This window comes from Kitasatospora sp. NPDC058162 (assembly GCF_042884005.1).
Lineage (GTDB): Bacteria > Actinomycetota > Actinomycetes > Streptomycetales > Streptomycetaceae > Kitasatospora.
Genome location: NZ_JBHVUS010000018.1, coordinates 43,370 through 154,572 on the forward strand (window position 1 = coordinate 43,370; position 111,203 = coordinate 154,572).

General features: G+C 71.6%; 119 protein-coding genes and 10 pseudogenes (1 of these 129 cut by a window edge). 80 read left to right on the forward strand and 49 right to left on the reverse strand.

What is annotated here, in order from left to right; genetic code table 11:
• Window positions 1-102: 102 nt before the first annotated feature.
• The 11 genes and pseudogenes from ACFVXG_RS27560 to ACFVXG_RS27610 form a co-directional block, all read right to left on the reverse strand.
• Window positions 103-1,206 carry an amidinotransferase gene (locus tag ACFVXG_RS27560; protein ID WP_387931129.1) on the reverse strand — a complete coding sequence of 368 codons (1,104 nt, stop codon included), beginning with the start codon at window positions 1,204-1,206 and terminating at the stop codon, window positions 103-105.
• Entirely contained in the window at window positions 1,203-2,051 is an 849-nt protein-coding gene (locus ACFVXG_RS27565; RefSeq protein WP_387931130.1) for an SDR family NAD(P)-dependent oxidoreductase, read from the reverse strand. The genes ACFVXG_RS27560 and ACFVXG_RS27565 overlap by 4 nt, the downstream gene beginning before the upstream one ends.
• A gap of 10 nt (window positions 2,052-2,061) precedes the next feature.
• Window positions 2,062-3,015 carry a cupin-like domain-containing protein gene (locus tag ACFVXG_RS27570; protein ID WP_387931131.1) on the reverse strand — a complete coding sequence of 318 codons (954 nt, stop codon included), beginning with the start codon at window positions 3,013-3,015 and terminating at the stop codon, window positions 2,062-2,064.
• A gap of 189 nt (window positions 3,016-3,204) precedes the next feature.
• Window positions 3,205-4,188 (reverse strand): TauD/TfdA dioxygenase family protein, encoded by a 984-nt coding sequence (locus ACFVXG_RS27575; protein WP_387931132.1) that lies wholly within the window; start codon window positions 4,186-4,188, stop codon window positions 3,205-3,207.
• On the reverse strand, window positions 4,185-5,195 hold the full coding sequence (locus ACFVXG_RS27580) for an NAD-dependent epimerase/dehydratase family protein (RefSeq protein ID WP_387931133.1): 1,011 nt from the start codon (window positions 5,193-5,195) through the stop codon (window positions 4,185-4,187). Before ACFVXG_RS27580 ends, ACFVXG_RS27575 begins: the two co-directional genes overlap by 4 nt.
• 32 nt (window positions 5,196-5,227) lie before the next feature.
• The gene (locus tag ACFVXG_RS27585) at window positions 5,228-6,676 is read right to left on the reverse strand and encodes a sulfotransferase family protein (protein ID WP_387931134.1); all 1,449 of its coding nucleotides are present in this window, start codon (window positions 6,674-6,676) and stop codon (window positions 5,228-5,230) included.
• 43 nt (window positions 6,677-6,719) lie between these two features.
• Window positions 6,720-7,646 (reverse strand): aldo/keto reductase, encoded by a 927-nt coding sequence (locus ACFVXG_RS27590; RefSeq protein ID WP_387931135.1) that lies wholly within the window; start codon window positions 7,644-7,646, stop codon window positions 6,720-6,722.
• Window positions 7,647-7,780: 134 nt separating this feature from the next.
• Complete coding sequence (locus ACFVXG_RS27595; protein WP_387931136.1) at window positions 7,781-7,981, reverse strand: hypothetical protein; 201 nt, start codon at window positions 7,979-7,981, stop codon at window positions 7,781-7,783.
• Window positions 7,981-9,308: pseudogene (locus ACFVXG_RS27600) on the reverse strand (NF041680 family putative transposase). Before ACFVXG_RS27600 ends, ACFVXG_RS27595 begins: the two are co-directional and overlap by 1 nt.
• 253 nt (window positions 9,309-9,561) lie before the next feature.
• Window positions 9,562-11,415, reverse strand: a complete 1,854-nt coding sequence (locus tag ACFVXG_RS27605; protein ID WP_387931137.1) for an RICIN domain-containing protein — start codon at window positions 11,413-11,415, stop codon at window positions 9,562-9,564.
• A gap of 76 nt (window positions 11,416-11,491) precedes the next feature.
• Window positions 11,492-12,214 carry a hypothetical protein gene (locus tag ACFVXG_RS27610; RefSeq protein ID WP_387931138.1) on the reverse strand — a complete coding sequence of 241 codons (723 nt, stop codon included), beginning with the start codon at window positions 12,212-12,214 and terminating at the stop codon, window positions 11,492-11,494.
• 294 nt (window positions 12,215-12,508) lie between these two features.
• Between ACFVXG_RS27610 and ACFVXG_RS27615 the strand changes: the two genes are divergently transcribed.
• Together ACFVXG_RS27615 and ACFVXG_RS27620 are read left to right on the forward strand one after the other, a co-directional pair.
• Window positions 12,509-13,654: a hypothetical protein gene (locus ACFVXG_RS27615; RefSeq protein ID WP_387931139.1), complete on the forward strand. Its 1,146-nt coding sequence runs from the start codon at window positions 12,509-12,511 to the stop codon at window positions 13,652-13,654.
• 62 nt (window positions 13,655-13,716) lie between these two features.
• Window positions 13,717-14,235 (forward strand): hypothetical protein, encoded by a 519-nt coding sequence (locus tag ACFVXG_RS27620; protein WP_387931140.1) that lies wholly within the window; start codon window positions 13,717-13,719, stop codon window positions 14,233-14,235.
• A gap of 68 nt (window positions 14,236-14,303) precedes the next feature.
• Here ACFVXG_RS27620 and ACFVXG_RS27625 read toward each other — a convergent pair whose 3' ends face one another.
• Both ACFVXG_RS27625 and ACFVXG_RS27630 read right to left on the reverse strand, forming a co-directional pair.
• Window positions 14,304-15,812 carry an RICIN domain-containing protein gene (locus tag ACFVXG_RS27625; RefSeq protein ID WP_387931141.1) on the reverse strand — a complete coding sequence of 503 codons (1,509 nt, stop codon included), beginning with the start codon at window positions 15,810-15,812 and terminating at the stop codon, window positions 14,304-14,306.
• Window positions 15,813-15,846: 34 nt separating this feature from the next.
• Window positions 15,847-16,893, reverse strand: coding sequence for an RICIN domain-containing protein (locus ACFVXG_RS27630; protein ID WP_387931142.1), 1,047 nt, complete (start codon window positions 16,891-16,893; stop codon window positions 15,847-15,849).
• Between the two features lie 347 nt (window positions 16,894-17,240).
• Between ACFVXG_RS27630 and ACFVXG_RS27635 the strand changes: the two genes are divergently transcribed.
• Window positions 17,241-17,465, forward strand: coding sequence for a hypothetical protein (locus ACFVXG_RS27635; protein ID WP_387931143.1), 225 nt, complete (start codon window positions 17,241-17,243; stop codon window positions 17,463-17,465).
• Window positions 17,466-17,552: 87 nt separating this feature from the next.
• Here ACFVXG_RS27635 and ACFVXG_RS27640 read toward each other — a convergent pair.
• Window positions 17,553-18,932 (reverse strand): annotated as a pseudogene (locus tag ACFVXG_RS27640) (rhodanese-like domain-containing protein); the annotation flags it as partial.
• A 628-nt stretch (window positions 18,933-19,560) separates the two neighbouring features.
• Between ACFVXG_RS27640 and ACFVXG_RS27645 the strand changes: the two are divergent.
• The 3 genes from ACFVXG_RS27645 to ACFVXG_RS27655 all read left to right on the forward strand — a co-directional run bounded on the left by ACFVXG_RS27645 (window position 19,561) and on the right by ACFVXG_RS27655 (window position 22,418).
• The gene (locus ACFVXG_RS27645) at window positions 19,561-20,364 is read left to right on the forward strand and encodes a DUF5131 family protein (protein WP_387931144.1); all 804 of its coding nucleotides are present in this window, start codon (window positions 19,561-19,563) and stop codon (window positions 20,362-20,364) included.
• Between the two features lie 43 nt (window positions 20,365-20,407).
• The gene (locus ACFVXG_RS27650) at window positions 20,408-21,502 is read left to right on the forward strand and encodes a three-Cys-motif partner protein TcmP (protein WP_387931145.1); all 1,095 of its coding nucleotides are present in this window, start codon (window positions 20,408-20,410) and stop codon (window positions 21,500-21,502) included.
• 307 nt (window positions 21,503-21,809) lie between these two features.
• A complete protein-coding gene (locus tag ACFVXG_RS27655) occupies window positions 21,810-22,418 on the forward strand; it encodes an HhH-GPD-type base excision DNA repair protein (protein ID WP_387931146.1) in 609 nt (202 codons plus the stop codon).
• A 15-nt stretch (window positions 22,419-22,433) separates the two neighbouring features.
• Here ACFVXG_RS27655 and ACFVXG_RS27660 read toward each other — a convergent pair whose 3' ends face one another.
• From ACFVXG_RS27660 to ACFVXG_RS27670, 3 genes are all read right to left on the reverse strand, one after another.
• Window positions 22,434-22,871, reverse strand: a complete 438-nt coding sequence (locus ACFVXG_RS27660; protein ID WP_387931147.1) for an ATP-binding protein — start codon at window positions 22,869-22,871, stop codon at window positions 22,434-22,436.
• 74 nt (window positions 22,872-22,945) lie between these two features.
• On the reverse strand, window positions 22,946-23,311 hold the full coding sequence (locus ACFVXG_RS27665; protein ID WP_387931148.1) for an STAS domain-containing protein: 366 nt from the start codon (window positions 23,309-23,311) through the stop codon (window positions 22,946-22,948).
• Window positions 23,312-23,321: 10 nt separating this feature from the next.
• Window positions 23,322-23,627 carry a hypothetical protein gene (locus tag ACFVXG_RS27670; RefSeq protein ID WP_387931149.1) on the reverse strand — a complete coding sequence of 102 codons (306 nt, stop codon included), beginning with the start codon at window positions 23,625-23,627 and terminating at the stop codon, window positions 23,322-23,324.
• A gap of 169 nt (window positions 23,628-23,796) precedes the next feature.
• Between ACFVXG_RS27670 and ACFVXG_RS27675 the strand changes: the two genes are divergently transcribed.
• The 7 genes from ACFVXG_RS27675 (at window position 23,797) to ACFVXG_RS27705 (ending at window position 28,083) form a co-directional block, all read left to right on the forward strand.
• Entirely contained in the window at window positions 23,797-24,141 is a 345-nt protein-coding gene (locus ACFVXG_RS27675; protein WP_387931150.1) for a helix-turn-helix transcriptional regulator, read from the forward strand.
• 149 nt (window positions 24,142-24,290) lie between these two features.
• Entirely contained in the window at window positions 24,291-24,416 is a 126-nt protein-coding gene (locus ACFVXG_RS27680; RefSeq protein WP_387931258.1) for a hypothetical protein, read from the forward strand.
• A 26-nt stretch (window positions 24,417-24,442) separates the two neighbouring features.
• Complete coding sequence (locus tag ACFVXG_RS27685) at window positions 24,443-25,315, forward strand: YihY/virulence factor BrkB family protein (RefSeq protein ID WP_387931253.1); 873 nt, start codon at window positions 24,443-24,445, stop codon at window positions 25,313-25,315.
• A gap of 156 nt (window positions 25,316-25,471) precedes the next feature.
• The gene (locus ACFVXG_RS27690; RefSeq protein WP_387931151.1) at window positions 25,472-25,639 is read left to right on the forward strand and encodes a hydrophobic protein; all 168 of its coding nucleotides are present in this window, start codon (window positions 25,472-25,474) and stop codon (window positions 25,637-25,639) included.
• Between the two features lie 136 nt (window positions 25,640-25,775).
• Window positions 25,776-25,916, forward strand: a complete 141-nt coding sequence (locus tag ACFVXG_RS27695; RefSeq protein ID WP_387931152.1) for a hypothetical protein — start codon at window positions 25,776-25,778, stop codon at window positions 25,914-25,916.
• Window positions 25,917-26,023: 107 nt separating this feature from the next.
• The gene (gene ctaD, locus ACFVXG_RS27700) at window positions 26,024-27,697 is read left to right on the forward strand and encodes a cytochrome c oxidase subunit I (protein WP_387931153.1); all 1,674 of its coding nucleotides are present in this window, start codon (window positions 26,024-26,026) and stop codon (window positions 27,695-27,697) included.
• On the forward strand, window positions 27,694-28,083 hold the full coding sequence (locus ACFVXG_RS27705) for a cytochrome c oxidase subunit 4 (RefSeq protein WP_387931154.1): 390 nt from the start codon (window positions 27,694-27,696) through the stop codon (window positions 28,081-28,083). Before ctaD ends, ACFVXG_RS27705 begins: the two co-directional genes overlap by 4 nt.
• A 7-nt stretch (window positions 28,084-28,090) precedes the next feature.
• Here ACFVXG_RS27705 and ACFVXG_RS27710 read toward each other — a convergent pair whose 3' ends face one another.
• From ACFVXG_RS27710 to ACFVXG_RS27730, 5 genes are all read right to left on the reverse strand, one after another.
• On the reverse strand, window positions 28,091-29,716 hold the full coding sequence (locus ACFVXG_RS27710; RefSeq protein ID WP_387931155.1) for a cytochrome bc complex cytochrome b subunit: 1,626 nt from the start codon (window positions 29,714-29,716) through the stop codon (window positions 28,091-28,093).
• 194 nt (window positions 29,717-29,910) lie between these two features.
• Window positions 29,911-30,471: a hemerythrin domain-containing protein gene (locus ACFVXG_RS27715; RefSeq protein ID WP_387931156.1), complete on the reverse strand. Its 561-nt coding sequence runs from the start codon at window positions 30,469-30,471 to the stop codon at window positions 29,911-29,913.
• Window positions 30,472-30,513: 42 nt separating this feature from the next.
• On the reverse strand, window positions 30,514-31,017 hold the full coding sequence (locus tag ACFVXG_RS27720) for a hemerythrin domain-containing protein (protein WP_387931157.1): 504 nt from the start codon (window positions 31,015-31,017) through the stop codon (window positions 30,514-30,516).
• A 429-nt stretch (window positions 31,018-31,446) separates the two neighbouring features.
• Window positions 31,447-31,905 (reverse strand): SRPBCC family protein, encoded by a 459-nt coding sequence (locus ACFVXG_RS27725; protein WP_387931158.1) that lies wholly within the window; start codon window positions 31,903-31,905, stop codon window positions 31,447-31,449.
• A 154-nt stretch (window positions 31,906-32,059) separates the two neighbouring features.
• A complete protein-coding gene (locus ACFVXG_RS27730) occupies window positions 32,060-32,293 on the reverse strand; it encodes a DUF6296 family protein (protein WP_387931159.1) in 234 nt (77 codons plus the stop codon).
• Window positions 32,294-32,699: 406 nt separating this feature from the next.
• Here ACFVXG_RS27730 and ACFVXG_RS27735 point away from each other — a divergent pair, with 406 nt between their 5' ends.
• A complete protein-coding gene (locus ACFVXG_RS27735; RefSeq protein WP_387931160.1) occupies window positions 32,700-33,587 on the forward strand; it encodes a Rieske 2Fe-2S domain-containing protein in 888 nt (295 codons plus the stop codon).
• A gap of 80 nt (window positions 33,588-33,667) precedes the next feature.
• On the opposite strand, the gene ACFVXG_RS27740 is transcribed toward ACFVXG_RS27735, so the two are convergent.
• The 3 genes and pseudogenes from ACFVXG_RS27740 to ACFVXG_RS27750 form a co-directional block, all read right to left on the reverse strand.
• Window positions 33,668-34,867, reverse strand: coding sequence for an IS110 family transposase (locus tag ACFVXG_RS27740; protein ID WP_387931161.1), 1,200 nt, complete (start codon window positions 34,865-34,867; stop codon window positions 33,668-33,670).
• Between the two features lie 816 nt (window positions 34,868-35,683).
• Entirely contained in the window at window positions 35,684-36,103 is a 420-nt protein-coding gene (locus ACFVXG_RS27745) for a hypothetical protein (protein ID WP_387931162.1), read from the reverse strand.
• A 292-nt stretch (window positions 36,104-36,395) separates the two neighbouring features.
• A pseudogene (locus ACFVXG_RS27750) lies at window positions 36,396-37,193 on the reverse strand (helix-turn-helix transcriptional regulator); the annotation flags it as partial.
• On the opposite strand from ACFVXG_RS27750, the pseudogene ACFVXG_RS27755 reads away from it, so the two are divergent.
• Both ACFVXG_RS27755 and ACFVXG_RS27760 read left to right on the forward strand, forming a co-directional pair.
• Window positions 37,192-37,746, forward strand: a pseudogene (locus tag ACFVXG_RS27755) (zinc-binding dehydrogenase); the annotation flags it as partial. The pseudogenes ACFVXG_RS27750 and ACFVXG_RS27755 sit on opposite strands and share 2 nt — an antisense overlap.
• Before the next feature lie 107 nt (window positions 37,747-37,853).
• Complete coding sequence (locus ACFVXG_RS27760) at window positions 37,854-38,267, forward strand: cupin domain-containing protein (protein ID WP_387931163.1); 414 nt, start codon at window positions 37,854-37,856, stop codon at window positions 38,265-38,267.
• Between the two features lie 81 nt (window positions 38,268-38,348).
• Here the strand turns inward: ACFVXG_RS27760 and ACFVXG_RS27765 are convergent, their stop codons facing one another.
• Entirely contained in the window at window positions 38,349-39,200 is an 852-nt protein-coding gene (locus tag ACFVXG_RS27765) for an aldo/keto reductase (protein ID WP_387931164.1), read from the reverse strand.
• Window positions 39,201-39,479: 279 nt separating this feature from the next.
• Between ACFVXG_RS27765 and ACFVXG_RS27770 the strand changes: the two genes are divergently transcribed.
• Entirely contained in the window at window positions 39,480-40,373 is an 894-nt protein-coding gene (locus ACFVXG_RS27770) for a helix-turn-helix transcriptional regulator (protein WP_387931165.1), read from the forward strand.
• Between the two features lie 222 nt (window positions 40,374-40,595).
• Here ACFVXG_RS27770 and ACFVXG_RS27775 read toward each other — a convergent pair whose 3' ends face one another.
• The 5 genes from ACFVXG_RS27775 to ACFVXG_RS27795 form a co-directional block, all read right to left on the reverse strand.
• Window positions 40,596-42,860, reverse strand: a complete 2,265-nt coding sequence (locus tag ACFVXG_RS27775) for a PP2C family protein-serine/threonine phosphatase (RefSeq protein WP_387931166.1) — start codon at window positions 42,858-42,860, stop codon at window positions 40,596-40,598.
• On the reverse strand, window positions 42,857-46,954 hold the full coding sequence (locus tag ACFVXG_RS27780) for a HAMP domain-containing protein (RefSeq protein ID WP_387931167.1): 4,098 nt from the start codon (window positions 46,952-46,954) through the stop codon (window positions 42,857-42,859). Before ACFVXG_RS27780 ends, ACFVXG_RS27775 begins: the two co-directional genes overlap by 4 nt.
• A 190-nt stretch (window positions 46,955-47,144) precedes the next feature.
• Window positions 47,145-48,071, reverse strand: coding sequence for a SigB/SigF/SigG family RNA polymerase sigma factor (locus ACFVXG_RS27785; RefSeq protein WP_387931168.1), 927 nt, complete (start codon window positions 48,069-48,071; stop codon window positions 47,145-47,147).
• Window positions 48,072-48,600: 529 nt separating this feature from the next.
• Window positions 48,601-49,014: an ATP-binding protein gene (locus ACFVXG_RS27790; RefSeq protein WP_387931169.1), complete on the reverse strand. Its 414-nt coding sequence runs from the start codon at window positions 49,012-49,014 to the stop codon at window positions 48,601-48,603.
• Between the two features lie 61 nt (window positions 49,015-49,075).
• Entirely contained in the window at window positions 49,076-49,504 is a 429-nt protein-coding gene (locus tag ACFVXG_RS27795) for an STAS domain-containing protein (RefSeq protein WP_387931170.1), read from the reverse strand.
• A gap of 268 nt (window positions 49,505-49,772) precedes the next feature.
• On the opposite strand from ACFVXG_RS27795, the gene ACFVXG_RS27800 reads away from it, so the two are divergent.
• The 9 genes from ACFVXG_RS27800 (at window position 49,773) to ACFVXG_RS27840 (ending at window position 54,830) form a co-directional block, all read left to right on the forward strand.
• Window positions 49,773-49,946, forward strand: coding sequence for a CsbD family protein (locus ACFVXG_RS27800; protein ID WP_387931171.1), 174 nt, complete (start codon window positions 49,773-49,775; stop codon window positions 49,944-49,946).
• 114 nt (window positions 49,947-50,060) lie between these two features.
• Complete coding sequence (locus tag ACFVXG_RS27805) at window positions 50,061-50,282, forward strand: hypothetical protein (RefSeq protein ID WP_387931172.1); 222 nt, start codon at window positions 50,061-50,063, stop codon at window positions 50,280-50,282.
• Window positions 50,283-50,545: 263 nt separating this feature from the next.
• Complete coding sequence (locus ACFVXG_RS27810) at window positions 50,546-50,995, forward strand: hypothetical protein (RefSeq protein WP_387931173.1); 450 nt, start codon at window positions 50,546-50,548, stop codon at window positions 50,993-50,995.
• Window positions 50,992-51,249, forward strand: coding sequence for a monovalent cation/H+ antiporter complex subunit F (locus tag ACFVXG_RS27815; protein ID WP_387931174.1), 258 nt, complete (start codon window positions 50,992-50,994; stop codon window positions 51,247-51,249). Before ACFVXG_RS27810 ends, ACFVXG_RS27815 begins: the two co-directional genes overlap by 4 nt.
• Window positions 51,249-51,548 carry a cation:proton antiporter gene (locus tag ACFVXG_RS27820; RefSeq protein WP_387931175.1) on the forward strand — a complete coding sequence of 100 codons (300 nt, stop codon included), beginning with the start codon at window positions 51,249-51,251 and terminating at the stop codon, window positions 51,546-51,548. The genes ACFVXG_RS27815 and ACFVXG_RS27820 overlap by 1 nt, the downstream gene beginning before the upstream one ends.
• The gene (locus ACFVXG_RS27825; RefSeq protein WP_387931176.1) at window positions 51,545-51,814 is read left to right on the forward strand and encodes a Na(+)/H(+) antiporter subunit B; all 270 of its coding nucleotides are present in this window, start codon (window positions 51,545-51,547) and stop codon (window positions 51,812-51,814) included. The genes ACFVXG_RS27820 and ACFVXG_RS27825 overlap by 4 nt, the downstream gene beginning before the upstream one ends.
• Complete coding sequence (locus ACFVXG_RS27830; protein ID WP_387931177.1) at window positions 51,811-52,551, forward strand: MnhB domain-containing protein; 741 nt, start codon at window positions 51,811-51,813, stop codon at window positions 52,549-52,551. Before ACFVXG_RS27825 ends, ACFVXG_RS27830 begins: the two co-directional genes overlap by 4 nt.
• A 64-nt stretch (window positions 52,552-52,615) precedes the next feature.
• Window positions 52,616-52,960 carry a sodium:proton antiporter gene (locus ACFVXG_RS27835; protein ID WP_387931178.1) on the forward strand — a complete coding sequence of 115 codons (345 nt, stop codon included), beginning with the start codon at window positions 52,616-52,618 and terminating at the stop codon, window positions 52,958-52,960.
• A gap of 7 nt (window positions 52,961-52,967) precedes the next feature.
• Complete coding sequence (locus ACFVXG_RS27840; RefSeq protein WP_387931179.1) at window positions 52,968-54,830, forward strand: complex I subunit 5 family protein; 1,863 nt, start codon at window positions 52,968-52,970, stop codon at window positions 54,828-54,830.
• Window positions 54,831-54,912: 82 nt separating this feature from the next.
• On the opposite strand, the gene ACFVXG_RS27845 is transcribed toward ACFVXG_RS27840, so the two are convergent.
• The gene (locus ACFVXG_RS27845; RefSeq protein WP_387931180.1) at window positions 54,913-55,179 is read right to left on the reverse strand and encodes a hypothetical protein; all 267 of its coding nucleotides are present in this window, start codon (window positions 55,177-55,179) and stop codon (window positions 54,913-54,915) included.
• Window positions 55,180-55,788: 609 nt separating this feature from the next.
• On the opposite strand from ACFVXG_RS27845, the gene ACFVXG_RS27850 reads away from it, so the two are divergent.
• A complete protein-coding gene (locus tag ACFVXG_RS27850) occupies window positions 55,789-56,040 on the forward strand; it encodes a hypothetical protein (RefSeq protein ID WP_387931181.1) in 252 nt (83 codons plus the stop codon).
• 571 nt (window positions 56,041-56,611) lie between these two features.
• Here the strand turns inward: ACFVXG_RS27850 and ACFVXG_RS27855 are convergent.
• Window positions 56,612-56,773, reverse strand: a complete 162-nt coding sequence (locus ACFVXG_RS27855; protein WP_387931182.1) for a YqaE/Pmp3 family membrane protein — start codon at window positions 56,771-56,773, stop codon at window positions 56,612-56,614.
• 458 nt (window positions 56,774-57,231) lie between these two features.
• Here ACFVXG_RS27855 and ACFVXG_RS27860 point away from each other — a divergent pair, with 458 nt between their 5' ends.
• Window positions 57,232-57,555 (forward strand): plasmid stabilization protein, encoded by a 324-nt coding sequence (locus ACFVXG_RS27860; protein ID WP_387931183.1) that lies wholly within the window; start codon window positions 57,232-57,234, stop codon window positions 57,553-57,555.
• 99 nt (window positions 57,556-57,654) lie between these two features.
• Window positions 57,655-57,846, forward strand: a complete 192-nt coding sequence (locus ACFVXG_RS27865; protein WP_387931184.1) for a hypothetical protein — start codon at window positions 57,655-57,657, stop codon at window positions 57,844-57,846.
• Between the two features lie 192 nt (window positions 57,847-58,038).
• On the opposite strand, the gene ACFVXG_RS27870 is transcribed toward ACFVXG_RS27865, so the two are convergent.
• The gene (locus tag ACFVXG_RS27870; RefSeq protein ID WP_387931185.1) at window positions 58,039-58,356 is read right to left on the reverse strand and encodes a hypothetical protein; all 318 of its coding nucleotides are present in this window, start codon (window positions 58,354-58,356) and stop codon (window positions 58,039-58,041) included.
• A complete protein-coding gene (locus tag ACFVXG_RS27875) occupies window positions 58,329-59,027 on the reverse strand; it encodes a hypothetical protein (protein WP_387931186.1) in 699 nt (232 codons plus the stop codon). The genes ACFVXG_RS27870 and ACFVXG_RS27875 overlap by 28 nt, the downstream gene beginning before the upstream one ends.
• Window positions 59,028-59,223: 196 nt before the next feature.
• Between ACFVXG_RS27875 and ACFVXG_RS27880 the strand changes: the two genes are divergently transcribed.
• A complete protein-coding gene (locus tag ACFVXG_RS27880) occupies window positions 59,224-60,171 on the forward strand; it encodes a hypothetical protein (RefSeq protein ID WP_387931187.1) in 948 nt (315 codons plus the stop codon).
• A gap of 86 nt (window positions 60,172-60,257) precedes the next feature.
• On the opposite strand, the gene ACFVXG_RS27885 is transcribed toward ACFVXG_RS27880, so the two are convergent.
• Entirely contained in the window at window positions 60,258-61,004 is a 747-nt protein-coding gene (locus ACFVXG_RS27885; RefSeq protein WP_387931188.1) for a DNA-methyltransferase, read from the reverse strand.
• 578 nt (window positions 61,005-61,582) lie between these two features.
• Between ACFVXG_RS27885 and ACFVXG_RS27890 the strand changes: the two genes are divergently transcribed.
• From ACFVXG_RS27890 to ACFVXG_RS28065, 36 genes and pseudogenes are all read left to right on the forward strand, one after another.
• Window positions 61,583-62,764, forward strand: coding sequence for a C40 family peptidase (locus ACFVXG_RS27890; protein ID WP_387931189.1), 1,182 nt, complete (start codon window positions 61,583-61,585; stop codon window positions 62,762-62,764).
• Window positions 62,765-62,844: 80 nt separating this feature from the next.
• The gene (locus tag ACFVXG_RS27895; protein ID WP_063346628.1) at window positions 62,845-63,153 is read left to right on the forward strand and encodes a DUF6112 family protein; all 309 of its coding nucleotides are present in this window, start codon (window positions 62,845-62,847) and stop codon (window positions 63,151-63,153) included.
• Window positions 63,153-63,848: a hypothetical protein gene (locus ACFVXG_RS27900; protein ID WP_387931190.1), complete on the forward strand. Its 696-nt coding sequence runs from the start codon at window positions 63,153-63,155 to the stop codon at window positions 63,846-63,848. Before ACFVXG_RS27895 ends, ACFVXG_RS27900 begins: the two co-directional genes overlap by 1 nt.
• 14 nt (window positions 63,849-63,862) lie before the next feature.
• Window positions 63,863-65,308 carry an ATP-binding protein gene (locus ACFVXG_RS27905; RefSeq protein ID WP_387931191.1) on the forward strand — a complete coding sequence of 482 codons (1,446 nt, stop codon included), beginning with the start codon at window positions 63,863-63,865 and terminating at the stop codon, window positions 65,306-65,308.
• Window positions 65,309-65,452: 144 nt separating this feature from the next.
• Window positions 65,453-66,922 carry an SCO6880 family protein gene (locus ACFVXG_RS27910; protein WP_387931192.1) on the forward strand — a complete coding sequence of 490 codons (1,470 nt, stop codon included), beginning with the start codon at window positions 65,453-65,455 and terminating at the stop codon, window positions 66,920-66,922.
• A 36-nt stretch (window positions 66,923-66,958) separates the two neighbouring features.
• Window positions 66,959-67,408: a DUF6238 family protein gene (locus ACFVXG_RS27915; RefSeq protein WP_387931193.1), complete on the forward strand. Its 450-nt coding sequence runs from the start codon at window positions 66,959-66,961 to the stop codon at window positions 67,406-67,408.
• 22 nt (window positions 67,409-67,430) lie between these two features.
• The gene (locus ACFVXG_RS27920) at window positions 67,431-68,933 is read left to right on the forward strand and encodes an ATP-binding protein (protein WP_387931194.1); all 1,503 of its coding nucleotides are present in this window, start codon (window positions 67,431-67,433) and stop codon (window positions 68,931-68,933) included.
• A 31-nt stretch (window positions 68,934-68,964) separates the two neighbouring features.
• Window positions 68,965-70,239 (forward strand): hypothetical protein, encoded by a 1,275-nt coding sequence (locus tag ACFVXG_RS27925; protein ID WP_387931195.1) that lies wholly within the window; start codon window positions 68,965-68,967, stop codon window positions 70,237-70,239.
• Between the two features lie 101 nt (window positions 70,240-70,340).
• Window positions 70,341-71,450, forward strand: a complete 1,110-nt coding sequence (locus tag ACFVXG_RS27930; RefSeq protein ID WP_387931196.1) for a hypothetical protein — start codon at window positions 70,341-70,343, stop codon at window positions 71,448-71,450.
• Between the two features lie 96 nt (window positions 71,451-71,546).
• Window positions 71,547-72,299 (forward strand): hypothetical protein, encoded by a 753-nt coding sequence (locus tag ACFVXG_RS27935; protein ID WP_387931197.1) that lies wholly within the window; start codon window positions 71,547-71,549, stop codon window positions 72,297-72,299.
• Between the two features lie 39 nt (window positions 72,300-72,338).
• Complete coding sequence (locus tag ACFVXG_RS27940) at window positions 72,339-73,175, forward strand: hypothetical protein (protein ID WP_387931198.1); 837 nt, start codon at window positions 72,339-72,341, stop codon at window positions 73,173-73,175.
• A gap of 83 nt (window positions 73,176-73,258) precedes the next feature.
• Entirely contained in the window at window positions 73,259-73,756 is a 498-nt protein-coding gene (locus tag ACFVXG_RS27945; RefSeq protein ID WP_387931254.1) for a hypothetical protein, read from the forward strand.
• A gap of 78 nt (window positions 73,757-73,834) precedes the next feature.
• On the forward strand, window positions 73,835-74,338 hold the full coding sequence (locus ACFVXG_RS27950; protein WP_387931199.1) for a hypothetical protein: 504 nt from the start codon (window positions 73,835-73,837) through the stop codon (window positions 74,336-74,338).
• Between the two features lie 116 nt (window positions 74,339-74,454).
• On the forward strand, window positions 74,455-75,672 hold the full coding sequence (locus tag ACFVXG_RS27955; RefSeq protein ID WP_387931200.1) for a hypothetical protein: 1,218 nt from the start codon (window positions 74,455-74,457) through the stop codon (window positions 75,670-75,672).
• 36 nt (window positions 75,673-75,708) lie between these two features.
• Entirely contained in the window at window positions 75,709-76,365 is a 657-nt protein-coding gene (locus ACFVXG_RS27960; RefSeq protein ID WP_387931201.1) for a hypothetical protein, read from the forward strand.
• Window positions 76,366-76,389: 24 nt separating this feature from the next.
• Window positions 76,390-76,851 (forward strand): hypothetical protein, encoded by a 462-nt coding sequence (locus tag ACFVXG_RS27965; protein WP_387931202.1) that lies wholly within the window; start codon window positions 76,390-76,392, stop codon window positions 76,849-76,851.
• Window positions 76,852-76,911: 60 nt separating this feature from the next.
• Window positions 76,912-78,703: pseudogene (locus ACFVXG_RS27970) on the forward strand (type IV secretory system conjugative DNA transfer family protein).
• 130 nt (window positions 78,704-78,833) lie between these two features.
• Window positions 78,834-79,067, forward strand: coding sequence for a hypothetical protein (locus ACFVXG_RS27975; protein ID WP_387931203.1), 234 nt, complete (start codon window positions 78,834-78,836; stop codon window positions 79,065-79,067).
• Window positions 79,067-80,245 (forward strand): DnaB-like helicase N-terminal domain-containing protein, encoded by a 1,179-nt coding sequence (locus ACFVXG_RS27980; RefSeq protein ID WP_387931204.1) that lies wholly within the window; start codon window positions 79,067-79,069, stop codon window positions 80,243-80,245. Before ACFVXG_RS27975 ends, ACFVXG_RS27980 begins: the two co-directional genes overlap by 1 nt.
• Complete coding sequence (locus ACFVXG_RS27985) at window positions 80,242-80,832, forward strand: hypothetical protein (RefSeq protein WP_387931205.1); 591 nt, start codon at window positions 80,242-80,244, stop codon at window positions 80,830-80,832. The genes ACFVXG_RS27980 and ACFVXG_RS27985 overlap by 4 nt, the downstream gene beginning before the upstream one ends.
• Window positions 80,829-81,416, forward strand: coding sequence for a hypothetical protein (locus tag ACFVXG_RS27990; RefSeq protein WP_387931206.1), 588 nt, complete (start codon window positions 80,829-80,831; stop codon window positions 81,414-81,416). Before ACFVXG_RS27985 ends, ACFVXG_RS27990 begins: the two co-directional genes overlap by 4 nt.
• 5 nt (window positions 81,417-81,421) lie before the next feature.
• Window positions 81,422-81,595: pseudogene (locus ACFVXG_RS27995) on the forward strand (DNA methyltransferase); the annotation flags it as partial.
• Window positions 81,537-81,941 (forward strand): annotated as a pseudogene (locus ACFVXG_RS28000) (DNA cytosine methyltransferase); the annotation flags it as partial. The pseudogenes ACFVXG_RS27995 and ACFVXG_RS28000, both read left to right, overlap by 59 nt.
• Before the next feature lie 348 nt (window positions 81,942-82,289).
• Entirely contained in the window at window positions 82,290-82,598 is a 309-nt protein-coding gene (locus ACFVXG_RS28005; protein ID WP_387931255.1) for a hypothetical protein, read from the forward strand.
• A 157-nt stretch (window positions 82,599-82,755) separates the two neighbouring features.
• Window positions 82,756-83,964 carry an MFS transporter gene (locus tag ACFVXG_RS28010; protein ID WP_387931207.1) on the forward strand — a complete coding sequence of 403 codons (1,209 nt, stop codon included), beginning with the start codon at window positions 82,756-82,758 and terminating at the stop codon, window positions 83,962-83,964.
• A 29-nt stretch (window positions 83,965-83,993) separates the two neighbouring features.
• Window positions 83,994-84,707, forward strand: a complete 714-nt coding sequence (locus ACFVXG_RS28015) for an HAD family hydrolase (RefSeq protein ID WP_387931208.1) — start codon at window positions 83,994-83,996, stop codon at window positions 84,705-84,707.
• Between the two features lie 138 nt (window positions 84,708-84,845).
• Window positions 84,846-85,436 (forward strand): DUF4913 domain-containing protein, encoded by a 591-nt coding sequence (locus ACFVXG_RS28020; protein ID WP_387931209.1) that lies wholly within the window; start codon window positions 84,846-84,848, stop codon window positions 85,434-85,436.
• Window positions 85,433-86,185 (forward strand): glycosyl hydrolase, encoded by a 753-nt coding sequence (locus tag ACFVXG_RS28025; protein WP_387931210.1) that lies wholly within the window; start codon window positions 85,433-85,435, stop codon window positions 86,183-86,185. Before ACFVXG_RS28020 ends, ACFVXG_RS28025 begins: the two co-directional genes overlap by 4 nt.
• Entirely contained in the window at window positions 86,182-86,670 is a 489-nt protein-coding gene (locus ACFVXG_RS28030) for a hypothetical protein (RefSeq protein WP_387931211.1), read from the forward strand. The genes ACFVXG_RS28025 and ACFVXG_RS28030 overlap by 4 nt, the downstream gene beginning before the upstream one ends.
• A complete protein-coding gene (locus ACFVXG_RS28035) occupies window positions 86,670-87,314 on the forward strand; it encodes a hypothetical protein (RefSeq protein ID WP_387931212.1) in 645 nt (214 codons plus the stop codon). Before ACFVXG_RS28030 ends, ACFVXG_RS28035 begins: the two co-directional genes overlap by 1 nt.
• Entirely contained in the window at window positions 87,311-88,159 is an 849-nt protein-coding gene (locus ACFVXG_RS28040) for a hypothetical protein (protein ID WP_387931213.1), read from the forward strand. Before ACFVXG_RS28035 ends, ACFVXG_RS28040 begins: the two co-directional genes overlap by 4 nt.
• Before the next feature lie 17 nt (window positions 88,160-88,176).
• Window positions 88,177-88,989, forward strand: a complete 813-nt coding sequence (locus ACFVXG_RS28045; protein WP_387931214.1) for a winged helix-turn-helix transcriptional regulator — start codon at window positions 88,177-88,179, stop codon at window positions 88,987-88,989.
• 116 nt (window positions 88,990-89,105) lie between these two features.
• Window positions 89,106-89,870, forward strand: coding sequence for a DUF317 domain-containing protein (locus tag ACFVXG_RS28050; RefSeq protein WP_387931215.1), 765 nt, complete (start codon window positions 89,106-89,108; stop codon window positions 89,868-89,870).
• 18 nt (window positions 89,871-89,888) lie between these two features.
• Window positions 89,889-90,701, forward strand: a complete 813-nt coding sequence (locus ACFVXG_RS28055; protein ID WP_387931216.1) for a DUF317 domain-containing protein — start codon at window positions 89,889-89,891, stop codon at window positions 90,699-90,701.
• 338 nt (window positions 90,702-91,039) lie between these two features.
• Complete coding sequence (locus tag ACFVXG_RS28060; RefSeq protein WP_387931217.1) at window positions 91,040-93,244, forward strand: WD40 repeat domain-containing serine/threonine protein kinase; 2,205 nt, start codon at window positions 91,040-91,042, stop codon at window positions 93,242-93,244.
• A 64-nt stretch (window positions 93,245-93,308) separates the two neighbouring features.
• Entirely contained in the window at window positions 93,309-93,623 is a 315-nt protein-coding gene (locus tag ACFVXG_RS28065) for a hypothetical protein (protein WP_387931218.1), read from the forward strand.
• A gap of 7 nt (window positions 93,624-93,630) precedes the next feature.
• Here ACFVXG_RS28065 and ACFVXG_RS28070 read toward each other — a convergent pair whose 3' ends face one another.
• Window positions 93,631-93,894 (reverse strand): hypothetical protein, encoded by a 264-nt coding sequence (locus ACFVXG_RS28070; RefSeq protein WP_387931219.1) that lies wholly within the window; start codon window positions 93,892-93,894, stop codon window positions 93,631-93,633.
• A gap of 194 nt (window positions 93,895-94,088) precedes the next feature.
• Here ACFVXG_RS28070 and ACFVXG_RS28075 point away from each other — a divergent pair, with 194 nt between their 5' ends.
• The 7 genes from ACFVXG_RS28075 to ACFVXG_RS28105 all read left to right on the forward strand — a co-directional run bounded on the left by ACFVXG_RS28075 (window position 94,089) and on the right by ACFVXG_RS28105 (window position 96,772).
• A complete protein-coding gene (locus ACFVXG_RS28075; protein WP_387931220.1) occupies window positions 94,089-94,436 on the forward strand; it encodes a DUF317 domain-containing protein in 348 nt (115 codons plus the stop codon).
• 30 nt (window positions 94,437-94,466) lie between these two features.
• The gene (locus ACFVXG_RS28080; RefSeq protein WP_387931221.1) at window positions 94,467-94,811 is read left to right on the forward strand and encodes a hypothetical protein; all 345 of its coding nucleotides are present in this window, start codon (window positions 94,467-94,469) and stop codon (window positions 94,809-94,811) included.
• A gap of 35 nt (window positions 94,812-94,846) precedes the next feature.
• On the forward strand, window positions 94,847-95,338 hold the full coding sequence (locus ACFVXG_RS28085) for a hypothetical protein (protein WP_387931222.1): 492 nt from the start codon (window positions 94,847-94,849) through the stop codon (window positions 95,336-95,338).
• A 71-nt stretch (window positions 95,339-95,409) separates the two neighbouring features.
• Window positions 95,410-95,622, forward strand: a complete 213-nt coding sequence (locus ACFVXG_RS28090; protein WP_387931223.1) for a hypothetical protein — start codon at window positions 95,410-95,412, stop codon at window positions 95,620-95,622.
• An 87-nt stretch (window positions 95,623-95,709) separates the two neighbouring features.
• Window positions 95,710-96,039: an esterase gene (locus ACFVXG_RS28095; RefSeq protein WP_387931224.1), complete on the forward strand. Its 330-nt coding sequence runs from the start codon at window positions 95,710-95,712 to the stop codon at window positions 96,037-96,039.
• Window positions 96,040-96,152: 113 nt separating this feature from the next.
• Entirely contained in the window at window positions 96,153-96,371 is a 219-nt protein-coding gene (locus ACFVXG_RS28100; RefSeq protein WP_387931225.1) for a MarR family transcriptional regulator, read from the forward strand.
• A 47-nt stretch (window positions 96,372-96,418) separates the two neighbouring features.
• A complete protein-coding gene (locus ACFVXG_RS28105; RefSeq protein WP_387931226.1) occupies window positions 96,419-96,772 on the forward strand; it encodes an AsnC family protein in 354 nt (117 codons plus the stop codon).
• A gap of 56 nt (window positions 96,773-96,828) precedes the next feature.
• Here ACFVXG_RS28105 and ACFVXG_RS28110 read toward each other — a convergent pair whose 3' ends face one another.
• The 11 genes and pseudogenes from ACFVXG_RS28110 to fabG all read right to left on the reverse strand — a co-directional run bounded on the left by ACFVXG_RS28110 (window position 96,829) and on the right by fabG (window position 105,859).
• A complete protein-coding gene (locus ACFVXG_RS28110; protein WP_387931227.1) occupies window positions 96,829-97,230 on the reverse strand; it encodes a hypothetical protein in 402 nt (133 codons plus the stop codon).
• A gap of 115 nt (window positions 97,231-97,345) precedes the next feature.
• Window positions 97,346-99,085 (reverse strand): relaxase/mobilization nuclease domain-containing protein, encoded by a 1,740-nt coding sequence (locus tag ACFVXG_RS28115; RefSeq protein ID WP_387931228.1) that lies wholly within the window; start codon window positions 99,083-99,085, stop codon window positions 97,346-97,348.
• Window positions 99,082-99,507, reverse strand: a complete 426-nt coding sequence (locus ACFVXG_RS28120; protein ID WP_387931229.1) for a MobC family plasmid mobilization relaxosome protein — start codon at window positions 99,505-99,507, stop codon at window positions 99,082-99,084. The genes ACFVXG_RS28115 and ACFVXG_RS28120 overlap by 4 nt, the downstream gene beginning before the upstream one ends.
• 179 nt (window positions 99,508-99,686) lie before the next feature.
• Entirely contained in the window at window positions 99,687-99,911 is a 225-nt protein-coding gene (locus ACFVXG_RS28125) for a hypothetical protein (protein ID WP_063346666.1), read from the reverse strand.
• An 83-nt stretch (window positions 99,912-99,994) separates the two neighbouring features.
• A pseudogene (locus ACFVXG_RS28130) lies at window positions 99,995-100,932 on the reverse strand (DUF2637 domain-containing protein).
• Complete coding sequence (locus tag ACFVXG_RS28135) at window positions 100,929-101,342, reverse strand: WhiB family transcriptional regulator (RefSeq protein WP_387931256.1); 414 nt, start codon at window positions 101,340-101,342, stop codon at window positions 100,929-100,931. Before ACFVXG_RS28135 ends, ACFVXG_RS28130 begins: the two are co-directional and overlap by 4 nt.
• A pseudogene (locus ACFVXG_RS28140) lies at window positions 101,319-101,945 on the reverse strand (ATP-binding protein); the annotation flags it as partial. The pseudogene ACFVXG_RS28140 and the gene ACFVXG_RS28135, both read right to left, overlap by 24 nt.
• Window positions 101,945-102,994 (reverse strand): hypothetical protein, encoded by a 1,050-nt coding sequence (locus ACFVXG_RS28145; protein ID WP_387931230.1) that lies wholly within the window; start codon window positions 102,992-102,994, stop codon window positions 101,945-101,947. The gene ACFVXG_RS28145 and the pseudogene ACFVXG_RS28140, both read right to left, overlap by 1 nt.
• A 1-nt stretch (window position 102,995) precedes the next feature.
• Window positions 102,996-103,310, reverse strand: a complete 315-nt coding sequence (locus ACFVXG_RS28150) for a transcriptional regulator (protein ID WP_387931231.1) — start codon at window positions 103,308-103,310, stop codon at window positions 102,996-102,998.
• Between the two features lie 800 nt (window positions 103,311-104,110).
• Window positions 104,111-104,905 carry an IclR family transcriptional regulator gene (locus tag ACFVXG_RS28155; RefSeq protein WP_387931232.1) on the reverse strand — a complete coding sequence of 265 codons (795 nt, stop codon included), beginning with the start codon at window positions 104,903-104,905 and terminating at the stop codon, window positions 104,111-104,113.
• 249 nt (window positions 104,906-105,154) lie between these two features.
• Window positions 105,155-105,859, reverse strand: coding sequence for a 3-oxoacyl-ACP reductase FabG (gene fabG, locus ACFVXG_RS28160; protein WP_387931233.1), 705 nt, complete (start codon window positions 105,857-105,859; stop codon window positions 105,155-105,157).
• A 450-nt stretch (window positions 105,860-106,309) separates the two neighbouring features.
• On the opposite strand from fabG, the pseudogene ACFVXG_RS28165 reads away from it, so the two are divergent.
• A pseudogene (locus tag ACFVXG_RS28165) lies at window positions 106,310-106,528 on the forward strand (helix-turn-helix domain-containing protein); the annotation flags it as partial.
• Between the two features lie 87 nt (window positions 106,529-106,615).
• Window positions 106,616-107,071, forward strand: coding sequence for a hypothetical protein (locus ACFVXG_RS28170; RefSeq protein ID WP_387931257.1), 456 nt, complete (start codon window positions 106,616-106,618; stop codon window positions 107,069-107,071).
• Window positions 107,072-107,182: 111 nt separating this feature from the next.
• On the opposite strand, the gene ACFVXG_RS28175 is transcribed toward ACFVXG_RS28170, so the two are convergent.
• The gene (locus ACFVXG_RS28175; RefSeq protein ID WP_387931234.1) at window positions 107,183-107,731 is read right to left on the reverse strand and encodes a flavoprotein; all 549 of its coding nucleotides are present in this window, start codon (window positions 107,729-107,731) and stop codon (window positions 107,183-107,185) included.
• Between the two features lie 115 nt (window positions 107,732-107,846).
• Between ACFVXG_RS28175 and ACFVXG_RS28180 the strand changes: the two genes are divergently transcribed.
• The 5 genes from ACFVXG_RS28180 to ACFVXG_RS28200 form a co-directional block, all read left to right on the forward strand.
• Window positions 107,847-109,031, forward strand: a complete 1,185-nt coding sequence (locus ACFVXG_RS28180; RefSeq protein ID WP_387931235.1) for a helix-turn-helix domain-containing protein — start codon at window positions 107,847-107,849, stop codon at window positions 109,029-109,031.
• A 91-nt stretch (window positions 109,032-109,122) separates the two neighbouring features.
• Complete coding sequence (locus tag ACFVXG_RS28185) at window positions 109,123-109,752, forward strand: hypothetical protein (RefSeq protein ID WP_387931236.1); 630 nt, start codon at window positions 109,123-109,125, stop codon at window positions 109,750-109,752.
• Window positions 109,749-110,243, forward strand: a complete 495-nt coding sequence (locus ACFVXG_RS28190) for a hypothetical protein (protein WP_387931237.1) — start codon at window positions 109,749-109,751, stop codon at window positions 110,241-110,243. Before ACFVXG_RS28185 ends, ACFVXG_RS28190 begins: the two co-directional genes overlap by 4 nt.
• Window positions 110,236-110,682, forward strand: a complete 447-nt coding sequence (locus ACFVXG_RS28195) for a hypothetical protein (protein ID WP_387931238.1) — start codon at window positions 110,236-110,238, stop codon at window positions 110,680-110,682. The genes ACFVXG_RS28190 and ACFVXG_RS28195 overlap by 8 nt, the downstream gene beginning before the upstream one ends.
• A 26-nt stretch (window positions 110,683-110,708) precedes the next feature.
• Window positions 110,709-111,203: the 5' portion of a helix-turn-helix domain-containing protein gene (locus tag ACFVXG_RS28200; RefSeq protein ID WP_387931239.1), read on the forward strand. The gene runs 825 nt beyond the window's last position; only the first 495 of its 1,320 coding nucleotides appear in the window; the start codon lies at window positions 110,709-110,711; the stop codon falls past the right edge of the window.

The window sequence follows — 111,203 nt, forward strand, 5'->3', positions numbered from 1 at the left end:
AAAGGGTGGTGCGCCGCCCGTACAACGGGGGGGTGGTGTCGCCCTCATGGGGGGGGGGGGGGGGGGGGCCCGGGGGGGGGGCCGCCCACCCCTCCGCCGGGCTCACCGCCCGGGCACCGACAGGTAGCGGCCCGGGCCGCCCTCGCGCACGGTGTCCAGCGTGACGCAGTGGAACGAGCCGCCGAAGCTGTAGACGTGCCGGAGGTCCACCTCGATGCAGCGGAAGCCCCAGCCCGTCAACGCCTCGATCAGCGGGCGCTCCTGGCGCTCCACCACCACCGTCTCCGGGTCCAGGGAGAGCACGTTCATGCTCACCCACGGGCTGCAGAAGTACATCGGCCAGTCCGCCGGCAGGGTCGGCGGCGGGGCGGGCAGGATCTCCCAGCCGTCGAACAGCTCGCTGTGCACGTAGCGCTCGGGGTGCACCAGCAGCTTGCCGGGGGCGAGCGCGGTGATGGTGGCGTCGATGTGCATGGCGTGGGCGTCGGCGGTCTCCACCACGTGGACGTCGAACTCCGGTCCGAGCGCGCTGCGGAGCCAGTCGATGCCGAACTCGTTGGTGACGTGGCTGCGTTGCACGATCAGGTCGCGGCCGAAGCGCAGGAAGTCGGCGGCGTCGAAGACCGGCTCGAACTCGGTGACCGCCCACCGCCCGGGGGCTCCCGGGGCCCGGTACAGCTCGTCGGTCAGCTGCGGGCGCGGCGCCGGCAGCCACCGCGCGCCCCGCCTGAAGTACGACTTGATCAGCGGCCGGAAGGCGTCCGCCTCGTGGTAACGGCAGCGCCAGGCCATCGGCGCCTCGACGATCGTGTCGCCGACCACGATCAGCGAGTCCCTGGGCATCGCCGCGTAGAGCCCGCCGTCCGACTCCCACTCCGGCGTGCGGAAGGGGCGGTGGTGCCGGGCGGTGTCCGGTCGCCGCACCCGCACCCCCTCGGCCGCCAACGCCTCGGCCAGGCCGTCGAGTTCGGCCTCAGCGGCCTTGAGGTGGCGCTCCGGCAGCGGCGACCCGCCGTGCTCCCGGAAGACCGGCCAGGCGGACTCCGGCATGGTGTGCCGCATCGACTCGTGCCAGGTGGGGAACACCGCGCCCAGCAGGCTCCCCACCACCACCTCCCTCAACGGGTCCCACTCGGTGTACGAGTTGACCGCCGGGCCGGCTGCACCGCTCCGGTCCCCGGTCGGCCGTGAAACGTCGCTCGTCATGCTCCCCGTTCCTCACCCCGGCCGGAGGCCGACGCCCCCGGCGACTCCACTGCGTGGCCGCCCGTCGGCCGGCTGGCCAGCCCGCCCGCCATCTCACCACCGTCGATCACGAAGGACTGCCCGGTCACGAACGCCGCCTCGGGGGACGCCAGATAGGCCACCAGGGCGGCGATCTCCTCCGGCGAGCCCAGCCTGCCCAGCGGCAACGAGCGCTCCTGCTCGGCGAGTTGCTCATCGGTGTACTCGGCCCGCTGCATCGGGGTGAGCACGTAGCCCGGACAGACCGCGTTCACCCGGATGAGCGGGGCCAGCTCCAGCGCCATCGTCCGGGTCAGCTCGATCAGCCCGGCCTTGCTGACGTTGTACGCGGCGTAGTCGGGCATCCCGACCAGCCCGCTGACCGAGGCGGTGTTGACGATCGCTCCGCCCCCGCCGGCCGCCATCCGGCGGGCTGTCTCCCGGGCCACCAGGAAGGCGCCGGTGAGGTTCACCCGCAGCGTCCGCTCCCAGTCCTCCAGCGAGGTCTCCAGGAACGGGCTGCGGATGCTGATACCGGCGTTGTTGCAGACCACGTCCACGCCGCCCCAGGCCTCGTCGGCCTCGGCGAGCGCCTCGCGCAGCCCGCCCTCCTCCCCGACGTCGGCGGTCAGCAGCAGCTCGGTCCCGGGCGACTCCTTCGCGAAGCCCGCCAGCGCCTCGCGGTCGCGGTCCAGGACGGCCACCCGGTGGCCGTCCGCCAGGAAGCGACGGGCAATGGCCGCGCCGATCCCCGAGGCACCACCGGTGACCAGCACCCGCCGCGGTGGCGCGCCCGAACTCCCGGACCCTGTCGTTGCGTTCGCCATGTGATCCCTTCTACTGGGCGCCGGTGCTCGGATCGTTGTCGCGGGAGAAGTCGCCGGTGCGCAGCGCGTCGTAGAGACGCCGCCCGGTGGACGCGGGACTGAAGAAGAACCGCGTCGACTCCTTGCGCCGCAGCAGCCCGTGGACCACGAAGTCACGGGCGGTGGCGCCCCAGTACGCGGGCCCGAGCGAGCCGAGCAGGCGCAGGTAGTCCGGCAGCCCCAGCGGCTCGCCGAACCAGTGGTTGACCGAGACGGACGGCGTGTGGGCGCGGATGTCGTGCCACCAGCCGCGCGGGATGTAGAGCAGATCGCCCGGCCGCATCCGCACGTGGTGCAGCGTCGCGCCGCGCAGTCGCGGAAATCGGACCAAGTCAGGTTCGGCCAGGTCGATCTGACTGTTCACCAGATTTCCCGGGAACGGGTACGCCGCCCTGCTGTCCCGCCAGGAGATCAGGATGACGCTCTTCTCGCCCCACACCTGGCAGAAGAAGTTGTCCTTGAGGTCGGAGTGCAGCATCGACCGGGTCCCGGCCGAACCGATCCACACCCGGGTGTCGGTGCCGTGCCCGTCGGCGGGCCGCAGGGAGGCGAAGTCGCAGTCGGCCGGGTCGAAGATCTCGTGGACGCGCTGGTAGGCGAGGTAGCACGGGACCTCGGGCCCCTCGGCGCCCATCCGCTCGATGAACTCGCCGAACGGCAGCTCACGTTCGTAGTTCCGCTGGTCCTGCGGGAACAGGACTCCGGTGCTCGGCAGCCCCACCAGGGCCGTGACCCGCCGAGTACCGTGACGCTTCGTCAACTCCTCCGGCTGCCAGAGCTTTCCGGCGGGCCAGCCGTCGATCAGCCCGGGGAGGTGCAGCGGGCCCGCCCGCCGGGCGATGCCCCGGCGGAGCGCGTTCGGATCCTCCGGGTCCGCCCTCGCGATCGGCCGGACCCTCAGCCCGGCCGCCCGCAGCGTCGACACCACCTCACCGGCCGGACCGTCCGGGGTACTTCCCGCACCCTCTTGAACCGATGGCCGTCCCTCTTCAGGCCGTTCGATTGGGCTCATGAGATCTTACTGTCCGGCCATTCCCGGGGGATGGGTAGCCATGTTTGCGCCGACACCGGGAGGCGGGCAGCAGAATCCGGCCAGTGTGCGCCGGCGGCCGGCTCAGTCACCGGAGGCCTGTCCCGGGAAGGGCCGGAGCGGCTCGCCGCGCAGGGACTCGGACCGGAAGCCGTCCGGCCCGACCGGCCGGTCCCCCAGGACCATGACCCGGTACATCCGCCGCCGGTAGTCGGTGTAGTGGAGGTCGGCGGGCTGGAGGTGGGCCACCGCGCGGTTGTCCCAGATGGCGACGTCCCCGGGCCCCCAGCGGTGCCGCACGGTGTACTCCGGGCGGCTGAGGTGGGCGAAGAGGACGTCGAGGATGCCCCGGCTCTCCCAGGGCAGCAGTCCGGTGAGGTGGGAGACGGAGGCGGGCGGCAGGAACAGCGCTTTCTGCCCGGTCTCCGGGTGCACCCGCACCACCGGGTGGAGGGACAGCAGGTTGTCCCCGACCCGCTTGCGGATGATCTCCAGGTCGTCGGCGTCGGAGAACAGCAGCTGCACCCCCGCGTGCAGCGCGTGCTCGGCCCGCAGGCCGTCGGCCAGCTGCCGCAAGGGGCCCGACAGGCCCTCATAGGCGGCGACGAGATTCGTCCACTGGGTGTCGCCGCCGCGCTCCGCCGCCACCTCGCAGCTGAGGATCGAGATGGCCGGAGGGTTCACCGCGGCTGCGATGTCGACGTGCCAGCCGGAATCGGGCCGGTCCGACTTGCGATGGAGGCGCTCCTCGAGTCGCAGGCCCTGCCGGGGACCGTTCAGGTCCGGATCGACGATGAGGATCTCCGGGAACCCTTCCGGATGTGGGCCGTGCTTCGGCCCCGGCAGCCGGGTGACCTCTCCGAACCGGCGTGCGAGAGCCACCTGCGCGGCGTGGCCCAGGTGCTGGTTCCGGAAGAAGACCACCTTGTGGCGGAGCAGGGCGGTCCGGATCTCCTCCACGGTGGCGGCCTCGTGGCCGCGCGGATCGGTCAGGTCCACTCCCAGGACGTCCGCCCCGATCTTCCCGGCGATCGGACGTACGTCGATCCTGGCGAACTCCTCGTTCACGGCCTGTCCCCTCCGACTACCCTCGTGCCGCCCACCGGCGCGCGCCGTGCCAGCCACTCCAGCTGCCGGGCCACCCCGGTGCTCAGGTCCACCTGGGGCTTCCAGCCCAGGAGTTCGCCCGCCTTGCGCGGATCGGCCAGTGTCGCCTCGACGTCACCGGGCTGGGCGGGCGAGACCCGGGTCGGTACGGCGGCTCCGGCGACCCGCCCGACGATTTCCAGGAGTTCAGCGACGGAGACGCTGCGGCCGCCGCCCACGTTGACCACCTCGGCCCGGGCGGGGGCGGCCGCGGCCGCCAGGGTCGCCGCGACCACGTCGTCCACGTACGTGAAGTCACGACGCGCGCTCCCGTCCCCGTAGAGGTGCAACGGCATTCCGCTCAGGGCCGCCCGCAGGGCCCGGTCGATCAGCATGTCGGGGCGCTGCCGCGGCCCGTAGACCGTGAAGTACCGCAGGGCGATCACGCTGGTGCCGGCGGCCGGACGTTGCGCGAACGCGAGGCACAGTTGCTCGGCGGCGAGCTTCGTCACTCCGTAGGGCGAGAGCGGCCGGGCCGGGGCGTCCTCGCGGCAGCCGAGGCCCTCGGCGATCCGCCCGTAGACGCTGGAGGACGAGGCGAGGACCAGCCTGGGCACGCCCTGGCGCTCGCATTCCACCATCAGCCGCTGGGTGGCCAGCACGTTGCAGGCCAGGTAGTCGGGGAAGGTCTCGCCCCAGGACGGGCGCACTCCGGGCTGTCCCGCGAGGTGGAACACCACCTCCGCTCCGGCGACGGCCGGGGCCAGGTCCTCGTCCCGCAGGTCCGCGCGGACGTAGTCGAACGCGGGGTGGCCCAGGCTGCTCCGGAGGTTGGCGGCGGCGCTCCCCCGGTCGGGCGGGCACCGGTCGAGGCCGACGACCCGGGTGCCCTGCCGGAGCAGGGCGTCGGCGAGGTGCGAGCCGACGAAGCCGGCGACGCCGGTGACCAGGGCGTGGCCCGGCGCCACGTGCTGTGGAGCGGATTCCATGGGTCCTCCGGTGGTGGAGCGACGGGGCCCGTTCATCCCCGCTCGGCGGGGAACGGGCGGGCGGATGCCGGGACGCCGAGGAACGGCGCGAGCCGCTCCCAGCCCTCGCCGCCGGCGATGTCCAGGACGAGGAGGTCGCCGGGCCGCCCGTCGAAGTGCCCTCGGACGGCGGCGAGATGGTCGTCGTACACCCGCGAGAGGTGCCCGGCGTCGAAGGTGTGGCGGCCGTAGACGGCCTCCCGCAGGAAGCGCCGCGTCTCCCGGGCGGCGCCGCGGGCGTCGTCGTCCCTGCCGCCGGGCGGGCCGGGCGCGGCGGCCTGAGCCCAGTTCCGTTCCAGGGACGCGAGCCAGCCGCCCTTCTCCCGGACGGTCAGGACGAACTTCGCCCCCGGGTGCCGTGCGTCGAGTGCCCGGAAGCACGGGATGGCCGCCGGATCGGCCAGGCCGTCGTAGTGCTCCAGCAGCGGGAATCCCCCGTCCCCCCGGATCAGGGCGTCGAGCGAGGCGCGATCGACCGGGTAGTGGGCGACGTCCCACCCGAGCAGGTGCAGAGCGGCCCGCAGGCTGCGGGTGCCGGTGCGCGGCAGCCCCAGGCCGAAGACCTTGGGCCGGCCCGCTCCGGCCGCGGCTCGGACGCGCTCTCCGGTCCGACGGACTTCCTCCGGGGTGAGCGGGGGCCGGTCCGGCAGGTCCATCGTCCGGACCGCGCGCAGGGCCGTCTGCGGAAGGCCCTCGATGTAGCGCTGCACGCCGGGGCCGGGAGTGCCCTCGGGCACGTGGGCCCGGGCGTGGGCGACGGCGGCCCGGGCGACCTCGTGGTCCGGGCCGTCGCCCCACCGCGCGATGGCGGCGGCCAGCACGGGCCGGCTGGCGGCCGTGCGGCTCCGCAGCTCCCGGAGCGCGAGCTTCGCGAAGACGTGCTCGTAGTGCTGGAAGTGATCGTGCAGGATGTGCGCGCCCCGGAACTGCACGGAGTCCTGGACGCCTGGCAGGGCCGCCTCCAGCCGACTGCTCTCGGGCCGTAGCATCCACCCGACGTCGTCCCGGTCCGGCTCGATCCGCCGCATGCGCTCGACCAGGTCGGTCCGGGTGATGTGCACCCCGCAGGGCACCCGGCCACGGAACGGGTCATGCACGTAACACTCCACGAAGGCCAGCTCGTTGGCGTCGAGGAAGGGCCGCAGGTCCTCCAGGACGAGGCAGTCGGCGTCGAGGAACACCACGTGCGAGGCGCCCTCGTGGTCGATGTCGAGCATCAGGTCGACGGCGCGCCAGAACGGGCGGACGTCGTCGACCAGGTGCACCCGGCGCGGCCGTAGGTTCCGGACGGCCAGGTCGAGAGCCAGGTCCGTGGTGCGCTCCCCGACCGTTCTCAGCACCAGATCGACCGGCCGCCCTCCGGCGGACGAGCCCGCACCCGCCACCTCCCTTACGGCACCCGCCGATCCGGCCCGCACCGGACTCTGCCCGTGTGAACTCATTGATGGAACTCCTCGGTGACCGACTCGTCCATGACCTCGTGCCCTACCGCAGCGCCGAGAGCTCCCGCAGCTCTCCGGCGGTGGGAACCCACTCCCCCGCCGCCGCGTTGGCCCGTACCTGCTCCGGCCGCTTGGCCCCCGCGATCACCGAGCTGCAGCCCGGGAACGCGGCCAGGCCTCCGATCGCGAGCTCCAGCAGGCTGCGGCCGTTGCGCTCACCCCACGCGACCAGGGCCTCGACGGTGTCCAGCCGCGCCTCTGTCACCCGGTGCGCGCTTTCCGCGATCCGGGTGCCCGCCGGCAGCGGCCGGCCCCGCCGCACCTTTCCGGTCAGCAATCCGTTCGCCAGCGGAAAGTACGGCAGCACGCCGAGCCCGAAACGGCGCGCGGCCGGGACGACTTCGGTCTCGACCCCGCGTTCGAGCAACGACCAGTGGTTCTGCACCGAAACGAACGGCTCGAATCCTCCCGCCCGGGCGGCACACGCGGCCTCGGCGATCTGCCACCCCGCGAAATTGGAGTTCCCGAGATAACGGACCTTTCCTTCCCGGACCAGCTCGGTCAGCGCGGAAAGCGTCTCCTCGATCGGCGTGTGCGGGTCCGGCGTGTGGAGCTGGTAGAGGTCGAGGTAGTCCGTACGGAGCCGCCGGAGGGACGACTCGACCGCCCGGCGGATGTAGGCCCGTCCGCCCTTGGCCCCGGCCGCGGGACCGTACCCCATGTCCAGCCGCTGATGCCCGAACTTCGTCGCCAGGACGATCCGGTCCCGTTGCCCCCGGAAGCATTCGCCGAGCACGGATTCGGATTCCCCGTAGACGTCCGCGGTATCGAACAGGGTGATTCCGGAATCCAGGGCCGCGCGCACCACCTCCCGCGCCTGTTCCAGTCCAACGGAACGCCCCAAGTCATTGCACCCCAATCCGACTGCGGATACCTGCAATCCCGAAGTTCCCATGGAGACATAGCGCATGGCTTCCGAGTGTAGCGGCGCGTGATAAAAGCTCAAGAGGGCCGGAAAAGCAGCGCCGTCGGCCGCGCTCACCAATACCCGACTGGAAGGCCGAATTCCGCCGGCCCCACCCCCGCTGACCGTGGGTGATGACGCTATCGGCTCATCGGGTTTACCTCCCGCCACCCACCCGGAACGCTGGGAGCGCAGTCGAATTCCTTGGGCACAGTGACGAGCAGGCCCTCCGAGGCGTTCTGGGCGATCCGGGCGATCGATTCGTTGGCACAGGCCTCGCCGGCCATGAAGCGGGCCTTGAAGCCCTTCTCCTGGAACTGGCGCAGGATCAGTCCGTTCACTACTGGTTGGTGACCAGAGCGAGTCCGACGTCGTAGGCGGGGGCTCGGCGCTGGTTGGGTCGGCCGGGTGGGCGCCCGACACCGGGGCGGGAGGGTCTTGCAACGGAGGCTGGGCAGGGCAGAGTCGTGCGGATGTTGCGGAACCCGCGTCGGACCCGGGCTGGGGTGAGGCGCTCTACGGGTTGGGGCTGCTCCCAGGGCCGGCGGAGGTCGGCGGACAGGTTTCTGGCGAGGCGGAGTTGGGTGTGGGCGGCCAGGACCAGGTGGGTCCAGCGGTCGGCTGCGGCGGGTTCGCGCAGGCGGGGGCGGGTCCAGCCCAGGGTCTGCTTGAGGAAGCGGAAGGTGTGCTCCAGGTCGAAGCGCCGTAGGAACGCGTGCCAGGCGGTGTCCGTGTCGGTGTGGGGGGTGGGGTCGGAGAACCACAGCCAGACCGGCTTCGGGGGGCCGCCGGAGGGCAGGTGGTCGACATCGAGGCGGATCAGGGTGCCCTCGATGGTGGGGAGTTGGCCGCGGTGGTCGCTCCAGGCGGAGCGTCGCCAGACACGCGGGTGCAGGCGGTGCCGTAGCGGCGGGTGGTGTGTTTGCTGTCCCTCTCGGGGTCGCGCCAGGTCGCGGGGTCGGCCAGTGCGAACCGGGTTCCGTGGCTGCGGAGTTTACCGCCTTTGGGTCCCACCCGGTAGTCGTCGGGCACGGGGTTGAAGAAGACCCTGTCGGAGCGCATCCGCACCACGATCCGGACGGGCAGGTCCCGCAGGAGGTAGGCCAGGCGTGGGCCGTCGTAGCCGACCTCCGCCACGACCAGCACCGGCGGGTCGCCGATCTTCCAGTGCCCGGCGTTGAGGGTGCCGCGCAGGACTTCTCGCAGTTGGTCGGCCGTGACGGCCGCGGTGTCCGCGCCGGGTTCCAGGCACTTGGCGTCCAGCAGGGCCGTCCACGAGGTCGAGCCCGACTCCAGGGCGGCGATGAGGGAGTAGGGCCAGCCGGGCACCGTCTCGTGCGTGTTCTCCCGCCGGCCGTAGGTGTGGCAGAAGGAACGGCCGTCGCTGGTGTCGGCGTCCAGCCGCAGCCAGGCGGACACGTCGACGGCGAGCACGATCCGTCCACCCGGGCCGCGGGGCACACTTCGCGCCGCGATCGCGGCCCGAAGGCGGTCGATGTCGAGGTCCCCCCGGTTCAAGGCGGCGTAGAGCGAGGCGTGCGAGCGCCGGTGCTCGGGCGCCAAGGCCAGCTCGACGAGGGCACGGACAGGACCGTCGGCGCACAGCAGTGCATCCGACAGCTCGAACAGTGCGTCCGCAGGGCGGGGCATCGCGGCGTACAAGTCCATTCGAAAGGAGGACAGTTCCGCGATTGCCCGCTCGCGAACGGCTTCAGGGACCACAATCGACACCGACGACCTCCGGCTCTGTTGTGCGACTCGACATCACACAGCGTGAGACGGAGGTCGTCGCCTTGTCCGGCGGATCCCCATGTGGGTGACGAGCTCGAACAACCTCGAGTCGACCACCGAAGGTAAAACGACAAGCTTAGACGTGCAGAGAAGGGTGTGGCGGGATGATCTCCTGATGGCTCGTGGTGGGTCAGCGGGTCCTGAAACGGCGGTAGAGGTTCCGGGCCACGAACACCCCCGGCCCGCCGAAGCCGACGAGGTCAACGCGCCCCTCACCGGTGATGTCGCCGACGAAGCGGGGGTGCCGGTCGACCCGCCAGGCGCCCGCGTCGTCGCTGTAGCCGAAGCCTCGGCACACCAACTGAGGCTGCCCGAACCGGCCGTCACCGAGGCCTTGCGACACCCAGACGCCCTCGTCACCGAAGCCGACGATGTCCGGCGTGCCGTCGCCGGTGACGTCGGCGAGGAACCGCAGGTGTTTCTTGGGCGTCCACCCCTGCGCCGTCCCGAAGTCGTTCAGGACCAGCTTGGCGGGCTCGAAGGTGCCGTCGCCGCGCCCGCGGGACACCGCGACGCCCTGCGGGCCGAACCCGACGATGTCCATGGGGCCGTCGGCGGTGGTTCTGACCAGGAAGCGGGGGTGCTTCGCGACCGACTTCCAGCCCTGGACGGTCCCGAAGTCGCCCAGGACGAGCGAGGGTTCGGTGAACGTGCCGTCGTCGCCCTGGAGGGAGACCCAGACGCCCTCGTCGTGGCAGCCCACGAGGTCGAGGCGGCCGTCGCCGGTGGTGTCGGCGAGGAAGCGGGGGTGCCTGTCGAGGAGCCAGCCGCCCGCCTTCTCGCCGTGGCCGAACGCCCTGAGGGCCGGCTCACCCGGGAGATCGGCGAACGTGCCGTCGTCGGCCTGGAGGGAGATCCAGACACCGTCCTCGTGGCAGCCGACGAGGTCGAGGCGGCCGTCGCCGGTGGTGTCGGCGAGGAAGCGGGGGTGCTGGTCGGCGAGCCAGCCGCCGGCCTTCGGGTCGCTGCCGAACGCCTTGAGGACCAACTTGCCGGCGGCGGGGGCGAACTTGCCGCCGTCGCCCTGGAGGGACACCCGGACGCCGTCGGCGGCCAGCACCATGACATCGGGCTTGCCGCTGCCCGTGGTGTCGGCGAGGGTCCACAGGTCGGTGGGCGCCAGGGAGGGCGCGGACTTGTACAGGGCCTGCTCGTCGTCGAAGGTGCCGTCGCCCCGACTGGGCGCCGTCACGGCCCCCTTGGCGGGCCGAAGTGCCACGATGTCGTGCCGCCCCGCCCCCGTGCGGTCGGCGAGGAACCGCGCACCGGCGCCGGCCCACCAACCCGGTTGACCAGGAACGCGGTTGGGACCCTCGCCGGTCCACTCCCCGGCGGTCCTGTCGCTCCCGAACTGCTCCAGGACGAGCAGCATGTCGCTGAAGGAGGGGGTAGCGCCGGGGACCATCCGCAGCGCGGTCGAGCGGACCAGGGGCCAGGACCGGCGGCCGTTCCAGTGGTCGCGCTGGGCGAAGCGCAGCACCGGGTCGCTGGTGCGGGCGGGTTCGGCGGTGACGAAGCGCCAGCGCTGGCTCTTCGCGGCGTCGTCGTACCTGCGCAGGACGACACGGATCTCGGGCTCATCGGCGTCGTCCTCGTCACGGTCGGGGAGGTCGAGGACGGTGCCGTCGGTCACGCTCTCGATGAAGTAGAGGCCCGCCTCACCCTCGATAGGGACGACGTGCCACTGCTGGTCCTTCTTGCCCGCTGCGGCGGCCGACCGGCGGACGCCGCCGCCCTTACTGATGGGCTCGAGCGCCTTGCTGTCGGCCGCGTTGCGGATCACATAACCCTGGTCGTCCTGCTCGAACCCGCCGTTCGCGGTCTGCACGGGGGCGAGCTGCCACTGCTCCGGGCTCGCGCCGTCCTCGGGGAAGCCGCGGACGACCAGCGCCCCGTCCGAGTTCGGCGTCGGCGGGGCGCCGAGGGTCTTCCCCGTGGCGGCGTTGACGATCTCCAGCTTCAGTTCTTGCGCGGGCACGGGCATCGTGGTGCCTCTTCCAACTCTTCAAGGCAATACGGGATTTGGCTAGGGATGGTGGTGACGCGGCGGTGTGCTCGGCTCACGTGAAGACGTGGTGGTACGGCACGTTCCATTCGTTGGGCAGCCGCGGGTAGAAGGTGTTGATGATCGTCCCGGTGAAGTCTCCGCCCCAGTTGTAAGTGGTGCGCACCTCGTTGTCGGGCGTCACCGCGTAGTCCTTGAAGCCGAGGATGGCGTCGGGGTGGGTGATCGGCACGAAGGTGATCCCGCCCCACGGCGTCACCGAGACGACGAAGAGCTGGGTGTCCTCGGGGGCGCCGTTCTTGCCGCGCCACTTGTCGCCGACCTTGCCAGGGAGGCCGACCTGCACGGTGTCGGCCGTCGCGGCCTTCGGGGCGTCCTGGTGGACGCTGATGCGGCGGCGCTGCGGCTTCGGGGTGCCGTCGTCCCCGCGCCCGGCGGCGGCGCCGGCCGGATCGACGGGCGCGGGCATCGTCTGCCCGGCGGCGCTCTCCAGGAAGTAGAGCGGTCGCTGCCCGAAGAAGCCGCCGGGCGTGATGTACCAGAGGTGGCCCTTCGCGTCCTTGGTGTCCGGGTCCAGCGCGGTGGCCAGCTTGACGCCCTTGTCGTGGACCGAGTCCTTGAGCTCGACGGGCCGCAAGTAGCCGCCGTTGAAGGCGTGCACGAGCATGATCGGGCGGTTCTCGATCAATGCCGCCACGATCGCGTTGTCGTAGCTGTTCACCGCCACCGGGCCGCCGACCACCAAATTCGCCATCGCGGTGCGTTCTTGGGTGTACATCGCGGAAACCTCATCTGTTCGGGATGTGGGAGAACAATGCGCCGGATGCTCGGCGCAGGAGTGCATCGCACGGAAACTGCCAGCGGCGCCACGGTCCCACAGCCACCAACTGGTGTGCAGAGCACGGAGGTTGCTTCACCCGAACGAGTGTCATTCGGGGACAGGTCGCTTCCAGCGGTAAGGCCCGTGCTAGCTTCGGTCGCCGGAACGTGCGCATAATTCTGTTCCCATCTCACTGAGTTCACCGATCGCGGTTCGACCGGATCATTCGAGGACATCATCCGAGGACGGGGAATGCCTTCCAACGCGTACAACCTGGATCGGGCCAAACGCCAGCCGCTGACCAAGAAGAACTTGCGGGAACTGGGCATCGAGCAGACCTGGCAAGCCATCCTGGAGCACCCCAGCCTGGTCTACGTCGACGATTACGGCGTGCAGCACAAACCCGTCGGCTTCTCCGTCAACAAGGCGAGCTTCGGCACCTTCCCCGGTACGGCCCACCAACTCGGCTGGCTCGCCTACATGAACCTCGGCGAGCCGCTGATCGAGGAGCGGCGCGACATCCAGCAGCCGCCGCCCGACATGTTCTCCTCGCGCAGCTACGTCAACCGCAGCCTGACATCCGACATGAGCTTCACCGACACGGTCGACTTCACCGTCTCGAACGCCGTCACCTGGTCGCTGCAGGGGTCGTCCCAGCTGACCTTCGGCGGCAACGTCAGTGCGCAACTCCAGCTGCAGTTGCAGAACCAGCTCCAACTGAGCCTCCAGGGCCAGCTCCAGGGACAGCTTCAGGGACAGCTCAGCGCCCAGCTGCAGAACGCCATGGCCAACAAGTGCACCACCACGGTGACCAACAAGAACAGCAAGGACAACATCGGGGTGGACAACGCGAACGCCACCGAGAACGGCGTGACCAACACGGTGTCCAATACGGCGCAGGCCTCCGCCACGGCCTCCGCGACATCCTCGATCACGGACTCGGTGGCGTTCACGACCACGGGCAGCGCCACCGGGAGCGCGCAGCTCAACGCCGCGTTGATGCAGGGCATCACGGCCTCCGTCGGCGGCACCCTGACCACCAGCTGGAAGTCCACCTCGCAGATCTCCGGCAAGGTCCCGCCGACCACCCGGATGGCGACCATCGCCAGCCAGCGGCGCACCCGCAAGCAGTACTCCTACGAGATCCCGGTGACCTTCTCCGGGCTGCTCGCCGTGCAGTACGACGTGCCGGTGGCGGTGCTTTCGCCGCCGCAGCCCGGGGACTACCCCGGCCTCGCCAAGCTGGTGGCCCGCGACATCGCCGACCTCGACCTGGCGGGCGGCGGCTTCCGGATGAAGGGGCTGGCCGAGGTGGTCTCCGCTCTGGAGGTCAACCACACGATGTTCGACGGCGAGAGCCTGACCGACAGCGAACGAGGCCTTTTCAAACTGCCCTGACCGAGCTGTTCCAACAGCCGTGAACGGGCGCGGCGCCGCCACGACGACCAGAGGTGACAACCATGGTGTTCGGCAACATCTTCGAATCCGCGGGCACGGGCGCGGGGCTCTTCTCGGTGATCTCCGACGGCGACAAGCCGGAGCCCGGCGCGGACGTCGACTTCGAGGACTCCGACGACGAGACGTACGACGACACGACCACGAGCCTGTTCACCAGCGGGATCCACGGGGCCAACAACCGGGCGAAGATCGTACAAGAGCAGTCGCCCGAAGCACGGGCCATCCTGGGTTTCCTCGGCTCCTTCGTCCAGACCACCCAGGCCTCGGCCGGCACGCAGGCGCAGTACGCCAAGGACCCCGGTTCGGTGTCCACAGCCGCGGCCGGCCGCATGCAGGCGGCCAGTCCGACGGTGGCCCAGAACGACGATCTCCAGAAGGCCCCGGACTTGGTGAGCAGCCCGAAGAGGGACGACTACAAGAAGCCCCCCAAGCCGGAGAAGCCGACCGTGGAGGCCCCCGAGCCCCCCGCGACGCCCGAGGCCACCCAGCCGACCGCGGCCGACCCGTCGAGCTCCCAGTAGCGGTCGACCGCGAAGGGGGTCAGGGGCGCTGCCGCCCCTGACCCCCTTCGCATGTGTCAGAACTCGTGTCAGACGGGGAGCAGCTGCCATTGCCGGTTGCGGTGGTCGCCGTTCGCCTCGTACTGCTTGATCGCCGCAGGCCCCGTGGCATCGACGCGCAGCACCAGACCGCTGTGCCGGTTGGCGATCTCGAACACCCGGGGGCTGTCGGTCGCGGGGCCGATGGGGATCAGCCGCCACTGCTGGTGGTGTGCGTCAGCGCCCTGGTAGGCGCGCTGCGCCGCCAACGCACCGGCGGCCTCCTCCGCTTCGAGGATCTCCAGGACCTTGCCGCTGCGCACGTTCTCGAACCTGTAGAGCACCTCGCCGTCCTGCTGGCCCGCCACCACCAGGCGCCACCGCTGGTGCTCCCGGGGGACGGCGAGGGACTGGTGGATCTCGGCCCCGTCCTCGGTGGACTCGCGCAGCACGCCCATCCGCAGCCTGCTGCGGACGTTGGCCCAGGAGACCACCGTACCCGACGCGGGCAGACCGGCCATCAACGGCGAGGCGATCTTCCGGATCCGGTGACCGCCGTACTCGGCGATGTAGAGCGTGTCGACGCTGTCCATGGCGAGCGCCAACGGGCTGTTCAGCTGGGCCTTGTTGGCCGGGCCGTTGTCGCCGGTGGAGGCAGCGGTGCCGGTTCCGGCGATGGTGGTGATCGTGCCGTCGGTTGCGACCTTCCTGATGCGGTGGTTGGCGTGGTCGGCGATGTAGAGGACGCCGGTGCTGTCCACCACCACCGCCAACGGGCTGTTCAGCTGGGCCTTGTTGGCCGGGCCGTTGTCGCCGCTGAAGCCGGCGGTGGTGGAGCCGGCAACGGTGGTGATCGTGCCGTCGGTCGCGACCTTCCTGACCCGGTGGTTGCTGCCGTCGGCGATGTAGAGGGCGCCCGCGCCGTCCACCGCCAGCCCGCGCGGGTAGTACAGCTGGGCCTTGTTGGCCGGGCCGTTGTCGCCGCTGAAGCCCGCGACCCCGGTCCCCGCGACCGTGGTGATCTTGCCGTCCGTGGTGATCTTCCTGACCCGGTGGCCGTTGTAGTCGGAGACGTAGAGGATGCCGGTGCTGTCCACCGTGACCGCCAACGGGTAGTTCAGCTGGGCCTTGTTGGCCGGGCCGTTGTCGCCGGTGGAGGCGGCGGAGCCGGTTCCGGCGATGGTGGTGATCGTGCCGTCGGCCGTGATCTTCCGGATCCGCTGGTTGGCGGCGTCGGCGATGTAGAGGGTGCCCGCGCGGTCCGCCGCCAGTCCGCGCGGCTGGTTCAGCTGGGCCTTGTTGGCCGGTCCGTTGTCACCGCTGAAGCTCGCGGAAGCGGTGCCGGCGATGGTGCTGATCCGGCCGTCCGTGGTGACCTTCCGGATCCGGTTGTTGCTGTAGTCGGCGATGTAGAGGGTGCCCGTGCTGTCCACCGTCAGCCCCAGCGGGTAGTTCAGCTGGGCCGAAGCGGCAGGCCCGCCGTCCCCGGCGAACCCTCCTGTGCCCGTCCCCGCGGCCGTGGTGATCGGAGGGACGGACGGTTTGTTGGGAGTGCTCATCGTCATTCCTTCGGTCGTGGTGCCCGACATTCGGTCAGATGGGGAGCAGCTGCCACTGCCGGTTGCGGTGGTCGCCGTCGGCCCCGTGCTGCTGGACGGCCGCGGGGGTGGTGGCGTCGACGCGCAGGAGCAAGCCGCTGTGCCGGTTGGCGATCTCGAACACCCGGGGGCTGTCGGTCACGGGGCCGATGGGGATCAGCCGCCACTGCTGGTGGTGTGCGTCGGCGCCCTGGTAGGCGCGCTGCGCGACCACCGTCCCGTGCACCTTCAGCCCGTCGGGGACCTCCAGGACCAAGCCGCTGCGCACGTTCTCGAAGGTGTAGAGCACCTCGCCGTCCTGCCGGCCAGCCACCACCAGGCGCCAGCGCTGGTGCTCCCGGGGCACGGCGATGACCTGGTGGATCTCGGCCCCGTCCTTGGTGGACTCGCGCAGGGCGCCCATCCGCAGCCTGCTACGGACGTTGGCCCAGGAGACCACCGTGCCCGACCCGGGCAGGCCGGCCGTCGCGGGTGAGGTGATCTTCCGGATCCGGTGGCCGCCGTACTCGGAGATGTAGAGGGTGCCGACGCAGTCCAGAGCGAGCCCCAAGGGGTTGTTCAGCTCGGCCTCGTCAGCTGGGCCGCCGTCGCCGGTGGAGTCGGCGGTGCCGGTGCCGGCGATGGTGGTGATCGTGCCGCCGGCCGTGATCTTCCTGATGCGATGGTTGTCGGCATCGGTGAAGTAGAGGGTGCCCGTGCCGTCCATCGCCAGCCCGTACGGGAGGTTCAGTTGGGCCTTGTTCGCCGGGCCGTTGTCGCCGCTGAACCCTGCGGCACCGGTGCCGGCGATGGTGGTGATCACGCCGCCGGCCGTGATCTTCCTGATGCGATGGTTGTCGCCGTCGGTGAGATAGAGAGTGCCCGCGCCGTCCACCGCCACCCCGCGGGGGTAGCTCAGTTGGGCCTTGGCGGCCGGGCCGTTGTCGCCGCTGAAGCCCGCAGTGCCGGTGCCCGCGACCGTTCTGATCCTCCCGTCGGTCGTGACCTTCCGAAGCCTTTGGTTGTCGCGGTCGACGAAGTAGAGGGTGCCGGTGCTGTCCACCGCGATCCCGAATGGGCGGTTCAGCTCTGCCCGGACCGCAGACCCGTTGTCCCCCTTGGGGCCCGCGACTCCGGTCCCCGCCACCGTGCTGATCACGGGGGCTGGGCTCTCGCTGCCTGTGGTTGCCTCAGGAGCAGTGCTCATCGTCATCCCTTCACCGTTCACGGGCCGCCTGTTGGACTTTTGCAGGGGGCTGTCGGGTGATTCCAGAAAGTCATATGGACATGGGGATGGCAATTACCCGTCCGGGTGCTACCTCGCGCAACAGGTTGACGTGCCTGGTGGATGGTCAACTTGCCGGAAGACCAGTGCATGAGTGAGATCCGGACACAAGGGCGCCGGCGGCGTTGGAGCCACTCGCGCACCAGCTCGACGCCCCGCTGGCCCGGATCGACGACGCCGGGCACGAACCCTGCCCGCAGCAGCCCGAGGTGGCGCGGGCGCACCTGCGCCGGTTCGTGCGCGCGGGCACGTCCCGCCGCCGGCGCCGTCGCCCGATGGGAGACGCTCACCCGCCCGGCGCCGCCGCCCGCGAGCCGACGCGCGCCGGCCAGTGGGTCACCATCCCCTGATCTGCCACCAGATCCCGCGACTTCACAAGCACAACCGCTCGGGTGGTGCCGGCCGCCGCCGGCTGGGGCGCGCCGGGACGGCTGGGTTCAGCCCTGGGTGGGGTGGGTGAGGGTGTGCCAGGCGGTGTAGCCACCGAGGAGGTCGGAGACGTCGGGGTGGCCGTGGTGGCGCAGCAGGCTGGCGGCGATGGAGGAGCGGTGGCCGCTGGCGCAGTGGACGACGAGGGGGTGGTCGGTGGGGATCTCGTCGAGGCGGGTGGGGAGTTCGGTCAGGGGGATGTGGAGGGAGCCCTCGATGGCGCCGGTTTCGCGTTCGCCGCAGGTGCGCACGTCGAGGACGGTGGGGGGCTGTTCACCGGTGAGGGCGGTGCGGAGTTGGTCGGCGGTGAGTCGGCTGGCGGGGGTGAGGTGGTCGGCGAGGGCGGGCAGGGCGGTGTCGGGGTTGCGCAGGTAGCCGGCGATCTGGTCGAAGCCGATGCGGGCGAGGCGGGTGATGACTTCGCCCTCGCGGTCCCGCGGGGCGATGATCGCGATGTCGCTGTCGGGGGTGAGGACGGTGCCGGCCTGTTCGGCGAAGCGGCCGTCGATGGGGACGTTGATGGCGCCGCGCAGGTGTCCGGCGCCGAAGTCCTGGGGGTTGCGGGCGTCGAGGACGACGGCGCTGGCGGCCCGGGCCTCCTTGAAGCCTTCGGGGCACAGGGGGCGGGCGGTGTTCGTGGGGTCGAGGAGCGGGTGGTCCTGCCGGTTCAGGGCGGCGTCGTGGCCGAAGTAGGCGGGGGCGGTCGACTGGCCGGCGGTGACGATGCGGACGAAGGTGTCCTGGTCCATGGGCTGGCAGGCGTAGTTGGTGCGGCGCTGGGTGCCGATGGTGGAGCGCTTCTCGCTGGAGAGGTTCTTGCCGCAGGCCGAGCCGGCGCCGTGCGCGGGGAAGACCAGGGTCTCGTCGGGCAGCCCCATCAGCTTGCGGTGGACGCTGTCGTACAGCATGGCGCCGAGCTCCTCGGCGGTGACCCCGGCCGAGGCGAGCAGGTCGGGGCGGCCAACGTCGCCGATGAACAGGGCGTCGCCGGTGAGCACTCCGTACGGGACGGCGTCGTCGGGCTGCTCGTAAACGAGGATGCTGATCGACTCGGGGGTGTGGCCGGGGGTCTCCATGATCTGCAGGGCGACGTCGCCGAGTTCGATCCGTTCGCCGTCGGTGAGCTTGCGGATCGGGTACTCGGTCTCGGCCCGGTGCCCGTAGCCGATCCAGGCGCCGGTGCGGGCGGCCAGTTCCAGGTGACCGGCCAGGAAGTCGGCGTGGAAGTGGGTGTTGATGACGGCCTCGACGGTGAAGCCGTGGGCTTCGGCGTCGGCCACGTACTCGTCCACGTCGCGGCGCGGGTCGACGACCACGGCGCGGCCGGTGCGCTCGTCGGCGATCAGGTACGAGGCCTGGGAGAGGCAGTCGAGGTAGAACTGGGCGAACTATGTCGACCGATCCGGTGAGGGGATCGTACAGGCGAGGGAGGGATCGGAAAAGAAGGTGGGCGAGGGGCCGGTGCCTGATCGGGCGCCTGCTCAGGTACACACCAGCGGCACCATAGATGCGGTTGAAGCCTTGGGTTCACCCTCGCTGACCTGCTGAAATGCCACGCTGGGCTGATGCCGGGGTTGCGATGTGACGAACGTAGGACCATCTTGATCAGGTTGGGCAGGAAGGTTGAGAGCGGGCCTCCGGCCGCTCCGTAGCAACTCGCCTTGAAGGATGAGTACTCTCATGTCTTCGCATGTACGGCAGGGTGTACTCATCCTGATGCTGACCCATTGCTGACTTTCCTGATTATGCGTCAGCTCGAAATCCGTGCAGGTGGCCTCGCGTCGCGACCTACCCGGGCGCCGGCCTGCCCACCCCCGAGGCACACCGGCCAGGTCGGCGGACAGCATCAGCCGGGGAGCCGCGACGCTCTCCGCTCGACGGCTCAGCCGGGCAGCGGTGGGACCAGTTTGGCCTGCGAGTTCGACACCGGTGGTGTCCACGGAGGAAGGTAGGCGATTGGCGGCCCTCGCCGGGCGACGGTCGGCGCGAGGCCCGACTCGGCAGTGAGGAGCGGCAGTGAGCGATCGAAGCGCGATCGAGTGGACGGAAGCGACCTGGAATCCGACCACCGGGTGCGACCGGGTCTCCGTCGGCTGCGACCATTGCTACGCCCTGACCCTGGCCAAACGGCTGAAGGCCATGGGCGCCGCCAAGTACCAGACGGATGGCGACCCTCGAACGTCCGGCCCCGGCTTCGGGCTTGCACTGCATCCGGACGCGCTCGACATCCCGAAGCGCTGGCACAGCCCCCGGGTCGTATTCGTGAACTCCATGAGCGATCTCTTCCACGCCCGGGTGCCGCTCTCGTTCGTCCGGGACGTGTTCCGGGTGATCGCCGAGACTCCCCAGCACACCTACCAGGTGCTGACGAAGCGCTCTGTCCGCCTTCGCCGGGTCGCCGACCGGCTGGAGTGGCCGGACAACCTCTGGATGGGGGTATCGGTCGAGGACGAGAGCCAGTTGAACCGCGTCGATGACCTCCGAGCCGTCCCGGCCACGGTCCGGTTCCTCTCGCTGGAGCCACTGCTCGGACCGCTGTCGGGCTTGAACCTGGACGGCATCGGGTGGGTGATCGCCGGTGGTGAGTCCGGCCCCGGCCACCGCCCGGTGGACCCCGCGTGGGTCATCGGAATCCGCGATGCCTGCCAGTCGGCCGGCGTGCCCTTCTTCTTCAAGCAGTGGGGCGGCCGCAACCCCAAGGCGCACGGCCGGGACCTCAACGGCCGGACATGGGACGAGATGCCCGCACGAGGGCCGCTCGCGGTGCCCTGGTCCGATGCGCCGTGCACGCCCCCTGTTCGCGCCGTGACGATTGTGTGATCCTTCCCTCCGGCAGCGACGGCTCACCGCACCGGGGAGACACATGGCGGCACCGAAGGACGTCATCTGGCCACGGGACCCGCACACCGCCGCCAAGCACGCCCTGCTGCGGCGCTACCTCCAGGCCTGGGCCCCGATCATGCTCAGCCACAACGAGGTCGTCACCTACGCCGAGGGCTTCGCCGGCCCGGGCATCTACCAGGGCGGCGAGCCCGGCTCACCCGTCGTCGCCCACCAGGTGTTCTCCGGGGCGCTCCGACGCAGCCCTCGGCGGGTAAGCATGGTGCTGGTCGAGGAAGACCCACGACGCAAAACGGAGTTGGAGCACCGCATCGCGGCAGCCGCAGGCGCCCACGGGCACCGGAACGACCGGCTGGGCGTGCACATCGCCCAAGGCCGGTGCCACCCCGACCTGTTGCAGCAGCTCGCCCAGGCTGGCAGTCTGCACCACCCCATGTTCGTCCTGCTCGACGGCTTCGGCGGCCCCGAAGTCCCCTTCCCCCTCCTGCAACGGATAGCCACCCAACGCCGCAGCGAGGTGATGGTCACCTTCCAGCCCGCGTTCCTGGTCCGCTTTGCCGGCAAGGACGAACGGCACCGCGCGGCCGGCGACGCCTTCTTCGGCCACACCGACTGGCACGGCGTGTTCCAGCAGCCGCCCTCAGCGAAGGCCGCCTACCTCCGTGACCGCTACCGCGAGTCCCTCAGCCGGGCCGGGTTCCAGCACACCCTGGTGTTCGAGATGATCGACGAGGCCAGCCACCTGCTCTACCTGATCTTCGGCACCCGCCACGAGCGGGGTGTGGAGAAGATGAAGGAGGCCATGTGGGTCATCGACACCACCTCCGGCGTCCGCTACCGCGACCCCAAGGACCCCAACCAGCAGGCCCTCGACCTCGAACTCGAACCCGACACCGGTCCCCTGCGCCGCATCCTGCTCGACCACCTGCGCACCGCCTCAGCTCCCCGCAGCGTCGACCAGCTCAAGAAGTACGCCCTTCTGGAGACCGTCTACCGCCCCACTCAGGTCATACCGCTCCTCAAGAGGATGCGCGACGACCGGGACGTCGACGCCTCCCCGGGCCGGATCACCGGTGCCAGCACCATCACCGCGCTGCGACAGGACGCACTCTTCTGACCCAGATGCACGCCACACGCGGCAATCATCGTCGCGGTCACCGAGACCCGACAGCACGACGTGAGGCGAACTTGGCCACGGGGGAAAACGGACGTACGACCAGCGTGCGGAGCGGTCAGGCTTCCCTTGAAGTCCGCCACCGACCCGGCCGGCGCAACGCACACAGGCCCAGGCCCGATGTGGAGAATCCCCCGGGACAGCAGTCCCGTGGACCGCGACGCCCGGCGTGTGTCGTCTGGCCGCCCTGCACCAGCGCTATCAGACTGAACCGGCAACCCGATCATCTGCGCGCAGGAGGACCAACCCCGTGGACGTTGCGGTGCACATCACGCAGCAGGTGGAGGCAGACGCCTTACTCTCCCGAAGCGCACTCGCCGTGCTTGTAGGAGCACTTCTGGACTGGCAGGTGCCCTCGGAGTGGGCCTTCGCCCAGCCGGCGGTCATCGCCAGGCGCCTGGGCGGCGAGGACCTCGACACGCACCGGATCGCTCAGCACGATCCCGCGCACCTTGCCGCGCTGTTCGCAGCCCCGCCCGCCGTACACGACTCCCCTGCTCTGATGGCCCGGAGGGTCCAAGAGCTGTGTCGACACCTCGTCGCCCGCCACGACGGTCGGGCGGCTGCTGTCTGGGAGCAGGCGGCCACCGGCCGGGAGCTGTACCGGCGGATCAACGAGCTGCCGGGCTTCGGCCGGCAGAAGTCGCAGATCTTCGTGGCCCTGCTCGGAAAGCAGTACGGCGTTCGTCCCGACGGCTGGCGCGAGGCGGCCGGCGCCTACGGTGAGGACGGCGTCCACCGGTCCGTTGCGGACGTCACCGGCCCCGAGTCCCTGGAGAAGGTCTGCGCGCACCGGCAGGAGGTACGGCGCGCTGCGAAGGAATCCAAGGTCCGACCGGCCGAGCACCATCACCTCTGACAGGTGTGCCGTTCTTCAGGTCGACGGCACAGCGGGCGGGGGCAGCGGGCCCAGGTCGGCCCAAACGGTCTTGCCGCGGCCTGCCGAGGATGCTCCCCAACGCAGTGCGAGGCGCTCCACGATGACCAGGCCGTAGCCACCAATCCGTCCGGACCGCGGCCAGCCGGGGCGGGGCAGGTCTGTACTGGAAGCCGGGTCGGTCACGGCAATGCGCAGACAGTGACCGTACTGAGCGATGTCCAGCGCAAGCGCCCCTCCAGCGTGGCGGACGGCGTTGGTGAGCAGTTCCGCAGCGACGAGCTGCACGTCGTCGGCGAACCGGGAAGGGGCGAGGTGCCAGTCGGCCAGGACCTGGCGGGTGAACGCAAGGCCTTCGCTGACCGGCAGGTTCCCGGCGGCGAAGCCCAGGTGCCGGTGGCGGCGTACAGGCGTGAGGTCGGTGGCGGTGTGCATGGTGGGCCCAGGGACGGCTTCGGGTGGTCTCGTTCCGAATCCAACGGCTACCCGGCACCACTGGGGGCATGCACTCAGCCGGACGGCTTGTGGGGCGGATAGTGCCGTAGGGCGTCCTCGACGGTGGCGTAGACCGCGAACAAGGCCGCGGTCTCCGTGAGCTCCAGCACCCGCAGCGTCCGCCGCGAGGGCCCGACCAGCACGAGCGTGACGCCCTCGGCCATGGCGCGCCGGCGGGCGGTCAGGAGCAGGTTGAGGCCGGTGGAGGTGAAGAGCTCCACGCCGACCAGGTCGACGGCGAGCAGCGCCGGGTGCTGATCGAAGGCGGCGTTCAGGGCCTGGGCGGCGAGCGGTTCACTGTCCAGGATCATGTCCCCGGTGAACGAGCACACCAGCGCATGCCCGACCCGGACGGTCTCCGACTTGAGGCAGGGCAGCACGGCCTTCTCCTCAGAACCGCGGAGCGGGCTGCGCGGGCACCCTGGCCACATTGTCGACGACGGCGCTCTCGTACCCCGGCCAGGCAGACGCGATCCGCTCCAGCGCCTCCCACAGGTCCAAGGCCTGCTCGCGCAGCCCCGCGGTGGTGCTGCTGCCGGCCTCGACTGCGCTTAGGTAAGCGTCTATACCGGTCACCGAGTGACGCACCTGCCGACGCAGCGCCTCCACCCGACCGGCGTCCTCGCCGCGGTCACTGGGGTCGCCGATCCGCTCGTGCAATGCGGCGGTGAGCCGCTCCAGTCCTGCTCTGCTCATCGGGTCCACGCTTACCATCCCCGGTCGAAGAGCCGCCGCCCTGATCCGCCACGCAAGCGGTATGGGAGCTGTCCCTCCACTGTTCGCCCGTGTGCTCGACCTGTCAACCAATGCACGAATTCGCTGTCACGTCTCAGCGGCCGCGAAACAGGCGTCCTATCGTGGAGGCATGGACAACGCGACCGAGCGGCACTGGACGTTCCTGACCAATCACGCCCGTGTCCTGGTCCAGATCGCCCGCGACCCCGGCATCCGGGTGCGCGACATCGCCTCCCGCTGCCTGCTCACCGAACGCGCCGTCCAGCGCATCATCACCGACCTGGAACAGGCCGGATACCTCAGCCACGAACGCCGAGGCCGCGCCAACCACTACAGCGTCACCGCGGGCAAACAGCTGCGTCACCCCGCCGACGCGGGCCCTACCATCTCCGAACTCCTCGCCACGCTCCTGCGCTCAGCCACCGACGAACACCGGGACCCGGCGTCAACCGCTCCGGAGCCGCCCCGGCCGTGAGCGCCGTCGCACGGCAGGCCCGACCGACCGCCCCGCCGCGCCCCTTCCACAGGTGCCTCGGCCTTCCACCAGCAGCGGCGGTGAACGATGCGCTTCCCGGGCACACGCCCTACCAGCGGGCCGGAGCCGTCGGGTAAGGGAGCCTCGTCATGAATCCTGTCGAACGGGCGCTGCGAGCCGCCGATCGAGCCCAGCAGCACCACACACCGTCGGCAGTGGCGGTCGGGGTGGTCAAGAAGTACGCGACGACCGGGGCGGGCTGCTCGCCGCTCTGATCACCTACTACGGGTTCGTCGCGCTGATCCCGCTGCTCCTCCTGCTCTCCACCGTGCTGGGATTCGTCCTGCACGGCCACCCCAGCGTGCAGAAGGCCGTGGTGAACTCCGCGCTCGCCGACTTCCCGATCATCGGAGACCAACTCCGCGGCAACGTCCACTCCGTGCAGGGCAGCGGGGTCGCGCTGGTCATCGGCGTGCTCGGCCTGCTGTACGGAGCGGTCGGCATCGCCCAGGTCCTGCAGCACGCGATGGCGGAGGTCTGGAACGTTCCCGGCGTTGAGCGGCCCGGCTACTGGCCCCGCCTGGCCCGAAGCCTGCTGCTGTTCTCCACGCTGGCGGGCGGTCTGCTGCTGGCCACCGCCGCTGCCACCCTGACCGGCACCGCCCTCGCCGGGTTGCCCGCCCGCGTCGGCGCATTGGTGCTGTCCGCACTGCTCAACACCGCTTTGTGCCTGGCCTGCTTCCGCATCCTCACGCCGTCCGAGGCTCCCATCCGCGCCCTGGTCCCGGGCTGCGTGATCGCCGGGCCGCTGTTCGCCGTCCTTCAGGCGTTCGGCGCCGTCCTGGTCACCCACCAGCTCCGCCACGCCACCGCGGTCTACGGGTTCTTCGCGACCGTGATCGGTCTGCTGTCCTGGCTGTACCTGGCCGCGCAGATCACCCTGTACGCGGCGGAGACGAACGTGGTGTTGCACCGCCGGCTGTGGCCGCGCAGTCTGCTGCAGCCGCCCCTGACCGCGGCGGACCAGGAGGTCCTGAAGGCGGTCGCCCGGCAGGAGGAGCGCCGACCCGAGCAGCACGTCGACGTGGCCTTCACCGACGAAGGCAATGAGAGCACTCGGCCGGGCCGGCACGACCCGCCCAGCACGGACAGCGGCACAATGCCGGACCCGTAGCGAAATTCCGGCGATTCGAGCAAACCTACCCGCACGGCCCGACGACCGCAGCCACCTACCGCCGAATTGCCGACCGCGAAGGCGGGCGCATGGAACGGCGCGACCTGGGCAGACGCCGTATCCGAACGAACCACGACCGATGAGAGGGCGGTTCCCATGCTCCTACTCGTACTCATCCTGCTGCTCGCACTCATTCTGGGCGGTGCGGGCTTCGCCATCCACATTCTCTGGTGGGTGGCCCTCGCCGTCCTGGTGCTGTGGGTCCTCGGCTTCGTCGTCAACTCGGGTGGCCGGGGTGGGGGCCGACGCTGGTACCGGTGGTGACCCTCGAAGAGCCGGGGCGGGCCACGAACGGCTCCGCCCCGGTCCCCGCCACGCCTTCGGGCAAGCCGGGAACACGGTCCTGACCACCAGGAACGACAGCATCGGGGGACGGAAGCCCGATTCGCCGAACAGAGTGATGCGGCTCCTCAACGTGTACCCGACGACTCAACGCAAGCTCGCCGCCATCGCAGCCGCGGCGCTGGAAGAGCGGGCTGGCGAGCAGGGCACGGCGCACAAGCGCCCGAAGGAGGCGATCCGACTGGAGGGACGCCTCTGACCAGGGCAGGCTCCAGCTGTTTCGGGCGGGTCGTCCGTATGACGTGAGCAGCGGGTGTTTCCATGACTACGCCCGGTGCCACAGGCTGCCGCCCGAGGAGACGCGGAATGACGGACACCATCAGCCCGGCGGACGAAGCGGCGTCCAGAAGGCGGGTGCGGCGCGGACAGGCGGTGCTGGGGTGGCTGAGCACCACCGATCACAAGGTGATCGGGAACATGTACCTGGTCACGTCGTTCGGGTTCTTCCTGTTCGCCGGACTGCTCGCGATGCTGATGCGCGCCGAGCTGGCGCGGCCGGGGATGCAGTTGATGAGCAACCAGCAGTACAACGAGCTGTTCACCATCCACGGCACGATCATGATGCTGCTCTTCGCGACGCCGACGTTCGCGGGATTCGCCAACGCGGTGATGCCCCTGCAGATCGGCTCGCCGGATGTCGCCTTCCCCCGGCTGAACGCCTTCACCTACTGGGTGTTCCTGCTGGGCGGGCTGATGGTCGTCAGCGGCTTCCTGACCAGCAACGGTGCCGCCTCGTTCGGCTGGTTCGCCTACGCGCCGCTGAACGGCCCCGTCCACAGTCCGGGGACCGGCGCCGATCTGTGGACGATGGGCCTGGCGGTGGCGGGCCTGAGCACCATCCTGGGTGCAGTCAACTTCATCACCACCATCACCTGCCTGCGGGCGCCGGGGATGACGCTGTTCCGGATGCCGATCTTCACCTGGAACGTGCTGTTCACCTCGATCCTGGCCCTGTTCGCCTTCCCCGTCCTGACCGCCGCGCTGCTCTGCCTGGAGGCGGACCGCAAGTTCGGCGCCCACGTTTTCGACCCGGCCAACGGCGGCGCGCTCCTCTGGCAGCACCTGTTCTGGTTCTTCGGCCATCCCGAGGTCTACATCGTGGCGCTGCCGTTCTTCGGCATCGTCTCGGAGGTCCTGCCCGTCTTCAGCCGGAAACCGATCTTCGGCTACTACGGCCTGATCGGGGCCACCATCGCGATCACCGCACTGTCCGCGGTGGTGTGGGCGCACCACATGTTCGCCACCGGCCAGGTGCTGCTGCCCTTCTTCTCCCTGGCTTCGCTGCTGATCGCCGTACCGACCGGGGTGAAGTTCTTCAACTGGGTCGGCACCCTGTGGAACGGCTCGCTGTCCTTCGAGACGCCGATGCTGTTCTCCCTCGGGTTCCTGGTGACCTTCCTGCTCGGCGGCCTGACCGGAGTGCTGCTGGCCGCGCCGCCCATCGACTTCCACGTGACCGACAGCTACTTCGTCGTCGCCCACCTGCACTACGTCCTCTTCGGGACGGTCGTGTTCGCGACGTTCTCCGGCTTCTACTTCTGGTGGCCCAAGATCACCGGCAGGATGCTCGACGAGCGCCTCGGGCGAATTCACTTCTGGCTGCTCCTGCCCGCCTTCCAGGCCACCTTCCTCGTCCAGCACTGGCTCGGCGCCCAGGGCATGCCCCGCCGCTACGCCGACTACCTCGCGACGGACGGCTTCACGACCCTCAACACCGTCTCCACGATCGGCGCCTTCCTGCTCGGCGCCTCCACCCTGCCCTTCCTCTACAACGTCTGGTTCACCACCCGGCACGCGCCGAAGGTCTCCGAAGACGATCCCTGGGGGTACGGCCGCTCCCTGGAATGGGCAACGTCCTGCCCGCCGCCGCGCCACAACTTCCACGCCCTGCCGAGGATCCGATCCGAAGGGCCGGCCTTCGACCTCCACCACCCCGAACACTCACGGCAGGCCCTCGAAGCCGAGGAAGGAGCCCGGTGAAGGCCGAGGCCTACCTGTTCGCGGGCGTCGCCGCGTTCTTCGCCGCGGCGGCCGGGGTGTACAGCTGGTTCGCGCACGAGCCCGCCGGGAAGGCCGCGCTCGTCGTCGCCTGCCTGATGTCGACTCTGGTCGCGTTCTTCTTCTGGACCCAGCACGTCCGCCGGGGCCGGCGCCCGCAGGACCGCACGGACGCGGAGATCGTCTCCGGAGCGGGCCCGCTGGACTTCTTCGCTCCCCGCAGCTACTACCCGGCGCTCACGGCCGCCGGTGTCGCCTTGTTCGGGACCGGTGTGGTCTACGCACTGTGGCTCGTCCTGGTCGGCGCCGGAGTGACGGCTGCCGGGGTGGTGGGCGCGATGTTCCAGTACGCCAGCCGGGACGACTGAGCGGCGGTCACTCGCCCGGGACGCCGGCCCGGTCGCACACCGGGGCAGCTTCGGCCGTCTCCTCCGCGCTCGGCAACTCGATCCGGTCCTGGTAGAACCACGCGCTCAACCGGTGGCGCAGACGCTGGCGCCGTGTTGCCCCGGGCCCGGGCGGCGGCAACGGGCGGGGCAGGTTGCGCACGGTCAGCGTGTACCCTCGCTCCCTCGACAACGGTTCACGTCCGGAGTGGAAGGCGCCCTCGATCGCCTCGTGCACGTACCCGGTCTCCACTCCCCCGACCAGCAGCTCCCGGTCACGGGCCTGCAGGGCGAGCGCCAGGCGCTTGGCGAGCCAGAACGCCGCGACCGGCCCCGCGAACAACGCCACCCGCAGCACCCAGTTCAGACCTTCCACCGGCACGTCGAGCGTCCGCGCCACGACGTCCTGACCGCCCGCCACCAGCAGCACCACGTAGAACACGAATCCCGCGACCCCGAGCCCGGTGCGGGTGGGACGGTTGCGGGGCCGGTCGCACAGGTGCTGCTCGCCCCGCTCGCCCGTCACCCACTGCTCCAGGAACGGGTACGCGTAGAGGCAGACGAAGAACAGCAACGGGAACAGCACGGCCGGCACCAGGGGGTTCCAGGACACCGTGTGGCCCCACAGACCCGTCTCCGTGCCCGGCATCAACCGCAGCGCCCCCTCGATGAAGCCCATGTACCAGTCCGGTTGCGCATCCGTGGACGCCTGGTCCGGGCGGTACGGCCCGTACAGCCAGATCGGGTTGATCTGCGCGAGGGCGGCGGAGAGCGCCAACACACCGAAGACCATCGCCAGCAACCCGACCGTCTGGACCGTGAACCCGGGGAACAGCGGCTTGCCGACCACGTTCCGGTTGGTGCGGCCCGGCCCCGCCCACTGGGTGTGGGTCAGGTGGAAGACCAGGATCAGATGGGCCGTGACCAGGGCGACCAGCAGACCGGGCAGCAGCAGGATGTGGGCGCTGTAGAGGCGTGGCACGATGTCATGCCCGGGAAGGTCGCCGCCCCACAGGAAGTAGCTCAGGTAGCTGCCGACCAGCGGCACCGAGAGGATGAATCCCTGCGCGGTACGCAGCCCGGTGCCGGAGAGCAGGTCGTCGGGCAGGGAGTAGCCGGCGAACCCTTCGATCAGTCCCACCTGGAACAGCGTCAGGCCGACCATCCAGTTCAGCTCCCGGGGGCGGCGGAACGCTCCGGTGAAGAACACCCGCAGCAAGTGGGCGCCGATCGCGGTGGTGAACAGTAGCGCACCCCAGTGGTGGATCTGACGGATCAGCAGTCCGCCGCGGACGTCGAAGCTGATCGCCAGCGTGGAGGAGTACGCCGCGCTCACCCGCACGCCGTTCAGCGGCGGGTAGGTCCCGTGGTAGACCTCCTCGGCCATCGAGGGCTTGAAGAACAGCGTCAGATACACCCCGGTGAGCAGCAGCACGACGAAGCTGTAGAGCGCCAGTTCGCCCAGCAGGAAGGACCAGTGGTCGGGGAAGATCTTGCGGAGCAGGCCCTTCGCGCCGTCGAACAGCGGCAGGCGGCGGTCGAGCGCCACCGCCGTCGACTCCGCAGCCGGCCCTGCCCGGTGCCGCGTCCGGGCCTTCGTCCTCGACAGCACCATGTGCCCGCCGCCCTCCGTCCGTGCCGGCTCGTCCGACAGGCATAGCCCGGAAGGATCCCCTGGGCGGTACGGCGCGCCCCGGGACGGAGACTGTCACCCGGACGCCGTGGCAGAGCCTGGGCTCAGACGCCGGGCGTGCGCCAGAGCCAGGTGAGCAAACACCCTCCGGTACCGTCTCCTCCCGCACCGGGATGTCAGCTCGGTCCGCCCCAGGTCAGGAAGTCCCGCAGCCGTTGCACCACCGGGCGCTCGGGCGGTGGCAGGCGGTCGGCGGGGCGGTCAGTCGGGCGCTGGTGGCGGGGTCGGCCGGAGGCGTGTTCCTCGGTGTCTCGGGCACGGGCCGCAAGGCGTCGGAGTTCAACCTCGGTGGTGACGGCCCGTACGGCCGGGAAAAGCCGCGCCTCCTCGTCACCGGCATGCCGGGTGACCTCCTCGGCCAGGCGGGCCACAAGCCGGTCGAAGCGGGGCGAGTCCACCCGGGTCGGGCGGAGCTCCTGGAGGAGGGACTCCACCGCGCGATGGTCGGCGAGTTCGCGCTCCACCACGGCGGACCCGTCCGCCAGGCGGTCGCGGGCGAGCGGGTACAGGTGCTCCTCCTCGGCTCGGGTGTGCCGGACCAACTGGTCGGACACCAGATCGGCAAGCTCCTTGCGTTGCGGATCTCCGCTGGGCAGGCCGCTGAGTTCGCTGAAGTGGACCAGTACCGCCTGGTGGTCGGCGGTGAGCAGGTCAAGCAGGTCTTCGTCGTGGCGCACGGTTGGTCTCCTTCCTGCGGGTGTCGCTTCCGGCGGCCCGGTTCAGCCCTCCAAGGCGTCGGCGATCCGGTGCAGCACGCCTCCGGCAGTCGGATGACGCGGCGCCGTCTCACGTACGGCCTGCATCCGCTCGCCGAGCTCCCGCAGTTCGTTGCGGCCGAGCGCGGCCCGAACTCGCGGGAACCATTCCGTCTCCTCCTGTTCGATGTGCCGTTCGACCGCGTCGATCAGGACGGCGGTCTTGGCGTCATAGCCCTCGTCGTCAGGGTCCATCCGGCTCAGCTCCTCGCAGAGCAGATCGGCCACATGGTGTTCCTGCTCGGCCCGGTCCATCTCCTCGTCGAGCCCGGGCACCTCCTGGCGGATCCTGGGGTAGACCAGTTCGTCCTCCAGATAGGTGTGGACGGTCAGCGACTCGATGATCTGCTTGACTGTGCCGGCCCGTTCCGGGTCGTGGCCGTCCTGGGCGAATCCCTGGTACTCCCGGAACAGACGACGGACCTCCTTGTGGTCCTCCCGCAGCAGGACGATCGCATCGTTCGACATCGTTCATCTCCTCCTCGGCACGGTTTCCCCATCGGCCGGGCGTGTCCCCGGGTAGCCGGGAGGCAAACGCGATGCCGCCCGCAGGACTGCCGCCGCCGTTCCGGGGCATCCGCCCGGTACGTCCCGGTTCCGGAAACGACCACCGGGACGGCCAACGTCAGCCCGGCCGGGCCAGCGGACGGTGGCACCGGCCGCGCCAGGCAGCACCGACGGCGAGCTGCCCGGCCCGGCGTTCTGGGAGGAGTTCACCGAGCTGGGGGAGCAGCACCGCTTCCCCTCCCGGTGACGGCCTTCGGATGACGGTGGGGCAGGCTCGGTTCCGTGCGGGCGCCACCGTCACCCGATGCGGGCCCAAGCTCCCACAGCTGACCGCGTGCATGCGCGTGGCTCCGGTCCGTAGACCGGAGCCACTGGTGCCCCGGGGCGGAATCAGCTCGGGGTGATCCGGCCCCTCCAGCCGCCCTCCTCCCGGCCGTGCTGCTCGATGAACTCCTTGAACCGTTCGAGGTCGCCCTTCACCCGCCGGTCGACCACTCCCAGGACGTCCCCGACCTTCTCGGCCATGCCTTCGGGGCGGAAGTCGATGGCCATGTTGATGCGAGTGTGCCGGTCGTCGAGGCGCTGGAAGGTCACGACGCCTTTCTGCTCCACCGCGCCGTCCATGGTCCGCCAGGCGATCCGTTCATCGGGCAGCTGGTCGACGATCTCGGTGTCGAACTCCCGGCTGACGCCGCCGATGCTGGTCCGCCAGTGGTTGTGGCGGTCGTCAAGCTGGGTCACCGCGTCGACACCCTCCATGAACCGCGGGAACTCCTCGAACAGCGTCCACTGGTTGTAGGCGGTGTGCAGGGGAACGTCGACGTCGACCGACTCCTTCACCATGCTCATGCCGAAGCCTCCTCACGGGGTGAGACCGGGCCTTTCCCGGTCGACCGCGCGTCTGCCCGGCCAGCGCCGGCATAACCATCCCAGTGGGACTGGCCCGGAGTACCAGGCCAGTACAACGGCCCCTGTCTGATCACCGTCGGCCGATGACCTCCCGTCACGGAAGCGGCACGGCGTGCAGACAGGGGTGCTGACCGTCCTCGGGCTCCCCGAGAACGGTTGCGACCTCGCCGGTGATCTCCACCCTCAGGTCTCCGGCCTCGTCCTCCCAGACGAGGCCTCCCCCGGGTCCGACGACGTCGGTCGCGTGGACGACGACGACAACCGGCGGGGCATGGCCGCCGATCGCACCGGGCATGGTCACCGCGTAGCGGCGGTTCAGGTTTGTCATGGCGGACCTCCTTCTTCCCACCCTGCTGTGGCCGATTGTCCTCCCCGGACGGTTGCCCTGTACGCGGGATGCTGCACGCCGGAGCCTTGCGCTGGGCGGGCATGCCGACGAGCGCGGCTCACACCGCCGGTGCGGGCAGGACGATCAGGACAGCAGGCCGGAGGCTCCTGATCTTTCGGACAACCTCCGACTCCGGATGCGGAACAGGGGCCCGGCCCGGTCAGCGTGCCAGCACGACGGCCACGTCCAGACGGCCGTCGACCAGGGTGCGGGCCGCGTATGGGTGCCCGTGAGCCGGACGAGCGTGACCGATGCCCCGGCCCACCCGGGTACGCGCCTACCCGATGCACTGGAGCCCACGCACCGAACCGGGTTTGGCCACCCCCAACACGGCTAGCCGCCCGGTATGAACACCTCATCCCCGCAATCCCGACGGTGGTCCCTGCGCCTGCGCCGGGCCCTGGACGCGCCGACGCACTGGGAGTTCCTGGACGCCCCTTCCCGGCCGCTGGCCAAGACGATCGAATCCCTACCGCTCGGCCCGTACCGGGACGCCCTGCATGGGGTGTGGCTCGGCCACCCGCTCCACCCGGCCCTGGTCCAGCTGCCGATGGGATTCTGGACCTCGGCCTTCCTGCTGGACCTCGCACCCGGCCGACAGCGCTCGGCCGACGCCCTGGTGGCGGCCGGTCTGCTGACGGCGGGCCCGGCCGCGGTGGCGGGCTGGGTGGACTGGTCCCGGCTCGACCCGCCGCGCCGGCGCACCGGTTTGGTGCACGCGCTCGCCAACACCGGCGGCGTGCTGCTGTACACCGGTTCGCTGCTGGCCCGGTGCCGCGGGCACCGCGGTCGCGGCCGACTGCTCGGTCTGGCCGGGGCGGCCGCCGTCTCGGCCGGCGGCGTGCTCGGCGGGCACCTGGCCTACCGGCAGGCGGCGGGACCGAACCGGGCTGCCGCCGTACCCCGGCTGGCGCCTCCCGACTGGGTCGAGCTCGGCCGGGTCGAGGACTTCCCCGCCGGGCAGCCGGTCCGCCGCAGGGCGGGCGAACTCCGCGTGGTCGTGGTCCGCGACGGGGACCGCTGCCGCGTCCTCGCGGAGCGCTGCACCCACCTCTCCGGCCCGCTCTCGGAAGGCGCCGTCGCCGACGGTTGCCTGCGCTGCCCCTGGCACGGCAGCGAATTCCGGCTGCGTGACGGCCAAGTCGTCAGCGGCCCGGCCACCGCGCCGCAGCCCGTCCTGGAGACCCGGGTGCTCTCCGGACACCTGGAGGTTCGGCTGCCCGGAGCGGGCTGACCGACCCTACCGAGTCTCGCTTCGCCCGGGCGAGCCGGGGCAGCCGCGCGGGGAGCAGTCCAGGAGTCTCAATGATTGAGTCAAGCCGCCTGCGTGACCGGATCGGGGGTGAAGACCCGGTTGTCGCGCAGGAGCGCCCACAGGACGCTGACGCGTCGGCGGGCCAGGGCGATGACCGCTTGAACGTGCTTGCAGCCCTCGGTGCGCTTCTTGAGGTAGAAGTCCCGGTTGGGGCCGTCCTTGATGATGCTGGTCTGCGCGGACATGTAGAGTACCCGTCGCAGGCGGCGGCTGTAGCGCTTGGGCCGGTACATGTTGCCGGTGCGGCGTCCGGAGTCGCGGGGGACGGGCACGAGCCCGGCCGCCGAGGCGAGGTGTCCGGCGTCGGCGTAGGCCGTCAGGTCGCCGGCGGCGACGATGAGCTCGGCTCCGAGTATCGGGCCGATGCCGGGCAGGGATTCGATGATCGCGGCCTGCGGGTGGGTGTGGAAGGTGTCGCGGATCTGCTTGTCGATCCGCTTGAGCCGATCGTCCAGGGCCAGGATCTGTGTGGCCAGGTCGGCGACGATCGCGGCGGCAATGTCCTCGCCGGGCAGCACGGTCCGCTGGGCGTCGGCGGCCTCCACCGCGGTGGCCGCGACCGCGTCGGCGCCGCGCACGCTGCGGTTCGCCAGCCAGGCCGTCAACCGGGCCCGGCCACGGTGGCGCAGGGCGGCGGGGGTCTGGTAGCCGGTCAGCAGGACCAGGGCGCCCTTGTGGGAGGAGTAGTCGAAGGCTCTCTCCAGAGCGGGGAAGATGCCGGTCAGCGCGTCGCGGAGCCGGTTGATCATCCGGACCCGGTCGGCGACCAGGTCCGATCGGTGCGCGGTCAGCAGCGCGAGGTCGGCCGCGAGCTGGGCGGGCACATCGATCGCGGTGAAGTCCCGTCGGTAGCGTGCGGTCTCGGCGATGACGTAGGCGTCGCGAGCGTCGGTCTTCGCCTCGCCCCGGTAGGCGCCGGACATCCGGTTGACGGTCCGGCCGGGCACGTAAACGGCCTGCTGGCCGTGGGCCGCGAGCAGGGCCAGCAGCAGGGGGGAGGACGTCCCGGAGATGTCCACCGCCCAGTGCACCGCGTTGGCCAGGTCGAGGATCTCGCCGAGCGCGGTCAGGATGGCGCTTTCGTCGTTGTCGATCTTCTTGGACCACAGCGTCGCGCCGGCTTCGTCGACCACCGCTGCCCAGTGGTGCCCCTTGCCGGCGTCAACTCCCGCCCAGACCTGGGTCCTTCGCTCGCTCACTCGCCCCTCCTCGACCTCGCCGGTATCCCGTTGGCCCGAGGAACACCCCGCTGTCGTCTCCGTAATCAGCGACCGCACATGGCGCGCACATCTCAATCAGCAGCCAGGGCGCCCCGGAGGGTCGGACGGCCACTCCAGGTAAGCCACTGAAGGCAAGGAACCATAAGCCACATCCGGCCCTCCCGGGCCGTCCAACACCTTACGGAGGAGCCATGACCGCCGTCGCCCCCGATCCCGCGCCCGCCGTTGTCCCGCCGGAACGCCGGAGCCGCACCGGGGTCCGGCTCGCGGCCGTCCCCGCCGGGCACGGCGAACCGCTGGTCTTCACCGTGCACCACCTGGAGAACCCGTACGAGGCCTCGCCCTCCGGCCACATCGCCCGGCTGGACGTCCTGGTGCCCGCGGCCCAGCCGCTGATCACCCTCACCCCCGGCGCCGCCACCGCGGTCGCCACCGGGTGGGGACGGCGGCCGGCCGGCCTGTCCCACTCCCACGCCGACAGGGGCCGCGCGGGCGCAGGGCGGGACTCAGCTGGCCCAAGTGCTGCCCACACCACAGCACTTCGAGCAAGCCACCGAGCTGGTGGCGGAGGAGGCGATGGCCCGCGCGGTCACCTGCGGCAACGACCCGCAGCAGCACACCGACCGGTTGCGGAGCTACGTCGACGCGGGCTTTCGACGAGGTGTACGTGGGCCAGATCGGGCCGGAGCAGGAGGGCTTCTTCGACTTCTACCGCGAGCACGTCCTACCTCGGATGGCGTGAGAGGACCACCAGGACGCCATGGCGGCAATCCCAACCATGACCTTCGACACCGGTCAGTGGCCGAACAAGTGACGCCTCCGGGTGCCTCGCGCCGGTTCCACCGACGCGCCGTCGGCTCGGCCTCCCTGCTTGGCAGCCCGTTCCTTCGGCGGTGCGATCGACTCCCCGGGCGCCGCCATGGGCGCGACGGGCTCCGCCCTTCGGGCGGGTTGCACCGGGTAGGTCTCTCGGCGGGCGGTCCGGCGTGTGCCGCGACGAACCGGGTGTCGGGTCAGGCGCATCAGCGCCAGGCCGAGGCAGAACACCAGCGCGAGACCCAGGCCGGCCAGGAAGATGCCCAGGCTGTCGAGCGTCGCCAGGCCGTTGCCCAGGATGGTCACCTGGTACTCGGGCCCGCCGGAAAGGTTGTCGGCGATCAGCAGCCCGGCGAACGCGCCGGACGCCGCCATCAGCAGAAGTCCTAGCAGCAACATGGGGGTTCCTTCCCTCCTGGATTCAGCGGCCCCCACCGCGTCGCGCCTACCCGGCCTGGCGTTCTCCTAACGCTGCATGTCGAGGAGCCGGTCCCGCGTGGGTACAGCCGGTAGGGGGCGAAAGCGCGGCCGTGGTCGGCTGCGCCACGTTGCACATGCGGATCCCGCGGGCGAGTACGGCCGCTCGGTGCCGGAGCGATCGAGCAGGAAGGGGTGGCCCGCCGCCACCGGGCTCCCGATCGAGGCCCACGATCCGACCCCGGTGCCGGCCCCTCCCGTGGGCCGTGTCGGATCACTTCCGGTGCGGCCCCGCCGGCCGGACGCCCGGCCGGACGTCCGCCTCGGTTTCGCGGGTGGCGGCCCAGGAGGCGAGTAGGCGCAGGCCCTGTTCGCTGGGGCTGCCGGGTTCGGCGGTGTAGACGGTGAGGGTGAGGCCGGGTTCGGCGGTCAGCTCCAGGCCCTCGTAGGCGAGGGTGAGGTCGCCGACCGCCGGGTGGTGGAAGCGTTTGGTGCCGGTGCCGTGGTGACGGACGTCGTGGGCGCCCCAGCGGGTGCGGAACTCGTCGCTGCGGGTGGAGAGTTCGCCGACCAGGTCGTGGAGGTCCTTGTCGTGGGGGTCGCGGCCGGCCTCGGTGCGCAGGATGGCGACGGAGATGTCGGCGGCCTGCTCCCAGTCGGGGTAGAAGCGTCGGGAGGCGGGGTCGAGGAAGTTGAACCGGGCCAGGTTGTTCCTGTTGCCGGGCATGTCGAACACCTGCGAGTAGAAGGCGCGGGCGAGCTGGTTGGCGGCGAGCAGGTCCATCCGGCCGTTGCGCACGAAGGCGGGGCCGGCGGTGACGGCGTCGAGCATCCACTGCAGGCTGGGGCGCGGCGCCCACCCGCGGCCGGTGCGGCGGCGGGGCCGGGCGAGGGCATCGGAGCCGTCGGCCGCCTGGGCGAGGTGCAGCAGGTGGGCGCGTTCGGCGTCGTCGAGCTGAAGGGCGCGGGCAACGGCTTCCAGGACGGACGGCGAGGCGCCGGCGACGTTGCCGCGCTCCAGTTTCGCGTAGTACTCGACGCTCAGGTCCGCGAGGGCGGCGACCTCGCTGGCGGATGCCGCCGAGGTCCGTCCCGGCTCCACGGCCGTGGTGGTGGGTGACGGCGCTGTCGGCCTGTGCGCGGTCATCGCCGCGAGGGAGATGGGCGCGGAGCGGATCATCGCCATGTCCCGCCACGCCTCCCGGCAGAAGCTCGCCCTGGAGTTCGGCGCCACCGACATCGTCACCGAGCGTGGCGCGGAGGGCATCGCCCGGATCAAGGAGCTGACCGGCGGCATCGGCGTCGACAGTGTGCTGGAGTGCGTCGGCACCGCCCAGGCCATGCAGCAGGCCCTACACTCGGCCCGTCCCGGCGGCAGCGTCGGCTTCGTCGGCGTCCCGCACGAAGTCGCCGTCGACGGCCAGGAGCTGTTCTTCTCCCACGTTGGCCTGCGCGGCGGCCCCGCGCCGGTACGCCGCTACCTGCCCGACCTGATCGACCGCGTCCTCGCGGGGCGGATCGACCCCGGCAAGGTCTTCGACCTCACTCTGCCCCTCGCCGAGGTCGCCGAGGGCTACAAGGCGATGGATGAGCGCCGCGCCATCAAGGCCCTCCTCAAGCCCTGACTGCGCCGGGGCGCGGCGCGACCGACAACGCCGCCGTGCCCGTCGACGGCGGCTACGTCACCCGCTGAACCCCCAGCACTTCCACCACCTGAAAAGGACCGACCGCCTTGGAATTCGTCCAGCCCCAGCCCACCAGCAAGGCCCCCGCCAACTGGTTCACCGGCGACGTCTGGTGGGACGTCGTCGTCGCCGGCCAGGCCCCCTCCCGGATGCGAGCCAACCTGGTGCACTTCGCCCCCGGCGCCCGCACCCACTGGCACACCCACGCGGTGGGCCAGACCCTGCACGTCGTCTCCGGCACCGCCCTGATCGGCACCCGCGACGGCACCCTCTTCGAGGCCCACCCTGGCGAGACGGTCAGCTGCCCACCCGGTGAGGACCACTGGCACGGCGCCGCCCCCGACCGCTTCATGGAGCACATCGCGATGTGGGAAGCCACCAGCGACGGCAGCCCCGAGACCGCCTGGGCCGAGCCCGTCACCGACGAGCAGTACAGCGGCCCCCGCACCCGCCGCCGATAGGGGGCGGCCCGGCCGCCGTGTCGTCCTGTCGGGCCACGGCGCGGGCCCGCCCCGCCACGGTCCGCGCCCCCGGAGAGGTGTTCAGCCGTCGAGTCGGCGCTTACTGAGCCAGGCGACCATCTCGGGGTCGTGGTGGTCGAAGAACAGCGTCTTGCCGGTGTCGAGGGCGGTGATGGTGGCCATCTGGTCGTCGGTCAGGTGAAAGTCGAAGACGTCGATGTTCTGCGCCATCCGGTCGGGGTTGACGGACTTGGGGATAGTGACGATGTCGCGCTGGATGAGCCAGCGGAGCACGACCTGGGCGACGGACTTGCCGTGCGCGTCGCCGATGCCGGCGAGGACGGGGTGGGTGAACAGGTCGTTCTTGCCTTCGGCGAAGCCGCCCCACGCCTGGTGCTGGACACGATGCTCGCGCATCAGCGCGTGGTCGGCGGCGCGCTGGAAGAACGGATGGGTCTCGATCTGGTTGACCTGCGGGGTGATCTCGTTGTTGAGGATCAGGTCCAGGAGCCGGTCGGGGTAGAAATTGGCGACGCCGATCGCCCGCGCCAGGCCCTCGCGGTTGGCGGCCTCCACGGCACGCCACTGGCCGTAGACATCGCCGTAGGGCTGGTGCATCAGATACAGGTCGACGTGGTCCAGGCCGAGCTTGGCCAGGGAGGTCTCCAGGCTGCGGCGGGTGTTGTCCTGGGCGGGGGCGTCCTGGACCCACAGCTTCGTGGTGACGAACAGCTCCTCGCGGGGGATGCCGCTGCCCTTGATGGCGCGGCCGACAGCCTCCTCGTTGCCGTAGGCGGCGGCGGTGTCCAGGAGTCGGTAGCCGACGGCGAGGGCGTCTGTGACGGCCCGCTCGGTCCGGTCGGCGGGGATCTGGTAGACGCCGAAGCCGAGGATCGGCATCTCGGCGCCGTTGTTCAGGGTGACGTGCTGCACGGTGTACTTCCTCATCATTCGATCTGGGGCGACGCCGTTCGGCCGGGACCGGGATTCACGGAACGCCGATCTCAGCGTGACCCGCACACCGCCGGACCGCCCGGCGGTCTGCGAGGGCCGGGCAGGCCGACGGGCGCGCAGCAGCGGCATCACGACGGCTTTCCGGACGGACTTCCTCCAGCCAACACCGCCCAGGACGCCGACGGGACGGTGTGCAGGACCCTGACAGGGACCCCCGAGCCAGTGCCCCCGCGAGGTACGCGGTCGTAAGGTCGGGACATGGACCGCCGCAGCGAGATCCGCGACTTCCTCACCATCCGCCGAGCCCGCGTCACCCCCGAGCAGGCCGGCCTCATCCTCTCCCCGCTTTCCGGCGCCCGCCGTGTCCCGGGCCTGCGCCGTGAGGAGGTCGCCCAGCTCTCCGGCGTCAGCGTTCCCTACTACACCCGACTGGAACGTGGCGATGCCCGCGGCGCCACCGACGCCGTCCTCGACGCCATCGCGCGCGCCCTCCGGCTGGACGACGCCGAGCGCGCCCACCTCTTCGACCTCGTCCGCGCCACCAACGCCCCCACTGCGGGCACCGCAGCGCCTTCCCGGCCCGCCCGGCAGCCCGTCCGCCCCGGCCTGCGCGACCTCGTCGAGACGATCAGCGGTGTCCCCGCCTACATCCGCAACGCCCGCCTCGACCTCCTCGTGGGCAACGCCCTCGCCCACGCCCTGTTCGCCCCGATCTTCGACAGCCCCGCCCGCCCGGCGAACGCCGCCCGCTTCACCTTCCTCGACCCCGCTGCCCCGACGTTCTACCCCGGCTGGGACGCCGTCGCCGACCAGACCGTCGCAACTCTGCGCGCCGAGGTCGGCCGCAGCCCCTACGACAAAGCGCTGTCCGACCTGATCGGTGAACTCTCCACCCGTGGCGGCGAGGCTTTCCGCCGGCGTTGGGCCCTCCACGACGTCCGCCGCCACCGCACCGGCGCGAAACGCGTCAACCACCCCCTCGTCGGCGAGCTCACCTTCACCTACGAGACCACTCAGCTCACCGCGGACGACGGCCTGTACCTCATCCTGTGCAGCGTCCCGCCCGGCAGTCGCGACGCCGAAACCCTGGGCCTCCTCGCCAGCTGGAACAGCCCCCGGCCCGCAGGCGGGACATCGACGCGTAGAACGTGACCGGGAATCTCGGTACACGGAGAGCGACGAGCATGCTGCTGCCCCGGCCAGGATCGGAGAGCACCGGCAGTGACTCAACGCGGTGCAGCAGCTCGGACGCAACCTGGCGTTCGGCGGGTTCGAGGATCAGGTCGACGTCCTGGCGCACGGCTGCGCCCCCGGCTGTGAGCTCCGGCTGGACGTCCCGGCGGACACGCGGGCTCCGGGAGTCCGCCGGCCCGGCTACTCGGCCTGGACGGCGATCAGGCAGGTGTCGTCCTCCGTGTCGGCCGGGCTGAGTTCCAGCAGCCGGTCCAGGTAGCGCTCCAGGTCGGGCCCCGGGGCCCCGGCGGCACGGACCAGCTGATCCACGGACTCCTCCACGGGGCGGTCCCGGCGCTCGACCAGGCCGTCGGTGTAGAGCAGCAGGACGTCACCCGGTGCCAGCCGCGCGGTCCGCTCCTCGTAGTGGGCTTCCTCCAGGGCTCCGAGCAGCACGCCCTGCGGCAGCGGGAGCACCTCGGCGCCGTCCGATCCGACCAGGACCGGCGGCAGGTGACCGGCCCGGGCCCAGCACATTTCGCCACCGGCCGGGTCCAGCACTACGCACACGGCCGTGGCGGTGACCTGGCCCGGCTCGCGCAGGGCCACCGTGTTCACCCACTCCAGCAGTCGGGCCGGGCCCGCACCGGTGACGGCGAGACCGCGCAGCGCGTGCCGTAGCGCAACCATGCCGGTGGCCGCGCCGACGCCGTGCCCGGCGACGTCCCCGACGGCCAGCAGCACCCGTTTGTCCGGCAGCAGCAGAACGTCGTACCAGTCGCCGCCGACGCGGTCGCGCTTGGCGGCCGGCCGGTAGCGCACGGCGGCGCGTAGCCCGCTCGTGCCCAGCGGCGGCGGGGCGGCAGGCAGGATGGCCTGCTGGAGCCGCAGCGCCAGTTGCTCGCGTTCGGCGGACTCCTGCTCGCTGTCGGCCAGGCGCTCCCGGGTGGCGCCGAGCGCGACCTCCGTCCAGTGCTGGGCGGACACGTCGTGGTAGGCGCCCCGGACGGCGGTCAGCCGGCCTTCGTCGTCCAGGACCGGCTCGACGACCAGCCGGGTGTACCGGTGGGTGCCGTCCGGCTGGGCCAGCCGGAAGACCGCAGCGGCGCTCCGGTGACGGCGGCGGACCAGGTCCAGCAGCCGCCGGACGGCCGGGGCGTCGTCGGGGTGGGTGCGCTCCGTGAGCCGGCCCAGTGGAAGGGGGTCGGCGTCCGCCGGCAGCCCGTACAGTTCGCGGAGCCCCTCGCTCCAGCGGATCCGGCCGTCGACGGTGCGCTCCTCGAACCCGGCCACCCGGGCGAGCCGCTGGGCCTGGTGCAGCAAGGCGTCCTGCTCGGCCGCTCCGGGCCGCCCTGCCTCCTGCTGCCACTCGACCAGCAGCTGCCCGGCGAGCGGGACGACGCCGAGGAGGACGGTGGCGGGGACGGCGAGGTCGTGGTCGTGGAAGACCAACGGCACGCTCTCGCCGCGCAACGGCGCACCGGTCTCGTGTACGTGCAGCAGCCGTTCGAAGAGGCCGGTGGCCGACGCGACCGGGTACGCCTCCAGCAGCGAGGCGCCCTCCAGCACCTGCCGCGGCCGGCCCAGCGGATCGCGGAAGCGGGCGTTGACGCGCAGCACCGTGAAGTCCGCCACCCGCCCGCCCCGGAGCACGGGCTCCAGCAGGAGGGCGGGGATGACCAGCCCTTCGAGGAGGTCGGCCGAGGCACCCGGGGGCACCGCAGAACCGACGTGGGGAAGCAGGGTCGCGCACAGGTCGGCGATCGCGCGGAGCTGACGACGCTGGGAGGCGCCGAGCGCGGGGCCCGGGGTGTGCCACAGGAGTTCCAGCGCGCCCCGTCGACGTCCGTGGTCGAGCAGTAGGAGGACCGCGCGCACCGACGCAGCACCCACCGACGGGCCCGTGGCGTCCGGGTCCCCCGGCCACAGGTCCATGCCGTCCGCGACCACCCGCTGCGCGGGGGTGGGTACTCCCGGAGGTACCCGGCTCCAGGCGTCGGCCTCAGCGGCGGGGAGTCCGGCGTACGCGGCCAAGGCCAGCGCGCCGCCGGGCAGCCGCTGCCAGACGGCGACCGCATGGACGTCGAGCGACTCCCCGGACTGTTCCAGAACGGTGTCGGCGGCGTGTTGCAGGTCAGGGGCGGCGGCAAGCGCGGACGGAGCGGGCAGCGGATCGGTTGCGGGCTCCACGGGGGCCTCGGGCCCGGCTTCGGGCAGTGCGGCGATGTCGGCCGCCAGGGAGACGATCGGCACGCCGGCCTCGCGGGCGAGCCGGGCCAGATGGGCGGCGGCTTCGGCGGGCAGGACACCGAGGCGTTCGGTGAGGATGCCGGTGGCGAGGTCGACGGCCGATCGGCCGCGGGCTTCGGCGCTCACCCGCTGCGCCGCGTTCTGGAGCCGTCGAACGGTCTCGGCCAGGGCCGCGGCTGTGGCCGTTGCTTCCGGAGACGGGCGTCGGACGGTCATGACACGTCCAGCCAGTGCTCGACGCGGCCGAGCAGGTGGGTGGTGTCGACGGGCTTGGTGATGTGGTCGTCGGCGCCGGCGGCGAGACTCTTGTCCCGATCACCGGGCATGGCCTTGGCGGTGACGACGATGACCGGCACGCGGGCGAAGCGCTCGTCGGCACGGATGGCGGCGATCGCGGCGTAACCGTCGAGACCGGGCATCATGACGTCCATCAGGACGAGACCGGTGTCGGGATGCTCTCGCAGCAGGTCGAGTCCGGCCTGTCCGTCGGCGGCGTGCAGGACGGCCAGGCCGCGTTGTTCCAGCGCTGCGGTGAGGGCGAAGACGTTGCGGACGTCGTCGTCGACGATCAGCACCTTGCGCCCCGCGAGCCGCTCGTCCGGGGGACGTACCGTCGGTGTGACGGCGCCGGGCAGGGCCGGGTGGCGGCCGCCGAGCAGCCGGATCACGCGGTCGCGCAGGCTGTCGAGACCCTGTGCGATCTCGATGCTTCCGACGGCCGTGCCGGACCTGCCGCCGTCCTCCTGGTAGCCGAGGACCGGGGCGCCGTCAGGGAGCGCGTCGAGCAGGGCGGGAGCGAGCTCGCCGGAGCGGGTCAGGTCGATGACGACGCAGCGGTAGGCGCGTTCCGCCAGAGCGGCCCGCAGCGCCGCCTCGGTGCCGACGGCGCTCACCCGCACGGCCGGGTCCGCCTCGCCGAGCACGGTCACGGCCGACCGGACGATCAGGGTGAGCAGGGCCGGCGGGTCCGGCTCGACCACCAGGACCCCCCACTCGTCCTCCGGCGACGCAGCGGTCGGATTCGGCCCGGTGAGCGGGAGGTACAGCGTGAACCTGCTGCCCTCGCCCACCATCGAGCGGACGGTGAGGGTGCCGCCGAGCAGTCGGGCGAGTTCCCGGCTGATCGACAGACCGAGGCCGGTGCCGCCGAAGCGTCGGCTGGTGGTGCCGTCGGCCTGCTGGAAGGCGCCGAAGATGGTGTCGAGGTGGGCAGGGGCGATGCCGATGCCGGTGTCCTCGATGTGGAAGGCCACCGCCGCGTCCGCGTACCCGAGTTCGACGGGGAGGCCGGCACCTTCGGCGCGCTCCACCCGCAGCTCCACCCGGCCGGTGTCGGTGAACTTGACCGCGTTGGAGAGCAGATTGCGCAGCACCTGGCGCAGCCGGGCCTGATCGGTCAGGAGCTCCTTCGGCACCGCGTCGGCGACGGTGGTCTCGAAGCCGAGCCCCTTCTGGTCGGCCAGCGGGCGGAAGGTGGACTCGACGTACGTCAGCAGTTCGCGCACGGGGAAGGGTTCGGGGGTCAGTTCCATCTTGCCGGCCTCGACCTTGGAGAGGTCGAGGATGTCGTTGATGAGCTGGAGCAGGTCGGTGCCGGCGGAGTGGATGACGCCCGCGTACTCGACCTGCTTGGGGGTGAGGTTGCCGCCGGCGTTCTGGGCGAGCAGGTGGGCGAGGATGAGCAGGCTGTTGAGCGGGGTTCGCAGTTCGTGGCTCATGTTGGCCAGGAACTCGGACTTGTACGTCGAGCTGAGACTCAACTGCCGGGCGCGTTCCTCCAGTTCCTGACGGCCCTGCTCGATCTCCAGGTTCTTGGCCTCGATGTCGCGGTTGCGCTGGGCGAGCAGCGCCGCCTTCTCCTCCAACTCGGCGTTGGAGCGGCGAAGTTCTTCCTGTCCGGCTTGCAACTCCTCCGATCTGGCCTGGAGTTCGGCGGTGAGCCGCTGGGACTCGGCGAGCAGTTCGTCGGTGCGGGCGTTGGCCAGCAGGGTACCGATGTTGACGCCGCAGGACTCGGTGAACTGCTCCAGGAAGTCGCGGTGGACCTGGGTGAACGGGTGGACGGAGGCGAACTCCAGGACACCGAGCAGCCATTCCTCCAGGGCGATCGGCAGGATCACGAGCGAGCGGGCGTCGGCGGATCCGGCCCCGGAGCCGATGGTGGCGTAGCCGGAGGGCAGGTCGTCGGTGGCGATGATCCGCCGGGTGCGGGCAGCCTGGCCGACCAGGGACTCCCCCATGCGCAGCCGCCGGGCCTCCCCGGCGGGGCGTCCGTAGGCGCTGATCAGGGCCAGCTCAGTACCGCTCGCGTGTTCCTCGGCGAGGAAGAAGGCGCCGTACTGGGCGCCGACCAGGGGCGTCAGCTCGTCGGTGATCATGTCTGCGACGGACTGGACGTCCCGACGGCCCTGGATCGCGGCGGAGAGGCGGGCCAGGTTGCTCTTGAGCCAGTCCTGTTGCTGGTTGGCCAGCGTGGTCTCGCGCAGGGACCCGACCATGGCGTTGATGTTGTCCTTGAGGTCGGCGACCTCGCCGGAGGCGTCCACGCTGATCGAACGGGTCAGGTCCCCGGCCGCGACGGCGCTGGTGACCTCGGCGATCGCCCGGACCTGCCGGGTGAGGTTGCCGGCCAGTTCGTTGACGTTCTCGGTGAGCCGCTTCCAGGTGCCCGACACCCCCTCGACCTCGGCCTGGCCGCCGAGCCGCCCTTCCGTACCGACCTCCCGCGCCACCCTGGTGACCTCGGCGGCGAACGAACTCAGCTGCTCCACCATGGTGTTGACGGTGGTCTTGAGCTCCAGGATCTCGCCACGCGCGTCCACGTCGATCTTGCGGGTGAGGTCGCCCTCGGCGACGGCGGTGGTCACCTGGGCGATGTTGCGCACCTGGCTGGTCAGGTTGTGCGCCATGAAGTTCACGTTGTCGGTGAGGTCCTTCCACGTCCCGGCGACATTGGGCACCCGGGCCTGGCCGCCCAGGATTCCCTCGGTGCCGACCTCGCGGGCGACTCGGGTCACCTCGCCGGCGAACACCGACAGGGTGTCCACCATGGTGTTGATCGCGGCCGCCAGGGCCGCGACCTCGCCCTTGGCCTCCACGGTGATCTTCCGGGAGAGGTCGCCGCGTGCGACGGCGGTCGCCACCTCGGACATCGAGCGGACCTGGCCGGTGAGGTTGGAGGCCATCACGTTGACGTTGTCGGTGAGGTCCTTCCATGTGCCCGAGACGCCCCGGACGGTGGCCTGCCCGCCCAGGTTCCCGGCCGTGCCGACCTCCCGGGCCACCCTGGTCACCTCGTCCGCGAACGCCGACAGCTGGTCCACCATCGTGTTGATGGTCTCCTTCAGCTCCAGGATCTCCCCGCGGGCGTCCACCCGGATCTTCTGGGTGAGGTCGCCCTCGGCGACGGCCGTGGTCACCTCCGCGATCGCCCGGACCTGGGCGGTGAGGTTGTCCGCCATCACGTTGACGGACTCGGTGAGCGCGCGCCAGGTCCCGGAGACGTCCCGGACGTCCGCCTGCCCGCCGAGGCGGCCCTCCGTGCCGACCTCCCGGGCCACCCTGGTCACCTCGCCGGCGAACGCCGACAGCTGGTCCACCATCGTGTTGATGGTGGTCTTGAGCTCCAGGATCTCGCCGCGCGCGTCCACGTCGATCTTGCGGGTGAGGTCGCCCTCGGCGACGGCGGTCGCGACCTGGGCGATGTTGCGCACCTGAGCTGTGAGGTTGCCAGCCATGAAGTTCACCGAGTCGGTCAGGTCACGCCACGTTCCGGCGACGCCCTCGACCCGGGCCTGCCCGCCGAGACGGCCCTCCGTGCCGACCTCCCGGGCCACCCTGGTCACCTCGCCGGCGAACGCCGACAGCTGGTCGACCATCGTGTTGACGGTGTTCTTCAGCTCCAGGATCTCCCCGCGCGCGTCCACCTCGATCTTCTGGGTGAGGTCGCCCCGGGCCACTGCCGTGGTCACCTGGGCGATGTTGCGCACCTGCCAGGTCAGGTTGCCCGCCATCGCGTTCACCGAGTCGGTCAGCTCCTGCCAGGTGCCTGACGCCCCCGGCACCTGGGCCTGGCCACCGAGGCGGCCGTCGGTGCCGACCTCGCGCGCCACCCGCGTCACCTCGGAGGTCACCCGGGCGAGCTGGTCGGCCATGCCGTTGAAGACCTCGGTGATCTCCCCGAGCACACCCGGCCGCCCCGGCGTCAGCCGGGTGCGGAAGTCGCCGTCGCGGACGGCCGTCAGCCCCGCGAGCAACTGTCGCAGCGCCTGCTCCGGCGGCTGCGCAGCGGGTATCGGCCGCTCGTCCATCCGTCCCACCGCCTGGATCCGCGAACGCGCCCGAGGACAGCGTCGGTGCCCTCAGGCCCGGACGGCGGATGCCGCCCTGCTCCTACTGTGCCACCGGACGTCGAAAGGCGACACGCAGGTCAGGTGTCCGTCGACGGCTCGGCGGCGGCAGCCCGAAACCGCACGCTCGAACTGCGTTCCGCTCGAGGCTTCACTGCGGCTGCCTCGACTCGTCGGGTTCGTCGTCCTGCCAGCCGGGCGCGTCCTCGTTCTCCAGTTGCTCGCGCAGCCGGGTCAGGGTGCCGTCGAGCAGCCGGGAGACGTGCATCTGGGAGACGCCGATCCGGTCGGCGATCTGGGACTGGGTCCAGCCGTCCCAGAAGCGGAGCTTGAGCATGGTCTGTTCGCGTTCTGGCAGCTCGGCGAGCAGCGGGCGGACGGCGGTGCGGAAGTCTGCGAGTTCGATGCCCGGGTCGCAACTGCCGAGGCGGTCGAGCATCGCGCTGCCGGTCTCGTCGGTGTCCTGGTTGCGCAGCGCGTCCAGGGAGTCGGGGTGGTAGACCCGCCCGGCCACCAGTCCCTCGGTCGCCTCCTCGACCGTCAGGTGCAGGTCCTCAGCGATCTCCTCCGGATGCGGGAGGCGCCCGAGTTCCTGCTCCAGCCGGTCGGAGCCGCGCGCGACGGTCAGGTACAGCTCCTGCATGCCGCGCGGGACGTGCACGGGCCAGGAGGTGTCGCGGAAGAAGCGCTTGATCTCGCCGGCGATGGTGGGGATCGCATAGGTGACGAACTCGGCGCCGCGGCCGGGATCGTAGCCGTCGACGGCCTTGATCAGGCCGACCGTGCCGACCTGGAGGATGTCGTCCATGTCCTCGGGACGGTGACGGAAGCGGGCAGCGATGAACCGCACCAGCGGCATGTTGAGTTCGATGATGGTGCCCCGGACGTAGCTGTATGCGCCGCTTTCCCGGGCCAGTGCGGCCAGGCGCCGGAACAGCGCGTCGCTGAGTTCGCGGGCCTCGGCCTTCCCCATCACGCGCAGCTCGGCCTCGGTGGGCCGGGGCGGCAGATCGGGGACAGGACACGGGGCCTCCGCGGGCTCCTGACGGGCGTGAACGGGCTTCAGGGAGGTGGACACTGGGTTCTCCTGGGAATCGGGTGAGCGCCCGGTGACGCCGACGGGCCTTGGACCCGCCCGGCGGGGCTTCTTTCCCCCAGGACCTGTGCCCGGCTTCTTCAAGCGAGGTCCCGGTGACACCTGGATCGGTGTCGGCGAACGGCCGGTCGTCCTCGGCCATTGCGTCACTGTCCTACCCGATATACGACTTCCAATTCATGTTTCGGATGGTTTATTGCTGTTTGCCCGGGTAGACACCTGGCGTTGAGCCGGCAGGCCTTTCGGAGACGAACCAGCGCGAGCCGGCGCACGCGCTCGGTCGCCGAGCGTGTCCACTGCTCCTGATGAGGGCGTAGCCATGACGATTCCGACACCGCCGGATCCGGACACCGAACCGATCCCGCACCCGGCCCCGATACCCCGGCCGGGCGAGGACCCCGACCCGCCGTCGCCGCCCATCCCGCCGTTCCCCCGACCGGAGCCTTATCCGGATCCCGATCCGGCACCGCCTCCGGCACCGCACCCCGGCCAGTAGGGCCGACCGACGCCGTCAGAGCAGGCGGCAGACGTGGTGGTCGAGCGGGGAGGGCACCTCCAGCCAGACCTGCTTTCCACCGTCCTCGGGCTTGCACCCCCAGGCCCCGGCCAGTCGGTCGACGACCCGCAGCCCGTGACCGCCCGGCCGCCCCGGTTCGGCGGCGGGGCGCAGCCGCGGGGGCAACGGACTGCCGTCCGTGACCTCCACCCGCAGCCGGGCGCCGTCCCAGTGCAGCCGCAGTTCGCGAGGGCCTCCGGGAGCGTGCAGGCAGGCGTTGGTCACCAGCTCCGAGACCATCAGCAGGACGTCCTCGGTGACGGCGAGCTGCTCGTCGTCGGCGGCGGGCAGCCACCGCCAGGACAGCAACGCGTCCCTGCTGAACTCACGGCTGCGCTGCACCGCGCCGTCGGTTCCGGTGAACACCATCCGCCTGGTGTGCTCACGGCTCGGAAACGGGCTCTGTCCGGGGCGGTCCATCACGCCCCCTTCACACCGGATCGGTCGGAGGGACGACGCCGGGCCCCTTCAGCGGGCCCGGCATCCTGAGCGCCGACCCGATGTCCGGGTGGATCCGCAGCACGCTGTCGGCTCCCGTGACGGCGAACAGCCGCGCCACCGCCGGCCGAAGGCCCGCGAGTTCCAGGCGCTGCCCGGCCTTCTCCCCCTCGATGCGGGCACGCAACAGGAGATTGAGCCCGGTCGAATCACAGAACCGCAGGTCCACCAGGTCGACCACGACCCGGTCGATGCCGTCGTCCACCGGGCGGGCGAGCACGGCACGCAGTTCGCCCGCCGTGTCGTGGTCCAGTTCCCCCGCCACGCTGACGACCAGGACCGCCCCCCGGCGGTCCACCGTCACCCGCAGCTCGCCCCCGTCTCCCTCGGCCGCGGTGGAATCCTCGGCTGGCCGTGGCATGGCACGCTCCCTGACCGGTCGGGACGGCGATGCACCGTCCCGCCCATCATGCCGCGCTCCACGGCCGGCCGCGCGAACGACCGGAGCCCGCGGGGTCGTGCCAGGTGAGACCCGACGTGCCACCCACTCGTCGTCCATGCCTCGCGTTTGCCCGGCCCTCGCACGGCTACACGTGTGCGGAAGGGGGTGCCCGGTGTGAAACCTGTCCGCACGGGCAGACGCAGCGCAGGGCGCGAACCGCCCACTCGTTATGGAAGGAGCACCCGCGATGGGCACCGAGAACAAGCTCCGCAACGCGGCGGAGAAGGCCCACGGCAAGGCCAAGGAAGCCGTCGGAAAGGCCACCGGCGACCGGGTCATCGAGGCCGAGGGCCGCGGCAAGCAGATCAAGAGCGACCTCAAACAGGCCGTCGAGAAGGTCAAGGACGCGGGGAAGGACTGACCTCGCCACCCGGCGGCCGCCCCGCGCGGCCGCCGGCCCGGACCTGGGTGAGGGGGCACCACGAAGGCGTCTTCCGACCCCGGCCACTTGCTCCCGTCCCCGGAGGTGACCACGATGAGCGACCCGCGAAAGCCCGTACCGAAGGACCCCCCGGTACCGGTCGAAACCCCGGAGTCCCGGATGACCGGCGAGGGCGGACCACCACCCGACGCCGAGGAGGAGAAGGGGCCGCAGGACGGCCCGGAGTACGACGTCACGGAGACGGCAGACCGGCTGGAGCCGCCGGACGCAACACGGCCGGCCCACGAGCCGGAGCCGCACGAACCACCCGACTGAAACCGACCTGGCCGATCATCGGGGATCATTGACGTGCGGCCGGTATTCGGCACGGCATCGCAGCGGGCACCGGCGTAACGGATGCGACCCGGCCGGGCCGATCATCAGAAATCTCGGTTCCGTCGTCCGGCGAACGGGTGGTCCGGTACGGCGATCGCGCATCCAGCGGCGTTGCGCGCGGCACGCGTCCGCCGACCGGGCGGTAGACCTGGGGCGCCCACCACGGCGGCGGGCGCCCCAGGGCCTCTGTCGAAGGTGATGCGATGCGGAAGGCGATCGAACTCCTGCTCTGGTGGGGTCTGTTGCTGCTGCTCAACACCGTACTGATCAGCTCGGTGACACCACTGGAAGTGGCGGTCGGCGGCGGCATCGCGCTCCTCGGCGCCGCGGGCGCCGTCGCGCTCCAGCACGCCTCGGGGGCGAAACCGGGCGGCCCGGCCCACCTGGCGCAGGCCCTCTGGGCCTTCCCGTGGACCCTCCTGGCGGACACCGGGCGGCTGGTGCTCGCGGTGTTGTCCCCCGCGCAGCGGCGGGGCGGGTTCCGCAGGGTCCGGCTGGCGCCCGGAACAGGGCCGGCCTGGGCCGGCGCGCTGCTCTCGGCGACGCCCGGGGCTTTCGTCGTCGCCGTCGAGGGCGACACCCTCACCGTCCACGCTCTCGGCGGTGACGAAGTCTCCCTGCTGGAAAGGGCGTTGACGGGGGAGGCCCGGTGAACGCGTGGCTGCTGACGGCGGCCGTCCTCGCGATCGGCGGCCTCGGCCCCTGCCTGCTCCTCGGGTTGCACGGCGAAGTGCAGCGGCGCCTCGCCGGGTTGAACCTCGCAGCGACGATCACGGCCGTCGTCCTGCTACTGCTCGCTCAGGGGTTCGGCCGCACCTCCTACACCGACCTCGCCCTCGACCTGGCAGTGCTCGCACCGGCCGGGACCCTGGTGTTCACCCGCTTCCTGGCAGGACGTGAGCACTGATGGACCGCCACACCGTAGCCTTGGTCCTGCTCTGCGCGGGCACGGCCGCCCTGTTGCTGTCCGCTGTCGGACTCGCCGTCCTCCCGGGGCCCTACCTGCGCCTGCACGCCCTCTCCCCCGGGGCCACCCTCGGCGCGCCGCTGGTCGCCCTTGCCCTCGCCGTGGACACCGGGCCCGGCCGGGCAGCAGTCAAGCTGCTCGTCATCGGCCTGCTCCTGGCGGCCGGCGGCACCGTCACCACGATGGCCGTGGGCCACGCCACCGCCCGTGCCGAGACCACGCAGGAGGGTGACCGGTGAACAACACCCTGATCGTGACCGCCCTGCTGCTCACCGCCGTCACCGCGACCGCCGCCGCGATCACCCGTGACCCGGTTCGACAGGCCGCCGTCCTCGCCCTGCTCGGGCTGAGCCTCGCGCTGTTGTTCACCGTGCTCCAGGCACCCGACGTCGCCCTCTCCCAGCTCGGCGTCGGCAGCGCGATCACCCCGCTGCTGATCCTGCTCACCGTCCGCCGGGTGCGCCGCCAGGAGCAGGCCGACGAACACCCGGACCGCACCGAGTGAGCCGCGCCGCCCGGCTCCGGCTCTTCCTGACCGCCGCAGCGGTCCTCGCCGGCGCCCTGATCGCCGCCGCGACCGAGCTGCCCGCCTTCGGCGGCTCCGAACACCCCTACGGCGACCGGGCGGTGGCTGCCGGCCTGGCCCAGCGGACGGCCAACATCATCTCCTCCGTCAACTTCGACCAGCGGGCCTTCGACACTCTCGGCGAGGAGTCCATCCTGCTGGGCTCGGTACTCGGCGCGGGCCTGCTGCTGCGCCTCGCCCGGGACGAACGCAAACGCCGCGCCGACGCCGAACCCGTGCTGCCCAGCACCCGGCTGTTCGGCGCCACCCTCCTGCCGGTCACCCTGCTGACCGGCGGCTACCTCGTCGCCCACGGCGCGTTGAGCCCCGGCGGCGGCTTCCAGGGCGGCGTCGCCCTGGCCACCGCACTGCACTTGGCGTACGTCGCGGCCGACTATCTGGTGCTCAAACGGATCCGCCCGCTCGCGGCACTGGACGTCGCGGACGCCCTGGCCGCCGGGGCCTTCGCCGCGCTCGGCCTGATCGGCCTCGCCCAGGGCGCCGGCTACCTCGCCAACACCCTGCCGCTCGGCACCTTCAACCAGCTCTCCTCCAGCGGGCTGGTCGCGGTGGTCAACACCGCCGTCGGGGTGGAGGTCGGCTCCGGCGTGATCGTGCTGCTGGCGCACTTCCTGGACCAGGCGGTCGAGGTCGTCCCCCGGAGGAGAGGCCGATGAGCGAGCGAACGATGAAGAGGGGCACAGTGCGCGAAGCGACCACCCGACGAAGCATGGTGGGCGCATGAACGTCCTGCCGTACCTGGTGGCCGGCTGGATCCTGCTGGCCGGACTGTACGGGCTGGTCACCAGCCGCAACCTGGTGCAGGCGGTCGGCTGCCTGGCCGTCGCCCAGTCCTCCACCTACGTGCTGCTGCTCGCCGTCGGCTACCGTCGCGGCGCAACCGCGCCCGTCTTCTCCGACCTGCCGACCGACGCCCCGGTGGTCGACCCGGTGGTTCAGGCCCTCGCGCTGACCGACGTCGTCGTCGGTGCCACGGTCACCGCCCTGCTGCTGTCCCTGGTGATCCAACTGCGCAAGCGGCACGGCACGGTGGACCCGGAGGAACTGACCGGGCTGCGGGGGTGAGCCCGAGGTGCACACCGCCGATCCACTGAACACCGTCGACCTGCTGCCGCTGGCCGTCGCGATCCCGCTGCTCGGCGCGGCCGTGTTGGCCGTCGTCGGCCGGTGGCTGCCGCGCCCGGGACGGGACGTGCTCGCCACCCTCTGGGCCGCCGCCGACGTGGTGTGCCTGGCCCTGCTGTGGATCCGGACCGCGCCCGACGGCCGCGCGGTGTCCTGGCTCGGCGGCTGGAGCCCGCACGGCGGCCACAGCGTGGGCATCGTGCTGGTCGCCGACCGTCTCGGCAGCGGACTCGCCCTGCTCGCGGCCGTGCTCGTCCTCGCGGTGGTCTGCTACGCCTGGCGGTACTTCGACGAGCCCTCCGGTGAGCACGGCGGAACGTTCCCTGCCCTCCTCCTGCTCTTCGAGGCCGGGATGTGCGGCTTCGCCCTCACCGGCGACCTCTTCGACGCGTTCGTCTTCTTCGAGCTGATGGGCGCCGTCGCCTACGCCCTGACCGGCTACCGGATCGAGGACCCGCGCCCGCTGCACGGCGCGCTGGCCTTCGGACTGGTCAACTCGGCCGCCGCGTACCTCTCCCTGCTCGGCATCGGCCTGCTCTACGCCCGCACCGGGGAGCTCGGCCTGGCACAGATCGGTGCCGCGCTGGACGAACGCGCCGCGGCCGGGCACTCCCGGGACGCCCTGACCGTCGTCGCGTTCGTGCTGGTCCTGGCCGGCCCGCTGGTGAAGGCCGCCACCGCCCCGTTCCACTTCTGGCTGCCGGACGCCCACGCAGTGGCACCGAGCCCGGTGTGCATGCTGCTGTCCGGGGTGATGGTCGAGCTCGGCGTCTACGGCGTCGCGCGGATCCACCAGGTGGTGTTCGCCGGCCCGGGTGGACTCCCGGACGCCGTCGTGCGGGACACGCTGCTGGCCGCGGGCGTCCTCACCGCGCTGGTCGGCGCCGTGATGTGCTGGCAGCAGCGCCACTTGAAGCGGATGCTCGCCTTCTCCACCGTCGGACACATCGGCCTCTTCCTGATCGGCGCCGCGCTGCTCGACCCGGCCGGTGTGGCGGGCTCGGCGGTGTACGTGGCCGGCCACGCGGGAGCCAAGGCCGCGCTGTTCGGCCTCACCGGCGTCGTGCTCGACCGGTACGGTTCGGTGGACGAGCACGGACTGCACGGCCGGGCCCGCGAACTCCGCTTCACCGGGCTGCTGTTCATGCTCGGCGGACTGGCCCTCGCCGGGCTGCCGCCGTTCGGCACCGGACTCGGCAAAGCCGTCGCCGAGGAGGCCGCCGGACGCTGGGGCGGCTGGCTGCCCGTGGTGTTCGTGCTGGTCTCCGCGCTCACCGGCGGCGCTGTCCTGCGCGCCGGACTGCGGATCTTCGGTGGGTTCGGTCCGCCGCCCGCCGAACACCCCGAGGCGGCCGCCACCACCGGCGAGGGCGAGGAGCCCGAGATCCGCGAACCAGGCCGACGCCTGCCCCCGCCCATGCTGGCGGTCCCCGCGCTGCTGCTGGCCGGCTGCCTGGCAGTCGGCGTCCTGCCCGGCGTCGGACAGGCGCTCGCGGCGGGTGCCGTCGCGTTCACCGACCGGTCCGGCTACCTCGCCGACGCACTCGGGCAACCGGTGGCCCACGCCACGGTCGTGCCCGACGCCTGGTGGACCGCCCCCGGAATCGGACTGGACCTGCTCTCCGCGCTGCTGGCTGTCGGCCTCGGCGCCGCAGCCGTCCGGCGCGACCCGCGGCGCGGCGCCGGCGGGCTCTACCGGGCGGCCGTCCTGCCGCTGCGCCGACTCCACTCCGGGCTGCTCGGCGACTACGTGGCCTGGCTCGCCGTCGGGCTGGCCGTCCTGCTGGTCACCCTCGTGGCTCAGCTGTGACCCGGCCCGTACCCGCCCGCCCCGCTCTGCCGTCCGGGAGCCTGCCGAACAGCGCGTGGCAGTGCACCACCGCGCGCCGCCGTCAGAGCGTGCGCAGGGCCCGCTCGCACTCCTGGCACCGCCGGTCGGCAAGCGCGGGCGGGTACCAGGACTCGCCGGGGCGAGCCGGCCGGTAGTGCGTGTGCTCCATCGGGACGGTCTCCAGCCCGCACAGCGTGTACGGCTGCGGGTCCTCCGGAACATCGGGATCAACCCCTGCGGCGTGGACCGCGATCACGGCGGGTTCGACGCCCTCCGCACCGATGGCCCCGTCGGGCTCCAGCTCGAAGAGCACGATGATCGATCCCATGCACTGAGCCTCGAACATCCCTTTCGGATCCACATCCGGGGGTGGGCCGTTCGAGGCGAACGTCCGTTGGCCGTCCTCCACACCCCGGTCCACCGGCGAGCCGAACGCAAGTCGCGGGCACACGTGCCCCCTCCGCCGACACCGACCCTGCCCAGCATGCACATCGCCGTCCAGGTCAACACCGCGTGAGGCGATGAGACTGCGGCGCGCGGCGAGCCGGGACCGTGTCGGCGTCGAGGCGGTCGACCTCGATCCTGCGGGCACCAGCGTCAACGTGTCCGCGGGCAGGTCCCCCGGCGTCCGTCTGCCAGCTGAAGACCCAGGCATCCGTACAACTCCCCTACTGCCGAGAAGCGTTGACCAGTACCGCGAAGGCGGACCGGTTGACCCGGCTCGGTTCCAGGCGGCCGCGCTCGTCGGCACCGTGGCACCGCGGGCCGCCGACGCGTGGGGCGTCGGTGAGCACCCGTCAGGAAGGCGACGCGGGAACCGGCGTCGAGCGGATCGCGCCAACTGAGGGCTGCTGGCATGCTCGGCTGATCGCACCTCGTGCACGAAGGGAGTCCGCTGATGCTTGTGCCGTCCGGGCCGGTTGTAGTGAGGGGCTGGGTGATCGGGTCCGTCGGCGAGGCGGGTGGCCCGCTGCGGTTGCTCGTGGTGCTCGGCGACGGACGGCGGCTGGTGACCGGGGTACTGTCCGAACAGGAGCAGGCAGAACTCGGGTCCCAGGTCGCCGGGCGGCTGCGGGAGCCCCACCCGCGCCGGTCGATGGTGTGCTGGTTGCACCCGGCGCTCCCCATCTCCGTCGAGTTGGAGGCAGGACGGGTGAGCCGAATCGCCCTGCCCGCCGCGGACGGCTGAGAGGCCTGCCGCTCACGGCGTGGCTGCGGTGGTTCCGAAGCCCCGAGATGCCGGGTCCGAGCTGGAAACGACGATCACGCCCTTGCCGGCGACGCGCCGTCTCCCGGTCTGATGATCGGCATGGAGCCTGACCCGGCCGTGGCGGTGAGCCCGAGCCGCCGCGGGACCAACGCGGGCGCATCGGACGGCGGGCTCGACGCCGTCGGACTCATTCACCCGCCCGCCGTCCTCTCTCTGGGCAGCGGCACCGGCAATCCGCCGGTCGGCCGCTCCGCCTGGCGGCGAGCGGTGGCGAATCGTCGTAGGTTGCGGGCATGACCAGTGATGAGACAGCCATTCCGGCCGTGGGGGTCCGCCCACTGGACGAGGTGTTCGACGCGATCGAGACCGCTAATCGACGCCCGCAACCGTGGACCGGGTTCGATCACGGGGTCCTGGGCGCCTACCGGTGGGCCGCCGGAGCCCAAGTAGCGGCGCCGGTCACCGCCGCAGCCGCGATCAGGGCTGCCGGACCGTGCCGGGCCCAACTGCTGGCCGAGTTGGTGGCCAGGGTCCGAAGCTGCTGCCGAGGTCAATCCTGAACGACCTGGTAGATGCCGTAGATGACACCGGGCACGTGGCCGCAGAGTTGGAGCAGGAAAGCCCACAGCACTTTCATGCTCGGGCCGTCCTTGATGAGCACCGCCAGCCACGGCAGAACCAGGCACAGCAGCACGAGCAGAACCTTCGCCATGATCTTTCCTCGATTCCCGGTCGCCGCCCCGCCATCATGGAGATGACAGGTCGATCAGCCGGCGGGTCCGGCGTCGACCGGGCGCGCCGACCGCCTGTGCGGACTGGCACCGGTAGCGGCTGCCCGCCCTGCGCAGCGGCAAACTACGGCGGCAGGAGGCCGTGCCGTGAGCTGTGTTCCTGACGCCAATGGCGATGCCATCGTCCCGGGCCAGGTAGGCGTCGTCGTCCGTGGAGTGCTGTAGCTGCTGTTGATCGGCATCGCGGCGTTCGTAGTCGGCCTGAGTCGCCTCGCGTTCGACACCTCCCCCAAGCAACCTGGGCCGGTCGGCCCGACTGCCAGCCCGGCTGGACCGGGGTCATCCGAAGAGGGAGCCGTCTGCCGCATCCAAGAGGCAGGCGAACGAGTCGCGTCCCAGCTTCGGGGTAGACGATGCCGCACACCACGGAGGAGGAACCATGCCTGCGGGTTCGAGCAAGAAGCGTGAACGACAGTACGAGCACATCAAGGACAGCGCGTTGGAGCGCGGGGAGAGCCAGAAGCGAGCCAAGGAGATCGCGGCCCGGACCGTGAACAAGGAACGGGCCCGGCACGGCGAGTCAAAGACTGCCAGCCGCTCCTCCACCCACGACATCTCCTCCTCCCGGCGCGGCGGACAGCGATCGCACTCCGGCTCCCAGGGACCGACGAAGGAGCAGTTGTACAACGAGGCCAAGCAACGCCACATCCACGGGCGTTCGAAGATGAACAAGAAGGAACTGGCCACAGCCCTGGGCCACTGACCGGCCCGCGGCTCCAGCACGGTGCAATCAGCCGCCACCCTCGGGGGTACGCGCTGGTACACGAATCCGCAGTCCGTCATGACGGGAAGGACAGATGCAATGAGAACGAACGACACTGGCACCCGCGACGAGAACGACGCGGCCCAGCATCACGACGCCACGGTACGGGAACGGTCCGCAGCGGAGCGCACCATCACGGCGCCCACGCCGAAGGACGTCCGGGCCAAAGCCGACGACGTCAAGCAGGACGAGGGCGGCGAGGGAGCCGAGTCGACGCCTCGCCGACCATGAATCCGTTGCGCTATATGCCCAGTGCCGCGCTGAGCTCCGACAGGTGCCGCTCGATCGCTGGCATCGCTCGCGGTGCCAGTACTGCGACAGCCGTCGCGGTGGCGACACCGGTCCAGGCGACCGGGCCGAGCGGGGCGCAACCGAAGAACTGGCTGACCAGGGTGTCTCGATCAGGGCGATCAGCACGGCGGCCTAGCCGAGGGCGGTCAGCAGCACCAGCGGACTGTGGCTTCGCCCGGTCACGGTCTGAACCAGCTGAGCGCCGACCACGCCGCACAGGGCCATCGTGCTGGTCCACCGCGCGGAGCCCGGGGTGGCCGTGCCGATCAGCCATGCGGTGGCCGCGCCGAGCGCGGTGACGATGCCCCGGTGCCTGATCTGCCGGGTCAGCGGATCGCCGATCGCCGCGAGGCCCACGGGGGCGCTGTCGGCCAGGGCGGGCTCGCCGTCCGGGCGCTCGTCGGCGCTCTTGTCCCGGGGCGTCACCGAGACCGCCATCGCCGGGGACATGTCGGTGAGCAGGTTGACCAGCAGGATCTGGCGGGTGGACAGCGGCGAGGAACCGGACAGCAGCGGGCGCCGGTGAGCATGACCGGCCGCACGCCCGCCGCGCGCAGCTCAGCGACCAGCGGCGCGGAGCTGCGGCGCGGGGTGTCGGCCAGGGCGACGAAGCCGAGCAGTTCCAGGTTCGCCAATGGTCGACCGAGGGCATCGTCGGGCTCGTCGCGGGTCCTCAGCCGATCGCAGGCGACGGCCAGCACGCGCAGGCCCTCGGCGGCCAGAGTCTGCGCGGTGGTGTCGCCGTCGTGGTCGCGGCAGCCCGGCAGAACGACCTCCGGCGCACCCTTCACCATCAGGAATCGCCCGCCGTCCTCGTCCGTGCCCACGGCGGCGGCGTATCCCCGGCTGGCCTCGAAGGGCTGCACCTCCGCGACGGTCCACGGTGACCCCGGTGGAATCGCGGTGAGGATCGCCTCGTCGGTTGAGTGGGCGTGGATGCCTGCCACCTCGTCGTGGGTTCGGCAGGTCAGTGCGGCGGCGTGGAGCAGCGCTGCTGCTTCGGTGGCGTCGGCCGGGTGTGCGGCGCCGTCCGAGGTGGCGACCCGGACCACGGGGAGCCGGTTCTCGGTCAGCGTGCCGGTCTTCCAGCTGTCCACCCCAACTGCCTCGCCCGAGGCCATCACGGCAGCCTGCGCTGACCGTAGGTTTCCTACCTGCCCCCGGCCCCCTTCCCGTGGCCTGCCGATCGGTGCCGGGAACGGCGACCGGCCGGTCAACTCGTCAGCAGCATTTGAGCAAATCGAGAAGTCACGATAGGGAATACCGCCCTCCCCCTGTGGATTGGTGTCTGGGTACGGTCGTGCGAAGGGGGCGTGGGTGGCCGATCTGAAGGTGTTCCGGCGGGGTGCCGATGGCCGGGATGTCGAGCTGCGGGGTTCGATGGTGGCGCGGGAGCGGGAACTGCAGCGGCGGGTCGAGGGGGCGCTGGAGCCGATGCTGGGGGTGCGGTTCCTGGCGTCGGAGTACGCGACGGGGCCGTGGCACCAGGGTCGGATCGACACGCTGGGGCTGGACGAGAACGGCGTGCCGGTGGTCATCGAGTTCAAGCGCGGGCGCGATGCCGGGGTGATCACCCAGGCCGGATCGTACCTGGTGTGGCTGCTGGCGCACCGGCACGAGTTCGAGGCCCTGGTGCGCAGACAACTGGGCGCCGACGTAGCGGAGATGGTCGACTGGCGGCGGCCTCGGGTCATCTGCGTAGCAGGCGAGTTCTCGCGCCATGACCGGGCTGCTGCTTCGCTCTACCAGCGGGATCACCGCGTGGACCTGGTGCGCTACCGGGTGTTCGGTCCGGACCTGCTGACGCTGCAGCTGGTCGAGACCGTTCCGGGCTTCTCCGATTCTGGTGCCTCGCCGGTGCCGGCTGCTCCGGCCGGCGAGGCGAGCAACGAGCCGGAGGCGGGCGCGGTGTCGGCGGGGGTCGCCCAGGTGGAGGTGCCGGGGTGCCTGCGGGAGCTGTACGGCGAGTTGGACGAGGTGCTGACCGCGGCGGGCGAGCTGGAGGTGGTGGTGCTCAAGCACTACATCGCCTACCGGCGGATGCTGAACGTGGCATCGGTGATCTTCCGGCCCTCCGTCTCGCACCGCGCGCTCCTGGTGTACCTGCGGCTGGACCCGGACACGGTGGAGCTGGAGGAGGGCTTCACCCGCGACGTACGGGGCATCGGGCACCTGGGGACGGGTGACCTGGAGGTGCGGATCGTCTCTTCCGCGGACGTGGAGAAGGCCCTGCCGTTGATCCGGCGGGTGGTCGAGGCGTCCTGAGGGACGCCGGAAGGGCGGCTGGAGTCTGGTGCTCCGGCCGCCCTTTTCGCGTCTTCGGCCGCTCGCCCCGGTGGCGGTTCTCATGCTCACGCCTCCGGTCCCGCGAGGACGAAGTCGTCCTGGGCCAGCTCGGCGCTCAGCCGCTGTTCGGCGACGTCGGCGTAGTGCGGACTGAGCTCGGCGCCGACGAAGCGTCGGCCTTCGCGCAAGGCCGCGACTCCAGTGGAGCCGCTGCCGGTGAAGGGGTCGAGGACGGTTCCACCCTCGGGGCAGATCTGGACGAGCTGCTGCATGATCTCCAGCGGCTTCTGGGTGATGTGGACCCGGTCCTTTCGGGGCTGGGAGGCGGTGAAGTGGCCGGGCAGGTAGAGGTCCCGGCTGTTGTCGAGGGTGCCCTTGACGCCCCAGATGATGAACTCCGCGCTCTGCTTGAAGCCGCCCTTGCGAGGCCGGCTGGCGGGCTTGATCCACGGGATGGTGCCCTGCCAGGTCCAGCCCGCCATCTGCAGCGCGTCGCTCGTGGTGGGCTCCTGCCGCCAGTCGGAGAAGACCATCGCGACCGCGTGCTCGGTGCTCGCCCGGTACGCCTCGGTGAGCAGTTCGGTGAGCCACGAGCGGTACGAGCGCTGGTCGCGGTTCTCGCCGGGGAAGGTCTTCAGGTCGTGGGCGGAGCCGGTCTGCACGTACTTGGCGCGGGCGTCGCGGCTGGTGCGCTCGGAGCTGGTCCGGCCGCCCGAGTTGTACGGCGGGTCGGTGATGACGGCGTTGATGGACTCGTCCGGGAGGGTCTTCAGCACGGTGAGGGCGTCGCCTCGGTGCAGCTGGTAGCTCATGGGGTGTTCCTTCGGGGCATGGTGCTTGGGCCTGCTCTGGGCGGCGCCCGGCGGCGGCCGCCGGGAGCGGGGATGCCGGGGAAGGTAGCCGCGATCGGCGGCCGTACCTAATGAGCGGCGGCGGGGTTCCGGGCCCGGCTGGGGGTTGTTTGGTGCGGCCGACTTTCGCGTCTACTGTCTCGCCATGCCGACCGGGCAGCAGGCCAAACGGCCCTGGCCCGGCGCGTGTTGGTTCGTGCTGCCCCGTGCAGGCGCGATCACGTGCGGGCAGCGTCCCCTTCCCCCTGTCTCCTGAGGAGCGCCGTCGTGTTCCGGCTGAGATTACGAGCGCGGCTGGCTGCCGCGCGTGACCCGAGACCGGCGTCCTGGAGCTACCAACTCCCGTGACCCGGTCCCGCTCTGAGCAAGGGCGGTTTCACCACCGGCGCGGTGCCGGCGACTTCTTCGCACGAGAGGCCGGCACCGCGTTCTCCTACGAATCCCCGAGGAGCCGCTGCGATGCAGCATGCCCTGGCACACCCGTGCCCTCATCCTCTTGCGCCACCTGGTCGGCCGCTGTCCGGTGACCGGGGGCGGTCGTGAAGAAGTCGGTCGGCGCGCTCGTCGGCGTCGTCGCCTGCGGTCCGCTGGTGCTGGCCCTGCCCGTGGCGATCGTCGGCGCGGGCAGCGCCTCGGCCGCCGCGTCCAGTTCCTGTCCGTCCGGGGGAAGTCCACAGGGTGTGGATTCCTCGGCGGTGGCGGCGCAGGTCGAGGCGATCCTCAAGGGCTCCAGTCCGCTGTCGGCTCCGGCCGTGGCAGGGCTGAGCAAGCCGTCCGAGCAGATCCCCAACGCCCGGACGATCCAGGCCACCGGTGTCGCGATGCACATCCCCGTGCGCGGGCAGGTCGTCGCTCTGGCAACGGCGCTGCAGGAGAGCGAACTTCGCAACGTCAACGGCGGCGACCGGGACTCGCTGGGGCTGTTCCAGCAGCGGCCGTCGCAGGGCTGGGGCACGGCGGAGCAGATCATGCAGCCGGTGTACGCCTCGACGAAGTTCTACGAGGCACTGCAGAAGGTCAGCGGCTGGGAGTCGATGACCGTCACCCAGGCCGCCCAAGCGGTGCAGCGCTCCGGCTTCCCCGACGCCTACGCCAAGTGGCAGCCCCTGGCGGAGGCGCTCCAGAAGGCCCTCGCCCCGCTGCTCGCCCCCGCTCCCGGCGCCTCACCCACGGCGAACCCGACGCCGGCACCGACGCCAACGGCCGGCACGAGCGCCAGTCCGACAGCGGGTGGCGGCTGCGGATCGCCCACGGTGGGCGGCGACGGCAGCGACTTCGGCACCATCCCCGCGGGCTCACTGCCCAACGGCTACACGATCCCGGCCGATGCGCCGCAGCCGGTGCAGACCGCGATCCGCTGGGCGCTCGGCCAGTTGGGCACCGCCTACCAGTGGGGCGGCACGTGCGCGTCCTCGCACGGCGCGGACCCGATGGGCAGGTGTGACTGCTCCTCGCTGATGCAGATGGCCTACCGCTCGGCTGGTGTCTCGCTGGAGCGGACCACGTACGACCAGGTCAAGCAGGGCACTGCCGTCTCGGCGGACGCGCTCAAGCCGGGCGACCTGCTGTTCACCCGCGGCAGCGCCGCCGTGCCGGAGCACGTGGGCATGTTCATCGGCAGCGGGCTGATCGTGCACGCGCCGAAGACCGGTGACGTGGTCAAGATCTCGACCCTCGCCTCGTGGCGGCCGGAGATCCTCGCCGCCCGCCGAGTCGCCTGACCGGCTTCTCCTCCCTCTCCTCTTCTCCCCCCTTTTCTTTGGGCTGCCTTCGCGCGCCCTGAACCGCTTTGGAGCTTCCCTTGTATCTCGCGGACGCAGTCGTACAGCTCGCCTACGACCCCGGCATCACCCCCAACGAGGGTGGCCTGCCCGGACTTTCGGTCCTCAAGCAGGTGATGGGCAGCCTGAACTTGTTCGGCATCATCGCGGTCGTCGGAGCCCTGGCCGTCAGCGCCGGGGTGTGGGCCTGGGGCCACCACTCCGGCGGCCACCAGGCCGAGGCCAACGGCAAGAAGGGCGTCCTCGTCAGCGCCGGCGCCGCCCTGCTGCTGGGCGCCGCGAACGGCGTCGTCTCGTTCTTCTCGACGCTCGGAAGCCAGGTCAAGTAATGCAGAAACGTTCATTCATCCCGGGACTTCGCCCAGGTGGCTCCGGCGGCGCGCTGGTGCGCCGCCGGGCGCTGCTGGGCTCGCTCGTCCTGGCGATGCTCGTCGCCGCTGCCGGCGTGCTGGCCTACGTCACCCGGGACGGGCGCGAGGCCGCCAACCCGCCTGCTGCGGCTTCGGGTTCGGCCGCGCCCTCCGCACCGGCGAGTTCGCCGTCGCCGGGCGGGCATGCGAAGTCGCTGCCGGGTCCGCCCTCGACGCACGATCCGATCGCGTTCGCGAAGGCGGCGGCGGTGGCGCTGTGGTCGTACGACACCCGCTCCTCCTCGCAGCCGGAGCTGGTGGCCTCCCTCCACCGGTGGCTGACCGGCGAAGGGCAGTACCTCGACGCCGACTCGGTCGACCGTCTGGTGCCCTCCCCGGTGCTGTGGGGACGGATGGCCGACTCCGGACAGTTCGCCACCGCGACCGCGGACGAGGCGCACTTCCCGGACAGGTTCACCAAGGCGCTGCAGGCCGATCCGGGAGCGATCACACAGGCGTACGTCTACGCCGTGACCGTCTCCGGGAAGCAGTCGATCGCCTGGAACGGCGCCCCGGCCGGTGGCGCCGAGGACCGTTCGGCCACCCTCGCCGTCCAGTGCCGTCCTGACCGCCCGTGTGCCCTGGCCGGTGTGCTGCCGGCCGTGGCGCCCTGACCTGGGGAGTCCTCGTGGATATCTGCAACCTCCCGATGGTCGCCCAGGTCTGCAACGTCGTCGACGGCATCAACTTCGTCAGCGACCCGGGCAAGAGCATCACGGACGGCATCGGCGCGTGGATCGCCAAGAGCATGGGCGAGCTTGCGGCCAGCGCCGTCGACCTGTGCGCGAAGGCGGTCGACGAGACCACGGCCATCGACCTGTCCGCGCCGTGGTTCAGGGACAACTACCAGCTGATCCTGCCGATCGGGCTGATCCTGACCGTGGGCACCTTCTGCGCCCAGCTGATCCTGGCCGCCTGGCGGCGGGACGAACGGGCGCTCGCCAAGGCCGCCTGGGGCACGATGACCGGCGTGCTGTTCGCCTTCGGCGCGATCAGCTTCACGGCAGTCGCGGTCACCGTGGTCGACGCCCTGTCGGCCGGGCTGTTCCAAGCCGCGCACACCAGCGTCGCCGACGCCGTCAGGCGCATGATCAAGGTCAGCCAGTTCGGCCCCATGTTCGCCCTCGGCTGGGCGATCCCCGCCCTGGTCGCGGTCGGCAGCGCGATCGGGGCGTTCCTCTACTGGTGCGTGATGGTCGCCCGCAAGGTCGGCGTGCTGATCCTGGTGGTGCTCGCCGCCTTCGCCGGTGCCGGCGGCGGCTGGGAGGTCGCCCAGCGGTGGCGGCGCGGTTGGATCGAGGCCACCGCCACCCTGATCGTCTCCAAGCTGCTGATGACCGTGGTGTTCCTCGTCGGCGTCTCCGCGCTGGGCAAGACGGACGCCAAGGACGGCATGGCCGCCCTGTCCGACGCCATGGCCGGTGTCGTGATCATGGTCATGGTGCTGCTGTGCCCGTACGCCGTCTACAAGTTCGTCCACTGGGCGACGGACGGCAGCGGCCACGACGACACGCACCGCACCGGCATGGCCAGCATGGCGGTCGCGGCCGGGGCGGCGAAGACCGCCGGTTCCCTGGCCATGCAGATGAGCACCGGTGTCCCGGCGCCGCAGGGCCCGGCCCAGGTCCCGGGTGCGGGAGGTAGCGGTGCCGCCTCCGGCATCGACCCGACCGGTCGGATCAGCAAGGAGGGGATCGACGCCGGCCCCGCGCAGCAGCCGACGAAGTTCCGCTTCGGCGAGGACCCGAGCGCGGGCGGCGACCGCGGGCGCGCCCTGGTCACCCGGCCCGGCATCCCGGCCCTGATCACCCGGGCCTCCCCCGGCAGCGGTGGCCAGTCGGCGTCCGGCGGCGGCCAGGACGGCGTCGCGGCCCAGCCCTCCGCGCCGCCCGTGCCAGGCGTGTCGACGGCCCCGGCCGCGCCCGCGCCCTCGGCGCCCGGTCCGGCCCCGGCGGGCCCCGGTGTCCCGGTACCGCCCGCACCGGCGAGCGCAGGACCGGCCCCGGGCGGAGCACCGGCTCCGGAACCGGCACGGTTCGTCTACCCGAACAGTCCCACCCCGCCCGGTTCCTGACCGGCACCCCCAACGCCCGGGGCGGGCGGCAGCCCGCCGCCCGCCCCGGGCCCCGACCACCAGGGAAGGAGCCCCTGCGATGACGTCCAGAAGAGTGCCGCGCCCCCGACCGCCGCCCGCACGCTCTCCCCCTCTGGAACACCGATGTCCTCCTCGACGCCCGACGCCACCCCTGCGTCCGTCAAGTTCCCCCACCGCAGCCGCCGAGGCGTGCTGCTCGGCCTGAGCGCCCCGCAGCTCATCACTACCTCGGCCACCGGCCTGCTGCTGCTCGGCGTGCTCGTCACCCGGGGCGTCACCGGCGCCCTGCAGTTCATCCCCCTGTGGGTGGGTGTCGCCGCCCTGGTGTTCGTCCGTTACCGGGGCCGCACCCTCGCCGACTGGGCGCCCGTCGCCGCCCGCTACGGCCTGCGGCGCCTGCGCGGCCAGCTCATCTGGCTCACCCGGCCCTCCTCCCGCCCGGTGCGTGAGGGCCTGCTTCACCTGCCCGGCAGCGCGGCCAGCCTGCGCGTGGTCACCGCGCCCGATGGCCGCTACGGCGCCGTCCACGACCCGCACGCCGGCACCCTCACCGCCATCGTCAAGGTCTCCTCCCGCGCCTACGCCCTGCTCGACCCCGGCACCCAGAACGCCAACGTCAACGGCTGGGGGCGTTCCCTGGCCGCGCTCGCCCGAACCGGTCAGGTCGCCCGTATCCAGGTGATCGAGCGGACCGTCCCGGACACCGGTGACGCGTTGCGCCGGTACTGGGAGGAGCACGGCCGTCCCGACGCGCCGCTGGCCGGTGAGCTGTACGGGGAGTTGGTCCGCGGCGCCGGTCCGGCCGCCGCACCGCACGAGGCGTACGTCGCCATCGCCCTGGACTTCAAGAGCGCGCGGCGGCTGATCTCCCAGGCCGGAGGCGGCCTGACCGGTGGTTTCGCGGTCCTGGCCCAGCTCACCTCCGCGTTCGAGCAGTCCGCGCGCACCGCTGGCCTCACCCCGGCCGGCTGGCTGTCCGCTGGCGAGATCGCCGCCGTGGCCCGTACCGCCTACGACCCCAAGTCCCGTGCCGCGCTGGACCGCTGGTCCGAGGACGGACGCCCGTCTGCCGACCCGGCCGCCGCCGGCCCGGTCGTGGTGGTGGAGAAGGCCGACCACATCTCGACCGACTCCGCCCATCACACCACCTACTGGGTCGAGAACTGGCCGAGGACGCAGGTCAACCCCGGCTTCCTGCACCAGGTCATGTTCGCCTCCGGCGTGCGGCGCACCGTCTCCCTGGCCTACGAGCCGCAGGACCTCGACTCGGCACTGCGCGACGTACGCCGCAAGAAGGCCAGCGTGATCGCGGACTCGGCCGAGCGGGCCCGCAAGGGCCAGGTCTCCAGCGAGGCCGACTCCGTGGAGTACCAGGACATCCAGGACCGCGAGCGGCAGCTGATCGCCGGCCACGCCGACGTCGCCCTCACCGGGCTGCTGACCGTCTCCGCCGACACCGAGGACGAACTGCGCTCCGCCTGCGCCGTGGTGGAGACCGCCGCCGTGGGCGCCCAGCTCGACCTGCGCCCGCTCACCTGGCAGCAGGCCGAGGCGTTCACCGCCTCCGCGCTGCCGTTCGCCCTCGCCGCCTGATGCCGGCCCTCCCGCCTTCCGAAAGAGCACCCCCCGATGCCGGCCACCCCCGCCACCACGCAGGACTTTGTCCCCTACGCGACCGCGGCGATCGACTTCCACCGCGCGCTCAACATCCCCACCGGCCCACTGGTCGCCTCCCGCGCCGAACTCGACTCGCTCCACGAGCACCTGGTCGCCCTGCACGGCCTCCTCGACGCCCACGCCCAGCGCACCGCGCGACTGCTGCCGGCCGAGGGCGACCACCTCAAGGCCGCCCGCACCCGCCTGTGGCAGGCCGCCGACCACCTCCACGCCGCCTACCACGCCTCGCCCCGGCCCGGCAGCGGCGAGGTCCCCGGCCCCGAAGCCTGCCGCGCCCGCCTGCCCGAGGGCGCGCCGGAGCTGAGCGTCTGCCGCCGCCACCAGGAGACCGCGCAGCTGGTGCGCCGCCGCACCACCCCTGCCGACCTGCACGCCCCGTTCACCGGCCTCGTCCGCCGCTGACCTTCACCCCGGATTCGAGACCATGCCCAGGAACCGCGCCACCGCCAGCCCCCTGTTCGTCCCGAGCAAGATCACCCGAGCCCAACAGCGTGACGCCCGTGCCGAGTTCGCCCAGGCCCGCACCAAGGCCCGCCTCGTGCAGCCCGCCGCCGAGCGTCCCCGGAACAGCGGCACCGATGCGGATCTCCAGCCCGTCTATCCGGTGTCAGGCCGGCCTGGTCCCGCCTCCGCCCGCGGCGGCAGGCTCCGACTGCCCAAGCACCGCCTGACCACCGCCACCGCCTCGGGTGCCTACCCGTTCCTCGCGGAGGCCGGCCTCGGCGCCGAGGGCATCTTCATCGGCCGCGACCTCCACGCCGAAGGGTCGTTCTGCTACGACCCGTTCGCCCTCTACAACTCCGCTCGAATAGAGGGGTTCACGAACCCGAACGCGATCCTGTGCGGCGTCATCGGCATGGGCAAGAGCGCCCTCGCCAAGTCCATCGCCACCCGCGCCATCGCCCACGGCTACAAGATCTACGTCCCCTCCGATCCGAAGGGCGAGTGGACCGGCCTGGCCCAGGCCCTCGGCGGGCAGACCATCGCCCTCGGACCCGGCCTCCCTGGGCGCCTCAACCCGCTGGACGCACCGCAGCGACCCGCCGAGGTGACCGAGGAGGACTGGCGCACCGAGGTCCGCAAGCGCCGACTCCTGCTGCTGGCCAGCCTCGCGGCCACCGTCCTCAAGCGCGACCTGCTGCCGATGGAGCACACCGGCCTCGACGTCGCCCTCGACCTGGTCGTCGCCGACGCCGACGCTGCCGGCACGGTGCCGCTGCTCGGCGACATCGCCCACGTCCTCGGCCGCCCCGAGCGCCTCGACGCCGCCCTCGGCGGCCAGGCCGGAAGCCTCGGCCACGCCACCGACGACCTCGCCCACGCCCTGCGCCGCCTGGTCCACGGCGACCTCAGCGGGATGTTCGACGCGCCGTCCACCGTCACGTTCGACCCGGACGCACCGATGCTCTCCATCGACCTGTCCCGCCTCGGCAGCGGCGACGACACCGCCCTCGTCCTCGCCATGACCTGCGCGAGCGCGTGGATGGAGGCCGCCCTCGCCGACCCGGGCGCTGGCAGGCGGTGGGTGATCTACGACGAGGCATGGCGGATCATGCGGCACGTCGGTCTGCTGGAGCGGATGCAGCAGCAGTGGAAGCTCAGCCGCGGGCTGGGCATCGCCAACCTGCTGATCCTGCACCGGCTTTCGGACTTGCTCTCCGCTGGCGACGCCGGCTCGCGCGGTCGCGTCCTGGCCGAGGGCCTCCTGGCCGACTGCTCGACCCGGATCATCTACCGCCAGGAACCAGACCAGATTCCCGCCGCCATGGCCCTGCTCGGCCTCACCGGCGTCGAGGCCCAGGCCATCGCCGCCCTCACCCGCGGCCGGGGCCTGTGGAAGGTCGCCTCGCTCTCCTTCATCGTTCAGCACCTCCTCCACAGCCGCGAACGAGCGCTGTACGACACCGACTTCCGCATGGCCGCCTGACCGGCCGCCCCTTCGAGAATCCTGAACTTTCTTGCCTACCAACGATGTTGAATCACACCTCGACCACGCCCGTCTCACGACGGCCGACTTCACGGTGTTCGAGCAACTGCTCGCAGCGCGCCGCGACCGCCTCCCCTACCCGCCGGCCGACTGGCACCTCGTGCTCACCTCCACCAGCATCGGCACCCAGTGGCAGTCCGCCTACGCCCTGTTCCGGTCCTGCGATGCCCTCACCACCACGGAATCCGGGAACGAGACGTACGTGCGGGTGTACTTCGACGAGGACGGCCGGGCCCTGCCCGACCAACCGCACCTCCCCAGGGCGCTCCCGCCGTTCGCCGCCGAGCTGGCGGAGCACCTGCCCGGCTGGTCCGTCCAGCCCTGTCCCCTCAACCCGGGCCGGGACCTCGTCGAACTCCAGGACCGGCTCTGGGGTGGAGGCCCACCGCCATGGAACAGCGTCTTCGCCCCGCACAGCGCCCTCGCCCTCGTGGGTCCCGGCGGGGAGCGGCTCCTGGCCGTACGGCCGCGTCCCGGCCACGAGCTCGTGGTCCGTGCGGCCCGGCCCGACGACGCTCCCGGCTACCACCTCGACGACGTGAAGCCCCCGGTCCGGCTCGTGTTCCCGACTGATGCGGCGCCCGCCATGGTGGCGGCCGAGGTCAGGGACCGCTTCGCGCCCGGCTATCGGGAAGCCGTCTGGCGCGCGCGGACCAACTCCTCCACCTTCGCCGCCGAGGCCCTGCAGCGCCTGAGCACCGCGTACATCCCCGAACCCGGCTCGCCCTGGGGCCACCTCGGGGAGATCGGCGCCTTCGAGTCCGAGGCCGACCGCAACCGCGCCGCCTGGCGCTACATCACCACCCTCGCCGAGCAGGGCCCGCACCTGGCGGCCGGCATCCGGGCAGCCATCCACCTTGAGGACCGCCTGGACCCCGGCGTCGCTCCCGACCTGGGGCGGCTCGGCGCCGCCGAGTACGCACTCGCCCGGCTCCAAGAGGGCCGGGACGCCTGGCAAGGCGCCACGGCCGCCATCGTCGGCACGAGCCCCGAGGCCGAGCGGCTCCGGGCCCGCGCCGAGGACCTGCGCAACCAGGAGGCGTGGGACTGCGCCGTGCCGCTCACGGCCAGCCCACTCCCCGCGCTCGCCGCGCACGTCGCACCGAGGGTCGCCCTGCCCGTGCCGGGCCGCGAGCAGCAGGTCAAGGCCGCGCTCGCCCGCACCGGCCGTCTCCGAAGCCACGGTCCGGCGGAGCCTGCACCGCCCGGCCGGCCGACGCCATCGGCTCCCCACCGGACACGGTGACCGCATATCACCGCTTCACGGCCGGACCAAGCCCCCGGTCCCCGGCATCATCAGCGTCCCACCCACAGCCCCCCGGGGCGCGCACCCCGCAGGAGCACGCCGTGCGACCCGACTATCTGAGCGTCCTGTTCAGCGACAACGGCTTCGGCGTCACCGCCCACGTCTACGGCCCGGACACCACGCCCGACCGCGGCACCACCGGCCCGGACCGGCGCTACACCCACGTCATCCGTCCCCTTGCGCAGCGGGGCCTTGAGACCGGAGTCGACTTCGGGGCGGACGACTACGTCGCCGTCGCGCGGCTGCCCGACGAAACCGTCCTGTCGATCTCCCCACCACCGGAAAGCTCTCGCCCCGAGATCCCCGGCTTCCCGGACGCATGGCTCGTGACCCGGGACCACCCGGACAACCCCCAGCTGTTCGAAGTCCTCTACGACAGCAGGCCGGACGGGCCCGACGCCCCCGACGGAGGCAACGTGCCCGAGTTGCTCGCCTCCGTCGACAAGCACCTCGACGGCCTCGGCGTGCCGTCCCGCGAGCAGGTCCAGGCCGCTCGGGCAGGTGCCGAGTCCGCTCTCCACCGGGCCGGGTTCATCCCCGTCGTGCGGATTCACGAGACCCAGCACCGGCTTCCCGCCGCCATGGTCGATCCCGGCGAGCGCCGCGTCGCCGTCACCCGGGCCGTCGACTACCTGCGCGCCGAGGGCTACCGCTTCACCTGCCCGGCGGACCTGATCGACCACCGCCTCCCGCCGGCGCTGCCCCCGTCCCGCTCGCTGGCCCAGGTCAGTGAGGCCGTCTCGGCGGCCGGGCACACCCGGGAGGTGGTCGACGCACTGAGCGAACTGACTGCTCCCGGCGACGGCGTCCTCGACCAGACCGTCGCTGTCCTGCGTGAGAGCGCCTCCTGGTGGGAGGGGCTGGGCGGTGCTTCCGATCCGCACTACGCGGCCCGCCTGCGCTACATCGCGGATATGGCGGACGGCTACGTGCGGGAGATCCGGGCGATGCGCGGCGACCTCGCCGACCGGCACACCACTCACCCCGACCGCACTCGGCCCGCTGCCCCGGTCGCGGCCGATGGCCTCGACACCCGGGTTCTCGCCGCGCTCGCCACCTCTCCCATCTCCACGCGCACCCTCACCGGTCACCCGGCCGAGGCCGTCCTCGCCGCCCCGGCCGCCGCCCGTGCCGCCGGGCCCCGCCGCTGAACCCCCGCCCGGGAAGGAGGGCCGCCGTGCCCCGCCGAAACAGACCGCGCCCCGCCTACCGGTCCACCGTCCGAACCAGCGAAGCGGAGCCCCACCGTGCCTGCCGCCGAACCCACCCAGCTGCCCGACGTCGCCATCGGGCACCACCCGAGCCATGGCATCGTCGCCTCCCTGCCCACCCAGTCGCCCGCCGCCGAGTGGATGCTGCAGCGCCTCGACTTCCAGCGCCTGCCCGGCAACCCGAAGCTCTTCACGCTCACCGACCAGCACCGCGAAGCCCCCGAGCGCGCCGCCTGGGCCGCCAAGCTCCTCACCGGCGCCGGCTACCACGTCGACACCGACATGGCCCTGGCCCCGGTGAACACCGGCACGCAGGAACAGACACAGGCGCGAACGGCCGCAGCCGAGCCGACGCCCAGCCACCAGCCGGACGCCGGCCCGGACGTCGCTTTCGCCGAGCACCCGAGCCTGGGCATCGTCGCCGCCGTCAACGACGACCTGCCCTTCAACCCGGGCATCTTCCTGGAGACCGACGGCTGGCGCCGCCACCGGGACCTGGACGTCTACTTCCCCCCGGCCGGAACCCGAGCAGAGTCCCTCGACGTCGTGGCGCACACCGTCAAGGGACTGCGGCGCGGCAACTTCCAGGTCGCCCTGGAGCCCCGGCTCGCCGAGGACGTCGCCGCTCACCGCGCAGAAGTCCGGCAGGCATTCACCACGCGTAAGTTCCGCGTCGACGAGGCCGCGCTCAAGGGTCCCACCCCCCAGCCCGCTCCTGCCGCCGCACTCGGCGCCGGCAGGCCGCCCGTGGCCGTCGACCCGCGCATCGCGTTCGCCCGCGCGCGCTGACCGACCCCGCTTCACCTGTACCACTTCTAGGAAGCCTCAGTGTCCGCTGCCGCCACCCCGTCCGACGACACCCCATTCCTCCGCCGTCCCGACCCCTTCCTCGCGCTCCCGCGCCTCCCCCAGGGCCTGGACGTGTCCTTCGCCGTCCACCCCGAGCTGGGCGTTGTCGCCCGCACCTGCCCGCCGTTTCCGGCCGGCACGTTCGCGGCCATCACCGTTCCCCTGGCGAAGCGAGGGGTCGACTTCACCATCGACTTCGAAACAGGCCAACACATCGAGGCACGGCTCCCGGACGGTAGCTTCCTCGTCGCCGGCCCCACCTTCGACGACGCCGACCAGGAATTCGAGACGGCGGGGCCGCAGAACGGCTGGTTCGTGGGCCGGCTCGACCCTCGCGCCGGCAAGGTCGAGGTCGAGCCCTTGTACGACAGCCAGTTCGGGGAACTCGACCGGCGACACGGAACCGATGTCGCGTCGATGCACGCCGCTCTCAAAGCGCACCTCGACCGCTGCGGTGTTCCAACCGAGCAGGACGTACAGGATCGGCGGAATCGAGCCAAGTCGCTGCTTCACGGAGCCGGGTTCGTCGCTGTCACCACCGGCGATCAGCAGACCTACCATCGGCTTCCCTTCGCAATGACCGAGCCGACAGAGCGCCGGGCGGCAGTGACCCGGGCGATCGGCTATCTGCTGGCCGAGGGCTTCGCGTACGACTGCCCGGTCGACCTGGTCGACCAATCTGCCGCTTCCGCCGCGCGCGTCAGCGCCGCCCTCGCCACCTCTCCGACTGCCGCGCACACCCGTACCGGGCAGCAGGCACAGACGCCGCCACCACCCGTGCCGCCGAACTCCGGCCTCCAGGGCCGGCGCCACTGACTTCAACTGACGCAAACCGGGCCGTCACCGGCCCGTACGCAGCGCTGATGACCACTCCCCCGATCACCAAGGAACAGAACGACATGGCTGTGAAGAAGGTCTGGCAGATCACCCACTCGTGCGGGCACGAGACCGAACGCGACCTCGGTGACCGTCCGGCCGACCGCCGGGCCAGCTTCGCCCAGTGGCTGGCCAAGCAGGAGTGCACCGACTGCTGGCGCGCGGCGAAGGCCGGTGACGAGGCCGAGAAGGCGGCGTGGCTGGCGGCCAAGCGAACCGCCGAGCACGCCGAATCGGAAGCCTGGTCCGAGCAGTTCCGGATGCCGCCGCTGGAGGGCACCGAGAAGGGCATCGCCTGGGGCGTGCGCTGCCGCCACCAGATCCTCGCCGCCGCCTACACCGCCCTGGTCCTCGACTCCGGCACGCCCGAGTCCGAGTGGGAGCGGATCGAGGACCAGGCACGCACGATCACCCGTGCCGGCTGGTGGATAGACCAGCGCGCCAGCGAACCCGGCGACCTTGCCGAGCTGCTGGAAGCGGCCGTGGACACCGACCGACCGACCGAGAACCCCTTCGTCTGACCCGCCGAAGCCCTACCCCAGGCGCAGGGCACCAGCCCCAACTTCCTTCCCCTGAACAGCGATTCACGAGGCTCTTCCATGCCCACCTCCCCCCTGCAGTGCACCGTCCGGCGCACCGAGAGCACCTCCGACCTGCTCGCCACGCTGTACGACGACGATCCTGGTTTCGAGTCCTACCTGCTGGCGTCCTCGTCGCCCGGTCCACCCGCCGAGGAGGACATCGTCCTGTCGGATCTGGCGGCGCTGCTGGACGAGCCGGTGGCGCTGCGCAAGCCCCGCACCGGCCACACCCCCTCCCCGCGCCTGACCTGGCACTGCTCGATACGCAGCAGCGGCGCGCTCAGCGACGACCGGTGGTTCGAGCTGACGTGGAAGGTGCTCGACGCCACCGGCATCGAGCCGGACAGCGACCCCGACGCGTGCCAGTGGGTGGCCCTGCGCAACGCCGAGGACCGGCTCGACCTCGTCGCCACCGTGATCCGCCGGGACGGCCGCTGGGCGCGGCTGCACAACGACCAGCGGTTCGCCCGGTGGGCCTGCGAGGACTTCGCCCGTGAACACGGGCTCACCTCCCAGCGCTGACGCGCGCGGGAAGGCCCGACCGGGCTGCCCTCTACCACTGCCGTCCGGCCGGGCCAAACCGCCGGATCACCGAATTCTGTCCCCGTCAGCCCGCCCGCCGCCCGAGAGGGGACGCCGTGATCGCCCACCTGCAGCGCGCCGCCACCACGGCCGCGCTGATCCCCGCCCTCTACGGCCTGGACGAGCCCCACGGCCGGCTGCGTCCAAGGCTGATCGGCGCCGACTACCGCGGCGCCGACAAGCAGCTGCCCCTGTTCGGCGACCCGCAGGAGGTCCTCGGCGGAGGGGTGCTGGACGCCCCCGCCCTGCGGATCGGCGCCCGGGCGCCCGAGCAGCCGGTGTGGATGTGCTCGGTGCGCTCCGACCCCCGCCACCCGGACCTGAGCGACGCCCAGTGGGCCGACGTCGCCCGGCGCCTGGTCACCGCGACCGGGCTCGCCCCCGCCGGCGACCGGAACGGCTGCCGGTGGGCCGCTATCCGCAACGACGACCGGTCGGTGCACGTCGTCGCCACCGTCGTACGCGAGGACGGATACATCCACAGCACCTACCGGGACCCCTTCCACGTGCAGGCCGAGTGCACCCGCATCGCCGCCGAACTCGGTCACCTCACCCGCAGCGTCACCACCGCCAAGGACCACCGGATGCCCGTCATCACCATCAGCGCCGAGCCCAGCGGCAGCGTCGTCGCCACCGGCACCAGCGACGACCTGTCGGCCACCCTGCTCCGCCACGCCGGGTTCAAGCAGATCGACGACTGGCACGGCCGCCGGCACCGCCTGCCCACCACCACGCCACGCCCCGACGCGGCCGCAAGCGCCACCCACGCCGCCGCGATGCTGCGCGCCGCCCGCTACAACGTCGACCTCGACCCCCGGCTCGACACCGAGCCGCTCAACACCGCAGGCCAGCAGATCCTCCATCTCACCGATGAGCTGCGCGGCAGCACCGGCTTCGCCGAACTCGCAGGGGTGCTCGACGAGTTGCTCGACCCGGATGACGGGATGCTCGTCCGCCTCCAGGAGGCACTGGAGATCGCTTCCGAGCAGATCACCGATCTCGACCCCGACCGGTTCGAACTCTCCGACAAGTTCGGCTTCGCATCCGACCAACTCGTCACTGTCCAGGCCGAACTGGGCGAGGCCGTCGACGAGGTCCAGCGCGCCGTGTCCAGCACGGCGGGCACCGCCGAGGTCCGAGCCGTCGACGACCTGCGCACCAGCGCCGCCCTCGCCCGTAGCACCACCGCCCCCGCCCCGGGCGTGCCCGCCGTCTCCACTCGGCTGCCGCCCGTGCCGGCCGCTGCGGCGGGCCCCGTCGGCCGCGCCCGCTGAAACGTTCCTTCCGGTTACCCTCCCCCTGGAGTCGTGGTGCCCGAGTACTACTCGTCGATCGGAGAAGCGGTCGGCGCCACCATGCAGCACAACATCCGCCTGGCCCACGGCGACCGGTCGCCCGAAGCCGACCAGCCGCTCCAGGTCCGTTACATCCCGCCACCCGCCGCCGACCCCTACTCGCTTCCGGGCATGGTCGTGCGACTGGAGAAGAACGCGGACCCCGGGGACGTGGCGGCGATCCTCGAAGAGACGACCAGCGCCCTGGTCGGCCCGCTGACGCAGCTGACCGAGCTGGTCGCGGCCGGGGCCGACTGGGCCCGCGCCAGGGTGGACTTCGACCTTCCCGGCTACAACCTGTCGTACGACATGTGGACACGTCTGGCCACCGCGCACCAGGCACTCCTCACCGCCCGGGAGGACCTGGAGGCCGCCACCGAGGGCATCGCCGCCTGCCCCGCCGAACCCAGCCCCTCGCATCACCCGGGCCTGATGCCCGTCCTGCGGACCCGCGAACTCCTGCACGACGTCATGGGCGCCGCACCCGAGCCCGGCCCGGGCGCACCGGGCACCCGCCAGGCCGCAGCCCTCGCCACCTCCCCTCACACCATCGCCCGCCGGGCCGCCCCCGCGCACCCTCCAGCCACCGCGCCGGCCACGGTCTCCACCGCCCGCCCCCGGCCCACCCGCTGAGCGAACCGAAGGAAGACCACGTATATGCGCACGCTCGCCGACGCGTTCGGCACCGACGTCGAGATCGTCCGCCGCTCGGACGAGGTGGTCCGGGCCTACTGCCGCACCGGCGCCTCGGAGGAGATCCACGACGTCCTGCGCCAGTGCGGCTTCACCGCCTCCGACCCGCACGGTTCCTGCTGCTACCACCTGCCCGCGGACACTCCCGGCGCCGACCAGCCTGCTGCGGCCTCCACGGCAGCCGCCATGCTGGACGATGCCGGGTACCGGGTCGGAATCGACCATCACCTGGTCGTCGGGTACGTCGGCCAGAACTGCGTCGTCCCAGTCCGAGGAGCAGCGGCTCGCTGCCACCCGCCGTACCTCCGCCGCTGCCAAGGCCGCCCCCGCCCAGGCCGGCACTCCCGCGGTGGTGCCGGTCCGGCCTGGCGCCCGCGCCCGCTGAAACGTTCCGCCTGTCCCGTCTCCTGGGGAGAAGCACCGTGATCCGTACGAGAGCCGAGCGCGCCCCGCCCGCCGCCCGCTCGCACCTTCCTGGACGCTCTCTTGCCTACCCCGCGCACCGGCGCGCCGTCGACCACCTCCGGCTCGGACGCGCTCCTCTATCTCCTGTTCGCCGTCGTCGGCGCCGCCCTCGCCTTCGGCTCCCTCGCCTGGCTGAGCGGCAACCTCACCAACTACCTTGTCGGGTACGGTGATTGGGCGCCGTTCCATGCCACCGAGGCCCTCCTTCATCCCGAGCGGCTGTGGCCCCACCTCGGCCCGGCCGCCGTCCTGGTCGGCGCCCGCATCGTCCCCGGTGTCCTGACCCTCGCCGCCACCGTCACCGTCCTGGTGCTGTGGCTGCGGCACCGCTCCGGTGCCAGGAGCGGCCTGGCCCGCAAGGCGGACATCGCGCCGCTCCTGGACACGGAGATCACCAAGAAGGCCCGCAGCCTTCGCCCGAGCCTGAACGACCGGGAGTGTAAAAGAGGTCGCGCCGAACGACCGGGGCATCCTGATCGGCACGCTCTCCCCGGGCAGCGCCGAGGTCCGCGCGAGCTGGGAGGACGTGATGGTCGCCATCATGGCGCCCCGCTCCGGCAAGACGAGCGGGATCGCGATCCCCGCGATCCTCGCCGCCCCCGGACCGGTGTTGCTGACCAGCAACAAGGCGGCGAACGACGCCTTCACCGCCTGTGCCGATGCCCGCGCGAAGGTCGGTACGGTCTGGACGCTCGACCCGCAGCAGATCGCGCACCACCCGCGCGAGATGTGGTGGGACATCCTCGCGGACGCCCGCGACCTCGCCGGCGCCAAGCGCCTGGCCGGGCACTTCGTCACCGCCTCCGTCGACGAGTCCAGCGGCTCCGACTTCTGGTCGACCGCGGCGAGCAACACGTTGGGCTCGCTGTTCCTGGCCGCCGCGAGCCACCGCCGCCCGATCACCGACGTGCTGGCCTGGCTCGCCTCGCCCTCCGACCGCACCCCCGTCGACCTGTTGACCGATGCCGGCCACGACGCGGTCGCCGCCCAGCTCCAGGGCACCGTCACCGGTGCCACTGAGACCAGGGATGGGATTTATGAGACGGCGAGGCAGTACGCGAGCTGCCTGCTGGACCCGGAGATCGCCGCGTGGGTCACCCCCACCAAGGGCCTGTCGGAGTTCAAGCCGTTCGACTTCGCCTCCAGCCGGGACACCTTGTTCTTGCTCAGCAAGGACGGCGGCGGCTCCGCCAGCGCGATCATCGCGGCGGCGGCCGACGCGGTGATGCGCGCGGCCGTCATCGTCGCCGAACGCAGCGGCGGACGGCTCGACCCGCCCGCGCTGTGCGTCCTCGACGAGGCCGCGAACGTGTGCAAGATCAACGACCTGCCGGACCTCTACTCCCACTTGGGCAGCCGGGGTGTCATCCCGATCACCATCCTGCAGTCCTACCGTCAGGGCCAGCGCTGCTGGGGTGAGGCCAGCATGGACGCCCTGTGGTCCGCGGCCACCGTCAAGGTCATCGGCAGCGGCATCGACGACGCCGACTTCGCGGACCGGCTCTCCCGGCAGATCGGCGAGCACGACGTGCAGACCGTCTCCGTGTCCGACTCCGGCAGCGGCAAGTCGACTTCGGTGTCGATGCGCACCGAGCGCATCCTGCCCCCGGACGAGATCCGCGCGCTCCCCAAGGGCAAGATCCTGCTCTTCGCGACCGGCATGAAGGTGGCGATGCTCGACCTCAAGCCCTGGTACAAGGAGCGCTCCGCCAAGGAGATCGGCCCGGCCTCCTCCCGCGCTACCAAGGCCATCACCGAACGCGCCCTCGCCAAGGGCAGCGCCGGCCGCGACGACCTCACTCTCTCGGCCTGACCCACCCCCACCCCGGCGGCGCCGACCGGGAACCCGCCTCTTCTTCGGCCGGTGCCGTCGCCCCCCGGCTGGCTCTCTTCCCGTGCCCGCCGCAGCCGCTGAACCCCGCTCACGTACCCGGAAGGTCTTCATGTCCGACTCCAACTCTCCTACTGCCCGCGACCGTTCGACTCCACTGGCGGGGGCGCCAGTCGTTCGCCGGGGCGGCCAGTGGTGGCTGATCACCTCAGCTGGCTCCCTGCTCGCCACCGATCCGACGTTCACCGGTGAGCTGGACCGCTTCGCCGCCGCAAAGTCCGCCGCCGACCGCGCGGTCGCCCAGCTCCGCGCCGACCGCGGCGCCCGTCGTCGCCGGAGCCGGTGATGGACCCGCTGCTCCAGGGCGAGCAGGCTGTACTCGGAGCGGTCCTGCTCGACCCCAGCCAACTCGGCAACCTCGACTGGCTGGAACCGCGCGACTTCTACCGGCCCGCGCACCAGGCCCTGTTCGCCGCGCTGCGCAAGCTCCGCACGGACGGCCACCCGGCGCTCACCACAGAGGGCCCGGTGCCATTGGCCTGGCTGAACGACACCCTCGCCGAGGCGGGCAAGCATGTCCGCGGGCTCACCGCCTCCTATCCGCATACCCTGATCGCCGCATGCCCGCGCCCCGCCAACGCCCCGGTCTACGGCCGGATAGTGCTCGAAGGCTCCATCCACCGCACCGTCACCGAGCACGCCATCCGCTTGCTCTCCGTCGCCCAGGCAGACGCTGCGGAGCACGAGGTCGACGACACCCTCACCCAGGCCGACGTGCTCGCGGGCGTCCTGGACGAACTCGCGACGCGATGGGGAACCCAACCCCGAGCCACCGCCCCGAGGACACCCTCTCTCCCTGCCACTGCCGAACCTCCCGCAGCGGCCCAGGCGGACGACGAGCAGTTCATGCTGTCCCTGCTCGTCCACCAAAACGGCGCGATCAAGGAGGTCTTCGACTGGCTGCGCCCCCAGGACTTCGCCCATCCTGGCCACGGCCAGCTCTACCGCTGCCTCGGTGCGCTCCACCACCGGGGCGAGCCGATCGACCCGGTCACCACGCTGTGGGAGGTCCAGCGACGCGGTCTGCTCTCCGAAGGCACGATCACTGAGGAGCAGCTGCGGCCGGTGCTGCGCGACGGGGCAACGGGTTCGGCCGAGTGGCTGGGCGATCAGCTCCTGCGTTCCTCCCTCACCCGCGCCGCCGCCGGCGCCGCGCTGCAGATCACCGCCCACGCCGACGACCGGCGCCTCGCCCCCGGACAGCTGATCGGCCACGCGCTCCACGCCCTCGGTCCGCTCGACGAGGTGCGGGCCCGCTGGCGCACGGCGACGTCCCCATCCGATCCGCGGCAACGACCCGATGTCGGCGAAGCAGCACGCGTCCAGGCGGCGCTCGCCCGCAGCCCCGCACCGCCTCCCGCCCGCAACACCCCGGCACCGGACCGTGTCCGCCCCTTCGGCCCGGCACCGAGCCGGGGCCATGACCGCGTCACCCCGCACCAGCCCTCCCGGAGCCTCCTGTGAACAATCCCGACGTCGAGGCCCTCTCCCTCCACGAGCATGCGACCGCCCTGGAGCAGCAGAGGGACCTGCTGCCCGCTGCCGGCTTCCCCGTCCAGGTGTCGGACCCTGTCGCCCTGAGCCGACAGATCACCCAACTCGGCTCCTTCATCACGGCCTTGGGCACCGAGTTCACCACCCGCATCACCGATCAGTCCGCGCCCGACCATGCGCTCGGTGCCGCCGGGGCGTATGCCGAAGCGATCGGGCATCTCGGTCAGGCCGCCTGCGACCTCGGGGAGGCCGCCGAGCAGCTCACCTACCTGCGGCGCACGGACGACAAGCGCCACGATCCGAAGGCCCGGGAGCTTCGCCACAACGCCAGGCAGGTCATCGGCTTCGCCTCGGAGGGCGCCCGCGGCGAGCTCCAGCAGGCCGCCAGGACCCTGCGGCAGGCGGCCTCGGTCATCGCGCCGGACGACAACCGGGTGCAGGCCGCCCGCAGCCGCTCGGCCACCGCCGTGGCGACAGGGCCCGCACCGAACCCGGCGACACCCCCTACGCCGCCGCCTCTCACCCCCGCCCGCCCCTCCTCCGGGAACCACCTGTGAACGCCATCCTCGACGAGTCGCTCGCCCTGCACGCCCGGGCGAACTCCCTGCGGCAGCAGGAAGCACGACTTCCCGCCACCGGGCCGGCCAGGATTCCCGACGCCGTGCAGGTCGGCCGGCAGATTGCCCAACTCGGTACCCGCATAAGGGAGATGGGAGACGAGTTCTCCGCTCGGGCCGCCGAGCAGCCCGCGCCCGGCCACGCGATCCGCGCCGCCATGGCGTACGCCGAGGCCATCAGCAATCTCGGTGAAGCCTCCGGTGCTCTCGGAGAGGTGGCCCAGCAGCTCGGCTTCCTCGGCGAAACCGCCGAGATCCGCCACCTTCCATGGGCTCGGGAGGCCCGCAAGGACGCGGTCCGGGTCATCGAGTACGCCGTCGAGACCGCCCGCGACGAACTCCGTCACGGCGCCCAGGCCCTGGACCAGGCCGCCCGGCACCTCTCGCCGCCGTCCGACGACCTTCGCCGCCATGCCGCGCTGAGCCGCTCCGCCACCGCAGTTCCGCCTTCTCCAGTACACCCGACCGACCCTGCGCCGGCACCGGCGGCGCCTGCCGCTCACTCCGTACGGAGCCAGCGTTGACGCCCGTGCTCCCGGCCGCCGGCCCCGGGCCGCTGGTCGGCAGCCTGTGCAGCGGGTACGGCGGCCTCGACCTGGGGGTCCTGGCCGCCTTCGGCGGACGGGTCGCCTGGCACGCCGAGGTTGACCCGGGCGCCTCGAAGATCCTGGCCCGGCATTGGCCGGACGTGCCGAACCTGGGCGACGTCACCACGGTCAACTGGGCTGACGTTCCGCGGGTGTGCGTCCTCACGGCGGGCTTCCCCTGTCAAAGACGTCTCGGTCGCCGGCCGTCGCGCCGGCCTCAACGCCGAAACCCGATCGGGTCTCTGGCTGCACGTGGCCCGTGCGGTCGAGGCCCTGCGTCCGCACCTCCTGGTGGTCGAAAATGTACGAGGACTGCTCACCTCCCCCGCCGTCGCCGCCTCCGCTGGCGACGTGGAACCCTGCCCGTGGTGTCTGGGAGACGACCCAGCTCAGCCTGATCTGCGGGCACTTGGCGCCGTACTCGGCACCCTGGCCGAGCTCCGGTACGACACGAAGTGGATCGTGCTTCGCGCAGCCGACGTCGGCGCACCCCACCACCGGGCCAGGGTCTTCCTCACCGCCTGGCCCGCCTACGACAACCTGCCTGCTGCCGACTCCCCGGACGTCGGACACCAACGGTCCGGGCCTGCACGGCGAGGGCGGCTTGGACCTACGAACGGCGGTGACCCTGCTGCCGACGCCGAAGGCCAGCGATGGAACGAAGGGCTCGCCGAACCAGCGGCACGGCAGCGGGGACCTGACTCTGCCCTCGGCAGCGGCCTCGCTCCGCCCCTCCTCACCCCGGCACCCGGCCTCGCGCTCCCGCAGGCGGCCGGCCCCGCCCGTGACGGAAGCGGTGGCACTACCGCTGTGGACGGAAGCCGGACCGCAGGACGACTCGACCCCGAACGGTGGGGACCGTACGCCGGCGCCGTCGCCCGATGGGAGACGCTCACCCGCCCGGCGCCGCCGCCCACCGACGAAGGCGGGCGGCTGCGCGCGGAGTTCGTCGAGTGGATGCAGGGGCTTCCGCCCGGCTGGGTGACTGCCACCCGCGGACTCGGCCGTCCAGCCCAGCTCACCGCCCTCGGCAACGGTGTCGTCCCACAACAGGCCGCCAAGGCAATGGAGTTGCTGGCACCGCCCTTCTCCCGCTGCCCGCGCTGCCGTAACGGGTGAGGGGCTTCTACCTCCTTTTCCCGGCCGTACCAAATCCCGGAATCCGCGGACTCTTCTCCCCGCAGCCGCACCGAATCGAGGGGGCTGTCATGCCCGCGCATGCCCCGGTCCGGCGCGCCCGCGCGCCGCCGGCCGTACGACCGAAGGACCTTCTCCCTTGAGCACCACCACCGCCTGCAGCCGGGCCCAGGACAGCGCCTACCGCGCTGTCCTGGGCTCGCCGTACGTCGTCCGCCTGCTGGGCGGCACCTTGATCGGCCGTCTGCCCACCGGCATGGCGCCGATCGCGATCCTGCTGCTGGTGCGCGCCGAGCACGGCCCGCTCGCCCTGGCCGGAGCGCTCGGCGCCCTGTACGGTCTCGCCTCCGCGCTCGGGCAGCCGCTGCTCGGGCGCCTGGTCGACCGCCACGGCCAGACCAAGGTCCTCGTCGCCGCCACGGCCACGGCGAGCACGGCGTTCCTGCTGCTGCCGTGCACCGGCCCGGTGCGCCACCCGGTGCTCGCCGCGCTCACCGTGCTGGTGGCGGGGCTGGCGACGCCGCCGCTGGAGGCAGGTCTTCGGGCGCTGTGGCCGGTGCTGCTGCCCGACGCCGGGCGCCAGCGCACCGCGCTCTCGCTGGACAGCAGCACCCAGGGCCTGGTGTTCGTCGCGGGTCCGCTGCTTGCCACCGGCTTCGCGGCCGGTGCCGGAGCGACCACCGCGCTGGTGGCGACTGCGGCGCTCGGCCTGCTCGGCACCGGCCTGGTCGTCACCGCCCGTCCCTCCCGCGCCTGGACGCCGGCGGAGTTCACCGATGTGGTGCACTGGACGGGTCCGCTGCGGGTGCCGGGTCTTCGGGTGCTGTTCACCGCGCTGATCGGCACCGGCGTCGCGCTCGGCGCGGTCAACGTCCTGGCGCTGTCCGCCGCCGAGCGCCACCACGCAGGGTGGCTGGCCGGGGTGATGCCGGCCGCGCTGTCCATCGGCAGCATGCTCGGCGGCCTCGCCTACGGCCGCCACGCCTGGCCCGGTACCCCCTCCCGGCACCTGGTCGCCGCCTCGATCGGCTTCGCGGCTGGCTGGCTGCCGCTGCTGCCCGACCCCGCGCCCGCCGTCGCCGTCTTGGGCGCCGTGTTGCCCGGCACTTTCCTCGCGCCGCTGCTGACCGCCGCGTTCCTCACCGTCGACCGCCTCGCCCCGCACGGCGAGAGCACGGAGGCGTTCGCCTGGCTGATCGCCTGCATCGGCGTCGGCCAGGCCGCCGGCACCGCCCTGGCCTCCCTCGCGGACACGGCCGGCCCGCTGCTCGTCGCCGCCGTCCCGCTCGCTGGGGCCGCCTTCGCGCTGTGGCTGCTGCGCCGCTTCAACGACCGCTTCTCCTCCTGACCTCCGCGCTCACCCCGAAGGACACTGCCGTGAACACCACCCTCTTCGCTGTCGCAACTCCCGCCACCCGCATGCACGTGGTCTGGGACTGGAACGGAACGGTCAAGGACGACCTCGATGACCACGTCTTCGCGTTGAACGAGACCCTGCCCGCCCTCGGCGGCGCCCCGGTCGACCGGGAGACCTACCGGGCCAAGCACACTGTGCCGATCCCCCGCTTCTACGCCCGCCTGCTCGGCCGCGAGATCACCGATCAGGAGTGGGTCTCCAGCGACAGCGCCTTCCTGGAGCACCTGCGCGCCCAGCCGGTGCGCGTGCGCGAGGGTGCCGCCGAGCTGATGGCTGCCCTGAGTGAGGCCGGCCACACCCAGTCGCTCCTGTCGCTGTGCCCGCACGACACCCTCGTGCGCGAGGTCGAACAGGCCGACATCGGCCACTTCTTCATCCGGATCGACGGCCGCACCGGGCCCTCCGGCGGCACCAAGGCCGCACCTCTCACCGCCCACCTCGAAGCCCTCGGCCTCACCGAGCAGGCGCACCGGGTGCTGCTGGTCGGCGACGCCGTCGACGATGCCGACGCTGCCCACGCCAACGGCGCCCACGCGGTGCTGCACACCGGCGGGCTGCACCACCCCGCCAAGCTCGCCGCCACCGGCCACCCGCTCACCGAAACCCTCGCCGACGCCGTCGCCCTCGGCCTGCGCCTCGTCCAGGACCACGGCACTCAACTGGCCCGCGCCTAGCACCGATCGGCGGCCGGACCAAGCCGCCGTTCCTGCAGACCATCTCCCTCAACGACTGCTTCACCGGAGCCCTGCCGTGACCCGAAGAAGACCTTCCGGCCCCGACCTTCCCGTCCCTCCGAACCTCCTGGATGTGCCATGTCCGAGTCCGATCCGCTGCCGGGCGCCTCCGAGCCCGAGCCGATCCGCATCCCCGACGAGGACCTCGACGACCTCGTCAGCGCCCTGAACCGCACCATGGCCGAGGTCCGCCAGCACGGCGTCATCCTCGATCGCCTCAGCTCCGAACCCGACGACGAGACGGGGTCCGGCTCCATCGAGCCGGACCCCGGCAGCGAGGACGCGCCCGAGGCCGCTCTGCCGCTGTTCATCCTCGCGATGGGCGGCGCACAGTACGCCGCCGAGCTGGCCGAGCTCTCGTTCTGGGTCACCCACATCCTGCTGCCCGTCTACGGCCGGGAGATCGGCTCCACCCGCCCCTGGTGCGCGAAGTGGCACGAGCACCCCGAAGCCGTCGCCCGCCTCCACGCGCTGTGGCTGGCCTGGCAGCAGCTCACCGCCGCCGAGGCCGGCCAGGGCGGCCCTTCGACGTGGCATCGCGACCACCTCGACCACGCCATCGCTCAACTCCGCTCCCCGGACGGCCCGTTCGCCGCGTGCACCACGAGCCCCTCCCGGCCGGCCCACCGCGTCCTGTCGACCCCCGACCAGCTGGGACTCGCCGCATGAAGGACACCGACTTCCGGCTCGACGACCTCGAACCCGCCGACGAGCACACCGCCGAACTGTACGACTCCACTTGGGTCAGCGACTTCAAGACGATCTCCCAGCACGATGTGGGCGACCGCAGTTTCATCGTCGCCTTCGATGCCTCGGCCACCTGGGGCCACCCCAACATGCCCAACATCGCCTCCTTCGATCTCGTGCGCGACAGCAGCCAGGCGACCTTCAGCATGCACAGGTCCAAGCACGCCACCTTCGCATTCGCGCAGAACTGGCTCGTCAACCGCGGCTGCCCTCCGGACGCGCTCACGCCGACCATCGACGTCCCGAAGCCCGCCGACGAGCTGACCGTCCAGGTCGAGGACCGCATCCGGCGCTCGGGCGAGGGCCTTGCGGTCGTCGACTACCAGGTCATCGACGGGTCCGACGTCGAGGGCTGGAGCATCGCCGTCGACCGCCAGGACAAGGAGCTGCCCGTCCGGCTGTTCCTGGAAACGCTCCAGCCCGACCAGTACACCTACACGGTGCGCGAGGGGGCGTTCGCCGACCTCGCCGCCGCCGAGAGCTGGCTGGAGCAGCGCTCCACTCCGCTGCCCGACGCGCCGGAGTACCGCCTCGATGTGGCGGCCCTGCGTACCCGCGCCGCCCTCGCCCGCAGCACCACCTCCCCGGCCGCCGTCACCGCCGCCGACGTTCTGGCCGCCGCCCCCGCAGCCGCAGCCGTCGCCCGGCCCGATCGGGGGCGGTCGCTGTGAGCCGCGCCAAGTTCGCCTTCTCCGCCCATCCCGATGCCATCGCCGACCTTCGTCAACTCCCTGACGCCGTCCGCGACCAGGCCCTGCTGCACCTGCAGGACCTCGTCCGCGGCGAGCGCGTCGCCACGCGACTGGAGGGGCGGCTTGAGGGCTGCCACAAGATCTACCTCGGCGTCCGCAACGAATGGGCAAGCCACCGCCTGGTCGTGCAGTTCCGTGACGCCCCCACCGGCTCTGAGCACCGGCGCGAGGTTCACCTCGTCGCTGCGGGCCCCCGTGCCGACTACGCGGTCTACCGCACCGCCCAGAACCGCCTGGGCCGCACCGGCCTCAACCTCCCACAAGGCCTCAGCCCGGCCGAGGAAGCCCGCGTGCGAGCTGCCCGCGCCCGATCCATGCGCCCGGCACCGGTAGCCGCCGGGCCCGCCTACACCACCGCGTCCCCCGGCTTCACCACCGGCACGGCCGCCCGAAAGGCCCGATGATGACCGCCCACACCCCCACCCACGCTGATCTCGCCGTGTGGCTCGCCGAAGCCGCCGAGGCCGTCTCCGGCATCGTCACCGCCCGGCACACCACCCCGCCGTCGCACTCCCACCTCCACCCCGTCCTGGGGCCGCTCACCACCGGGCCGAAGGTGATCACCACGCTCGCCGCCCGGCTGGAGGACCTGCTGGACACGCGGCTGCCGACCACCCCCGCCGCCCTGTTCACCCTGGCCTCCTACGCCTCCGCCCTGGGCTGGCTGACCGAGTCGCTCGCCGACCTCACCCAGGCCGTCGACCTCCTGATCGTCGAGGCCGGCCTGCCAGCCGCCACGGCCATCGCCCCCGGCGAGGCTGCCGGCCTCGACCTGTCCGCCTACGCCCCCCAGGACCGGCAGGCCATCGCCTCCCTCGCCGCCGAGGCAGCCCTCCCAGTCGGCCTCTACCTGCAGATCCTGGGCCAGGCCGTGCTCGCCTCCACGGAGTTCACGGAGGCGTGCACGGAGATCATCGGTGCCCTGACCGAGGACGCCCACCGTCTCCTGGACGAGTCGGTCAGCTTCGTACGCCTCGACGGCGAGGGCCCCGACAGCCTGCCCACCCTGGTCCGCTCCCTCCTCGCCCGGATGGAAAAGGCCCGGTGAACCCGCACAACCGGCTCACCCACCCAGGCGCCCACCTCGTCTACGAGCGGCTCGGCGTCGACGACCCGTTCAGCCTGCTGGGCGCCCGGTATCGACACGACGTTCCTCGCGCACAGCTCGCCCGGCTCGCGGCCAACGCGGCCTGCGACCTCGACGACCTCCACCAGGAACTCATCGACCAGGCACAGGCGGTGATGGCCCGGCTGGAACCGTTCACTCGGGGTGAAGGTCCGGCTCTGCGCGAGGCCGGCACCACCATGCTGTCCGTCGCCGGCCGACTCGACCAGCTCTGCGCCCGCAAGGACGCCGCCTACGAGCGTCTCACCGGCGTCCTCGACGCCTGCGAGCGCATCGGCGGCATCGAGCCGCAGGCACCGGCCATCATCCAGGAGCACCAACTGGCCGACGCACACTCCCGTAGCCACGCGGCGCCCAGCCATCATCGTCCCCTGCCCGCCCGGGCCGTTTGGGACGACGAACAGGGCTTCGCCCGCACGGCGCTGCGGGCCATGGAGCACGGGGACCTGTGGCTGCGCGAGGGCGCTGGCGGCGACAAGTACGTGATCTGGGGTTCCGGGCTCGGCGCCCCCCTTGAGGTCGAGACCGTCGAGCGGCTGATCGGCGCCGGCCTCGTGTCCGCCGACACCAGCACCTCCACCTCGCGGATGGGGCACATGCTCTCCCTCACTCCGGAGGGCGTAGCGGCCAACGCCGCCGCCCGCACCGAGCGGCTTCGCCAGGTCGCCGCCCTCTACCGCGGCATCACCCCCACCACGGCCGGCCCCGCCCAGGCAGCGCCCTCGGCAGCAGCGGCCCGGCCCTCCCCCTCATCCCGCACCCGTTGAACAAGGAACTGCCCGCCGTGTCCTCCCAGCTGACCACCCCGATGAGCGCCGCCGACGCGCAGCGCGCCGAGAGCGTGCTGCGCTGGCTCGCCCCGAAGTGGACCACCCACATCGTCCACGCGATTGCCAAGTACGGCCCGGAGATGCGGGTGGCCGATGTCGCCCAGCAGTTCCCGGCGCTGTCCCAGCAGTACGTCGGCAAGCGTCTTGCCGCGATGTCCACCGCTGGCCTGGTGATGCGCGACGGCGAGTTCGACCGCACGGCGCCCTACCGGCTCTCCGCCTCCGTCCGCACGCTCGGCCGCCTCTACCGCACGCTCGCCCAGTGGTCCGGCGACCACATCGAGCGCACCCCACAGGGGAGGTACGACCGGATCGAGGAAGCCCTGCACCGCCTGCAGCTGGCGGACACCACCGAGACGATCCGCCTGCTCTCGGAGCACGGGAGCCTGCGCCTGGCCCACCTGGCCGAACGCCTCGACGCCCCCGCGCAGTTCGCCGCAACCCGGCTGAGCCGCATGCAGGCGGACGGCCTCGTCGCCCGCACCGGCTACCAGCACGGCGCCCCCTACATCCTCACCGACGCCGGACGGGGCCTGGGCCCCGTCTACGCCGCCCTCCAGCAGTGGGACCACCGGCACACCACCGCCGCGCCCCCGGCCCTGCGGGCCGCCGACCAGGCTCTGGGCGCCTCCGCGCAGTCCGCGCGCACCGCTGCTGCGCTGCGCCGAAGCGCCGCCCCGTCCGCCCTGTTCAGCCACGCCCCGGTGCCGCAGCCGCGGGTGCCCGCCGCCGCCACAGCGGCCTCCCGCCCCTTCCTCGGGCGGTGACCATCGTGAGCACCCGGCGCAGAACGGCTCCCCGCCCTCAGCACTCCGAGGCCGCGCACCGCCTCGCCGCCCGTGGCGGTGTGCGGGCCCGCTCCCCGCCACGTTCAGGAGCCCCCGTGTACCCCGCCTCCCCTCGGCTCGTTCAGCCGCTGCGTCTCGCCGGCCCCGGTGACCAGCGGCTCATCACCGGACCGCTGGCCGAATCGCCCGGCTGGAGCCGCGCCCGATCGCCAGACGGCGGCGTGCGCTTCACCAGCTCCTGCCGAACCGCCGTCATCACCGGCTCCGGCCCGCCCGGCAGCCCGGTGACCTGGAACGTCCACGGCTACACCTCCACCGGCGCGGAGCCGCTGTGGCGTGCGGTGTTCAGCTCCGGCACGCCCGCCGAGATCACCGCCGCCTTCACCACCGTCCTCGTCGACGGCCTGCGCAGCGGACACCGCGACTACCTGCACGGCGGGCCGCACCACCTGCCCCGCACGCCTGCGTCCGTCCTCGCCGACTGCGGCTGGCAACCCGCCCAGGGCCCGAAGGGCTTCCACGACCAGGTCGCGCCGGACGGGAGCGCCGTCTACCGGCACCGCGTCGGCCACCAGCCGGCCGACGCCGAGGTCGCCGGCCTGTCCCCGCCGACCTGGAGCATGCTCGCCGGAACCCCTCAACACCCTTTCTGGCGTGCGGACTTCACCATCGGCGTGCCGTTCTACCCGCTCGTGCGAGCCGCCCTCGCCTTCAGCTCCCCCGAGCCCGTGGAACGCCTGCCCGCCAGTCCCGCCCGCCTTCCCCCGGCCCCGGCCCGCCGGCCACACGCCTGCCCGCCGCCGGGCCCCGCCGTCCCGGCCGCCGCGATGCCGACGACCGGCGGGGCCCGCCGGCGCTGACCCCCGAGAAGGATCTCCATGCCGTACACCCCCGAAAAGGCCCGGGAGTACCGCGTCCAGCCGCGTTACCTCGCGGGGACGAAGGCCGACGTCACCGAGGCCATCACCCCGTTGATCAAGGCCGGGTGGGCCGCCACCAACGACGACCTGGGCAACGCCTACGTCACCGCGCCGGACCTGACGGCCCGCCTGGCGTTCCTACCCGAGGGCCGGGACTCCACGCTCTGGAAGATCAGCGCCGGCCCGGAGCCGACCGTCCCCAGGTGGCTGGTCACCTTCGACGACCGCGTGCCCACCGAGGTCGTCCAGGACTTCACCACCGCCCTCGCCGACGCCTACACCCACGGCCCCCACGCCTACCTCGGCGCCGGCCAGCCTGCCCCACGCCGGGCGGCCGGACGGTGGGTGGACCCCCTCGTCCTCCAGAGCCCCGATCAGCTCGTCACCCGCTCGACGCGCCCCGGCCTCCTGTCACACGCCGAGGAGATGGACGACACCAGCGCACGGTGGCTCTTCGAATCGGGACCGCCGCAGCGCCGCTGGTACGCCACCGCCTCCTCGCACGTGCCCGCGCCGCTGCTGGAGACGCTCACCGCCGCCGCCTTCGACCCGTCCCCGGTGCACCGGCACCTGCGGCGCGACGAGCTTGCGCGTCTGCCCGCGAGCGCCGTCGCGACGCCCACCGCGCCGAGCCCGCTGGAGGTCGCGCGCGTCCGCGCCGCGACCGCCCGCTCCGCCGCCCTGCCCCGCGCCCCCGCCGCGCTCGCCTACACCACCTCGACCCCGCCGCCGGCGCCCCCGCGGGTCGCCCTCGCCGGCCCCGCCCGCTGACACCCACAAGACCTTGGAGAACGCCGTGTCCGACGCCACCGCCCTCGACCACGCGGACGCGATGATCGAGAAAGCCTGGGGACGCCCGATCGCCAAGCTGGAGAAGGCCGCGCCCCGCCTGACCGTCGAGGACCCGATGCTGCGCTCGGCAATGCACCACCGGGCGCACCTCATCGTCGTCTCCAGCTCCGTTGGGTGCGGCTCTTCTGGAGTGACCGTTGGGCGGCCAACCCGAAGGCGTCGCGGCAGCAGAGGCCGAGGGCGCCGGTCGCGGCATCGCATGCGGTGGTGCCAGCACGCGTCGAAGTCGCCGTTGTCGAGCGACCCGGAGTTTGGGGATGGCTCCGGTGAGGCTCCATGGGCCCGCCTCTGTCCATACGATCCTTGACTGTCCCGGCAGGCGTGCTCGATCGCGCTGGTCACGACAGGCCGACCTCCGGAGGGCTTGGGTCGCGGTGGTGCCGTTGATCCCCGTGCTGCACAATGGCCGCTGTCACACTTGGAGTTGGCGGCGCTCTGGAGGGGTTGTGCAGGCGGGAGAGCACATCTCCGGGAGGTACCGGCTGGATGCCCGTCTTGGACATGGCGGCATGGGCGAGGTGTGGCGAGGGTTTGACGTCGAGCTCGGCCGTGCGGTCGCGGTGAAGGTGCTGCTGGAATTCGACGCCTCGGACGAGCAGCTGCGACGGTTTCGGCGCGAGGCGTCGATCGGCGCGAGGCTGCAACACCCGGGGATCACCGTGGTGCACGATGTCGGGCAGCACGAAGGCCGGATGTTCATCGTCATGGAGCTGCTGGAGGGTACGGATCTGGCGGGCGTCCTGGCCCGCTCGCCGAGCGGCCTGCCGGTGGCCGAAGCCGTTGGCCTCGCTCTGCAGGCCGCGGAGGCGCTGGCCGCTGCGCACACCCGGCAGGTGGTGCACCGGGATCTCAAGCCGGGCAATCTCTTCCTGCTGGCCGATGGCCGGTTGAAGATCTGCGACTTCGGGATCGCCCGTACCATGGGAGACACGGAAGGGCTGACGACCACGGGCAGACCATTCGGCACTCCGGCCTATATGGCGCCCGAGCAGTGGCGCGGCGAGCGAGTCGACGCGCAGTGCGATATGTACGCGCTGGGGTGCGTGCTGTATGCGCTGCTAACCGGTGCCCCGCCGTTCCCGGTCACCGAGCAGGCATGGGCGCTGATGCGCAAACACCTGGATGTGGTGCCGGAGGGCGTGCGCTCGGTGCGGGCCGAAGTCCCGGGCGAGGTCGAGGAGCTGGTCGCTTCGCTGCTGGCCAAGGACCCGGCTGCGCGGCCGGACGCACCGACCACGGCGGAGCACCTACGCACAATGCTGCACAGCGCTCTGGTGCGTGACAGCACCCTCATGTTGGAAAGTACCCCGAAGCTGGACACGGCCCCCACCCAGACCGCACCGCCGCCGAGCCTTGCCCTACTCAAACCCGACACCGTGCCGGGCACCCTCGCCCCACCTCGCGGACCGCGCCGCCGCAACGTCATCCTCGGCGGCCTCGCCGCACTGGCCGCTGCCACGGGCGCATCCTTGATCGGGCTGCGACTCGCAGACGGCACCAGTCCGGCACCTCACCCGAGCGTCAGTGCGGGGCCGTCCCCGAGCAACAGTTCGGGGCCGTCCCCGAGCGTCAGTCCGGACCAGCGCCTGTGGTTCACCCTGGCCGGCCACACCGACATGGTGGACTCGGTGGTGTTCAGCCCCGATGGCGAGACCCTCGCCAGCGCCAGTTTCGACGACACAGTTCGGTTGTGGGACCTCGCCACCCGGACCAGCATCGCCACTCTCACCGGCCACACCGATGTCGTGTACTCGGTGGCGTTCAGCCCTGACGGCAAGACCCTCGCCAGCGCCAGCAACGACAAGACCGTTCGGCTGTGGGACCTCGCCACCCGCACGAGTACCGCCACTTTGACCGGCCACACCGATGCCGTGAGCACGGTAGCGTTCAGCCCCGACGGCAAGACCCTCGCCAGCGCCAGCAACGACAAGACCGTTCGGCTGTGGGACCTCGCCACCCGCACGAGTACCGCCACATTGACCGGCCACACCGATGCCGTGAGCACGGTAGCGTTCAGCCCCGACGGCAAGACCCTCGCCAGCGCCAGTTTCGACCACACCGTTCGGCTGTGGGACCTCGCCACCCGGACCAGCACCGCCACTCTCACCGGCCACAGCTATCAGTTGTATTCGGTCGCGTTCAGCCCCGACGGCAAGACGCTCGCCAGCGGCGGACTAGACGACACCGTTCGGCTGTGGGACCTCGCCACCCGGACCAGCGCCGCTACTCTCACCGCCCACGCCGATGTCGTGAACGCGGTGGCGTTCAGCCCCGACGGCAAGTCCCTCGCATGTGCCGGCGGCAACAAGACCATTCAGCTGTGGGACCTCGCCACCCGCACGAGTACCGCTACTCTCACCGGCCACACCGGTGCCGTGGGCTCGGTGGCGTTCAGCCTCGATGGCAAGACCTTCGCCAGCGCCAGCAACGACAAGACCATCCGATTGTGGAAGCTTTCTTGAATCCGACGTATCGTCTGCACCTAGTGGCTGTCACTCCAGAAGAGCCGCACCCAACTCCGTTGCCGTGCATCAGGATCGGCTGCACGCCCTCACCCGGCCCGGCCACGTCCCCGCCTTCTACGACCTCGACCGGATCACCGCCTCGGCGAGCGCCCTGCGCACGGCCTACGCGGAGAGCAACACCGCCCTCCAAATGATCCGCCACGTCGTCGACGCCCGCGAACTCGCCCTCACGGCCGAAGGCGGCCCCGACGCCGAGCGCGTGCGGGCCGCCACCACCCGGACCTCGCAGGCAGCCCGCCCCCTCGGGCTTTCGAGCGCCCGGCCAACCCCGCCGGCCGCCACCATGTCGGCCCAGCACGTGGCGAACCGGCGCTAGCCGCAGCTCAGTTCACCTCGGAGTCGTCGTGGGCGCCAGGGTCGGTGACGCCCACCACCCGGGCCAGCTCCTCCACGGTCAGCCCCATCCGCCGACCGTCCGCCAGCCGCGCCTCCACCGCCTTGTCCTGCTCCCGCTCGGTCCGGCTCACGGTGCGCACGGCCCACTGGCCCTCGTCAATCACCACGACGTCGCCCATCGTCCACGCCCGACCCGCGCTGCGGATCTTGCGCTCCAGCGCCGCCATGTCCCGGCCTCTGCTCGCCGCCATCGCCTTCATCCCCCTTCGACCCGTACGGCCCGGCGCCGTAACCCTGGTTCAGCACCCCGGGGCCCTGATCCATTCCCTTCCAGTTCGCCCACGGCAGACCGCTGCACCCGGGGAAATGACTACGAACTTCGGGACGCCGCATGTTCAAGTACTCATGTCGCCGAGACCGCAGGTCAACGAAGGGACCCGGCCCCGTGAACACCCCCAGCAGCCTCCTGCCCGCCCCCGTCCGCCCTACCGCCGAAGACCGCTCCTGGCTCTCGTCCGACCACAGCGCGGAGCCGGTCCTCGCCCTGCTCGGCGATCTCGGCTGGCCGATGGTCGACACCCCCGAGGGCAACGTGCACTGCACCAGCCCGGACGGGCGCGTCTACATCGGCTGGCTGCCCGAAGACCCCAGCGCCTGGAAGCGCGGCATCGTCTGGCGCATCCAGGTCCAGCCCACCGGCGCCGCCGCGTGGACCCAGGAGTTCGGCGTCCACACCCCCGCCGAGGCCGTCGCCGGATTCCTCGCCGCGCTCATCGCCGCCCCCACCCGCTGACCAAGCCAACTCCCCTGATCGGAGCACTTGTTGCCCACACCCCGACTCGACCACGTCATCGCTCACGGCACACCACGCACCCCGCTCGGCCTTGCCGTGCAGGACAGCCACTTCGTCTGTGCTGACGGCTTCTGCCTCTCGGTGCTGGCCCCCGACCCCGCCGACGCCTTCCTGCTGCCCGCCCTGACCCTGGAGGTCGGCTTCCCTACCCTCCGTCCAGAACCGTGGGCCCGCTGGCGCGAACACCTCGAACCCGGCACGGAGGAGGACGACCCCACCGAGTCCGTGTACCTGCACGTCCCCGTCGCCCTGGTGCGGGACCTGATCGAGGCCCACGGCGGCGAAGCCCCCTTCCTGCCGCGCCAGCGCACCTGACCGGGCACCGCCGTCACCGGCTTCAAGGAACAGACTTGACGACCACCGCTTTCCTCACCCGCGCCCCCGGCCCCGTCATCGCCGCGCTCGGCCTCACCAACGCCTGCTTCGTCCCGCCTGCCTCCACCACGTTCGTCCTCAGCCTCGCCCTCAGCGTGAGCGGCCTGCTGCTCGTCCTCGACGACGTCCACGAGAGCGACCTGCGCCGGGACACCCGCGTCCTCGCCGTGCTCGCCAGAACCCCCGGCGGCGCCCGGGTCCGCCGGATCGGCTGCGCCCTCGGCCTGCGCGACCGCACCGTCGCCCGGTCCCTCGGCCGCCTGACCGACGACGGCCTGGTCGTCCCCGACGCCGGACCGTACGACCCGACCTGCGGATGCGGCGTCTACGGCCTGCCCGAGGTCGAGGGCCCGCACGGCACCGTCGTCCTCGACCGGGACTACCCGTGGGAGAGCTGCGACCCCTGGCCCGCCGACGAGCCCGTCCTCGTTCTCCCCCTGCGCCGGACACCACGCTCACCTGCATGAGGTTTCCGGCTCGACCCACAAGACCCGCTCCGCCCCGATCCCCGAACGGCCACCACGCCGAGGAGTCAACCGTGCCCCAGTACCTGACCGTCGCCCACCTGATCGCCCAGCTCCAGAGCGTCGACCCGAACCTGCGCATCCGCATCGCCGTCAACCCGGACTGGGCCTTCGCCCACTACATCGGCACGGACGTCGTCGTCCACGACGGCATCGCCTACCTCGCCGAAGACGGCCAGGACAGCTACCTGCCCGCCGCCGTCCGCGACGAACTCGCCTGGGCCTGAACCACCAACCGCCCCGAGGAGGCCCGCATCCCCACCACCCACCGCCTCACCCACCCACAGCCACTCGACCGCTTCGCACTGCACCCCATGCCGCCGTGGGCGAGCGGAGCGCTCGTCCGCCGCGTCCCCACCAACCCCGGCCAGCCGATCGAGGTTCTCTGGATCCCGGCCACCGCGCCCAGACTCCCCTTCGGCCGCATCCTGCTGCGGTGGGAGAAGGCCCCCGAGGCCGGCTGGGACGTCACCGCCCGCCTCGGCCTCGCCACCACCGACGTCCACCTCGCCACCTGGCCCGCTGCCCCCGACGACTGGCCCCACCTGGTGCGCCCCACCCTGTACGAGGTCACCGGCCTGTGCTCAGCCCTCACCGTCGCCACCGCCGCCCTCGAACTCGCCAACCGCCTCGCCGACTCCTGAACGCCACCGCACAAGGCCGCCCCGCGCCGACAAGGCCAGGGCGGCCTCGCCGTACGCCCCTCCCCGCGACGGCACGTACGCTCATCACCGAAGCACCGAGGAAGGACACGCACATGGCCGACGACCAGCAGCTATGGGGCTACGCCGAGGTCGCCGCGCACCTGGGCACCAGCGTCGGCGCCGCCCGCAACCGCCGAAACCGCGGCACCCTACCCCCTCCCGACGACACCAGCATCGCGGACCGCCCCCGCTGGAAGCCCGCCACCTTCCAGAGCTGGAAGCCCCTCGGCCAGGGCCACCGCAGCGACCTGCACGGCAACCAGACCGAATGACCGGCTGGAGCCCGTCCCAGTACGGGCACAGAGAGGACCACCTGCCAATGCCCAACCATCCAGTACGCCGTCCTGTCGCGCTGATCGCCTGGTGCTCCACCGCCGCGATCGGCGCCGCCACCGCGACCGGCGCCGCTGCGACCAGCACCTACGCGGTCTGCGCCGTAGGTCTGTTCGCCCTCGGCGGCGGAGCGCTGGCCGCCTATCGCACCGTCCGCGCCGCCGAGAACCGGACCGACCTCGTAGTCCTCGAACACCTACGGCTCGACCCCCGCCTCACCGCCGAGGCGCTGGCCACCGTCCTCGGCCTGCGCCCGGCCGCCGTCCAGCTCAGCCTCCACCGGCTGGCCTCGGCCCGCCAACTCCCCTCATCAACAACCCCTCCCAGCCCAGGAAGCTGACCAGCAGTGAGAAGGACCGCCACTGATTCCGGTGGCGGTCCTTCTCACTGCGCAGCCTAGGAGTCCAGGTAGACGCCAGCGAAGGTCCCGTCGAAGCCGAGGGCCACCCGCGCAGCGGCGGTCGAAGGGTGGTGGGTCCAGGTCGGGTTGGCGATCAGGGCGTCGAAGTCCTTGCGGGTGATCTCCGACTCCAGCCACTCGTTTCCGCAGCGGCACCTCACCCAGACGTTACGGCGGTGGTTGAGCAGCAGCCAGTCCCGGCGGGCCTGGCAGGCGGAGCACGTTACCGGCATCCCGCGCAGCGCCAGTTCGGCCGGGTGAAGTATGCCTCGGACGGCCTCCGGGCCGCTGGGGGTCTGGGTCTCGTACTCCAGTTGTAGGAGCGGGTCGGAGGCGGCCGGGACCGGGGTGGTGATCGGGGCCGGGGCGGTGGTGGTGTGCTCGGTGGTTCTGGTCACGGGCTCTCCGTTCGCGGTGCTCGGGTACTTGCGTAACACCTGGTGGAACCGGGTGTCGAGGGGTTTCGGCAGGATCACGCGGTGGGCCGGCTACAGGGGCCGGCGGGTTGTCGGTTCAGCGGCGTGGTGCCGGGCGGCGCGGGTCGGTCGCGGGCTGTGCCGGTGCCGGCTGGGTGGCGCGTTCCTGCGTCGGCCCGGTCCTGGCCCGGGTGCCGGGCGCCGTACGGGTGCGGGGGTGTTCGGGGTTGGCGGGAAGGTCGGCGAGGCGGCGGATGCGCCAGACGAGGACGTCGGTGGTGTCGCGGGCGGTTTCCAGCTCCCGCCGGTCGACGGCCTTCTCAAGGAGGGCCTTGGGGTCGTGGCCGGCCGTCTCGGCTTCCGCGAGGACGGCGGCCAGGGCGTCGTGTTCGCGGGCTGGGCCCCTCGGGTTCTCGGCAGAGCCGAGGACGGTGCGGATGGTGGCGTCGTGGCGGAGGCGCTCGCTCTCCGGGAGGGCGCGGCCGATCTCGCGCATCGTTCGCATGGGGGTGGCTGCGGCCTGCCGGTAGGCGGCGCGCAGGTGGTCGGTGGCCTGGCGGGAGGCGGCGGCCTGCTGGGCGTGGCCCCGGGCGGAGTGCCAGCGGGCGGCGGCCAGGGTGACCAGGACGAGGGTGGACAGGACCATAGCAGTGGCGCCGCCGTCCTCTCCACGTCCGAGCGCGTTGCCGGCATGGACGATTCCGCGGGCGGCCGAGCGCAGCGCACGGATGTCGGCGTTCTCGGCGCGGACGTGGCTGCGGGTGGCGCGTTCGAAAGCTCGGGCAGCGTCTCGCAGTTCGGCGCGGGTGGCGGCCGGGGAGGTCTGGGCGAGGGCGTCGAGGATCTCACCGGCGCCGACCAGCTGGGCGGCGGCTTCGTCGCCGTCCTGGTCGAGAACGTCGACAGCGCGCTCCGCGGGGCCGGCGGCGTCCCGGCGGCGGCGCGCGGGAGCGGAACGGCCGGTGCGGGACGGGAGGTTGTCCAGCTCCGGGATGGCGGGTGCGGTGTCGAGGCGGAGGCGGATTCGGGGCAGGGAGAGGTCGGGGGCGAGCTTGGACCCGGGAAACCAGATGGGCTCGCCGACGCGGTTTCGGTCGCCGGGCAGGGCGACGTTGTAGCCGATGAGGTCACCGGACGGCAGATGGCGGAGCTTCACCCGCAGGCCAGCCTCGCGCAGCCGGGTGAGGAACTCCTCCTCGTTGTCGGCTCCGGCCAGAGCCTGGCGGACGGCTTCGCGCAGGGTTTCGCGCGGGGGCTCGGTGCGGCCCGTGCGTTCGGCCTTGAAGTGCTCCTGGCTGGTGGGGTTTTGGGCGGCGGTGCCGTCGCCGGGGTTGAGCTGGCGCAGGCCGTACTCCTTCTCGATGAGGCGGGCTTCGGCCTGGGCTTTGCGCTTGTCGTAGCTGAGGGCGGCCAGGCGGCCGTCCTGGCGGACGAGGGTGGCGGCGATGTGGATGTGGTCGTCGGCGTGGCGGACGGCGACCCAGCGGCAGGCGGTGGTGTCGCCTTCGGGGGCGATGCCGGTGGCGTGGACGATGCGCCGGGCGATGGTGGCCCACTCGGCGTCGTCGAGGTGCCGGTCGCCGGGGGCGGTGCGCAGTGAGCAGTGCCAGATCCTGGTGGCCGGTGCCTGCTGGCCGAGGGCTTTGACCGGTTGGTCGAGCTGGTTGGCGAGCTTGGCGACCTGGTGCGGCTCCGGGTTGGGGCCCGGGTCGGGGGCGAAGTTGTTCCAGGAGGCGACGAGGTGCTGGTCGGTGTGCTCTTCGTGCTTGCCGGGGCCGAAGAGGTAGTCGATGAGGGGGAAGGCGCGGTCGGTGCCGGTGCGAATCTTGGGGATCACCGGCGGATGAGCCAGTCGACGGCGTCGTCGACCGCGTCGATGGCGGCTTGGACGCGGGCCAGGAGCTGGCGAAGCTCGGTGCCTGGCTGGCCGCCGGCGTTCACGTAGTGGGCGAGCTGGTTGAGGTTGTTGCCCACGGCGCCGAGCTGGCGGTTGGACTCCATGAGTTCCTGGATGCCGCGCCGGTAGTCGGCGACGGCGGCGCTGGGGTCGGTGCTGGTGGCGGCGGCCACGGCGGCGGCAGCGGTGTAGCCGCCGGGGGCGAGTTCGGCTCGGGCGGCGGCGCGCTGGAGGAGGGCCCACTCGGGGTCGCTGAATCGGGGGCAGATGCGGTTGGTGCGCGGCACGCTCTGGCGAAGGCGTCGGTGCGGGGCGGGGCGGGCGGCGGTCGGCTGCTGCTCGTCCTCCTCCTTGGTCGGCACCCCTGGGCCGAGTCCCCGGTCGTCGGCAGGCCCCCCTGGGTCTGCCGACGACCGGGGTGCCTGCGCCCCCTTCGGGGCGGGGGCGGGGTAAGGACTCCTTACCCCACAACTTGCTCCGCCAGGAGCCTCGTTGGGGTCACGCTTCGGTCCCTGCGTGGTGCCGTCCTGGGCGGAGTCGGTCATCGGCTGGCCTCGCTGTCGCGCTGGTGGATGTCGAGGAGGAGGTCCTCGATGAAGTCGAGGGCGAGGACGGGGTGGTGGAGGGTCCAGGGGCGGGAGTGTCGGCCGCGTTGGACGCTTCGGGTGCCGTCCGGGCCGGTTTCGACGTGGTGGAGGTGGCCGCGCTGGGTGAGGACGGCGAGCCAGGAGTCGGCCTCGGCCCAGGTGGCGGGGGTGGTGCGCATGGTGGGCTGCTCCCGTTCGGCGGTGGTTCGGGCGGGTGAGCGCCGGGGTGACCCGGTCGGTCACCCCGGCGCTCGGGTGTCGGTCAGTTCCGGTCGGCGGTGACCGGCTCGGGCTGGGGCCGGAGCTGGGCCATCAGCTCGGTCAGCGTGGCGCTGGACAGGGGGATCTTCTGACCGCGGATCGCCTCGGCGACCACCTTGCGGGTCAGCTTGTCCTCCTTGCTGACCGCCTGCCGGGCGATCTTCAGCAGGTCCTCGGTGTCCAGGTCAGGGCGGGGGTCACTGTCCCGGTCAGTGACCGGCCGGACCGTGTTCGGGTGACCGCCCATATCAGAGGGCTTGGTCAGGCTGACCGCGTCGGCCGGGGTCAGCTGTGCCTTCGGCGTCGGGGCGGTGACCGGGCGGCTGACCGACTGACCGGGAGCGGAGCGACCGGCACGGTCCTGGCTGGCGGTCAGCGCCGCCAGCCGCTCGGTCAGCGTGACCTCCTCGGTGGTGACCGGGGCGGGGTCAGGGGTGACCTGACCGCGGTCGGCCGGGGCCGGGCGGTCAGCGTGACCGTCCCGGTCAGCGGGATTGACCGGTCCGCGGGCGATGAGGATGTAGAGGTGGACGGCTCCGGCCAGGGCGAGCGGGGCGATGGTGGACAGCACCGCGACCACCGTGTCGCCCAGCCGCAGCCCACCAGCTGCGGAGTGGAGATCGTTGAGCCGGACGGCGTGCAGCGCGTTGGCCCACAGGCTCGTCCCGGTGGCCGCGCCGAAGAGCGTCCACACGTAGGCGCGGGCCCGCGCGGTGCAGTGCGCAGGACCAGCAGGGCGCGCACTCCGTAGGCGATGAAGCCGTCGACGATGATCGGGAAGAGGTAGGTGAGCAGGCCCCTCACGTGGATGGCGATGGCCATCTGCTGCAGCGCGTCGTACGAGAGCGCGCAGCCCGCGCCGCCGAGGGCGATGACGACGGCCCGGTCCCAGCCGGTGACGTGCGCGGAGTTCGGCGTGGTCGCGGTGGTGGTGCTCATGCGGCCGTCCCGAAGTCGTCGCGGACCAGCTGCTCGGTGCCGGCGGCGCCGTGGGCGGCCGAGGCGGTGCGGGCGGCCTTTTCAGCGATCTGCCGGTGGCGGATCGCGCGGCGGGTCTCGCGGTAGAGCTTGAGGGCGTGCTCGGGGGTGATCTTGAGGAGCCAGGCGAGGCGCTCGACCGGCACGTCCTGCCGGTATCCGGCGAGGACGACGGCGCGGCGCTCGGCCTTGGTGAGGTGGATGTCGCGTCCGGCGAGGGTGGCGTTGACGCGGCTGTAGTCGAGGCGGTCGTTGATCTTGGCGTGCAGGGGTTCGCGTTCCTCCTCGGTGAGGCCGCCCCGGATGCCGTTGGTGTCGCCGGTTTCGAGGGCGGCGTCCAGGCAGGCGCGGTCACCGAGGCAGGTGCGCAGGTCCTTGATCGGCAGGTTGCTGGTGATCAAGGTCGGGAGCAGGTTGTTGTAGCGGCGGTTGATCAGCCGGTACGTCTGCTCTTCGACGAACTCGCTCGACTTGGCGGCGCCGAGGTCGTCGAGGATCAGCAGCGGCACCCGGCTGTAAGCCGCGAGCGTCCGCTCGGCGTCGGTGTCCGGGCCGGGGCGGAGTTCGGCGTAGAGGTCGGCGGCGGTGGTGGCGCGCCAGCGCACGCCGATGCCGGCCTGGACAAGGGCGCGTACGGCACCGTACGCCTCGTGGGTCTTACCGGCGCCGACGACTCCGGCCATCAGCAGGCTGGGGCCGGTGGTGACCTGGCGGCGGGCTCCGATGCTGGGCGCGGCGGCCTGGGCGGCGACCTGCCGTACCCAGGCCAGGACCTGCGGGTTCGTGGCGACCGCGTCGCGGTAGCGCGGTGGCAGCCCGGCGGACAGGGCCTCCTCCAGCGAGTACTGCTCCGGCTCGTCCGGGAGGGCGTGGACCGTGTGCTGGTCGATGCCCCGGGCGGCGAGGATGCGGGCTATCCGGTCGAGCACCGAGGGGGCGTCGGCGAGGGTCTGCGGGTCGCGGTGGGTGCGCATCACAGCTCCTCGGCGTAGGCGGCGACGGCGTCGACCGGGTTGGTCCACGCCTGGTGAGCGGGCACGTTAGGCCGGATTCCCGGCCGGGCCAAACCGGCGCCTCGTGCGTTCATGGCGTCGTTGACCAGGCTCGGCAGCCGGGAGGGGTGGCCCTGGATCTCGGCGAAGCGCCGCAGCCCGGCGCGGACGTGTTCGGCGGCGATGCCCTCGTCCAGCAGGGTCTTGACGACCTTGCCGAGGTGGCCGAGCACGCTGCCCGGCGGACGCTCCGCGCAGGCGGCGACGTACTCGCCGATCAGCTGGCCGCCGGAGACCGTGCCCGCGTCGGGCGCCTGGCGCCCCGTAAGGAAAGAAGATCCAGGATCCAAGATCCTAGATCCAGGCGCCGAGGGCTCCGGGAGGCTTCGACGAACCTTCGGGGAGGTTTCGCCGTAGGACGTCTGACCTGCGGTTTTCCGGGGAGCCGGAACCGGCTTGCGGTTGGCGTCGACCGCCCGGTCCGCCGCCTCGGCGGCGGGGGGAGCCGTCTGCGTGGCGGGCACCGGGAAGGGCTCGTTCGGCTGCGGGATCGCTACAGGAGTGTTCGCCGAGGATTCGGCGAACACTCGGGGAGCGCTCGTGGCGTCCGCGGCTTCGGTCCCCGAGGTGTCGGCGAGGGCGGCCCGCTGGATGCAGGGGCCCTTGCAGACGCCGCACCGCTCCGGCTCGCAGTGCGGGCACGCGGGCAACCGGGACAGGCTCGGCTTGTCGATCTTCTGGTGGTTACGCCAGGTCGGGTAGTGGAAGTACCGACGGCCGTCGCAGCCGCTGTAGCGGCAGATCGCGCCGACCGAGGCGAGCTGCTGGAGGTGTTCCTCGACCTCCGCGCGGTTGATCTCGTCACGCATCGGCCAGATGAGGCCGTAGACGATCGCGGCGTTGTCACGGTGGCGTCCGTGGTCGTCGGCGTGGTTGGTCATGCCGAGGAAGGTCACCATCGCCGGGATGGACACCTCGGCCAGCGTCTCGGAGACCCAGGCCTCCGGCTTGACCGATCGAATGCGCGCCATGTCAGCGGCCCCGGACCGCGGTAACGGCAAGCTGCCCGGTGGCGAGGTCGAGGGTGTGCGGGCGCGTCCAGTCCGCGTCCGGCCATGTCCGCAGCACCCAACGGGCGGCGGTCTTGGTTGTGTTGCGGCTCAACCCGAGCTGCTCGCCGTACTCGCCGACGGCCACCGTGTAGGGGTGGGGCCACTGGCGGCTGGGGTCGGTGAGGCTGACGCGGATGGTGACCGCGCCGGGGATCATGTCCGCGAGTTGGACCCCGAGCCGCTGCTGGCTCGGGCTGGTCGCCGCGTAACCGGCTTCCCCCGAAAGGCTGGGCATGCGATACTCCGTGGTTCGTAGGAGCGCGCGCGGCGGCCTCTCGTGCAAAAGAAGTCCCGCCGCTCGCGAGGTAGTGAATCGGCGCCCTTCGGGGCGCCGGCCCGGCGCCCAGGAGCTGGTAACTCCCGGGCGCCGGTCGCTTTTCCGGCCGTGTCCTACGGCATCAACTCCCCCTCTCCGCCCGCCGGTGTTCGCGGCGGGACGAGCACCATAGGGCGACCAGCCGCCACACATCCAGGCCTTAACTCCCCGACAGGGGAAAACCTTTGTGTACGCGCTGGCGCGGCCCACACCACGCGGATCGCCCGGCCCCCTCCGGGCCGAGCAGTGCGAACTCAGCCCGTCCAGACGTCGACCCCACTGCCTATGCAGCAGACCCAAGGCCGGACCTCGCATGCTCCAAGAATCCCGGACCGCATACGCACCGAAGAGACTTTATGATTAACGTCAGAATTTGGTCAAGAAATTCGAGCTATCTACGCGAGTAGTAGCCCCAATTTCCCGCCCAGCGGGAAACGATCTTGGCCGATAAATACATAGGCCCCAATTCGCGCTTCGAGCTCTCACCAGGAAGCAGACCCAGAGAAGTCGAGCAAACCCGGCACGACTAACCCTGAAAGCATCCTGGAGACCTTGCAGCCCAGACTCACGAAAGAACCGATAACCCTCTTCCACCACCAGAGGGCCGCATCAGGTGATTGCAACTTGCAGACATCCACCTGCGTGCCGGGAAAACAATTGGCGGCCGACAGATCTTCCTGTAGGCCGCCAACTAGAAAATAGTGCTGCGGGTTTTCGCCTCATACTGCCATCTGGCCGGCAGCAACCAAACTCATGGCACGTGCGGCATCACAGGTACGCCGGATCACTTCTCGCAGGTCGCCCGTCATTTCCTCAGCAGGCATTCCCAGGCCGATTGACCCCATCACGGTCGACCCCCACATGACAGGCGCCGCGATGGCGTCCCATCCGACCAGCGCCTCCTGGCGACCGATCGCGAAGCCGCGCCGGCGGATGTCGGCAAGAGAGGCGAGCAGGACAGCCTCGTCACGGATCGCACCCGGCGTCTGGGGCTGGGGCAGGTCTTCGGCGAACACCGCCTCCTGCATGTGGGTCGGCAGGTGGGCCAGGATCACGCGCCCCGCCGCGCCGACGCGCAGCGAGCGCGGCATGGAGCCGATCGACGTCAGAGCCCCGAGGCTCTCCGGGTCACGGTCGCCAAGGGTGTAGTCGGTACACAGACGGCGCAGCCCCCCGAAGCCGGTGACCGTAAACAGCATGACGACTCCGCCGGTATTTCGCTGGAGGTCGTCCAGCATCCGCTGGACGTCAGCTGCCGCAGGGACTGACGTCATCGCCTGCAGCGCCATCTCGATCACGGCCGGGCCCGGCCGGTAGCGGCCGCGGCTGACCTGGTCGACCGTACGAGCCTCCACGCCAGCCTGGAGGATGCGGTGGACCGTGGAGTCCGGGATACCGGTGGACCTGGTGAGGTCGAGCACGCCCTGGACGCCGCTGCCCTGGGAGACCGCCCGGAGAACGGTCAGGACGCGGGCATGGGTGCTGGCCGCCGGAGCTGCCTGTTGGGTGGGCACCAAGGGTGCTGGCGTTGCGGGAAATGGCAAGGGAACCTCACAGGTGTGCAGTGCCGGGAACCGGCAGGCTGCGCCCGCCCCCTGGTCGGTATGGGTGGGCAAGGCCGATGGCCTCATCTGGGCCGCACGGTCCCGTAGCGGGTCCAGTACAAGGTGATCGCAGCTGGAGCCGTGGGCGCGCCGGGCGTGCGAGCAACGGGGATACACCGGGCCTGGGCGTCCCCTCCTGCGCCCAGGCCCGGCGCGGGGTTAGTGACCCATGCCGGCGCCACCGTCTACAGGGATGATCGCCCCGGTCAGGTAGGCGGCGGAGCCACTCGCCAGGAAGGACACTGCGGCAGCGATCTCCTCCGGCTGGGCCATGCGGCCGAGCGGCACCCGCTGGAGCAGGGCCTCACGCTGGGCCTCGGAGAGGACGGCGGTCATGTCCGTTTCGGTCAGGCCGGGGGCGACGACGTTGCTGGTGATGCCGCGCGGGCCCAGTTCGCGGGCCAGGGACCGGGCGAAGCCCACGAGGCCGGCCTTGGAGGCGGCGTAGTTCGCCTGCCCGCTCTCGCCGGTCATCGCGACGGCGGAGGAGATGAAGATCAGTCGGCCGTGCTTCGCGCGGAGCATTCCGCGGGAGGCCCGCTTGGCGGCCCGATAGGCGCCGACGAGATTCGTCTGGAGGGTGGCGTCGAAGTCGTCCTCGGACATGCGCAGCAGCAGCGTGTCCCGGGTGATGCCGGCGTTGACGACAAGGATCTCGACCGGTCCCTGGGCGGCCTCGACCGCGGTGAACGCAGCGTCGACGGACTCGGTGGACGTCACGTTGCACTCGACGCCGAGGATCCCCTCCGGCGCGAGCCCGCTGCGGGAGGCGACTGCCACGGTGGCACCGTCCGCGGCAAGCCGCTGCGCCACTGCGAGGCCGATGCCTCGGCTACCTCCGACAACCAGAGCCGAGCGGGACATGGGGACTCTCCTTCGCGGTGCGGGTCGCCGAGCGGCCCGTCTGCGGCCCGGCGACTTCCACGATGCCAGGCCCCCACTGGAACTCTCACTTCCAGAAGTGCCAGTTCCGGAACTCCGAGTTCGCGAACTCAGAGTTCTAGACTACGCGCGTAGATCACTCAGGGTGATTTCGCGGATATTTTCCGCAACGACCGGAGTTTCGCCACCGCGGAAGCGGCAGATAGCTATTGACAGCTCGTCACAGAGAGGCCTCGAACGCTTGGTCAAATGATGATTCATCATTCCAGAACAGAGATTTGTTGACGATCCAACGACAACGTCACGAATCCGCCGATGTGGCTTTCCCCACACGCCTATCGGCGCCGACCCGCCAGTCGGAGATGCCTAGAATCGGATGCCATGAGCACTGACTTCGAGCGCCTTGCGGCTCGCGATCTGACGCTCGCCAGCATGGTCCAGTGCTGGCGCCAGCGGACAGATCCCAACTCCATCCCCGGCCTGGTCACGAGCCCCACCCGCCGAACGCGGGAACTCTCCAAAACTGAGGTAGCCCGACTGGCCGGCATCAGCGTCAAGTGGTACTCGAAGCTGGAAGCCGGAGAATCCGCCCAATTCTCTGATGCAATTCTCGAACGCCTGGCATTCACATTCCGACTCAATGATGCGGAACGCCTCGCCCTGTACCACCACGCCACCGGGCGCGCCCCCGCCCCACGAGACACGGAGCCCGACGCAATGGCGGCCATGGATGCAGACATGCAGCGCCTTCTGGACAAGATGCTCCCGCACCCCGCGTACATCTCGGACGTCGCCTGGAACGTGGTCGCGCACAACAACCCTTCCCGGGAGATGTACCCCTGGGTCTACGAGCGCAACATCATGAGGTGGGCCTTCCTCTACCCCGGTGCCCGCGAGCAGCTGGTCAACTGGAAGGAATCCTGGGCCGTACCCTTCCTCGCCCAGATCCGCACCGCCGCCGCCCAGTACCCCGACAACGAGCAGTTGAAGAAGCTGGTCGCGGACATCCTGGAGGGCTGCCCCGAAGCCCAGGAGCTGTGGGACCGGCACGATTTCTACGAGCACCCGGACGGCGACATCAGGCACATGCGAATCCCGCACGGCGGCGCCGGCGCGGTCCCCGTCCGCATCATGGCCCTGTCCCCGCTGAGGAACAGGCAGCTGCGGTTCATCGTCGCCTTCCACGGTGTCTGACTGCCTGCCCACGCGGTGCCGTCACTCACGGAAGTGCGGCACCGCACGAGACCGCAAGGGTGTAGCCGATGATTGCGCCTGTGCCCAGCCCGACTCTGTCCGGCCCCGGGGTCACCGCGGGATGGACTCTTCGACAGCAGAGAGTGCGACGTCCCACGGGTACGTGTCCGGCCTCCCCTGTCCGGGAACGTTCGGGACGAATCCTCCTTCGCCGAGCAGCACTCGAACGCCGGCTTCGCGCAGCGTGGTGACGCTGCGGGGGAACTGAGGGTGCCCGGTGAGCGCCGTGTTGGTGCACGGCATCACGGTCAGCGGGATGCCCTTGCCGATCGCCTCGGCCGCGAACCCTATGATCCAGGAGGTCGTGATCCCTAGCGCCAGGCTGTTGATGCTGTTCATCGTGGCAGGAGCGAGAAGGACGGCGTCGGCGGCCGGGAGCAGGTCCGGGTCGCCTGGCCGACGGTAGGCGGACTTCACCGGGTACCCGGTCAGGCTCTCCAACTGCGGCAGTTCCTCCTGGAGCCAGCTCGCCGCTGTCGGCGTGAGCCCGAGCGCCACGTCCCACCCCCTGTCCTGAGCCTGGCGCACGACGTGCGCGACGTCCAGGACGGGCGGGGCGGCGGAGCCGAAGAGGTACAGGACCGGGCGCGTGACAGGCATGAGGGTCATCGAACCCTGTGGGAACGGGCTTCGGCAACCCGCCGGAATCGGCTGAGGTCCCCGGCTACTTGGCGCTACCGTCGGATCACCGGGCCCGACTCGCAAGGGACGCACCATGACCGACTTCACGCCCGACACCATCGGCAAGCGGATCAAGCAGACCCGCAAGCTCCGGCACATGACCCAGACCGAACTCGCCCTGAAAGCGGCGATCTCGGCATCCCACATGGCTCAGATCGAGCAGGGCAAGCGACAGGCCAGCCCGGCAGTCGTCGCGTCCATCGCCCGAGCGTTGTCCGTGCCCGTCGCCGATCTCGAAGGACGCCCGTACATCGAGGAGTTGCGGCGCGACCAGCTCGACGGGCTGATCCAGCCCATCCGCGAGTCGCTGGACATCTTCGACCTGGGCGCCGACCCGGACGTCGCCCCGCGCCCTATCGAGGACCTCGTCGCGCACACCGACCGGGTGTGCCGGCTGATCCGCGCGTCGGACCTGCGCAGCGCGGCCGCAGAGCTGCCCGGTTTGATCACCGAGACCACGACCGCGGCGCACAGCACCGGTGACCGGCGTGCCTGGCAGGCCCTCGCCATGCAGTACCGCTCCGGCTACGACCTCGCCAGCAAGCTCGGGTTCCAGGACCTCGCGTCGATCTCCCTCGATCGCATGGGCTGGGCGGCGGAGCGGGCCTCCGACGCCGTGACCGGAGCGATCAGGCAGTACAACCGGGCACTGGCCTACCTGCGAGCCGGCCAGTACCGGACCGGCATCCGCATCGCGGAACTCGCCCGGCAGACCGCTGCGCAGGCCGATCCGGGCATCGAGCGGCAGGCCGTGACCGGTCAGGTGCACCTCGGCATCGCGGTGCTCGCCGCCCGCAACGGGGACACCGAGGCGATCACCGGCAACCTCGCCGAAGCCGAGTCCATCTCGGTGCGAACCGGCGAGGTCCCGGAGCTCCTCTGGCTGGCCTTCGGCCCCACCAATGTCGCCGCCCACCGCGCGAGTTGCCTGATCGACCAGACGCTCTACCACGAGGCCCTGAAAGTCGCGCGGGCCATCGAGATCCCCGACTCCTGGCCCGCCAGCCGTGCCGCGCACCATCACGCGGAGATCGCCCGAGCTCTGCTCTGGACCGGCAAGGGCGACGCCGCCTTCCGCCGTCTCCTCGACGCACGCCGCCTGGCCCCGCAGCAGTCCCGGCACAGCTCCACCGTCCGCGAAACGGTGGCCGGCCTGCTCCGGGCGCAGCGTCGGCTCCCCGAGTCGATGTCGAACTACGCCTCGTGGATCGGAATGTGACCGTGGACTAACACACGGTTGTGTGAGTTCCCGACTTCCGGCGGCTCGACCTTGTTCATGACGGATTCACCGACATGACAGGAGTTACCGCATGCCCCGCTCGTTCGGCCCCGCCAGTACGTGGGCCCCTCCCGGCGACACGGTCGTCGCCGTCGAGGGCGGCACTTTCTGGGATGCGGTCGCCGTCGGCCAGAAGCTCGGTCTGGAAGCCCTCTCGATCCTCGAAGGCGTCACCGCGCGCCGCCCCGGGCCGGTGATCTGGGACAGCCGCCGTGAGCCCCGGATCTACTTCCTGGTGCCCCCGCGAAGCGGCATCGAGGCCGACTTGCCCACTGGTCGTCTGTTGAGCTTCGGCGACTACGTCGCGGTTCCGGGCGTCCTGGTCATCGAACCGCCCGGTCCCCACTGGCTCGTACCGCCGGATCCCGGCCATCCGGACCGGCTCGTCGATCCGGTGCTCCTCGCCTCCGCCCTCAGGCGCGCGGTCGAATCCCGTTGGGTCACCGTCCGTGTGAGCAGCGGTCAGCAGGTCCAGGTGCTGGCCGGTGAGGCCCAGGTGGAGGGCAAGGCGTGCCTCAGGTGCAACACCACCGATGGGCCGCTGCGTCCGGCGGGTAGGGGCAGCGTCGTGGACGAGGCCGGTGCCGAGCGCGACTTCGACCCCGTGTTCTGCGTGACCCACTTGGCGGGCGGGCCGGCGTCGAAGGAGGGGGTCGAGTGATCCCGCGTCTCACCACCGCGGCCGAGCGGCAGCGCGCGGTCGGGCACTGGCTCGCCTGTGCGGCCCCGGTGCCTCGCCTCGCCTTCAACGACTGGAAGAAGGACGGCCTGGCGCTGCTGCCCACCGGCGTGCTGTTCGCCGTCGTGCCCGTTCCGGCCGCCGAGGTCCACGCGGCTGCTCGTACCGACCAGCGTCGGCAGGTGGACCGCTACCTCAGCCGCGTACTGGGCGGCCCGGTGTTCTGCTACGACTCGTACGACGCCTACTACGCGCTGGTCCCGGCCGGCACGGCGCGGCACTGGAACCTCTCGGACGTGCCCTGCCTGGGCCGGGGACAGACCGTCGCCGTGCCGCGGCCGGGCCTGACCCGCGAGGACGGCGCCCGCGCCTTCTGGTCCGTCCAGATGGACTCCCCCGCCCTGCTGTGCCAGCCCAACCTCGTCGCCCACCTCATCCTGGCCGGCCGACGCCGGAGAGCGACCTGTGGCTGAGCCCCTGATCGACATCGACGTGGCCGGGGTTCTGCGCGCGGTGGGCCAGGCGGACGCCCTCGCGGAACGAGCCCTGGCCGGCGAGGAACTCACCGGACCCCAATTGGACCTCCTCTACGCGTTGTACGAGGAGCTGACCGCCCATCTCGCGCTCCTGCTCGCCGCGACCGAGGAGAAGTACCGGCACTCGGCACCCCTGACCCCGATGCAGGTCCTCGTCCGCGACGCCCTGCGACTCGGCGGCAACCTGGTCGCACGGCCGCTGCGCCTCGGCGTGCTCGACATCGTCGCCATGGCGCCGATCTGCCGCCTGCTGCTTGTGCTGCACCAGGGCAAGGACGCCTTCGCCCAGTACGCCGGAGGCCACCCGCTGGTCTGGGCGGAGCCGGAGACCGTGGAAGGCCAGGCCGGCGTCTCCGTGCCGGCAGGTGAACCGTGATCACGGGACAGGGCCCGGGGGGAACAGTGACCGACGGCAACACCACATTCGGCAGGTTCGTCTCGCTGCGTCGTTCGGTGCTCGGCTGGACACAGCTCCGCCTGGCGGCGGAGCTCGACCGCAGCGAGGACTGGATGTCGCAGGTCGAGCGGGACGTCCAGCAGGTCCACGACCTGCAGCTCTTACGACGGATGGCCTCGGCCCTGGGCGTCGGGATCGACCAGCTCCTGGCGCTGCCACAACCGGCCGCGAAGCGGCCGAGATCACCGCGACGGCGTGCCAGCTCGGCTACGCTGGCGACGACTTCCGGTGCCGAGGAGGAGGACGATGTGCGTCGCCGCCCGTTCCTGACCCTGGCGGTGGCCGCCCTCGCCGCCCCGGTCGCCGGCCTGCAAGTCGCTCATGCCGAGGCGCCGTCACCGCTGTCCGGCCTGGAGGACCTGCTGGTGTACGGGCCGGGCAGGATCCCGGCTCCTCTCAGCGAGCCGACCCTGAGGTCCGTCGACGCTTCGCTCACCTCC

Coding starts and splice junctions, on each gene's coding strand:
- ctaD (WP_387931153.1), top strand. CDS start 26,024: ATGACGGACACCATCAGCCCGGCGGACGAAGCGGCGTCCAGAAGGCGG.
- ACFVXG_RS27745 (WP_387931162.1), bottom strand. CDS start 36,103: ATGTTGCTGCTAGGACTTCTGCTGATGGCGGCGTCCGGCGCGTTCGCC.
- ACFVXG_RS28100 (WP_387931225.1), top strand. CDS start 96,153: ATGGCCGACGACCAGCAGCTATGGGGCTACGCCGAGGTCGCCGCGCAC.
- ACFVXG_RS27730 (WP_387931159.1), bottom strand. CDS start 32,293: ATGACAAACCTGAACCGCCGCTACGCGGTGACCATGCCCGGTGCGATC.
- ACFVXG_RS27620 (WP_387931140.1), top strand. CDS start 13,717: ATGGTGTTCGGCAACATCTTCGAATCCGCGGGCACGGGCGCGGGGCTC.
- ACFVXG_RS27780 (WP_387931167.1), bottom strand. CDS start 46,954: ATGGACGAGCGGCCGATACCCGCTGCGCAGCCGCCGGAGCAGGCGCTG.
- ACFVXG_RS28185 (WP_387931236.1), top strand. CDS start 109,123: ATGCCCCGCTCGTTCGGCCCCGCCAGTACGTGGGCCCCTCCCGGCGAC.
- ACFVXG_RS27725 (WP_387931158.1), bottom strand. CDS start 31,905: ATGAGCATGGTGAAGGAGTCGGTCGACGTCGACGTTCCCCTGCACACC.
- ACFVXG_RS27965 (WP_387931202.1), top strand. CDS start 76,390: ATGCGCACGCTCGCCGACGCGTTCGGCACCGACGTCGAGATCGTCCGC.
- ACFVXG_RS27590 (WP_387931135.1), bottom strand. CDS start 7,646: ATGCGCTATGTCTCCATGGGAACTTCGGGATTGCAGGTATCCGCAGTC.
- ACFVXG_RS28070 (WP_387931219.1), bottom strand. CDS start 93,894: ATGGCGGCGAGCAGAGGCCGGGACATGGCGGCGCTGGAGCGCAAGATC.
- ACFVXG_RS27845 (WP_387931180.1), bottom strand. CDS start 55,179: ATGGGATCGATCATCGTGCTCTTCGAGCTGGAGCCCGACGGGGCCATC.
- ACFVXG_RS27835 (WP_387931178.1), top strand. CDS start 52,616: ATGAACGTCCTGCCGTACCTGGTGGCCGGCTGGATCCTGCTGGCCGGA.
- ACFVXG_RS27920 (WP_387931194.1), top strand. CDS start 67,431: ATGCCCAGGAACCGCGCCACCGCCAGCCCCCTGTTCGTCCCGAGCAAG.
- ACFVXG_RS28020 (WP_387931209.1), top strand. CDS start 84,846: ATGTCCGAGTCCGATCCGCTGCCGGGCGCCTCCGAGCCCGAGCCGATC.
- ACFVXG_RS27945 (WP_387931254.1), top strand. CDS start 73,259: ATGGCTGTGAAGAAGGTCTGGCAGATCACCCACTCGTGCGGGCACGAG.
- ACFVXG_RS27860 (WP_387931183.1), top strand. CDS start 57,232: ATGCCTGCGGGTTCGAGCAAGAAGCGTGAACGACAGTACGAGCACATC.
- ACFVXG_RS28180 (WP_387931235.1), top strand. CDS start 107,847: ATGACCGACTTCACGCCCGACACCATCGGCAAGCGGATCAAGCAGACC.
- ACFVXG_RS28095 (WP_387931224.1), top strand. CDS start 95,710: ATGCCGCCGTGGGCGAGCGGAGCGCTCGTCCGCCGCGTCCCCACCAAC.
- fabG (WP_387931233.1), bottom strand. CDS start 105,859: ATGTCCCGCTCGGCTCTGGTTGTCGGAGGTAGCCGAGGCATCGGCCTC.
- ACFVXG_RS27915 (WP_387931193.1), top strand. CDS start 66,959: ATGCCGGCCACCCCCGCCACCACGCAGGACTTTGTCCCCTACGCGACC.
- ACFVXG_RS27875 (WP_387931186.1), bottom strand. CDS start 59,027: ATGGCCTCGGGCGAGGCAGTTGGGGTGGACAGCTGGAAGACCGGCACG.
- ACFVXG_RS27950 (WP_387931199.1), top strand. CDS start 73,835: ATGCCCACCTCCCCCCTGCAGTGCACCGTCCGGCGCACCGAGAGCACC.
- ACFVXG_RS27735 (WP_387931160.1), top strand. CDS start 32,700: ATGAACACCTCATCCCCGCAATCCCGACGGTGGTCCCTGCGCCTGCGC.
- ACFVXG_RS28145 (WP_387931230.1), bottom strand. CDS start 102,994: ATGGCGCGCATTCGATCGGTCAAGCCGGAGGCCTGGGTCTCCGAGACG.
- ACFVXG_RS27720 (WP_387931157.1), bottom strand. CDS start 31,017: ATGTCGAACGATGCGATCGTCCTGCTGCGGGAGGACCACAAGGAGGTC.
- ACFVXG_RS27855 (WP_387931182.1), bottom strand. CDS start 56,773: ATGGCGAAGGTTCTGCTCGTGCTGCTGTGCCTGGTTCTGCCGTGGCTG.
- ACFVXG_RS27810 (WP_387931173.1), top strand. CDS start 50,546: ATGCGGAAGGCGATCGAACTCCTGCTCTGGTGGGGTCTGTTGCTGCTG.
- ACFVXG_RS27625 (WP_387931141.1), bottom strand. CDS start 15,812: ATGAGCACTCCCAACAAACCGTCCGTCCCTCCGATCACCACGGCCGCG.
- ACFVXG_RS28170 (WP_387931257.1), top strand. CDS start 106,616: ATGCAGCGCCTTCTGGACAAGATGCTCCCGCACCCCGCGTACATCTCG.
- ACFVXG_RS28125 (WP_063346666.1), bottom strand. CDS start 99,911: ATGCGCACCACCCCCGCCACCTGGGCCGAGGCCGACTCCTGGCTCGCC.
- ACFVXG_RS27770 (WP_387931165.1), top strand. CDS start 39,480: ATGGACCGCCGCAGCGAGATCCGCGACTTCCTCACCATCCGCCGAGCC.
- ACFVXG_RS28175 (WP_387931234.1), bottom strand. CDS start 107,731: ATGCCTGTCACGCGCCCGGTCCTGTACCTCTTCGGCTCCGCCGCCCCG.
- ACFVXG_RS27565 (WP_387931130.1), bottom strand. CDS start 2,051: ATGGCGAACGCAACGACAGGGTCCGGGAGTTCGGGCGCGCCACCGCGG.
- ACFVXG_RS27975 (WP_387931203.1), top strand. CDS start 78,834: ATGTCCGACTCCAACTCTCCTACTGCCCGCGACCGTTCGACTCCACTG.
- ACFVXG_RS27805 (WP_387931172.1), top strand. CDS start 50,061: ATGAGCGACCCGCGAAAGCCCGTACCGAAGGACCCCCCGGTACCGGTC.
- ACFVXG_RS28035 (WP_387931212.1), top strand. CDS start 86,670: ATGACCGCCCACACCCCCACCCACGCTGATCTCGCCGTGTGGCTCGCC.
- ACFVXG_RS27885 (WP_387931188.1), bottom strand. CDS start 61,004: ATGAGCTACCAGCTGCACCGAGGCGACGCCCTCACCGTGCTGAAGACC.
- ACFVXG_RS27900 (WP_387931190.1), top strand. CDS start 63,153: ATGCAGAAACGTTCATTCATCCCGGGACTTCGCCCAGGTGGCTCCGGC.
- ACFVXG_RS27670 (WP_387931149.1), bottom strand. CDS start 23,627: ATGAGCAGAGCAGGACTGGAGCGGCTCACCGCCGCATTGCACGAGCGG.
- ACFVXG_RS28025 (WP_387931210.1), top strand. CDS start 85,433: ATGAAGGACACCGACTTCCGGCTCGACGACCTCGAACCCGCCGACGAG.
- ACFVXG_RS28060 (WP_387931217.1), top strand. CDS start 91,040: ATGGCTCCGGTGAGGCTCCATGGGCCCGCCTCTGTCCATACGATCCTT.
- ACFVXG_RS27680 (WP_387931258.1), top strand. CDS start 24,291: ATGAATCCTGTCGAACGGGCGCTGCGAGCCGCCGATCGAGCCCAGCAG.
- ACFVXG_RS27910 (WP_387931192.1), top strand. CDS start 65,453: ATGTCCTCCTCGACGCCCGACGCCACCCCTGCGTCCGTCAAGTTCCCC.
- ACFVXG_RS27695 (WP_387931152.1), top strand. CDS start 25,776: ATGCGGCTCCTCAACGTGTACCCGACGACTCAACGCAAGCTCGCCGCC.
- ACFVXG_RS28105 (WP_387931226.1), top strand. CDS start 96,419: ATGCCCAACCATCCAGTACGCCGTCCTGTCGCGCTGATCGCCTGGTGC.
- ACFVXG_RS27690 (WP_387931151.1), top strand. CDS start 25,472: ATGCTCCTACTCGTACTCATCCTGCTGCTCGCACTCATTCTGGGCGGT.
- ACFVXG_RS27605 (WP_387931137.1), bottom strand. CDS start 11,415: ATGCCCGTGCCCGCGCAAGAACTGAAGCTGGAGATCGTCAACGCCGCC.
- ACFVXG_RS27775 (WP_387931166.1), bottom strand. CDS start 42,860: ATGACCGTCCGACGCCCGTCTCCGGAAGCAACGGCCACAGCCGCGGCC.
- ACFVXG_RS27820 (WP_387931175.1), top strand. CDS start 51,249: ATGGACCGCCACACCGTAGCCTTGGTCCTGCTCTGCGCGGGCACGGCC.
- ACFVXG_RS27980 (WP_387931204.1), top strand. CDS start 79,067: ATGGACCCGCTGCTCCAGGGCGAGCAGGCTGTACTCGGAGCGGTCCTG.
- ACFVXG_RS27795 (WP_387931170.1), bottom strand. CDS start 49,504: ATGCCACGGCCAGCCGAGGATTCCACCGCGGCCGAGGGAGACGGGGGC.
- ACFVXG_RS27580 (WP_387931133.1), bottom strand. CDS start 5,195: ATGGAATCCGCTCCACAGCACGTGGCGCCGGGCCACGCCCTGGTCACC.
- ACFVXG_RS27650 (WP_387931145.1), top strand. CDS start 20,408: ATGGCGGCACCGAAGGACGTCATCTGGCCACGGGACCCGCACACCGCC.
- ACFVXG_RS27710 (WP_387931155.1), bottom strand. CDS start 29,716: ATGGTGCTGTCGAGGACGAAGGCCCGGACGCGGCACCGGGCAGGGCCG.
- ACFVXG_RS27675 (WP_387931150.1), top strand. CDS start 23,797: ATGGACAACGCGACCGAGCGGCACTGGACGTTCCTGACCAATCACGCC.
- ACFVXG_RS27660 (WP_387931147.1), bottom strand. CDS start 22,871: ATGCACACCGCCACCGACCTCACGCCTGTACGCCGCCACCGGCACCTG.
- ACFVXG_RS27560 (WP_387931129.1), bottom strand. CDS start 1,206: ATGACGAGCGACGTTTCACGGCCGACCGGGGACCGGAGCGGTGCAGCC.
- ACFVXG_RS27790 (WP_387931169.1), bottom strand. CDS start 49,014: ATGGTGTTCACCGGAACCGACGGCGCGGTGCAGCGCAGCCGTGAGTTC.
- ACFVXG_RS27610 (WP_387931138.1), bottom strand. CDS start 12,214: ATGTACACCCAAGAACGCACCGCGATGGCGAATTTGGTGGTCGGCGGC.
- ACFVXG_RS27800 (WP_387931171.1), top strand. CDS start 49,773: ATGGGCACCGAGAACAAGCTCCGCAACGCGGCGGAGAAGGCCCACGGC.
- ACFVXG_RS28055 (WP_387931216.1), top strand. CDS start 89,889: ATGCCGTACACCCCCGAAAAGGCCCGGGAGTACCGCGTCCAGCCGCGT.
- ACFVXG_RS27585 (WP_387931134.1), bottom strand. CDS start 6,676: ATGAGTTCACACGGGCAGAGTCCGGTGCGGGCCGGATCGGCGGGTGCC.
- ACFVXG_RS28150 (WP_387931231.1), bottom strand. CDS start 103,310: ATGCCCAGCCTTTCGGGGGAAGCCGGTTACGCGGCGACCAGCCCGAGC.
- ACFVXG_RS27865 (WP_387931184.1), top strand. CDS start 57,655: ATGAGAACGAACGACACTGGCACCCGCGACGAGAACGACGCGGCCCAG.
- ACFVXG_RS27615 (WP_387931139.1), top strand. CDS start 12,509: ATGCCTTCCAACGCGTACAACCTGGATCGGGCCAAACGCCAGCCGCTG.
- ACFVXG_RS27870 (WP_387931185.1), bottom strand. CDS start 58,356: ATGTCCCCGGCGATGGCGGTCTCGGTGACGCCCCGGGACAAGAGCGCC.